This window comes from Flavobacterium kochi, from assembly GCF_048286715.1.
In the GTDB taxonomy this organism is placed as follows: domain Bacteria; phylum Bacteroidota; class Bacteroidia; order Flavobacteriales; family Flavobacteriaceae; genus Flavobacterium.
Window position 1 is genome coordinate 1 of sequence record NZ_JBLVPW010000017.1, and the last position, 114916, is coordinate 114916.

Consider the following 114916-nt stretch of genomic DNA (forward strand, 5'->3'; position numbering starts at 1 on the left):
AAAATTGAAATATTATCCGTTTACTAAAAAGTCTGTAGTACACAAACTGGAAATAAAAAAAAGTGAATCACTTATAGACAGTGGCAGTTCGGGCTAAAGACCTGCAACTTGGGTTAACACCTGCAATTTTACCCTGCAAGGCCTGTGCTACGTTAGCCACCGGATAAGCAGCAAGATCTTTCCCCTTAACTGACGCTACAGAACCCGTAAGATCACGTCTTTTTGCGGTTCCATAACCCACCACAACAATTTCATCCAGCACATTATTCTCTGCCTCTAAACTTATATTAATTTTAGTTTTTCCGCCAAGAGGCATTTGAATCGTTTTGAAACCGATATAGCTAAAAACTAATACGTCATTAGGTTTAGCGCTTATTGTATAATTTCCATCAAAATCGGCTGTTGTCCCTTTCGCAGTTCCTTTAATAAGAATGGAAACACCTGGCAAAGCCCCCCCTAATTTAGCATCGGTCACGGTCCCCTTGACATTTAATGCTTCTTGTCCATAAATCGGCAAACAAAACAGTATTCCTAATAAAAATAAAAAATAGTTAACGTTCTTTTTCTTTTTTTGCATTTGGTTATTATTGGATTATTGGTTAAAAATTTGGTTACTATGCAAATACATAGTTGAATTAAAAAGGGATTGTTTATCAATAGGCCTACTGTTTTGGATTAATACTTCTACTTTTTTTTTCGCAAAGAAATTGACTGCTGTATGTACTTGCTCGCCTCTTTTTGATCAAGGGCATACTTCTTTTTTTTATGATTTATAACTGCTTCATTTTTCAGCACATATTTTGGTGTGGCTACTAATCTGCCAAATTCAAAGTAATAACTCAACCCTTCTATTTACAGATTATTCATTCAAATATATTTATAATGTAAATTGTAATCGATTACACAAACGTAAATAATAATTTTTAATTTACCAAAGCAATCGTAATTAAATTAAATTCCATGTAAAAAAAAGCAACTTATAATGATAATTACGCAACTATTTTAAAAAAATAGTAAACATTTCTCTAATGCTAAAAGTCTTACTTAGAAGGAACTATATAATTCTTAAGAATTACAGCCATCAGTAAGAATTAATTAAAAAGCAATTGTCCGGAAGGGACTGATGGAATGATAATTGACAGAATAGTATGATAGTGGTTTTTACTTCTTTAGGTTCCAAAACAGGATTTTCGCTGTAAAAAAGTGCTAGCTTTAGCGCTACAGGAAAATATTCAACGCAATCATAAACACCTTTGTGCTCATCATGATCAAAAATGCAGTATATTAAAATCAATCCGGCTCGACCTAAAACAAAGAAACCTGCAAGGTTAAAAAACCCTGCAGGAGTACAGTATAAAAAAAATGCGTGTTTTTAAGTTTATTTTATAGACCCAATAATATCATATTTGGTAATAATATGATGATTTCCATTCGCTAGTTCAACCAAAACCGCATCGTTTTCTTTGGTAAATAATTTAGAAACTTCTTCTATTGAGGTTCCCAATTTTACGATTGGAAATGGTTTCCCCATAATCTCTTTAATAGGCCTGTCCGCTACATTTTTATCGGCAACATAACTTTGGAACAAATCACTTTCATCAACCGAGCCTACAAATCCTGTGACATCAATCACCGGAATCTGAGAGATTTTGTATTTACGCATTCTTTCTATCGCATGCGAAACTAATTCTTCCGTACGAACGACAATCAATGGTTTGTCGATATGATCTTTGATAACATCTTCGGCTTTTTTGATTTCCTCGTCAAGAAAACCTCTTTCACGCATCCAATCATCATTGAACATTTTACCTACATAACGGCTTCCGGAATCGTGAAATAAAACAACCACCACATCTTCCGGTTTGAAATGCTCTTTAAGCTGCAACAATCCCTTTACGGCTGCACCAGCTGAATTCCCAACAAATATTCCTTCCTCCAATGCAATTTTTCGGGTATAAACTGCTGCATCTTTATCCGTAACTTTCGTGAAACCATCAATCAGAGAGAAGTCGACATTCTTTGGTAATATGTCCTCGCCAATTCCTTCTGTGATATAGGAATAGATTTCATTTTCGTCAAAAATTCCTGTTTCATGGTACTTTTTAAATACAGAACCATAGGTATCTATTCCCCAAATCTTAATGGCGGGATTTTTTTCTTTTAAGTATTTTCCAACTCCTGAAATCGTCCCTCCAGTTCCTACACCAGAAACAAAATGAGTAATTTTACCGCCGGTTTGCTCCCAAATTTCAGGACCAGTCTGCTCGTAATGTGCCAGTGAATTGGACAAATTATCATATTGGTTTACATACCAGGAATTGGCCGTTTCTTCAGCCAGTCTTTTAGAAACTGAATAATAGGAACGTGGATCTGTTGGTTCGACGTCGGTAGGACAGACAACAACTTTTGCACCCACGGCACGAAGAATATCCATTTTTTCTTTGGACTGCTTATCGGAAATCACACAAATAAGTTTGTAGCCTTTTATAATGGCCACTAATGCCAACCCCATCCCTGTATTTCCCGAAGTTCCTTCGATAATTGTGCCTCCTGGTTTTAACCTTCCGTCAGCTTCAGCGTCTTCAATCATTTTAACGGCCATTCTGTCTTTGACAGAATTTCCCGGATTGAAGGTTTCTACTTTAGCAAGCACCAAAGCTTCTATTCCGGCAATGACTTTATTTAGTTTTACTAAGGGTGTGTTGCCTATTGTGCCTAATATGTTTTCTGCGTAGTGCATTTTATTATTCATTTAAGAGTGTCAGTTGTTATAAATCGCAATACAAAGATAGCATTTTGTTACAAAACAACAGGAAAAACTGGATGCTGCGTTTGTGATTACTTCACTACGATTATTTTAACAGGAATTACTTAAAGAGACGTATACTTCTTGCATTGTCAAGCAGGTAATGCTGTAGTGAACAGTACGATAAACGGCCGCTGAAAATTATTGAAAGAAATTCCAAACCAACCCAAAACGGATTGTAAAATCACGGGAAGGATTGTTAGGCGAAGCATAGAAATTATTACCGGATAAGGAAGAATTAAAATGCTCCGCTTTTATGTAAATTCTTGTTCTTTGAATCTTTGCATTAACAAAAAAATCAAGGTTGGGATAATTTCCAATTTCCTTTTTATTTTGAACAAAAAACTCCCCGATTACCGGATTGTAATCATTGGCAAAATAATTTGTAAAATAATTAAACGAAACACCCGTCTGTAAAAACAAAGCGTTCTTTTTGAAAAAATAACCCGAGTAATAAAAGGTATTTCTTGTCACAATTTCAGGTACGTTTAAGACCATATCCTGTTGATCTACTTTTTGATATAAAACAGTATTATCTAATGCAAAACTCCCGAATCTTATTTCTTTACTCACTTTCACCGACAAGTAATTTATCGTATTCCCGTATTGTGCCGGTGCAACGATTTGAGTATGTGCCGCTATTTGCGCAGCTGTTGAAACATCATTGAAATACAAATGATCGTTTAGAACCGAGTACTGTAGCGATGCAGTAACCCATGGTGTGATCGCGTTGACGTTAATTGAATTTATTTTTTCATTCTTGAAATCATTTGACCAATTGTATTGAATATAGCTACTTTGATAGAGATTATAATTATTATTAGGTAACTTATTAATATTTTGATATTGAAATGACAATTCCGTTTCATCATTAAAACTATACCTTACCTTGGCATCCAAATTGGACAAGGATTGATTGGTAATTGATCTTGAATACAGGAATTTTCCATTCCATTTATTTTTCTGATACTCATACTGGCCTCCCACATTATTTATATTCTGACTTAAAGAGCTGCCGACCGTTTTATCGTCAAAAATCAATATCTGGTTGTAATAGTAATTCGATCTGAAATCATCCACAAAAAATTGAAATTTCCCTAAAGTGGTATTCTCATAAATTAATCCCGCTTTATTATACATTTTATTGTAATGGGTATGATCATTTATGCCACTATCCTTAAAAGAATCGCCAAATCTATACACGATAGTTCCTCCTACAGTCGATGGAACAGTTGCCTGATTGTATTCGAAAAATTTATTTTCGTAATTAAATTGGTGCGTAACGTATAAATTATTGGCGCCCTTGTTCGCATTTATCCTGAAATTGTGATCTAAGAATACTCTTTTCCCTTTCAGAAATGATTTAGCATCTAAAAAATACACCTCAAATCGTTGCCTGTTATTGTACTTTGGATCCTCACTTTCAAAATCACTGATGGTTGTAATTCCACCATTTTCTTCATTTAGAATATCCTGAGACGTGAAATGTGCGTTGGAGTAATACCGTTTATTTTTAGTATTATAACTTACCGTGAACCTGAAATTTCCGGTACTTGACAATTGATTCAGGTACTCTCCCTGAGAACGCAATCCCCTGTAGGCCATAGAAAAATTAAGATTCTCCGACGTATTTAAAGTAATAAACGCATCTGTTGATTGCCCTTTTTGTATGGTGGTTTTAAAATACAATTCCGTAACCGGAGTGGCAACAGAGCTGTAACGTATCTGGTTTGCTTCCAAAAAATTAAAATGTTTTGCTTTGAAACCAAATTCCGGAAGTGGTGAAAAATCGGTCAAACTATATTGCAACGTATTGTAGGTTTGCCCATCATTTGGAAAAGGTAAAAGTCCAAAAATGTCTTTTCGTAAATAATTGTGACTGTATTCTTTTTGAATGGTCAGTGAGGTATCAATATAAGTCGTATCGCGATCCAAAGTAATTACCCGATACATATCTATGGTCGCAACTGGTTCTTTTTTTTTCTTTATTGAATCTGAGCTGTTGTATTTACTATTGGGGTCTAAATTGCTACTATTTTTTTTCTGAGAAAATAGTAAACCGGAGCATGATAAAAAAATAAAAAAAAAGAGAATTCTCATTTGAAAGGGGTATAATTAGGCAATTATTTTTACAATTTTAATCAAGCAAAGGTAATTTATAAAAACGTATAAATAAAAAAACACAGCATTTTATAGGATTGTTATAACAAATAGAAAGATAACGGGTTTTTACAGAAAAATTTTTATAATATTGTTGCTTCAAATCCATGCTATATGCTCGAAAACAATTTTTCGAAAATTATCCTCGAAAGCGGAACTGATGAAGCAGGTCGCGGCTGTCTCGCTGGTCCCGTCACAGCGGCTGCTGTAATATTACCATTCGATTTTGAGAATACAATCCTGAATGACAGCAAGCAACTTTCAGAAAAAACGAGAGAAAAATTAAGAATTATTATTGAGCAACAGGCCATTTCATTTGCTGTAACGCATCTGGAGCCTTTGGTAATTGACGAAATCAACATCCTGAATGCATCGATAAAAGCAATGCAGGAAAGCATTTTAAAACTCCATCCCAGACCCGAATACATTATTGTGGATGGCAATGCACCACTAATTCACAAAAAAGGAATAAAAAACCGTGGAGGGAAAATTTTTACTGCTACTGAACTCAAAATTCTTAATTCGATTCCAAATACCAGTATTGTACAGGGGGATTCCAAATTTATGAGTATTGCTGCTGCCTCCGTCTTAGCAAAAACACATCGTGACGACTACATGAATCGGATTCATGAAGAATTCCCAATGTATAATTGGAAACAAAACAAAGGCTATCCTACCAGAGAACATCGCGAAGCTATCCGAAAATATGGGATTACAAAATACCACAGAATAACGTTTCAACTGTTACCCGAAGAATATTCTTTTGATTTTTTGATTGACTAATACCGATTTTAAATTGGGGATGCCTCAAAAGTCGCTTCGAAAAGACTGGAGAAGTGTTTCAGAATTTTTTCTTTTACTTCTGTTTCATTCACACTTTCAACGCCTAATTCTACGTTTAAGGTCGTTACCGCTTTACCACGAATTCCGCAGGGAATAATATTGTCAAAATAACCCAAATCAGCATTTACATTTAAAGCGAATCCGTGCATGGTAACCCAACGGGAAGCACGAACGCCCATAGCACAAATTTTTCTTGCAAATGGAGTTCCTACACCCAACCAGACTCCGGTTTCACCTTCACTTCTTCCACAGGTAATCCCATATTCCTGCAACGTAAGAATAATCGCTTCTTCCAGAAAACGCAGGTATTTATGAATATCGGTAAAGAAATTTTCCAGGTCAATTATAGGATACCCTACAATTTGTCCCGGTCCGTGATACGTGATGTCTCCTCCGCGATTGATTTTGTAAAAAGTCGCTCCTTTGGCTTCCAACTGCTTTTCAGATAAAAGCAAATTAGTTAAATCACCACTTTTACCCAAAGTATAAACGTGAGGATGTTCCACAAAAAGAAAATAATTTGGGGTTTCCAAATTGGTTTCTTCTCTCCTGTTTTTAATTTTTAAGTCAACTATTCCTTTGAACAATTCTTCCTGGTATTCCCAAGTTTCCTTGTAATCTTTGTTTCCTAAATCTTGAAGCTGGATGGTTTTGTTCATTTTTTTTTACAAAATTTGCACAAAGGTACTACTAATTCACCCGTTGGGTATAATTAAATAATTTGATTTTTGGTCACAGGATTATTTTTTTTACAAACGGCTTATATTCTAAAATCGGAATTATTTTAGGTCAAACATTATTTCCCGTCTTATTTAGATTTAGATATATGCAAATTGACAACTTGACTAAGTAAAACTTTTTTACAAGAGTCTGCCATCCCAAATATAATCCTCTTGTTCTAGTAAAATAACTTTTGAAGAGAATAAGGGATGATTTGTGTTTATCACATAATTACTCTCTTGTGGAATTAATGCTGATGGTACTTTTAAAACCAAGGTTTCTTTTGCTTGATACCAATTTGATCCTATTTCTTGCAGAATGATATAAGCACTCGTTTGTCTCCAATTGTTAGGCAAATCACTTTCCTGAATCTCTTTTATTAATCCTGGTTCATCTGCAATAGAAATAACCATAAGCTTATAAGGTATCGTGATTTCTATTGCCGCCCTATGAACGACAAGCTCAAGTGTTGATAACGAACGACTGCAACCTGTATAAATTACATATTCATTTTCCTTATTCCATCTATTTTCTGTTCCTGATGCAGTCAATTTTTTTGAATATTTAGCGCTACTTATTCTATATACATTCATAGCCTAAATGTTATCGCCAAATTCTATAGCAGTTAGACGATCATCAATTATTTTAATTCCAGTGATTGTCCCTAAATAATCTTTAGGGGCTTTATTATACAAATAAAAATTGGGAGAAATTAACCATTTATCAAAATTCTCACTTGTCTCAAAAACTTCCTCTCCATGTTGATATAATGCAAGTAACAAAACAACATGTTCTTGAGTATTCTCTTTGGACAGAATCCCTTCCTTTCTGTAAGTTTGGTACGTTTTGGTGCTAATATGCAACCAATCGGAAACTACACTATCATTTAAAGTTGAAACGGCTTTCAAGGCATTAAAATAGATAGAACCTATAGTATTACCCTCTAAAAAAAAACGTACAGCTCTCGGGTTACCAATTTCCGGAATTTCAAATTTTACTGTCTTTTTAGCTCTTTGTAAAGTTGTCATGACTATGTTTTTAACCAAAATTACGTAATTTTACAGAACTACACAAGTAATTTTACCAATACTATACTATTTCCCGGCAACTTTTAGGACTGATCCGTTTTCAGGGATAGTTATAGATGAATTATAATTATATCCGTTTTCTCTCCTGGTTTGAATTCAGGATTTTTAAGCTGTATTTTTACATTCTGGGAGAAAGAAAATTGGAGCCCAGCGCAAAAAACCTTTAGCACTTTGTTACTTTGCTACTTATACAGTATCTTTGCGCTCTTAAAATCAGAATAAAATGGCATTATCCGAACAAGAAATATTACGTAGAGAAGCACTTACCGAATTACGCAATTTAGGCATTGAGCCTTATCCAGCAGCCGAATTTATCACAACCGCTTATTCCAGCGAAATCCTAGCGGATTTCGAAAAGTACGAAGGAAAGGAAGTTGTTTTAGCAGGACGTTTGATGGGTAAGCGTATCATGGGAAAAGCGTCATTTGCAGAATTGAAAGATGCTGAAGGACGTATTCAAATCTATGTTTCCAGGGATGATATTTCAACTGATGAGGAAAAAACGATGTACAATGTTGTTTTCAAAAAACTATTGGATATTGGCGATTTTATCGGGGTTCGCGGAACGGTTTTCAAAACACAGGTGGGTGAAATCTCAGTGCATGTTTATGGATTGACAGTTTTGGCGAAAGCCTTGAAACCACTTCCTGTAGTAAAAACGGATGCCGATGGAAAAACGCACGATGCTTTTGCTGATCCAGAACAAAGATACCGTCGTCGTTACGTGGATTTAACGGTGAATGATCACGTGAAAGAAACGTTTATCAAAAGAACCAAATTATTCAATGCGATGCGTTCTTTTTTTAATGACAAGGGGTATTTAGAAGTTGAAACTCCTGTTTTACAACCGATTCCTGGTGGCGCTGCGGCCCGACCTTTTATCACGCATCACAACTCGCTGGATATGCCTCTATACATGCGTATTGCGAATGAATTATACTTAAAAAGATTGATTGTTGGTGGTTTTGATGGTGTTTATGAGTTTTCGAAAAACTTCCGTAACGAAGGAATGGACAGAACACATAATCCAGAATTTACTGCGATGGAAATATATGTAGCCTACAAAGACTACAATTGGATGATGAAATTCACCGAAAACCTGCTGGAACATTGTGCTATTGGTGTAAACGGAACCAGCGAAGCGACTTTCGGAGAACATACTGTTAACTTTAAAGCACCCTATGCAAGAGTTACCATGACGGATTCCATCAAACACTTTACAGGTTTTGATATTTCGGGTAAAAATGAAGCTGAATTGTTTGAAGCAGCAAGAGGAATGGGAATTGACGTGGATGCCACAATGGGTAAAGGAAAATTGATTGATGAGATTTTTGGCGCTAAATGCGAAGGAAATTATATTCAACCGACCTTCATCACGGATTATCCTAAAGAAATGTCACCTTTATGCAAACAACACCGTGATAATCCAGAATTAACAGAACGTTTCGAATTAATGGTTTGTGGTAAAGAAGTAGCGAACGCTTATTCTGAATTGAATGACCCTATTGACCAGAGAGAGCGTTTTGAAGACCAAATGAGATTGTCTGAAAAAGGTGATGATGAGGCTACCGGAATCATCGATGAAGACTTCTTAAGAGCATTAGAATACGGAATGCCGCCAACTTCCGGATTAGGAATTGGAATGGACCGTCTGATGATGTTCCTGACCAATAATGCGTCGATTCAGGAGGTATTGCTTTTCCCGCAAATGCGACCAGAGAAAAAACAAGTTCAAATTGAATTGTTAGACGAAGAGAAATTAATCATCGCCCTTTTAAAAACCAATGACAGTAAAATGGATTTGGGTTTATTGAAAGTAAAATCAGATTTGAGTGGCAAGAAATGGGATGCTGCCATGAAAGGCTTGGCTAAACATGGTTTGGTGAAAGTAGCTTTAGTTGATGATCATAAAATTGTGGAATTGGCAGAGTAATTTATTCCGCTTGACGATATAAAAAAGGAGATTCAATTTTTTGAAACTCCTTTTTTGTTGTTATAAAGTATAATTCAAATTGACACTCCAGCGGTAATTGGCTTCGATTTTCGAATTGGATAAATGTTGATTGATGGGAAGCATCGCATTGACACCAATCGAAAAATCTCCTTTTCCCGCTTCAATCCCAAATTTACTAAAAAGAATAGCTCCCGAAGTATCCGGTAACTTTTGTCCATATTGCTTATTGGTTTGATAGACTTCGCCTGCCAAACCCAATTGCGGGACCAGTTTTATCACAGGTAAATCAAACAGATAAAAGAGTGTACTGCCATAATTAAATTGATTTCCAAATTGATACTGCTTTTGATTTTCAGTTTTGAAAGTATAATTGAGCATGGTACTTAGTCCCATATTTTTCTTTTTAATAACATATTCCGATACTAATAGATAATCCCAGCTGCCCGTCCCCACCTGGAAACTTTGGTTAACACTTCCAGTATTATTGGCTTCGTCAAATTTTCCTGTTGGTATTTTGATTCCTCCGCCCAATTGCAGTTTATGCGTAAACACGGTGCTGTCTTTATGCGTTTGAAATAAAGAATACAGCGCTATAACAGAGATATCGCCCAATCCTTTACTGTTTTCTATTCCTGTTGAAAGTTCACGATTGTGAAAATGATACGGAATCAATGCCGAAATCTGGATCTTTTCTGTAATTGGTATTTTTGTCCAAATTTGCACCGTATTGAAATTTTCATCGATCCACGGTGAGTTGGCAAAAATACCTTCTCTGCTGGTATAACTTTGATTGAAATAGCGCAAGCCAACAAAATTGTTATTCAGCATAGAACTAAATCCCATACTCCCTCCACTTGCAGAACAACCACAGGCATCACAATCAAAATCTTCCAGTAATTGCATTTTTTGTAAACTAAATCTCGAAATACTGTCTTTTACTATTTTGGCAGCAACAAACTGGTTCATAAAAAGAACGGTAACAACAATTAAAATTATATTTTTCATGGTTTTAAAACGTTTTTAAAGAATACAAAAGTGGCAGGCTTGTACATTGATCTAATCATTGTGAACGTGAGCTACGGTATACATTCCTGTTAAGTTTGCAGTGATTAATGACAAATTTGCCCCGTCCATAATCATGGCACCCATTCCTGCCATAGTATAGTCGGAAAGCTTAAATTTAGTAGTTCCGTCAATAATTTTAGACACATCTGCAACAATGTGGATTTCGGGACTGATGGTGGTTCGCACCATTGCTTTTGTTGGTAAATCAAGAGTCACTTCAGTATAGTTATAAGCTGATGCCGTTTTCTTGGCGTACACCATAAAATTAGTGCCTGATGTAATCGTTGAAGATGTAAAACTGCCTTCAAAACCTAAATTTATATACCCCTGTGACCAGCTCCCTATCATTGCTGCCGCCTGAGCCTGTGCTAAAAAAGCACCCTGACTTGTTTCTCCCAGATTATACTCTGCCTGATCCACTCCGATTCCAAATTTTACTTTAGTATAATTTGCCGCAGGGACATTAATTAATTCCAATAAATGGCTGGATTCGGTGGCTTCGTCAACTATAAAATAACTTTCACTTTTTGGATACATAAAGGTGGTTCCATCCTCTTTTATCAAGACGATGTTACTGATAATGTATTTAATTGTATTGATTTTCAACATTTCGTTGTTTGAAGTCGTATTAGTCTGGGTACCTAATGTCAAGTCATTTGCTCCAAAAGAATTATCGAATTCCAATCCAAGGTTTCCAGTTCCTGAGATGACTTCTTCATTGCTTGTACAGCCTGCAAATACAGTGCTTAATACAATAATAACTATTGTTTTATTCAGTAAATTTTTCATTTATTATGAGGGTATATTTCTTATTCCTTGTTTTGAAATATTTGCACGCACAAGGGACTTTCAAATGACATTTGTCAAATGAAAAAGTACCTGCAAAAGTGTTTCAACTAAAATTTAGGAAATAAAAATGGGCGGATGAAAAATAGCATACAAATTCAGGTGAGCATATAAATTACTATATTCTGAATTGAATTTTGTTTGGGTATTTACATTGTAAACTAATAATGAGAAATCATATTTGCTGTCCAAAATTAAATCAGGGGTAGCAGCTGTTGCGTTCTTTTTGTTAGAAGGGGTTTGTTTTTCTTGTTCTTGTGCCTTGGCTAATTCTTTCATCAAATGGCATTTTCCATTACAATGCATCATAGGTTTTGCCTTATTAACACAAAGCACTTTTGAAATATATTCAAAGTTAACGGCATATTCCAAAACCGGAAACAGTGGTTTTAGAAACAGGATTAATACGATTATAAATGCTATTTTTTTCATGGGGCAAAGGGTAGATTACAACTCTTTAAGTAGCTTTAAATTGAAAGACTTTAAAGTAGCTTTAAATTGAAAGACTTAAAACCAATTCGCATCATTTATTCTTTTTTTTTATCGCTTATCAATGCGTAAAAAAAACAGGCTTAAAAAAAATTTAAGCCCATTTTTTACTAAACCATCACTAATTCTGGAATATTAAATTCAACCAGTTCCGTTTTGTAGAATTTGAGCTGGCTCTCAATCTCTTTTCTGCTGTTTTCAAAAAAAGGTGTGGATGAGAATAAATTTTCATAATATGCAATTCCTTCGATCAAATTATTTTTGAATGAATGCCATTTCTTAATTTGCCCGGCTGTAATTTCATCAGAAACTGCTGCGATTTCATTTTTTAAATAGTCCAGATACATTTTCAATTCTTTGACAAATAAATTGGGACGATTGGTAACGGTTAAAACCGATGCATTTCCATAAATATGCTGTACCATTTTAGAAAGCGAAACTTCCTGGTCAAAATAAGCCATATTAGGTCCGGGACAAATGATCACGCCTTGAGCCTGACCTTTAATTTTAATATCCTTTTCAAGATAAGAAGCATTGGCCAAACCTACACAAAGACATGCCTTTTCAGTAATGTTGCTTTTCTTTTTATCGTAAATAGCGGCCGATAGCATCTCTTTTTGTTGCAATAATTCTTCCAGTTTTAAGTCCTGGTATTTTTTGGAGGCGGTACAAATTCCTTTTACATCGTATTCTTTGCTTAAAGCCAAAAATCGCTTTGGGCACGAACTTCCCGCCTTATTTTCCTCAATACGTTTGAGTTTGAATTTTTCATTAGTCGTACCTCTCAACGTATTAAAAGGAATTCCCAATGGTGAAATATGACTTAAATACAAATCCTCTTCTTTGGCTTTAGCCAATAATTCTCTGGTGTGCTTATCTACAGAAGTAGCTTCGGGAACCAATAAAAAGGGAGAGCCCCAACCCACAGAATCGACTCTATAATGGTCCAAAAGAAAATCGTGTTCTTCGGAAGTTCCTACGCCACCCTGAACAGTAATTTTTAAATCCAAAGGCTGTTCCGGAACATGCATTTCTTTTTGTCTCAAGGCTTTCACCATCAAATCATGGGCTGATTGAATCAACTGGTCTTTTTTCTGTTTGAATTCTTCTAAAATAGGTCCCAACAAATAGCCCTCGGTTGCAAAAGCATGTCCACCGCAATTTAATCCAGATTCTATTCGGTATTCAGAAACCCAAAGTCCTTTTTTAGCTAAAAAATTTCCCTGAATCATTGCCGAACGAAAATCGCTCACTTTCAGCGTAATTTTCTTTTTCAGTGTATTATTCAAATCTGGAAAGAAAGCCGAGAAATTTTCAAAATAACTGTACAATCTTGGATTCATTCCTGCAGATAAAACTACCGAAGACTCTAATGTACTATTAGCAAAACCGCGAAGAGCAGCATGCGCATCATTAAAAGCAATTGGTAATTGCTCGTCTTTGATGAAATTATCCTTGTCAAGTTTGGTCATTATATTGACATCAATATCACCTGGAAAAATAGTATGCTCCAGATAACTTTTAATATTTTCTTTAAAGGCAAAACCATCTTCCATTAAATTTTGTAAGCCCAATTTAATCTTCGATTTGTTGGGCAGCATTGCCATATAATTTTCCAATGCCAATTTGCTTTCGGACAATTCGGTTTTAAAATTTTCAAATTTTTCTTTTACGATTTTGTCTACCAAATTCAAATAAGAAGTAATCCGTTCTGCGCGATAATCATGTATTTTTTGTGTAATTTCCTGATAAGGAAGGTCAAATTTCTGGCTGTAAAATGCAGTCATTTTTTCGATAAGTTCATCATCCATAATTGAAATTACAGAAGATATTCCATACTTCGCTACCCTTATCGGGCTATCGATTGTATAGGCTAGTCCCATAACAGGAATATGAAATGTATGAAGCGGTTTAATTGTTGTCATGCCTAAAATGATTTAATAAATAAACCACAAAAGTCGAGAAACAAAATGGGATAAAAGCTGATAAATATCATGTGCTATTCCACTTTATCAAAATACCTTAGCCAATTAAAGCGCTATTTTGAGACACCGGTAAAACCAATATTTTTATAACTGTTTTTTCATGATCTCAATGCTGTTTTTGTTGAATTTAGGCAAATTTATAGTTGCATCAAGCGTACATTTTAACCAGTCCAATTGTAAAACAACCCATTTATAATTCCAATTTAGTTATGCAAATAAATATCGATTTACTTTTTTCCTGGGGTGCTGTAGCAAAAAAATATAAAAAAAACGAAGTGATTTTCAATGAAGATGAAGATGCCTATTTTTATTATCAAATCATTGACGGAAGCGTGAGAATGTTCAACTCGAATGACGAAGGAAAAGAGTTCACACAAGGCCTTTTTTGTAAAGGGGAGAGTTTTGGCGAACCACCTTTGTTTATTGATCAAATGTATCCGTCAAAAGCAATTACTATTCAGGACAGTACCATTATAAAATTGTCCAAGGATAAATTTTTAAAGATTCTTGAGGAGTATCCGGCAATCCAAAAGACTTTTCTGATTTTGCTTGCCAACAAAATTCATTCAAAATCCAATTCTTCCAAAGAGATTATCAATCAGAAACCGGAGTTTCGAATTCTTGCTTTTTTAAATTCACATAAAAAAAAATGTGAATGTACTGCTGACAAAGTATTGATTCCTTATACACGTCAGGAAATCGCAAATTTTACCGGTTTGAGAGTAGAAACGGTGATACGTGCTTTTTCAAAAATGAATAGTTGTAACAAAGTTGCTATCGTCAATCACAAAATATTTTTTTAAAAAATGAAATTAGATATCAAATTTTGGTTGAAATTCTCCTTATTAAATCTTTTTATAGTTACCTCTCTTGGCGTTTTAATGCGCTATAAAATAGGTTTTGAATTCCCCTATTTCAATCAAAAAAGCATACAACATTCCCATTCTCATTTTGCCTTTTCTGGCTGGATTAGCCATACTTTGATGACTTTGATGGTGTATTACCTCGAAAACAAAACAGTTGGTTTTAAAGCAAATAAATACAGAAAACTAATTATTGCAAATCTAATTTGTTCTTACGGCATGCTGATTTTCTTCATCATTCAGGGCTACGGTCTGTTTTCAATACTATTCTCAATCGCTTCTATTTTGGTTTCCTATGTTTTTGGATATTATTACCTTCAGGATTTAAAAAAAATAGATCGCCATTTGTTGGCTGTCAACTGGTTTAAAGCCGCAATAGGTTTCAATATCATTTCCTCTTTTGGAACTTTCTATTTGGGTTATATGATGATGAGCAAACATATTGTTCAGGATTTGTATTTATCATCCATTTATTATTTTCTTCATTTTCAATACAACGGTTGGTTTTTCTTTGGTTGCATGGGCTTGGTTTTTGGCTTTTTAAATTTAAAAAAATCAGAACATTCTTTTTACGAAACTTCATTTAAATTGTTTGCAATTGCCTGTATTCCTGCTTATTTTTTATCCACGCTTTGGCTGAATTTACCGCTTTGGCTCTATATAATTACAGTTCTTGCTGCACTCGTTCAGGTTTTTGCCTGGTTTAAACTTCTTTTTATTTTAATACAAGCCAGAAAAGAGTTTTTGAAAAACTTTGCCCCTTTATTACGATATATTCTACTATTTGTAATTGTGGCCCTGAGTATAAAATTAGTGCTTCAACTGGGTTCAACCATTCCCGTCATAAGTGATCTGGCTTTCGGTTTCAGGCCCATTGTAATTGCTTACCTGCACCTGGTTTTATTGGCTGTAATTTCATTGTTCCTCTTATTTTACATTTATGCAAACCATTTGATTTTTATTAATAAAAAAATAAAAATCGGGTTGGTTACATTTTCTGTTGGCGTATTATTAAACGAGCTGGTTCTTGCCGTTCAAGGTGTCGCGTCGTTTAGTTACACCAGTATTCCTTATATTAATGAACTCCTTTTTATTGTTGCTTTAATCTTACTTTCAGGAATAGGATTGACCGCGTATTATTCCATAAAAAAAGTTAAAAACAACCGTCCTCTATGATTGAAATCATAAAACAAAAACACTGATAATTAGTACTTTGCAGTATAAAAATCAAGTACTCATATTATGAAAAAATCTATTCAATTATTCGTAGTCGTTTGTTTCTTTGCCGTTTTTGGATGCAAACAAAATAGTGACGCTACCGCTGAAACTGCAGCAGAAAACACTGCTGCCCAAGGGGCAGGCCAATCTGCTGTTAAAGATGAAATTTCCAATCCAAATATCGTTCAGGTTGCTTCCACAAGCAAAGAGCACACCACCCTGGTAACTGCAGTAAAAGCAGCAGGATTAGTGGATGTTTTGAGTAATGCCGGACCCTTTACGGTTTTTGCACCAACAAATGCAGCTTTTGACAAACTTCCAAAGGGAACGGTTGAAGGATTACTGAAACCGGAGAAAAAAGATGATTTGAAAAACATATTGGAATACCATACGTATGTGGGAGCATTAAAAACGGAATACATGCAGGATGGTCAGCAATACGAACAAGTGAATGGTGGTAAAATAAAAATCACCAAAAAAGAGGATAAAGTATATGTGAATGGTGTGGAAATTATAGCTTCTATCCCTACATCAAACGGAATTATACATGTTATAAACGATGTTTTACTTCCGAAATAAAATTAACAATCCAGCGTAAAAAATTGAAAGCGTAAACTTAAATGTTTACGCTATTTTTTCTTTTAGTGGTTGCATCGAAAAACCCCGACACCTGTGGGTTCGTACTAGCTTACCCTATTGTTTTAAACAGCATTAACGCAGAAATATTCATTGCTCTCTGTTTGATTTCTTCCGCTTTTTCTCCTGTAAATAATTCATCGACAGTTTCATTGAACAAGGCGTTCCAATGTTGGAAATGAGCTTCTTTCATTTCGCTTTTCTGATGTAATTCTTTGTGTTTAATCATTGGATTTCCGGTGTAATTTCCGTTAGAAAACAGAATATTATCCCAGAAATCATACATTTTAGGCAGGTGCGCTTCCCAATTTACTTTGGCTACAGCCGTAAAAAAATAACCGATTTTTGCATCCGTTTTTATTTTGCTATAAAAGGTATTTACCAGTTTCTCAATGTCGTTTCTATTTTTTATATCCGTTTTCATTTGTAGATTTTTAGCCTTTAAACAATAAACACAAGCTGTCTTCCAACGCTTCATCCGAATGCAAAATGGCTACAGGAATATTTTTTTCATCATAAAGAAAAAGTTTTTCCTGCTGATTTTGTTCGTTATAAATCACATTTCCTCTTATCACCAATAATTTGGCGGGAACATCCGTTTTGTGTTCTTTAAGAACCATCCCTTTTTTGAAAGCAATTGCAATTACTTTACTGCAAGCGGTATTTTGAACTACCTGCGTTACCGGATTAACAGCATTTTCTAATTTTTGAAACAGCTCTTTAAACATTATAAATCTTTATTTTTAAATTTAATTAATGAAATGAAAAACGGAATGACAACCCATAAACACAATAATAAAAAGGAGATTAACAACCCCAATGAGGTTCCGAAAAAATCTTTAAAAATAGCGCCGGTATACCCCATCATCGCCGAAACATCAAGATGCAATAAAATTTGAATTCGTGCCAAATCTATTGGACTCAGCGCCGTAACGCCAATCATTGCCTTTTCGATCGGATAATCTGATAATTGAAACAACAGATACAAAATTATTCCGTCAAAAAGCAATGCAAAATATAACCAAAGCATTATGGCAATTCCTATTCCTTTCGATTTATCTCTGGTAAGGATAGCACTCAGGAATGCCAACGCCACAAAGACTAAAGTAATCAGGCTACCCACAATCAGCATCATTATCCCAACGCTGTCCGGCGCATTTAGTAAAAGCGGAATCCCTGCTCCAATAAAAAAAGCCAAAACCATAGATAAAGACAACCCAAAAAACAAACTCAGCCAAATTTTCTTTCGTTTAATCGGCTGGCTTAACAACAATTCTATAAACTCGGAACTGTTGTATAAATAAATCGTGGCAAAAAGAATGGAAACTAAGGGAACCGTGAATAAAATTATATTCAAAATCGTAAGTAATCCTTTAGCAGAATTATCTTCCAGCCCAAATGAACTCCAGGAAAGTATGGCTAAAATAAAAGTATAAGCCAATATAATCTTGTTTTTCAAAATGTCCAGAAAAATGATTTTAATGATTCGGTTCATCGTTTTTGTTTTTTAATATTTTGGCAATTGCTTTGGATATTTTTTGCTCATTTGTTGATTGCAATAAATTCGAAATGGTCTGATGAAAATGTACTTTTCCATCCTGCATGTAAATGATTTGTGATATCAAATCATCTAATTCACTCAAAAGGTGAGAGGTTATCAAAATGAGTTTCCCCTTTTCTTTTTCTTTTATAATTTTTTCCTTCAATATTTCAGAAGCCAACGGATCCAATCCTGCTGTCGGTTCGTCTAAAATCAACACCTCCGGATTAAACAGAAAAGCCAGTGTTGCACTCACTTTTTGAGTAGTTCCGCCAGAAAGTGTCCGCATCTGTTTGTCAAATATTTTTTCAAGTTCAAATGACTTCAATAAATCTTCATCTAACACCTGGTTCGAATTTCTAATTTTTTTAATCATTTCGATGATCTGACCTACCGTCATGTAGTCTGGATACCGACCTATTTGAGGCATGTATCCTATTTTTTCCCGGTATTCAAACGCTTTTAAAATCGACTTCTGATCAAACAAAATATCTCCTTTGGTGGGAATTACCATGCCTAAAACACTTTTTATCAAAGTGGTTTTTCCGCATCCGTTAGGACCAATAAGTGCAATGCACTCCCCTTTTTTGAAAGAAAGATTTATATTGTTTAAAACTTCTAACTTTCCGAATTTCTTGTATATATCTTTTATTACTATCATAGCGATAAAGAGTGCATTAATGGCGCATTATCAATAAAATTATCCGGGGTTATGCTGGGCAAAACTTTTTCGGATTTATCCAAAAGTGTGATCATAAAACTCCGGAACAACAACATGGCCGACGGATTATTTTCAACCAATACCGCAAACAGACTCAAGGGATGATAGGGCACATCGCCTACTCCATTTTTGTCTAAATCGTAGCCTTCGTATTTATCCCAATAATTACTGTTAAACTGGTTCAGAACTAAGCTGCCGTTGGTTCCCATATCAAAAGTATTACCAATAAAATTATTGTTTACAATTTCATTATCCATGCAGCTTGCCAGTATTTTCATGGCCCAGCCATTGGCTTCAAAAACATTCTTCTCCACTCGAATTCTGTTCGTTCCTTCCATATGAATTCCTGAGGTATTTCTGGAAAATTTATTTCCTATAATGTAACTGTCCGAAATCTCTTTTAGAAATAACCCGTAAGCGCCATCGCCCCAGTTTTCTTCAAAATAATTATTGAACATTTTGACATTCTTGGTAAACATTACAGAAACGCCGGCACCGTTATTTTTGAAAATATTAGTAATATAGGCATCATCGTTAGAGAACATAAAATGCAATCCATAACGGATATTATTGGTTGATATATTTCTCCAGATTACTGAATTTGTAACAAATTCAAAATAAATTCCATCACGATGCCCCGAAATTGTGTTGGCAATAATTTGAAGATTATCACTTTTCCAGCAATGAATTCCATTGCCAATTTGTTGCTCTTCTTTCCCGTAGGCAATGATTTTATTGTTTTTTACAAGGCAGTTTTTACCATTTTGAATATAAATACCAAAGAAATTATCGTCCAGAATATTGTTTTGAATCACGACGTAATTTTTATTATACACTTTAATACCACACGGATCTTCGAGTGTTGCATATCCTGATTTTATAACTTTAAAACCCTTTACAATTACACTATCGGCTTTAATGGAAAGTACTTCATACTTTTTTTGCCCATCCAGAATAGGGAAGTTTTTTCCAATGAAAACAATTTTTTTATCAATAACGATAGTGCCTTCTTTATAAATTCCTTTATAAACCAAAACAGTATCTCCTATTTTAGCCCTACTAATGGCTTTTTTTATTGATTTTATTGGTTTATCAGCCCCAACTTCAATCACATTCGCTTGAAGAAAAGAGGAAAATAATAAGAATATAAATAACAGTGTTTTCATTATTGCTCGTAACGTATTTTGTTTAGTGACTGCCGTTTTATTTTTCTAAAATCGCATCCCAGGTTATGGTTTGGGCATTTAATTTTACGCTGAATAATTTCGCGTCTTTTTCTGAAGAAAATCCAATGCTATTGCTACCCATTGGGCTATGAACAGCTCCGCCGGAAACAAAAAAGGCAGTTTTAGCAGCAATTAAAATATTATCCTGAGTATAGTTATGTATGTAATAGGCTTTCATTTTTGTACTGCTGTTTTCCTTACAATAATTCGCCATGCACCCAATATCATCAAATTTATATACCCTTCCTTTTTCAGTTATTACTTCGGCACCATATTTACCATCCGAAATGCTCATTTTACAAAAATCACAGGTATCTTTATTTAGTTTTATGGGAACTGCTTCCGCATTATTACAGGATAAAAAAGAGAAAGACAGTACGAATAATAAAGGGACTGCTGTTTTTGGTTTTCTCAGTCTTTGCAACAAATGAGCTTCTTTTAAGACAATTATAAAAAGTAAAAATCCGGCTGCAATTAACATCCATCCTCCCGTATCGGGAATGGAATAGGCTCCAAAATTCAGCAATTGCTTGTATCCTAATAGGGGCGGCTGATAGGCCATCCCTGGCACTTTAATTGCCGCATTAGGGTCAAGATTGTGTCCGTATTCATAGTTCCATCTATAGAAATCTGCAGCTGCTAAAATCCCAAAAAGAACAAATGAAATAAACAAAACATAAAGTCCTTTTTTATTGGCCGTTACAGCAATCACCAATGCAAAAAGTGCAAAAAAACCAAAGATATAAGGCAATACCGTAAACTCCACAAAATCTTCCTTGTGTAAGGTTTTCATACCTATATAATGGTTCAAACCATTAATGATGTCAACATCTCCTCCAATTTTATTGGCATGTAACTGCAACAATAATCCTTCCGGATATTGCGGTGCAGACAACTCAATTCTCCACATTGGAACAAAAACAGAAGCTGCTAATAGTAGCATCACCAACAAAAGGATGCCTTTTGAAAGTGTTGAAATTTTTGAATTGTTCATGATTGTTTTTTAAAAAAAGGGAACAAGAATTCGTTCCCTTTTTATTTAAGAATTTATTTCGTAGCGGGAAGATTAGTTCCTAAGCTAAAAGTCAAGGGAACCGTGCTTCCTGAAGGTGATATCCTAACATATCCCTGCATTTCCTGGTGCAGTGCACTACAGAAGTCCGTACAATAGAATGGATAAATACCCACTTTTTTCGGAACCCATTTTAAAGTTGCCGTTTCCCCAGGCATGATCAGCAGCTCGGCATTATCGGCGCCTTTTATGGCAAATCCATGAGGCACATCCCAATCTTGTTCTAAATTGGTCACGTGGAAATAAACCTCGTCACCCATTTTTACTCCCTCAATGTTATCTGATGCAAAGTGAGATCGGATCGAAGTCATGTACACATCTACTCTGTTCCCTTTCCTAACTACTTTAGCTTCTTTCTCCCCTTTAGTTACAAATGGATTATTATTATCTTCTATTTTGTAGAATTTTAACTGTCCATTGTTTCTGATTAAATCAGCAGGTGCAGCTTGAGCATAATGTGGTTCTCCAATGGTTGGATAATCTAATAAAAGTTTCATTTTATCGCCACTAATATCAAACAATTGTGCACTTTGAGCCAATTCTGGTCCGGTTGGCAAATACCTGTCTTTGGTAATTTTATTGTACACAATCATGTATTTACCAAATGGTTTTTTACTGTCTCCGCCAGGAATACAAAGATGTCCCGGAGAATAATAGGTAGGTGCTCTATCTAAAATTTTCAATGTTTTGATATCCCATTTCACTACTTCAGAAGAAACGAAGAACGTGGTATACGCATTTCCTTTTCCGTCAAACTCAGTGTGCAATGGTCCTAGACCTGGTTTTTTAACTTCTCCATACAAAGCCGCTTCATATTTAATAACCGGAATACCTTCATATTCACCATCAAATTGTTTTTTTGCGATCGCATTTTGCATTTTATCAAAGCTAAATACCGGAATTAAGGCTGCTAATTTTCCACTGCCGACAATATATTCTCCTGTAGGATCTACATCACATCCATGAGGTGATTTCGGACAAGGAATCATGTAACAAATGTCTTTCAATTCTTTTGAGTCCAAGACCAGGACTTCGTTTCTCATTTCAGATTTTGCAGTATGCGTTTTTTCATCCCAGGTATTGTGCGCATATTTTGCAGGAATTTTTTTCCCTTTTCCTGCTTTAATATATTCCTCCGCTTTTTTCCAGTTTACTGCCATGATAAAATCTTTGTCCTTTTGCGAAGCATTCACTTCCAGCAAAGTATTGGCCTGTTCTGTATTATAACAAGAAAAGAAAAACCAACCATGAGATTTACCTTTACCGGCATGACTTAAATCAAAGTTCACTCCGGGTGCTTCAATTTGGAACGCAATATCCATCTGTCCTTCCTTACCTACCTTTACAAAACTTAAATATCCTTTGAAATTTTTTTTGTAGGTGTTAATAGGCACATCACCATTGGAGTTATCTGGCGGAACGCTGAAACGGGTTCCCGCCACAACATATTCGGTGTTTTCAGTAATAAATGGTGAAGAGTGATTCCCTGCACTGTTAGGAAGCTCAATAATCTCAACCGTTTTGAAAGTTTTTAAATCAACACGAGCGATTCTCGGCGTATTGTTGGCATTGGCAAAAATCCAGCGTCCATCCACTTCACCATTGGTTTGTGACATGTCTAAATGATGCTGATCATCCCATGGCACAAAACCCTGAGAAGTATTTAGCATCGGTTTTGACTCTTCGCTGTATCCGTAACCACTTTGCGGATCAACGGAAAAGATTGGAACAACTCTTAATAGTCTTGCACTTGGCAGCGCATATACGCTCATTTGACCACTAAAGCCTCCTGAAACGAAATTATAGAATTCGTCATATTTCCCTGGAGCGACATAGACTTTTTGAGCTGCATCACCACTTACTGCATCCCCAGTATCTTTGGGTCTGCAAGAACTAAAAAACGCACTTGCTAAGACAATAGCAAGCGTTGCTTTTACAAATTTATTTTTATTTATCATTTCTATTGTTGTTTTTTGTAATCGTGAATTTTCCATTTCATATTTTTATTAAGTGAAATTTATTTAGTGGAAATTACTTTACACCGTCATTTTTACGCATAAATTCAAGTAAATTTCTTGCGTCTTTATCCGTAAGGGATTGATTTGGCATACGAACCAAACATATTTCTAACTGAGCCTGAACTTTTGGATCTTTATCAATCATTGGATCAGGATTCGTAATAAAATTCATAATCCATTCTGGTTTGTGTCGCGAAGTAACCCCTTTCCATCCTGGACCCACTAATTTTTCTTCAGTCAGTTTGTGACAGGAAGAACATTTAACAGATTGAATTTTCTCGCCCTCGGCAGCCATAGCCACATCTAACTTATCTCCTAAATCTACGGAAGAATGTTTTCCTTCACCTCTGTTTGGATCGTAAGTTGATACATCAGGAGCTCCGGTTTCAGCCGATTCCTCAGAAGCAGCACTTGGGGAAAAATCCTCACTAGATTTTTTTTTATCGGAACAGGAAGTTAGCATTACTAAGGCAACTACAAAAAAAGATAATTTGTACATAATATTGATTTTTAAAATTTCTTAGACAAATTTCAGAAAATAGTAGTGGTTTAATTATGACTTCAATCATACTTAAATTCCTATTTTTTATTTTTTTTAAAATATCAAGGACAAACGATAAACTTTTGTTAACGATTAAACTTTTGATTTTTATCACAGTCTTATAACCCTAACGTAAAAACAATAGAAATGAAAAAATTAATTATCGCCGTATTATTAGCTGTTGGACTGTCTGCTTTTGCTCAGGACAAAAAAGAAATGGAAAAAAGACCTGATCGAGCTGAAATGGAAAAATTAACTCCAGAACAACGAAATCAGTTAATGTTAAAAAAAATGACATTAGACCTTGATTTGAATGCGAAACAGCAAACAGAAATGAAACAAATCATTGGGGAACGAAGCGCCAAAAGAGAAGCAATGAGAGCAGCACGAAAAGCAAATCAGGAAAAACCGACTGCTGATGCCCTTTTTGCTATGAAAAATAAAATGTTAGATGAACAAATTGCGATGAAAAATAAAATGAAAACCATTTTATCTCCGGAACAATTTGAAAAATGGAATGCTATGAAAGACAGACAGCATCATGGACATCGTGGATCTCACGATGGTGAGAGAAAAGCAGCATTAAAAAAAGCGTAAAAAAAAACTTCCGGCGATAACCGGAAGTTTTTGTTATAATTTAAAAAGTTTTAGAAACTTTATCAATAGCGCGAATGGTAAAATCTAAATCATCGTATGTTAGTGCATCAGTAATAAACCATGTTTCATAAGCTGACGGAGCAATATAAATTCCTTCCGCTAATAATCCATGAAATAATTTTTTGAAGGTTTCATTATCCCCTTTGGCAGCGGTTTGTAAATCAACAACCGGAGCGGCGTCAAAATGTACTGAAATCATAGATCCAATTCTATTGATCGTAAAAGCAACTTTATTGGCTTTCAAAACTTTGTCAATTCCTGCACTCAAATAGGCTGTTTTTTCTTCTAATCGCTGAAAAATAGCACGGTCATTATCTAACGATTGCAACATCGCCAATCCCGCAGCCATGGCTAATGGATTTCCGGATAAAGTTCCTGCCTGATAAACAGGACCTAATGGTGCCAAATAATTCATAATTTCTTCACGAGCGGCAAAAGCGCCAACCGGTAAACCTCCGCCTATTACTTTCCCGAAAGTCACAATATCGGCAGTAACATTAAATAATTCCTGAACACCACCTCTGGCCAGTCTAAAACCAGTCATTACCTCATCAAAAATCAATAGAATTCCATTGTCGGTACACAATTGGCGTAAGCCTTCCAGAAAACCTTTGCAGGGTGGAATACAGCCCATGTTTCCGGCAACTGGCTCAACAATTATTGCGGCAATCTCATTTTTATTAGCGTCAATTAAAGCTGCAACATTTTCTAAATCATTGTATCGTGCCAGCAAAGTATCTTTGGCAGTTCCAGCAGTCACTCCTGGACTATTTGGTGAACCAAAAGTAATTGCCCCACTTCCAGCCTGAATCAGAAACGAATCAGAATGACCGTGATAGCAGCCTGCAAATTTTATTATTTTATCTCTTTTTGTAAATCCACGAGCCAGTCTTACGGCGCTCATACACGCTTCGGTACCTGAATTTACAAATCTGATTTTATCGATATTCGGAACCATCGCAACAGCCAAAGCGGCAATTTGAGTTTCCAATTCTGTCGGCATCCCAAAAGAAGTTCCCAATTTGGCTTTCTCGATCACGGCTTGGACAACCGGTTCAAAAGCATGTCCTAAAATCATCGGCCCCCATGAATTGATATAATCAATCAAACGGTTTCCGTCTTCATCATATAAATAAGCCCCTTTGGCACTTTTGACAAAAATTGGAGTTCCGCCTACCGCTTTAAAGGCTCTTACTGGTGAATTTACGCCACCTGGAATTACTTTTTCTGCTTCAGCAAAAAGCTGACTGCTTCTTTTATATAACATTGAAATGAATTATGAGTTTTGGTTATTTTTAAATTAGTTTATGATCAGTCGTTGTCCAATAGAAAGGGTATTGTCCGAAAGATTATTTTTTTGTTTTAATTCGTCAATCCTTAATTCGAATTTTTTTGAAATGGAATAGAGCGTATCTCCTTTTTGAACCTCATAGGAGACTAAACCTTGCTCTTTGGGTTTTTTATTTTCAACCGATAACGCTGCTACCAATTGTTTTTCATTGGAAACATAATTCGCATCTAAAACCTGGCTGTCATATTGCTGCAGATTGTATCGTTCAATGTAAGATATCAATTTATCCGGATATCTGGGGTCTGTCGCATAGCCGGCAGCTCTTAGTCCCCTGGCCCAGGCCTTATAATCTCCTTTTGCCAACGCAAATAATTTAGAATACCTGCTTCTCCCTGTTAGAAATACAGCATGATCTTTAAACGATTCCGATGGATTATCGTATTTTCTGAAACATTCCTGATCAGAATCATCGTCATGCCTCACACTTTCTCCGGTCCAGCCTTCATGACATTTTATACCAAAATGATTGTTGGCACTTACGGCCAAATCCCCTACTCCGGCACCCGATTCTAAAATACCCTGAGCCAAAATAATACTGGCAGGAATACCAAAACTCTTCATATTTCCCATTGCAATTTCTTTAAATTGAGAAATATAAGCTTTAACAGCAGCATTGGTAACTACCGTTTTTGAAGTAGAAACAATTACTTCTGTTTCACCACTCTGTTCTTTTACAGGTTTTGGCAATATGGGTTTTGGCGTATTTGATTTGGTGACGTTTGGTTTTTTAACCACGTTGACTACTTCCGATTTTGGTTTTAAAGGAACCTTTTTTGTAGTTACAATAACAGGTTTTGTGGCCTTACAGCCTACCATAGTTATTAGTATGAGTATCAGCAGAATTTTTTTAAACATTGATATTGATTGTTGGTAATTGTTTGTTTCTTAATTTCATATTCATCCCTTGAATTCCCTGAATTCCACCGGTATGAATTAGTAAAATTTTTGATTGAGCCGGAAAATAGTTCTTATGTATCAAATCCATAACGCCAAAAACCATCTTTCCTGTATAAATAGGATCCAAAGGAATTTGATTTTCCTGATAAAACTGATTGATGAACTCGATTAATTCTGGATTTACTTTTCCGTAACCTCCAAAATGATACGCTGTAATCAGTTCCCAATTCTCATTTTGTGCAAAATTACGAATTTCCTCTTTTAAAAAATCACCTTTTAAAGCGGGAAACCCTAAAACTTTTTGATGGCGTAAAACGCTATTTATAATTCCGGAAATCGTACCACCGGTTCCTACGGAACAACAAACGTAATCAAACACACTGTCTTCTTCGGTTACAATTTCCTGACAGCCTTTGACGGCTAATGCGTTGGTTCCACCTTCTGGAATAAGATAAAAATCGCCAAATTTTATTTTTAAATTTGCTAAAAATGAAGCCTCACTTTTTAAGCGGTATTCCGCTCTGGAAATAAATTCCAATTGCATTCCACAATTTTGGGCAAATAATAAGGTCGGATTTTCCGAAATTTTACTTGCTAATTCATCCCCGCGAATAATCCCGATAGTTTTGAATCCTTTTTCTTTTCCTGCAAAAGCTACCGCTGCAATATGATTCGAAAAAGCGCCACCGAAAGTCAATACTGTTTCCTGGCTTTCTTCTTTGGCCTGAAGCAAATTGTATTTCAATTTTCTAAACTTATTTCCTGAAACAAAGGGATGAATCAAATCTTCCCGTTTAATGTGTACTGAAATTGAGTCTGGAAATGATAGTGTTAACTGTTGATTCAAGCTAATTTATTTTTTACAAAGATAAAATTTATATATAATAAAAATGCAATCCCTACAGATTGCATTTTTTTGTTCCCGTTTCTAATGCGTTTTAGTTCTTAATGATTATTTTTTTTCCAACCTCAATAGCCTCTTTAGTGGACAACTTAACAATATAAATTCCATCTCCAAGACCCGATGTAGGAAATTTATAAGATGCATTTACTCCCAAATCATTTTTGCTGAAAATTAATTTTCCCGCTACATCATACAAACTGCAGGTAGCAAGATCTATAAAGAGTGGATTATTGATTGTTAGATTCTTAGTGGCATTATTTTGATAAACCACGAAACTTTGACTGGCCAAATCTTTAACTCCCAAAGCAGCATTACTTTTAAAAGTAATTTCAAATTGTGTATTGTTAACACCTGCAGGAAGCGTAATTTCATGAAAATCATTCTTAATATCAAAATATTTATCCGCCACCTTATCATGTAAGTACACCGTATTCGCTTCCGTAAAATTCAAAATTTCTTTTACTGTAATTTTATAATTGGCCTGGTCCGCATTTCTAAAACCGATGGGAATTTTTTTATCGATATTGAAATTCACAGCCTCTATTACAAATTCACTGTCCTCTAATACAAAATAAACATCCGCCGGAGCATCATCACTCGAGGACATGGCATCCATAGCGCGATCCACACCGTCAGTTGCTCCAGGAATAAATGCCAGTGCCAGTTGACGGACTCCCTGATTATTCAGCAACGTATTAAATCTAATTTGTGGGGTTGGCAAAACACTCACTTTTGTATAATCAAAACCTGACAGTGATTGAATATTCGATAAATAATACGATGCATTTTTCGTTTTACTTCGATTTCCATTTTTATCAAATTGAGAATAATTAGAGGCACCTTCCTTGATAAATACGCGATAACTATTTTTCATTTCCACCGTACCATCCACAAGCCCATCGATCAGGAAACCTTGTCCGACAGGACTAAAACGTCTTTCATAAGTTGCTCCTGTACCGGTACTTGTTCCCGCATTGCCTGATCCGTCATACGAATAAAATGTTGCAGGAACATAGATTCCGCTACTTCCTAAGAAACCCGGTGAAAAAGCACCATACCCTCCTTTGTAATCTGCTATATAGTGCGAGTTTACCGTTTTATCTTGCTCCCAGAAATAAGCTATCCCGGTACAATTTGTCGCATCAGTTAAAAAAGCAGATAAATCGATCGCTGACGGATAAGGATTTCCCGTTAATGTGGATTGCTCAAATGCAACGGGAATAGCAATTGTCCCATCATTGGGTTTTCCTCTAAAATCATATCTTTGGTGACTTCCCGGATTGTTTTGAACGCCGTTGACCGTAATAAGATTGGTTCCGGAAGTTCCCTTCATCGTAAATCCTTCTCCGGTATTTATACTGGAAGCAGCGCCCACCTGAAGCCAATTCGAATAACCGGATGTTGCTATCAATTTATTTATCCAATAGGGGGCAATTGCAAATGGACTCGCAGTACCATTATAATTATTTGATGCTAAAATAGTGGGATTAGTACTGTTTGTCAAATCAACAATATCTTTAAGTTGCGTTATTCCGAAAGGAGAATTGCCTGCTGGTGCATTATTTCCCCCAACAGGCGAACACCAGTAATTGTATTGGAAATTGTTGGTGGTTCCTTCTTGAAAAACAGATAAGTTTCCTGTTCCTTTATTAGTCCCCACTGCGGTAGATCCTTGTAATAACGCCGCATCTTTCCTTAAATAAAAGGTACTCGTAGCTGCATTTAATTCCAAGTCTTGTCTAATATATACCACTTCATTGCTGGCAAAAACATAGCTATTAGGACTTACGTACAGCTGTGCATGAAGATTGCTCTGAAGTAAAACGCTTGAAACAATCAACAGTGTTTTTTTAAGTAGTTTTGAGTCCATAAGCTGCGGAATTAGATTAATTTGTACGTTTTTTAATGAGTAATTCCTTAGATACGATAACTCCTTTAACGATAGAAAATGAAACGATTAGGAATAATAAAAATTTTAAAGGTGTATTTGTAATCCCGATTTTCAGAAAAGGAGACCCAACGTTTAATATTTCATCTAAAGTTACAAAAAAAATAGTATTGTAATCCGCACAAATAACGATAAAAAGCATAATACATCGTTTAAATACATATTTTTAACTTTTAGACACCTAATTTCTTACGATTAAAAAACGATAAAAATAAGATTAAACCGACTGGAGCGAAACAATTCCGGATCGACACAAAAAAAGGGTAAAAGGGTAGTGATTTGGTATTTTGGATTTCAAAATGGGAGCAGTTAAAAACAGCCCTTACCTTACCAAAGTGATCACCTGATCAGCGGGCTATTCCTTTTTTAAAAACAGATATTTTGAAAATCGTAAAAAAGGTCTGCTTTTTAAATATTTAAAATCTGATTCATTAGCGTACGCTTCTCTTTCAAAACTAATATTTCTATAGGCTAAATCAGCGCTCTTATATTGAATCAAACGAAAAAGATACTCCATAAAATACCAGATAAAAAAAGGAATCACTAACAGTTCTAATTGTTGGCGCAGGTGTATTTTTTCATGATTAACAAAAACTATATTTTCTTTATCAACACGATGTTTTACAAATACAAAAGGAAATGCGGTCAATCCGCGATATCCTTTTGGAATTAAATATTTAGCAACAATTAGAAACATTCGCTATAAAATTTATAAATTTGTACTGATAAAATGGTTCTATTTAATGAAAAGCTCAATCGTTTGCGTTGTTTTGCTCATTAAAGCAATCCACATGACTTTTACAATAGAATAATCCAAAGTATGATTGACCAAAGTAATGAAAATAAATTAATAGAAGGGGAAGATTTCTATTACACCCCTGAAGGCTACAAATGTTTCACTGAAAAGTATCATTTAAAGCGAGGGTATTGTTGCAAAAGTGGTTGTCGCCATTGTCCGTATGGTTTTGATAAAAAAACAGGCACAAATAAAAAGTAAGCCGATTCCACATTACAAATTGAACAGTTTTTAAACAAAAAACAAAAAATGGATATTAGTTTACAGCGATACAGAATCAAAATTCATAAATCCTACCACAGGTCGGATATTCGTTATCCTTAGTTATCACTTTTTTTGCGCAGCAGCCTAATGATTCTCAAAAAAAAATGCATTCCAAAAAAAGTAATAAATTCGTTTAACAACAGTATCAAATGACTTTTCAACAACAGTATCAAATGACTTTTCAACAACAAATTCAACAGGGAATTCCATCCGTTTTACCAAAAAAAAAACCATACGAAACGGATATCAATCATGCGCCAAAACGCAAAGAAATCCTTTCGGCAGAAGAAAAAAAACTAGCACTGCGAAATGCCTTGCGGTATTTTGAACCCCAGCATCATGCTGAATTAATCAAAGAATTCTTGGAAGAATTAGAGACCTACGGACGTATTTATATGTATCGCTTTCGTCCTGATTATAAAATGTATGCGCGACCAATCTCTGAATATCCGGGAAAATGTGAGCAGGCAAAAGCGATTATGCTAATGATTCAAAATAATTTGGATTACGCCGTGGCACAACATCCCCATGAATTGATTACGTATGGCGGTAATGGAGCTGTTTTCCAAAACTGGGCACAATATCTTTTGACGATGCACTATTTATCGGAAATGACAGAAGAACAAACATTGACTATGTATTCCGGTCATCCAATGGGATTGTTCCCTTCGCATAAAGAAGCTCCCCGAGTTGTCGTGACAAACGGAATGGTAATCCCTAATTATTCTAAACCGGATGACTGGGAAAAAATGAATGCATTAGGCGTTTCTCAATACGGACAAATGACAGCCGGAAGCTATATGTATATTGGTCCTCAAGGAATTGTACACGGAACAACAATTACAGTATTAAATGGTTTTCGCAAAATAAAACGCAGTCCCAAGGGTGGTTTATTCGTTACCTCAGGATTGGGAGGGATGAGTGGCGCGCAACCTAAAGCCGGAAATATTGCCGGTTGCATCACCGTTTGTGCTGAAGTAAACCCAAAAATCACTCACATTCGTCACAGTCAGGGCTGGATTAATGAAGTGGTTGAAAATGTAGATGCACTGGTAAAAAGAGTTGCTTTGGCACAAGCCAATGAAGAAACCGTTTCTATCGGTTATCTCGGAAACGTAGTGGACATTTGGGAAAAATTTGACCAGGAAAACATCCATATCGATTTAGGATCCGATCAAACTTCCTTACATAATCCTTGGGCCGGTGGATATTATCCTGCCGATGTTTCCTTTGAAGAGGCTAATAGCATGATGGCTGAAAATCCCGATTTATTTAAAATAAAAGTACAGGAAACGTTACGCAGACACACTACTGCTATCAATAAACATACGGCCAGAGGAACGTATTTCTTTGATTACGGAAATGCTTTTTTATTGGAGGCTTCCCGCGCCGGTGCCGATGTGATGGCCGAAAATCATATTGATTTCAGGTATCCGAGTTATGTTCAGGATATCATGGGTCCTATGTGTTTTGATTACGGTTTTGGTCCTTTCCGATGGGTTTGTGCCTCAGGGAAACCAGAAGATTTAGTCAAAACAGATTTAATTGCCTGTCAGGTTCTCGAAGCAATGGCGAAAACGGCTCCCGAGGAAATTCAGCAACAAATGCAGGATAACATTCACTGGATAAAAGGCGCACAAGAAAATAAATTGGTTGTCGGTTCACAAGCCAGAATCCTTTATGCTGACGCCGAAGGACGGGTGAAAATTGCGGAAGCTTTTAATCAGGCTATTGCCAAAGGCGAAATAGGACTTGTGGTTTTAGGCAGGGACCACCATGATGTTTCCGGGACCGATTCTCCGTACAGAGAAACTTCCCATATTTATGACGGTTCCCGTTTTACTGCTGATATGGCGATACAAAACGTTATTGGTGACAGCTTTAGAGGTGCAACCTGGGTTTCCATTCACAATGGCGGCGGAGTTGGCTGGGGAGAGGTAATTAACGGTGGATTTGGTATGGTTCTTGATGGATCAAAAGAAGCCTCAAGACGCTTAGAATCAATGCTTTTCTGGGATGTCAACAATGGAATTTCCAGAAGAAGCTGGGCACGAAATGACGGAGCAGAATTTGCAATAAAAAGAGCTATGGAGACGCAACCTTTATTGAAAGTAACCATCCCTAATAGAGTAGCCGACAATTTGTTGGATTTTTAGAAATTTGGGCGTATCTTTAATAAACATTTAGTAATCAAATAATTAAGTCATGAAAGCAATTAAACTCATTCCAGTAGTATTACTTCTCCTAGTAGCATCGTGCAGTTCCGTAAAAGTATATTCCGATTATGATAAAAATGTAGATTTTAGTCAATACAAAACCTATGCCTTTCACAGAAGAGGTATCGATCGATTAGAAATTTCAGAATTGGACAAGAAAAGAATTCTTCATGCTATTGACAATGAACTTAGCAAAAAAGGAATGACTAAGAGTGAAACACCTGATTTACTTATAAACATCCTTACCAAAGAAAGAGAACAGGTAGATGTCACCCAATACAACACTGGATGGGGTTATGGATGGCGCTATGGATGGAATCCTTATCTTTGGGGTGGGCGCACCTATGTTTCTACTTCAACCGAAGGAACACTGTACATTGATTTAATCGATGCCAAGAAAAAAGAATTGGTTTGGGAAGGAGAAGGAGTAGGCTATTTGACCGAAAACCGCAATGAAAAAGAAAAACAGATCAATGAATTTGTGGCTAAAATTTTAGAGCAATTCCCTCCTAAAGCAAAATAGGTTACGATAATTTTAAACATAAAAGCCTACCTTTGCGTAGGTTTTTTTTTATACTAAATCATGACACAATTGACCGATATTACCACTCTCGAAGATATCAAATTACTTGTTGATACCTTTTACTCCAAAGTTCAGAAAGATCCATTTATTGGACCCATTTTCAACGAAAAAATAAACAACCGCTGGCCGGAACATTTAGAAAAAATGTATCGCTTTTGGCAAACTATTTTACTGGAGCAACACACCTATTCCGGTAGCCCGTTTCCACCACACAAACAATTACCGGTTGCCAAAGAACACTTCGAACGCTGGATGGAAATTTTCATTGAAACTGCCGATGGTTTATTTGTGGGGCCACTAACCGAGGAAGCGAAACTTCGCGCTAAGAATATGGCTGAGATGTTCAATTATAAAATTGAGTATTTCAGGAATACCGAAAAAAATTAAAGCAATAGTCCGTTTTCCAACGCATTTCCAATCCATAGATCAGTTGAATTTTGCAAATAGTAACAAAACCTTTTATGCGTAAATTTCTATTTCTCGTTGCTTTACAGGCTGTTTTTCTTTCTTGTTCCAATTTAAAACAAACCGCCGAAAACAAACCGACTCCCAGTTTAAAATTAATCAGCACGCTCGAAATTCCTTTTAATCAAACTTTTCAGGACACTAAGGTGGGAGGCTTATCAGGAATCGATTATGATGCCAAACAAGATTTGTATTACCTCATCTGTGACGACAGATCGATGGTTAACGATTCGAGGTTTTACACTGCAAAAATTCTTGTGGACGAAAATAAATTAGAAGGCATCACTTTTCAAAGCACTACTACTTTAAAAGATGAAACCGGAAAAAATTACGGCAACTGGGACACCAGCCCGACAACAGCATGCGACCCGGAAGACATACGGTATAATCCAAAAACCAATTCTCTGCTCTGGAGCAGCGAAGGTGCCCGGATAGTTACCGCTGCTAAATTAATTTTACAAAACCCTTCCCTAAACTTTATGGATTTGAAAGGTAATTTCAAATTTAAAGCCAAATTACCCGCTAATTTAGCAATGAACAAAGAGGAAAAAGGCCCAAGGAATAATGGAACGTTAGAAGGAATTACTTTCGATTTTAACTACAAAACAATATACACCAACATTGAAGAACCTTTATTTGAAGATGGTAACCAAGCCAACACCAGCAAAGGGGGCGTAATCCGATTGTATCAATTTAACGCTAAGACAAAAAAGAACACCGCCCAATATGCGTACCTTTTGGAACCAATTGCACTGGAGCCGAATCCAAAAGGTACTTTTGCCGTGAATGGCGTTTCGGCAATTCAATATTATGGAAAAAATCAATTGCTGGTTGTGGAACGTTCCTACTCTACCGGTACTCAAGCCTGCACAGTTAAAGTTTTCCTGTGCGATTTGAAAAGGGCCACTAATGTAAAAAAACACACTTCATTAAAAAATCAGAATTTTGAAGTGGCCACAAAGAAACTAGCACTTAACATGGATCAATTGGGGATTTTTATTGATAATATCGAAGGGATTACTTTTGGACCAAAATTGCCTAACGGACACCAATCCCTAATTTTTGTTTCGGATAATAATTTTTCTGAGTTACAAAAAACGCAGTTGCTGCTTTTTGAGCTGATCCAATAATAAATGAAAATTGCAAAGGATGCTTTCTAAAGAAGACTGCATCAACTTTAGAAAAAACAAAAGGGCAAAAATTTGCCATGAAAGCTGGAAAAAGCATCTTAAATTCGTACTTTTGCAACACAACTACAACGATTTCGAAATGAACTCAACTATTGAAAGTAATCCGTTATTAGACCGATTGCCAAAGCACTTAAAACAATTTATTAAGCCTCAAGATTATAGCGATTATACGCCGATAAACCAGGCCGTTTGGCGCTATGTGATGCGCAAAAATGTGAATTATCTTTCGAAAGTAGCCCACAGTTCGTATCTCGAAGGACTAAAAAAAACAGGAATTGAAATTGATCACATTCCCAGTATGTACGGCATGAATCGTATTCTGACCGAAATAGGCTGGGCCGCGGTGGCAGTGGACGGATTTATTCCGCCAAATGCTTTTATGGAATTTCAGGCCTATAATGTACTTGTAATTGCTTCTGATATTCGTCAGCTCGAACATATAGAATACACGCCTGCACCGGATATTATTCACGAAGGCGCTGGCCACGCACCCATTATTGCCAATCCGGAATATGCAGAATATTTACGTCGTTTTGGGGAAATCGGCTGCAAAGCAATTTCTTCGCACAAAGATTACCAAATGTACGAAGCCATTCGACTGCTTTCTATCTTGAAAGAAGCCGAAGATACACCGCAGGCCGATATTGAGGCTGCTGAAAAAGCAGTGGAAGATTTGCAGAACAACATGGGCGAATTATCGGAAATGGCGCAAATTAGAAACCTGCATTGGTGGACCGTAGAATACGGCTTGATCGGAACGTTAGATAATCCAAAAATTTATGGCGCCGGATTGCTTTCATCCATTGGTGAAAGTGCTTGGTGCATGACCGATAATGTAAAGAAAATCCCCTACGACATATCGGCAGCCAACCAGAGTTTTGATATTACAAAACTGCAGCCTCAGCTTTACGTCACTCCAGATTTTGCTTATTTAAATTTGGTTTTGGAAGAGTTTGCCAATAAAATGGCGTTGCGTACCGGAGGACTATCGGGAATCAACAAATTGATTCATTCCAACGCCTTAGGAACCATTGAATTGAGTACCGGAATTCAGATCTCAGGAGTTTTCAGCAATGTTATTGAAGAAGAGGGAAAACCCGTTTATATTCAAACCAGGGGTAAAACGGCCTTATCGTATCGAGAAAAAGAATTAGTGGGTCATGGAACAATCAAACATTCGGAGGGTTTTGGAAGCCCTATTGGAAAACTAAAGGGTATCAATCTCGCTATTGAAGATATGAGTCCAAGAGATTTAAGCGCTTATTCCATCACTGAGAATCAAAGTGTAACATTGGAGTTTGAGGGAGAGATTATCGTAAAAGGAGAGATTATTACCGGATCTAGAAATCTACACGGTGAAATTATTTTAATCAGCTTAAAAAACTGTACCGTAACGCACAGGGAAAATATTTTGTTCCAACCAGAATGGGGCAATTACGATATGGCGATAGGAAAAAAAGTAATTTCGGCTTTTTCAGGTCCTGCAGATGTGAATAGTTTTGATTTGATTTCGCATGTTCCAACAAGCAAAACCATAAAGGCCAAACATACCGCAGAACGGGATGATTTAGAGGTGCTGTACCAAACCGTTCGCACGGTGAGAGAATCCAAAGACAGGCAAACGGCTTTGGCACCAATCTTTGAAAAAATTAAAGCAAATCACTCCAATGACTGGTTATTGGCCGTTGAAATCACGGAACTTTTGAAAGACAGAAACGAACCACAACTTTTGCAGGAAGTGCTGCATTACCTTGAAAATTTAAAAGAAAAAAGACCCGAAGTGGCACATTTGATTGCCGGCGGTTTGGATTTGATTTTTGATAAACAAAAAGCTTAGATTTTTTGTAGTACAGTAAGTACTATTATTAGTGGAGCAACCTGACAAAAAAGTAATTAAAGCTTAATTTGCTGACCGAAATCTTTCTCGCTTTCGATTACTTTTCCCTCATACCGTAACTTCCAACCCATGGTATTGGTCAGAATCAATATTTTGGACAATTCACTAATTAGGCGATTTTCAGCGTTCGTTTTTAGTGACGATTTTTCTATTTTCTTGGCCAGATTTGCTTTAACCGATCTATTGATTTTGTTGTAATCAGCTCCCGTAAATGGATTCAATTTACTTTGTTCGACATCATAAAACTGAATATCAGGGCTGATCTTTATTTCTTCTTTGGGAATACTTATAATTGTGATCGTTTTATTTTTCTCATCGATATCATACTTCATTTTATGCAAATCATACGCAACAGTTACATCAGCATTGACAACAACCAGGGCTTTTTTCTCGAATGAAAGCATATCCAACAGGTATTTTTGCTGATTTTTATAGGTTATTACCTCAGAGAAATGCCCTTCGGTAACTACAAGTTTCCCTACGTTTACGATTTGTTGCTGAATGAGATTGGTGTTATAACTCATATCTTCATCATCGTTTTTCTTAAAATCACAAAATTTGAACAATAAAATTATTCCTGCAACAACTCCGATTCCAATACCTATTTTTCTAAGCATAATTAAAATTTCATGAATGAAAATTGAGACTCCAATTTAGTGATTTTTTCTCTGAGTTTGGATTCGAACTTCAAATGACTTTCAGAATCTGGATTAAATGGCTTGTGTAAAAGACTTTTCTGAATACTTTCAATGGCATCCATCGTAGAAAAAGCATTTTCTGAAATTGTGGTTTCTTTGAAACGCTCCCAAATATAATCGATTGCCACCTGATTGGGATGCAACATATCTTCAGCATAAAACCGATAATCACGAAGTTCATCCATCATGATTTCATAGGAAGGAAAGTATTCCGTGTTATGTTTATAGTCTTCCGTATTCAAAACACTGTGAATTACTGAAATCAAACTGGCTTTGCTCCATTGGTTTTCAACAAAACCATCTTTAATGTGACGCACGGGCGAAACCGTGAAAACAATACCACAATCCCCTTTCAACGAATGGATCAATTTAATAGTATTTGCGATGCTTTCTTTACTCTCGTCAAACGAAAGTAATTCTTTGCTGAATTGCTTTTGCGATACTTTATGACAATTCGCCACAATGGTATCACTTTCTCTATTTCGATACACCCACGAGGTTCCGTACGTGATAATAACATGAGAGGCTTCTTGCAATTGCTGTTTTGTTGATTGGAGTATGCTGTTTAACGATTCTAATAATTCATCCTTATTTGAAGTACTCAAATCCGAATGTGCATCAAAACAATGCCACAATTCATTATGAAAAAAAATATCGTTTTCCGTGAACTGCTTTCCCGAAACAGCAAAATCAACGAGTTTCTCAATCGCCAAAGGATGAAACAAAATTCCAAATGGGTTACAGCTGTTCTGAAACTTAAAAAAGTCTAGTTTTTCCGCTATATTTACTGCAAAACAAGACCCCAAAGACACAATCTTTGAATTGTAATCCAGCAGATGGCTGCTTATAGAAATGGGTATTTGGGTTCTGAATAGCATCGTTTCTAATTTACTGCAAATTTGAATAATTTTAGCGAATTAAATACTGTTTAAATCCTTTTTCATTGGGCCTATAAAAATATAGGATTAAGAAACTCTTTACGATTTTAAAATTCTGAAAGGGTTGTTGCCGCCTTTTGCAAGCTAATGGCTTTCTTAGTAGAAGAATTGTGATTTCAAATAACCGGTATTATCGCTGCCAACAATCGCATTCTCTGAAATCTTTTCGGTTGGGTAATTTTCTAAATCGTATGCAAAGGAATTTTTATAAAATTTAGCGGAAGATGCTATCTGGTCACCTTTTGTAGTACTTATAATCACTGTACTTATCAGACTATTATTCGACGAGATGGCTTCATTATAATCCAATAGTTTTTTGTACCCCAATACATTATACAATGGATTGTGTTTAGAATCATAATCAAAGCTTATACTATATTGAGACAAAACACCTAATCCGGTGTTATCCAATATTCTTTCGTCTTTGATGAAATTTTCGTTTTGAAAATACAAAATTCCATGATACATTTTCACTTCCTGATTCCCTGAATTAATGGCTAGTTTTTCATAGGAAACAGTTTCATCTGAATTATGGATATAGTTTATTATATACTTGTTTGCAGATTTTACACGCACCAATTCACCGGTGACATACGTATATTCAATAGTTTCAGAAAGTTGATTTGTTTTATCTAACGTTACTATTTTAGAGATCAAACCATTTGTATAAGTAAAATCAGTATGTTTCTGAACGCCATCAATACTTACTATTTCAGTACCATTATACGTAAACAAAGTGGTTGCTGAAGTTCCGTCTGATGCAGTGGTAACTATTTTTTTTAGCAATTTTATGCTATCATCCTTATCACTTGAACACGAATAAAGAGTCGATAAAAAAATCGATAATACACAAAATATTTTTTTTGCTTTTTTCATAATAATAAACAAATCGTATTCTCCTTTATCAAACCGTTTGGGTCTATATAAATCAAACGTAAAAAAATAAAATAAGAGGTACAATATTCATCGCTACAATCCCTATATTTCGGTTAAACTACTATTTTTAAACCTAGTAGTAACACTATCTGAAACCCTACACTACAGCCTATTGAACAAAAAAACAAACCCTTTTAGAACGTATACTCTAAAAGGGCTTCTATTATAAAAAAATAAATTTGTTTTACTTTACGAATTCAACCGATTTTTCCAATGCGTTCTGAATTCCGGCCACATTCTTTCCTCCGGCTGTAGCAAAGAACGGTTGTCCTCCGCCTCCACCTTGGATAAATTTACCCAATTCACGAACTACTTGTCCGGCATTTAGGTTTTTATCTGCAACCAATTCTTTCGAAATATAACAGGTTAACATTGGTTTTTCCTCCTCGGCTGTTGCCAAAACCAAAAACAGGTTTTTTCCTAAATTTCCTAATTCATACGCCAAATCTTTTGCTCCTTCCGGATTCAGGTCCACTTGTTTCGCCAAGAATTGAATACCGTTTATCTCCTGTATTTCTGACGTTAAACTCGCTTTCAAATTTTTAACTTTGTCTTTCACCAAAGCCTCAATTTGTTTCACCAATTTCGCATTTTCTTCTTGCATCGAATGAACGGCTTTCAAAATATCCTGAGGGTTTTTCAAAGCAGTTTTTACTTCATTCAATGTGCCTTCATACGAAGCAAAATGAGCTTTAACGGCATCACTTGTAATGGCTTCGATACGACGAATTCCCGCAGCAACCGCTCCTTCTGAAACGATTTTGAAATGCCAGATTTCAGCAGTGTTTTTTACGTGGATTCCTCCGCACAATTCCATACTTGCGCCAAATTTGATAGCACGAACCTCATCTCCGTATTTTTCTCCAAAAAGCGCCATCGCTCCTTCTGAAACAGCTTGGGCAAACGGAATATTTCTTCTTTCTATAAGTGGTAATTGCTCCTGGATTCTTGCATTTACAAAATCCTCGACCTGTTGCAATTCGGTTTCCGTCATTTTAGCAAAATGAGAAAAGTCAAAACGCAGATAGTTTGGATTTACCAGTGACCCTTTTTGTTCTACATGCGTCCCTAAAATACTTCTCAACGCCTGGTGCATCAAGTGTGTCGCCGAGTGATTTCTGGAAGACAAATTTCTCAAATCCTGATTTACTTTTGCTATAAAACCAGCGTTTACATTTTCCGGTAATTTTTTTGCAAAATGCAAAATCAGGTTATTTTCTTTTTTAGTATCAATGATTTCTATGGTTTCATTTGCAGAAACCAAAGTTCCTTTATCACCAACCTGTCCTCCGCCTTCTGGATAGAATGGCGTATTGTCTAAAACGATTTGGTATAAAACCCCGTCTTTTTTACTGTCAACTTTACGGATGCGAGTGATTTTTACTTCGTTTTCTGTTTGGTCATACCCGACAAATGTTTCTACATTTCCAGGAATCAACACGGACCAATCTTCAGTAGAAACTTCTGATGCGGCGCGTGAACGTTTTTTTTGTTCCTGCATGGCGGCGTTAAAACCAGCTTCGTCCAGTTCGAATCCTTTTTCTCTAAGAATTAATGCCGTCAGGTCAATTGGAAATCCGAAAGTATCGTATAATTCAAATGCTTTAGTACCTGACACTGTTGTCCCTTTAGTTTCGGCAACTACATTTTCCAGCAATTGTAATCCTTGATCCAAAGTCCTTAAGAACGATGCTTCTTCTTCACGAATCACATTAGTAACCAATTGTTGCTGTGATTTGATTTCTGGAAAAAATTCCCCCATTTGATTGGCTAAAACTGCGACTAATTGGTTGATGAACGGTTCCTTGGTATTCAAGAAAGTAAATCCGTAACGAATCGCACGACGCAAAATTCTACGAATTACATAACCAGCACCTGTGTTTGACGGCAATTGTCCGTCAGCAATAGCAAAAGCCACGGCACGAACGTGATCTACCACTACACGAATAGCTATATTGGTTTTGTTTTGGGCTTCGCTGATATTTAAAACTTCGTTTGAAGTGTATTTTAATCCTGTAATTTGCTCTACTTTTTCAATAAGTGGCGTAAAAACATCCGTATCATAATTGGAAGTTTTTCCTTGCAATGCCATACACAAACGCTCAAACCCCATTCCGGTATCAACATGTTGTGCCGGTAATTTCTCTAAAGAACCGTCCGCTTTACGGTTAAACTCCATAAATACGTTATTCCAGATTTCCACCACCTGTGGATGGTCATTGTTTACTAAACTCTTTCCGGAAACCTTCAATTTTTCTTCTTCCGGGCGTAAATCCACATGAATTTCAGAACAAGGTCCACAAGGTCCCTGGTCTCCCATTTCCCAGAAATTGTCTTTCTTGTTTCCAAGAATGATTCTGTCCTCATCAATCAGTTCCTTCCAAATATCCCAAGCTTCCTGATCGAATGGTACGTTTTCTTCTGGATTTCCTTCAAATACGGAAACGTATAAATTTTCTTTTGGTATTTTATACACTTCTGTTAAAAGTTGCCAAGCCCAGTTGATCGCTTCTTTTTTGAAATAATCCCCAAAAGACCAGTTACCAAGCATTTCAAACATGGTGTGGTGGTAGGTATCAAAACCTACATCTTCTAAGTCATTATGTTTTCCTGAAACACGAAGACATTTTTGTGTATCGGCAATTCTATTGCTTTTTGGCGTGGCATTCCCAAGAAAATATTCTTTGAACTGGGCCATTCCCGAGTTGTTGAACATCAGGGTTGGGTCATCTTTTAGAACTATGGGTGCAGATGGAACGATTAAGTGCCCTTTTGATGCGAAAAAATCTAGAAATTGTTTACGTACGTCTTGTGATTTCATTTACTAAAATTTGTTTAAAGTTTAAAGTTTAAAAGTTTGTTAAACCTAAAACCATCTTTAAATATTTGATTTAAATTATTGTTATTTTGCCTCAGATAGCAGTGAAAAGTTTCGCAGTTTTGAAATTTATTTTTTCCTGAGATGGCAGAGCGACCGGAGGAAGCCCCCACTGGCACGTTAGAAAAAAAGATTTCAACAGCAGAACTTGCAATGAATAGCTGCAATAGGCACATTATTATATTTATTCCTAAAAAAAAGCGCTGAACAAATGAAACATTTATTAAATTTGTTCGACTAACATTTTACAATGTGCAAAAATAGGGTATTTTAAAACATGGCGAAAGTAAAATATTATTACGATTCCGAAAATCTAGCATACCGAAAAATTAAAGTAAGAAAAAGAAAGAAATTTGGTGTTATAGCCTTATTTTTAGTGGCTTCGGCATTATTTGGATTTTTATGTTTCATTGTTTTATTGAACACTCCTTATTTTGAAACGCCAAAAGACCGCTTACAGGCACGTGAAATTGAAAATTTGAAGTTGAATTTTTCTATTTTAAACAAGAAAATGGATCAGGTTGATAATGTGGTTGCAGATATTGAAGACAGAGACAACAATTTGTATCGGGTTTATTTTAATATCTCGGCGATTCCTGACTCGGTACGAAAATCCGGTTTTGGAGATATCAACCGATATAAAAAATTAGCAGGTTATGACAATTCACAACTGGTAATCAATACGACAAAAAGAGTTGATATGCTTACCAAAGAATTAGTGATTCAGTCGAAATCACTGGATATTATTTTGGATCTGGCTAAGGCTAAAAATAAATTTCTAGCAGCGATTCCTGCTATTCAGCCTGTAAGGAATGAGAATTTAAAACGATTGGCTTCTGGTTTTGGATACCGAACGGATCCCTTTACGAAAGCGAGAAAAATGCATAAAGGGATGGATTTCTCTGCCAACATAGGAACTCCGATTTATGCTACGGGAGACGGAGTTATAGCAAAGGCGGACAATACGGCTTCCGGTTATGGGAACCATATTGTTATTAACCACGGTTACGGTTATGAAACCTTATATGGGCATTTAAGCAAATATAAAGTCCGGGCGGGGCAACACGTAAAACGCGGCGATGTTATAGGATATGTAGGCAGTACCGGAAGATCCGAAGGACCGCACTTGCATTATGAAGTGCACAAAGATGGGAATGTCGTGAATCCATTGAATTTTTATTACGGAAATATTTCAGCAATTGAATATGTTGCCATTTCAAAATTGGCTAACCAGGAAAATCAATCATTAGACTAATGCACAAAAGAGTGTCAAGTCCACAAAAATAGCGTTCAGAAAAAAGATTAAAATAAAAAAACATGCATATTGAGCTTTCTAAAGATAAAAGATATTACAGCATAGGCGAAGTGGCCAAAGCATTTGACGTGAATGCCTCACTGATTCGTTTTTGGGATAATGAATTTGATATTCTGAAGCCGAAAAAGAATGCGAAAGGCAATCGCATGTTCACTCCGGAAGATGTGACAAATTTACAACTCATCTTTCATTTAGTGAAAGAAAGGGGTTTCACACTGGAAGGTGCCAAAACACATTTGAAAGAAGGTCAGAAGAAAACCCTGGATAAATTTGAAATTATTCGAAAACTAGAAACAATACGAACACAATTAACAAATATTAAAAATCAACTGTAGTTTGTTGATTTGAGATTTTATAAAAATAACAATTAAACACTAAACTTTAAATTAAACAAAAATGGATTTTAAAAAATTTTTACCTTGGATTATTGCAGCAGTATTAATTATTGGAATTTACAGCTGGGTTAAAGGGATTAATAATACTGCAGTAACTTTGAACCAAACCGTAGAGCAATCTTGGGGAGACGTACAAACGGCTTACCAAAGAAGAAACGACCTTATTGGTAATTTAGTAAATACAGTAAAAGGAGCCGCTGATTTTGAAAAATCTACTTTAACTGCTGTTATTGAAGCTAGAGCAAAAGCTACTTCGGTAAAGATTGATCCAGCAAATATTACTCCGGAACAATTAGCTGAATTCAACAAAGCACAAAGTGGTGTGAGCAGCTCTTTGTCAAGATTATTAGTAACCGTTGAAGCGTATCCTGATTTGAAAGCAAATCAAAATTTCTTAAAATTACAAGACGAACTGGCTAGTACAGAAAATCAAATTCTTACTGCAAGAACCCGTTTTAACGAAGCGGTAAAACCCTACAACTCACATATTAAAACGTTTCCAAATTCACTATTTGCGGGACTGTTCGGTTTCAAAGAAAAAGCATATTTTAATGCTGTAGAAGGTGCAAACAAACCCGTTGAAGTAAAATTCTAATCTAAAAACAATGTCAAAAGTAGAAGATTTTTTAACCAAAGAAGAAGAACAAGCAATTGTTGAAGCTATTCGCATGGCCGAAAAAAATACTTCTGGCGAGATTAGAGTACATATAGAAAAAACAACTTCCGAAGTACCTTTTGATAGGGCTTTGGAAGTTTTTCATGAACTCAAAATGGATGAAACCCAGCTTCAAAATGGCGTTTTAATTTATCTGGCCGTTACAGATAAAAAATTTGTAATTTGTGGAGATAAAGGAATCAATGATCTTGTCGCCAATGATTTTTGGGATACTACAAAAGAAATTATGAAGAACCATTTTAAAAATGGCAACTTCAAACAAGGACTTATTGATGGAATTTTAATGGCTGGGGAACAATTGAAAAAGCATTTCCCATGGTCAGCAGACGACACCAATGAATTATCAAACGAAATATCTAAAGGATAATGATTTTACTAAAAAAGAATACTACAATTTTCCTAAAGCTATTCCTTTGTTTCCTATTTTCACAAATAAGCTTTGCTCAGTTTACCATTCCTGAAAAGCCGAGTTTTCAGACTTCAGTTTATGATTATGCGAATATTTTAAGTGCAACTGAAAAAGCACAATTAGAAGAAAAGCTCATTAAATATTCTGATTCGACAACAACGCAAATTGTGATTATTACCATCGAAAGCCTTAAAGGAGAAGATATTGGCATTCTTACTCCAAAATGGGCACAAACCTGGGGTATCGGTGGAACAGCAAAAGAGGATAATGGTGTCCTTATTTTATTGGCTAAAGCCGAAAAAAAAATATGGATTTCACCAGGCTATGGACTTGAAGATCGCTTAACAGCTGGAATTGGCGGAGAAATTACCCGAAATATTATTATTCCAGAATTTAAAGCCGGAAGTTATTACAAAGGTCTTGATAAAGGTACCGATGCCATAATTGATGTTTTTAAAGGAAAATATAAAGGAGAACGAAAACAAATCAAGGGAAAGGAAAAAGGCTTTCCAATCATGCCAATTATAGTGATAGTCATTATTATTCTTGTACTAATTTCAAGAAATAAAGGCGGAGGCGGAAATTCTGGCAACAGAGGCCGTGGACCTAGTTTATTGGATGTAATTATTCTGAGCAGCCTTGGCAGAAACAGCGGCGGCGGAGGCTTTGGTGGTTCTTCCGGTGGTGGTTTTGGAGGCGGCGGCGGCGGTTTCGGTGGTGGATTTGGCGGCGGTGGTTTCTCAGGCGGTGGATCTGGTGGAGACTGGTAGCTTTCAGCTGTCGACATTCCGTTTGAATCCATCCGTTCAAGACTACATTCAACATTTAAAAAACCACAATACTTTTAAAATTATAAATAAAAATAGTTATGTTTGTTTTTCCTTTCATTTTATAAATTTGAAATCGGATCTAATACCTAATATATTATTATAAAACAAATTAAAAATGCTTTCACATAAAGCCAAATATGCGCTCAAAGCATTATTGTTTTTAGCGCAACAGGACGAAAATCATATTTCTCGTACTATTGAAATTGCCGAAGCAGCCAATATTCCAAAAAAATTTTTGGAACAGATTTTATTGGATTTAAAACGCGGACATTTTGTAGGAAGCAAGCAAGGTAAATTTGGAGGTTATTACCTTTTAAAATCCAAAAACGATATTACTTTAGCGGATATCCATCGGTTATTTGATGGCGCAATTGCATTACTTCCATGTGCATCATTAAATTTTTACGAACCTTGCTCCGATTGCACCAATGAGTCTGAATGCCTGCTACGACACGGGTTAATGACCATTCGAGATGAAACTTTAAAGGCTATGAAAGGCATTACTATTGCCTCGTTAGTAGAAAAATAAAAAAATATTTTTAAAACTCTACTATTTTCATAGAATTAGTTATATATTTGCCTCGAATTTAAGACATAATCAAACAATCCAATTTTAAACTATGAAAACGTATTTAAACACGTTCGTTGCTTTAAATGAACAAGCAGGAAATAAACGAGTAATTACAAGTAAAAAAAAGAATCTTCAAATGATGTGTATGTGCTAATAAGTAAAAAAAATTTAATTTAAACTCTACTAATTACATATAATAAACATACAATGAAGCCAATTGATACAAAAATAATTACAACGCTATTATTATTATTCATTTTCTCTCTCTCTTTTGCGCAAACCGCAGTTAGCGGTGTAGTAACGAATAGCCAAAATACACCTTTAGAAGGTGCTAACGTGGTATTAAAAGGCACCAGATATAGTGCTACTACAGATGCCAGCGGCAAGTTTACTATTGAAACCCAAGAAAAACTTCCTTACTCACTTATTGTACAATATGTGGGATCTAAATCTAAAGAAGTTACAATTACGGAACTACGAGATACGCCTTTAGAAATAACTCTTACTGATGACAATGTGCTTGTTGAAGTGGTCATCACATCAAGACGCAGAATTGAAAAAGCACAAGACGTTCCCATTCCAATCTCCGTTGTGAGTGGAAAACAGGCCGAGGAGGCCGGTGCTTTCAACGTTAACCGTTTGAAAGAACTGGTGCCATCCGTTCAATTGTATTCGTCAAATCCACGAAACACAACCATTAACATTCGAGGTCTTGGTTCCACTTTTGGTCTTACTAACGATGGTATTGATCCAGGTGTTGGTTTTTACGTTGACGGGGTTTACTACGCCCGTCCGGCTGCCACAACACTAGACTTTATTGACATAGATCGGATTGAGGTATTACGTGGACCACAGGGGACGTTGTTTGGTAAAAACACGACTGCAGGTGCTTTTAACGTAACCACTCGCAAGCCGAGCTTTACTTCAGGTGCTAACTTTGAGGTTAGTTTTGGAAACTACGGATTTCTTCAGGCTAAGGCCTCTATCACTGGTGCTTTAAGTAAAAAATTTGCTGGACGATTGTCGTTTTCCGGAACGCAACGTGATGGTCTAATCGAAAATGTAGCCACAGGAAAAAGGGTAAACGACCTGAATAATCAAGGAGTAAGAGGACAGTTACTTTATACACCAACAGAAAACACAAATATTACTTTGGCGGCAGATTTTTCGCGTCAGCGTCCCGATGGATATGCGCAGGTTATTGCAGGTGTTGCCCCTACTAAACGTGCCGCTTACCGTCAATTTAATCAGATTATTGCTGATTTAAACTACAGCCTTCCAAGTACCAATGCATTTGACCGTAAAATTGATCACGATACCCCTTGGCGTTCAGGACAGGATTTAGGAGGGATATCACTAAATATAGAAACTAAAATTGGAGAAGGAACACTTACTTCAACCTCAGCTTGGCGCTATTGGAACTGGGATCCTTCCAATGACAGAGATTTTACAGGACTTCAGGTACTTAAACTTTCTCAAGCCACATCAAAACATCAACAATGGTCACAAGAGATTCGTTACGCTGGAGATTTTTCCCGCAGGCTAAGTGGTGTGATCGGTGTATTTGTAATCGGACAGGAGCTAAAAGCAGATCCTATACAGATTGAGGAAGCTGGATCCGCACAGTGGCGCTTTTCTCAGGATACGCCAAACGATTCCAATGGCTACTCACTATGGCAAACACCTGGACTTTTAAATGGATACGGAATCAAAACCAAAAATACACTCAACACATTCAGTGGGGCACTATTTGGTCAGCTTGATTGGGAAATTACCGATGGTCTTCACTTTTTACCTGGTCTAAGATACAATTATGACAAGAAGAAACTTGACTATAGTAGAGAGACCTACGGAGGTCTGCAAACAAACGACCTAGCTTTACTTGCGTTGAAAAAGAAGGTTTATTCTAATCAGGCTTTTAAAGTGGATGTAGACGACACCAACTTTTCCGGAAATTTAACACTGGCTTACAAAGCTTCTGACCGTGTCAATACCTTTGCAACTTATGCTAGAAGTTATAAACCTGTGGGGGTTAATGTGGGTGGTATACCTACTGATGCTAATGGTCCGATAATCGCACTTGCTGAAATAAAACCTGAAGAAGTAAATCACTTTGAAGTTGGAGTGAAGACTACCCCTTTTGACCGTACGATATTGAATTTCACAGTTTATAATACAGACATCAAAAACTATCAAACACTGGTTCAAAGTCCTGATGTGAGTTTAAACCGTGGTTATCTTGCCAACGCAGAAAAAGTACGTGTACAGGGTGCTGAACTTGATGCCAGCGTTACAGCAAACAAACACCTGTCGTTTAACGGTGCAGTATCTTACACCGATGGTAAATATGTTGTTTTCAAAAATGCACCTCTGCCACTAGAAGAAACTGGATTAAAGGATGCAAATAATATTGCGATCTATTCTAAGGACATTTCAGGTGGTGCGCTACCTGGAATCTCAAAATGGGCAGGATCTTTAGGCGGGGAAATCTCTGATTCGGGGAAATTATTCGGTAATGTTGGGAAGTTCTTCTTTGCCTTAGACACTTACGCTCGTTCTTCATTCTCTTCGAGCGCCACTCCTTCAAAATACCTTGTAGTTGATGGTTATGCCCTGGTTAATGGTCGTATTGGTTTCCGTGCTTCAGAAGGCTTATCAGTTTTCTTATGGGGACGCAACCTATTGGATAAGGATTATTTTGAACAATTATTGCCTGCAGGCGGTAATGCTGGACAATATGCTGGTGTATTAGGAGATCAAAGAACGTATGGTATCACTTTAAGATATTCATTATAGTTACAAAACACTTTCAGAGTCATAGTATACTTTTCATTAGCATTTATAGTGTAAGACCTAAATTTTAAAAAAAGTAGATCCAAATACAGTAAAAAAAAGAACCCCCAAATTAAGTTTTGATGGTTCTTTTTGTTTTATCCAATACTACCGACTACTCTATTACAAATAGCAGCTTGTCTTTTGGGACAACTTCTATTTGTAATCCTCTCCCCTACTTTCTCCTCTATCTTCTCCTCTGCCTTCTCTCCTGTTTTCATTTCTTGGAGGCCTTTTCATTCCTGAAAAATCCTGAATTTTATAGGTTACCGAAAACATGGCATAACGCTTTAAAACCGTATTTTCTTCATCGCGAATTGTGGTAGCAGAAATGGTTCTTGAGGAACTCTGATTCTGATTCAAAACATCGTACACTTTTAATTTTGCAATCATTTTTTTATTAAAGAAACCATACGACAAACTTGTATTCCATAAATAAAAATCTTTCTTGAAACCGCGGGCAATATTCGAATTGTAGGTATACCCCAAATCATTTCCGAAAACCCAGTTTTTAGGCCAATAATTGGTGGTTTGCAAATTAATTCTATGCACTACATTGGAGCTGGCTTTTGTCAAATAATTAGTGTATCTTGATTCATCATAGGACAAACTATAGGTAGGCGCTATGGTTAACAGTTCTCCATAATCATAGGTAACATAAATTCTTGGTGTAATTCCCAATGATTTTGCATCATATAAAACCGCATTGGTAAATCCTCTGGTCAAAGAATAACTACCATTCAGACCGATACCATACTTTAAAACATTTCCATCCTTTTTTATCGATTGATTCCAATTTCCACCCATCAAAGCAGAATAAGTTCCTGAAACATTCCCGTAGGTTGTGATCCCTTTTCTATTGGCATCATAGGTTGTGGTTGTAATAACCTGACTATCATTATACTCCCCTTTTAGATACAAATCATAGCCCGAACGGGTACGGAAATCAAAATTTCTAAAAGTTAAATTTGCACTGTGCTTCTCATTAGGATTCAAATTTGGATTTCCTACAATGGTATTTAATGGATTGGCCAAATTTTCCACCGGTAACAATTGATTTGTGGAAGGAAGACTAACCACATAGTCATATTTTGCTGTTATGAATTTTGATTTCTCAAACTTGTATCTAATTTGTACTCCTCCAATAGGTAAAATATATTTTTTATTTAAATCCGTATCTTTATTCAGATAAAAGGAATGATTGTCAAACTGCACAATCGAAGTCGTTGAATTCAGGTTAAAAGTAAATTTATTTTTTTGGAAAGTAACGCCTATTTTTGGGCTAACCCTGTTTTGTTTTGATGAAATAAAATTAGACAACGGATCATTAATAATGGTATACGATTGAGACAATGCATCATAATCTAAGGTTTGCACTTTGCTTATTGCATTCGAACTGCTATACTCACCCGCAAAACGAACACGCAATGAATCCGTAATTGGTTCTGTATATTCGATTTCCGCAGTATAAAAGTCACTTGTGTTCCCGTTTTTCACCATCTGATTTCTCTCATCGTTGGGCTCTCCATTTTGATAAAAAATAGTTTTAGAAGTACTCAAACCATCGGAATCACTATTTGTATTGCTATTCTCAAAACCAATACTCAAATTTCGGGATTTCTTTTGAAATGATTTATTGAAGTTAATGGTATTCCCAAAATTGGTCGAATTACTTTCTCTGTTGGAATTAGAAGTACTTTCATTTAAAGGGTCTTCATTTTCGTCTCTGGATAAACTGGAGGAAGAGGAATTGCTATGCGAATTGGATTTACTCAATTTTGGAACAACAACGATTCTCATTGTTGGATCTATTTTGTATTCAAACTCAAAATTCAATTTATTTCCCGTGGTTTCAGATTTTGATTTCGATCCAGATTCCGTTGAGAAACCACCCGTAGGCAAAAATTCAACTTGCTTAGACTTACTTGCATTTTCCGTTATGGCATTATTAAAAGAATAACTTCCGGTTGTTTGAAAATCTTTAAACCATTCATCTGAATAATTTAATCCCGCAAGATTCGACCGAGTGATTCCTTTGCCTCCGCCAGCAGTTTTAGAACCTCCTCTGCTGTTTCTCCCTCCACCCATATTATCAAATACTTCATCCATCGAAAAACCGGATGAATTGATATTATTGGAAGATCCCAGCACACTTATCTTTCGTTTATTATTGAAAAAATTCATTATCAAACTACTCTCGTACCGCTCAGATGTACCATAACCTCCTAAGAATTTTCCAAAAAAACCTTTGTTTTTCTTCTCGTCAATAGTCAGATTGATGCTTGAATAATCTGAAGTGGACTCTTGTTTGGACAATTCTTCTTTTTTGGTTTTGAAATCCGATACCTGAATTTTATTAATAATCTCCGCTGGCAAGTTTTTTAAAAGCAATGCCCCGTCTTTATCAAAAAAGGCTTTCCCATTTACCAGAAACTGGGTCACTTCTTTACCGTTTACTTTAATTTTTCCCTCATTATCAACTTCAAATCCGGGTAATTGTTTTAACAACGTTTCTACACTGGAGTCCGGGCGTACCTTAAAAGAATTGGCATTGAACTCTAATGTATCTTTTTTAATACGAATTGGAGGAGCTTCACTTTTTATAATTACACCGGCTAAGGCATTTACATTTTCTAATAAATAGACTTTCCCAAAATCTTTATTCTCAGTAATTTCCTTTTGTTCTTCCACCTCAGTTTGATATCCCATATAAGAAATCTTCAAAAAAACAGGCTTTTCATATTTTTTGGTCGCAATTTTAAAAAAACCATTTTTATCGGTAGTGGTGTATTCTAATACTACAGAATCTTTTACCGTCGAAAAATAAACTGTTGCTGCCTCTAAAGGAATCTGGGTAGTAACGTCGAGGACCGTTCCTTTAAGAATCAACTCCTCTTGAGCATTGGCAGAAAAACAAAAAAACAAAAAAAGCAAAAAAAAGTACAATTTAGACATCCAGAAATTTATTTAAATAAAACAGATAAGACTTCGAAATGAATAAAAGGTTTAATCTACCCCCTAATTTTTATAGAGTTTGCGTAAATTCGCCAAAAATTGCACGAAACTTCATGAAAATAATCAAAATATTTTTCTTACTCCTGGTCTGTTTTATATCTAGAGCTCAAACCGAAAAAAATGTAGATCAGCAAAGTCTCCTTTGGACCCGGTACAATAACCAATTGGCATTAAACAATAAATGGTCAATAAATTCTGAATTTGACAATAGGATCTTTCTAAAACCAGTTACCGAAAATTTATATGTGCTACGCGTGCAGGGGCGCTATAAAATCAATGACCATTTAGAAACAGGAGTTGGTTTTGCTTATTTCTCAGTCGCGACGCAGCAGCCTGAACTAAATTACGATTTTAATATACCGGAATACAGAGGCCAACAAGATATTACATGGAAACAAGAGGTGGACAAAATCACTTTCAATCAACGTTTTCAACTGGAAGAACGATTTATTCACAACGCCAACAAACAGGAATTGGTATCCGGAACCACTTTTTCCTGGAGATTTAGATACCGCATTCAAGGTGATTATTCTTTTTGGAAAAAAGAAAATCAGTTTTTAAAAGTAATAGTATCCGATGAGCTATTGATTAATTTCGGTAAAAAAATCATCAAAAATTCCTTTGATCAAAATAGAATTTATGGTGCGGTACAGTATGGTATCAACAAAAATTTCGCCATCGAAATTGGATATTTAAACAGTTTTCAACAACGGGCCAATGGAGTGGATTACTTTAATAGAGACATCATCCGATTCAGTATTTTCCACAAGCTAAGATTACAAAAAAAGGTTAAAAATAGACCAACACCCTAGTGAAATAAAAACTGCAATCTAAAAAACAAATTAATTAAAATCGGGATTAATATTAATTGCTGATTAACAGCGTATTAACTAAATTTTTAGGGATTATGGCGTAACTTTAATAAAAAGATATAGCCATGAAAAATTTCGCAATCAAACTCGTCTGGTTTACCACTATTTATGTTTTTGTATTTGCCGGTTTATGTCAAACAACTATTTTTTTACCGGTACTAATGACCCTCTATTGCCTTGGTATAGTATTAATCTTATTTATGGTTTATACTGCATTGCATGACGATTACAAAACCTTGAAAACCTTCAAAGATTGGTACGGTGACCATCCCATGGAAACTTTGGAAGAAGAAGAGGACTAGTAAACGCTATAAATATAACTTTAAACAAAAAAATCCCGACACTTCGGGATTTTAACTTCTTGATATAAACGTTGTTAGTAAATTTTCCCGTCTTTATCAAAAAATGGTTTTCCATTTATCAAAACTTGATTTACTTCTTTTCCATTAACGGTAATTTCCCTTCGGTATCAATTTCAACACCCGGTAATTGGTTCAATAATGTTTGCACATTTGCATCTGGACGCACTTTAAATGATGAGGCATTAAATTCTAAGGTATCTTTCTTAATTCGTATTGGTGGAGAAGTTTGATAGCCCATATAAGAAATTTTCAAAAAGCAGGTTTAGTAATTTTTTTAACCTCCATTTTAAAAAATCCGTTTTTATCAGAAATAGTAAAATCCATTACGGTAGAGCCTTTTACAGAAGTGAGATAAAAAGTGGCCGCCTCTAAAGGAATCTGCGTTTTATTTTTAAGGATTTTGCCTTTAATGACACTATTGCTTTGAGCAAATGAATACGAACAAAAAAGAAGCAAGAGGAAGGAGCAGAATTTTACCATAAAAAAATTCGCTGTTATCGGTTAAGAATAGACAGCGAATTAAGTAATTTAATTTTTCAAACGTAATTTCTTACAAAAACTTTAACAAAAAATTATTTCTCTCTGATATAAATATCGATCGGAACTCCTGAAAAGTCCCAGTTTTCTCTAATTTTATTTTCCAGATAACGTTTATAAGGTTCTTTAACATATTGCGGCATATTGGCAAAAAACACAAATTGAGGTGTCGGTGTTGGCAACTGCATGCAATATTTAATTTTCACATATTTTCCTTTTGTCGCTGGTGGCGGGTATGCTTCAATAACTTTCAACATAAATTCGTTGAATTTTGAAGTAGCAATACGTTGTTGTCTGTTCTCGAAAACTTTTACTGTAGCTTCCAATGCTTTCAATAAACGTTGTTTCGTTAATGCAGAAACAAAAAGAATAGGCACATCCGTAAATGGCATTAATTCTTCTCTGATTTTAGCTTCATAATCACGAGTTGACATCGTTTCTTTTTCAACTAAATCCCATTTATTTACTAAGATTACAACTCCTTTACGGTTTTTCTCAGCCAACCAAAAAATGCTTTGATCTTGTCCTTCAAAACCACGGGTGGCATCAATAATTAAGATACAAATATCCGCATGCTCAATGGCACGAACCGAACGCATTACAGAATAAAACTCTAAATCTTCTTTCACTTTCGCTTTACGACGAATTCCCGCAGTATCGACTAAGTTAAATTCAAACCCAAAACGGTCAAATTTAGTATCAATAGAATCCCGGGTAGTTCCCGCAATATCAGTAACAATATACCTGTCTTTTCCAATCAATGCATTGATAAAACTTGATTTTCCAGCATTAGGACGACCTACTACCGCAAAACGAGGCAATACAACTTCTTCCTGAGTTGGCTCTGGTTTTATAGGAAAAGCATCAATCAACGCGTCCAATAAATCCCCTGTTCCACTTCCAGAAATACTCGCAAACGTATAATATTCACCTAAACCAAGGTTGTAAAACTCAATCGCATCTTTCTCACGCATTGCATTGTCTACCTTATTTACAGCAAGTAAAACCGGTTTCGTTACTTTACGCAACAATCTCGCAACAGCATCATCCATTGGCGTAATGCCTTCTTCGACATCAACTACAAAAATGATAACATCAGCCTCATCTATAGCAAGTTCTACTTGTTTACGAATTTCGCCTTCAAAAACGTCATCCGATCCACGTACATATCCTCCGGTATCAATCACAGAAAATTCCTTTCCGTTCCATTCGCTTTTTCCGTAGTTTCTATCACGGGTCACTCCCGAAACCGAATCTACAATCGCTTCTCTTCTTTGTATCAATCGATTAAAAAGCGTCGATTTTCCTACGTTTGGTCTTCCTACAATGGCAACAATGTTGTTCATAATCCTAATTTCAAATATTTTGCAAAGGTACTCTATTATTTTGTATTGCTACTATCCGTTTTTTGCATGAAGGATACTAGTAAAAATGCTTTGTTGTAATTCTTTTTACAACAAAGAGATAACATAGCCTGACCGTTCTGGTCAAGCTTAAAAAACCTTATTGGTTATAGCCAAATCGTTTTAACATATTCGCGTTGCTTCTCCAGTTTTTATTCACTTTCACATACAACTCTATATGGATTTGTTTTCCAAAAAATTTCTCTAAATCAACACGTGCCTCCATTCCTACTTTCTTCAAAGCAGCACCTTTATGACCTATAATGATTCCTTTTTGAGTTTCACGCTCCACCATAATCAAAGAACGAATTCTAATGATGTTTTCATCTTCAAAAAACTCTTCCGTAACAATTTCTACTGCGTATGGAATTTCTTTGCTGTAATTCAATAATATTTTCTCTCGGATGGTTTCATTTACAAAGAAACGTTCCGGTTTATCTGTCAATTGATCTTTCGGGTAATACGCTGGAGATTCTGGTAGCAATTCAATTATTCGTCCAAAAACTTCCGGTACATTAAAATTCTGCAATGCTGATATCGGAAAAATTTCTGCATTAGGTACTTTCGCAGTCCAAAAAGCCACTTGTTCCTCCAATTGAGCCTGATTTGAATTATCAATTTTATTCAACAACAACAGAACAGGGATTTTGGCATGGATTATTTTATTAAAAAACGCTTCATCTTTCAACTCCTGTTCTCCAATTTCAACCATATAAATCAGAACATCAGCATCTTCAAAAGCGGACTTAACGAAATTCATCATCGATTCCTGCATTTCGTATGCTGGCTTGATGATTCCAGGTGTATCGGATAAGATCATCTGAAAATCTTCTCCATTAACAATTCCTAAAATTCTATGACGTGTTGTTTGTGCTTTTGACGTGATTATTGACAATCTTTCTCCAACAAAGGCATTCATTAGTGTTGATTTCCCAACATTTGGATTTCCTATGATGTTTACAAAACCTGCTTTATGTGACATTTCTATTATAATTTATTTTGCAAAGGTAGACATATCAAGTCAATAGACGAAATAAAACATTTTTTAAAATTTATGTTTGAATTTATTAAATTTAGTTGTACATTTGCACCCGAAACAACGCGGGATAGAGCAGTAGGCAGCTCGTCGGGCTCATAACCCGAAGGTCACAGGTTCGAGTCCTGTTCCCGCTACTAAGAATTTTATTGAAATTACAAACGCACATCGCGGGATAGAGCAGTAGGCAGCTCGTCGGGCTCATAACCCGAAGGTCACAGGTTCGAGTCCTGTTCCCGCTACTAAGAACGACCCATCAACTTTTTGATGGGTTTTTTGATTTTCACCACCTTCCTCACCCCCTGTAAACACTGAGATTAAGTCAAAAACACCATTCACTTTTTTGGTTAGATACTCTCTATTTTTTGCCCTAATGGACAAGCCTTGTGGAAACACTAAATTTTGAATTCTTATTTTATCCTCGACATTTCCTCTACCCCAGCATTCACTAATGTTTTTAATTTTATCGACTACTTTTTCGACATGTATTTTGTGGTTAGATAATTTTTTTTCGTTCCTATCCATTTGTTCTTCAATTGCCTTTAATTCGTCTGTAAACTGCAATACATACTTGTTGTATTTTTCATCCCCAAAATTTGGATTATCAAAATAGCGCTTGTCCAAATTCTCTATTTTTATTTCTAACTCTTTTTTCTTCACCAGCAAACCCTTCATTTCACCCTTACCCTCAGTGTTCATAGTATCAAAGAGCTTATGCAACTGCAATTTAAAAGGTTCGATAAACCGACTGTTAAGTGTATATTTTGACAATAAATCTTCAAAAGTATTATTCAAACCTGCTGCTTTTGAATTTTTGGTGGTCGAAGCGTTAAAACTAACATTTTTACACTTTTGGCATTTGTAATAATGTTTGCTTCTGAGCCGAACCTCATAACTGGTAAGCAAGCATCCACATTCACATCGTAGAAAACCCGTCAGCGGTCTAAACTCATTAATTTTATTTTTGGTATATTCTTTAACTGAATTCCTTTTATTTTTAGAAAGCATGCTATCAACTATCAGGAAATCTTCTTGACTGACCAATCCTTCCCAATTTCCTTTCACTGGTGCTTCAATTAAGCAATTGACTAATATTCCACAGTAAAACGGATTACGCCATATAGAACTAAGCCCTTGCTTTGAGATTTTCAGATTTAATAGCTCCAATTTTTGTCTAATCACATAATCTCGTTCGCCTATTAGTTTCCATTTCCAAGCCTTTTTTAATAACTCCCCTTCGGCATTGATTGTAATAGACTGCGTTTCTTGAAGCAAAGTATAATCACTTACTTTTTTTCCCCGCATGGTATAGCCTCTAGGAGCTTTACCTAGCCAATCTCCACCACTCAACAGCGTTTTCATTCCTGGAAGTGTTTTTTCTAACCGATCCATGTTTTCTCTTCTGGCATCCAAAAGCTTACTGTAAATGTCTAATTTACTGTATTCATCATTAGTACAAAGTCCAGATGACGTCTCTATTAAATGAACTCCTAACTTATCTACTAGCTCATTTACAATCACAATAGCATTACCTCCGGTTCTTGAAAATCTACTAATAAATTTTATAGCAATTCCAAAAGGTTTCTGTTTTGCATTTTTAACCTCATCTATCAATTTAGTGAACTCCTTTCGTGTAAAATCACCTGAAGCACTTTCATAAGTTCCCCCAAGTATATTTTTCAAAGCATATCCATTTTTATTAGCAAATTGAACTATTTCACTTCGTTGCTCTTCTAAGCTATTGTTCACTAATTGCATTTTAGAGCTAACTCTGGTATAACCCCAAATCTCTTTTACCGCAACCCTTTCTACTATTTTATCTTTTTGAAATTTTTTAAAATTTTCTATTCCCATAATGCTACTCTTTTAAATTATATACTACTATCGCTAATTGAAATAGACTTTCAATTATTTCATTTGTCTCCGATTCTGATATTTCATCAAAACCTACACATTTCCTTAATTCTTCGATCGTTAATCGATCTAGATTACTCGCATTGTTCTTCTTAGTTTCGCAAGACATTCTTTCTCCCTGTTCGAGAGTTAAGTCCGTGCCCGCTGTCTTAAACATTTCCAAAGCTTTCTCTGGAGTGATTCTCCTTTTTTCATTCTCCTCTTCATTTCCCATCTTGCGTCTCCTTTTTCAATAGCAAAAGACCGCTTTAACGGTCTTTTGCTAATTCCACATTAAGTCACACTTCTTCACAAAGATAGGATGCAATTTTAGTATTTTGATGGGTAAAATTTACCCATGATAAAACAGTATTGCTTCCTGCTTTTTTAAAAAGATTAGGATGCTTTTCTATTATAATCAGAGATATAGTATGTATATGATTCTTGAATTTGCACTAGGTGTTTTTATTTTCCGGAATATCCTTTTCCTTTAGAAACAATTCCCTTGACTTATCCAAAAACTCTGCTTCCCCATACGGCAGGAGCTGTAGTGCTATCTCCAACATGTTTGTTGCATTGGTCGGTGGATCTGGTATATGATTAGAAAATGGTCCATCTGTATCAAGCGCCATAATGGATATCTTAATCAAATTAGCAACTGTAAAAAGCAAATCCAAATATCCTTCCACATCTATCTCAACATTATACAAGCCTTTTTTATGCTTAGCTGGTCGAAGTGTCTTAAAACTCTTTTCTGCCAGTTCTTGCAATTCCTGCAACGTTTTTGTTTCATTCGTTTCCATAGCTATTCTTTTTCAGTAGTTAGTTTGTTTAGGTCTTGCGAATCTGAAATAAATATTTGATGCATTTCATCCAATAACTCAATTCCATCTAGAGGAAGTAACTGAGCAACAATTTCCAATACGACCGCAACATTAATAGATGGATTTTTGACCGTCTCTGAAATTTCAGGTGCTTCTTGGTCTAGTGCCAGAATACATAATTTTAACATGTTCGAAATAGCATAAGCTAGTTCGCAATAATTTAGCACTCTGATTTCAGCAACGTACATAGCACTTTTATGTCTAACAGGCTTTAGTGTTTTGAAATACCTAGCGCTTGATTTTATAATATTATCTGCCTTTTTAATTTCATCTGTTTCCATAGTCTTTAATTTTTTGTTTTGTTTTTTTAATATATCCCTCAAATAATCTTCGAACTTCTTTTTCAACCCAATCCACTTTTGCAGATGCTACTTCCACGGTTTCCTTACTGATTGGTTCTATTTCTGCATTGAATTGGATTGCAGCACGAGCATCTACCAGTTGCTCCAGTACAATCCACTCTTCTTCCTTATCGGGGTCAAATGTTTTGCCTAGAATATTGGAAAACTTACTCAAGTCCTCTTGCAGTTTTCCAATATCGTCGTGAGCCACCGCATTTCCCGTCAGAAACCATGATGCACTAACAAAAAGTGAGCACAGTTGTTCATGCATCGTGTAAGCTGCCATTAAATGGTTTTCACTTCCTAAATGAAACCTTAGATCCCGTCCAATAATATTGCTCTCATTAAAATAGAGACGAAACCTTTTTTCAGACTTCTTTATAAGCCATTTGGCATCGAATTTTTTGAGAGAAATAACACTACTACTTTCATCGACACTATACACCAGTTCGTGTTCGCTACAATGCATAATAAAAAAAGTATTGCCTTCATTGAGCTGCATCACTACCCAATCTGCACTATAGACTCGAAATGAAAATTCTGGATGGGATTTGAAAATTTTCCGTGCATGATCGTAAATATCATCATAACTATCCTGATTGTCTTCACTGACAATAACCGTGATAATGCCTATGTTGACTTCCCCTTCAAGATGCCGTGAGAAATAGATGGAGTCTGTCTCTATAAACTCTAGTAGAAGTTTGACTATCTTCTTTATTTTACTGTAATCCGGATAATCTTTCTGAATTAAAATATTATGATACATAATTCAAATTTTTAGAGTTCTTTATTATACACATTTTCAATTTGCTCCAATTCGGCTTCTACAAGTAGACAAGCTTGTTCATGGAATAACTTGCATCTTTTCGCTAGAAGCTCAGTATCTACTCTACATGACTTTTTCAAGTGAACCCAACGAAGTGAACCTGGGTATGCTTTTAATAAATCAAAGAGTTTTTTATCTTCGCCTGTATTTCGTGGAAATATTTCAGAAGTAAGTGGCGTGAATATTTCACAGATTTCAAACAAATAAGCCATTGAAAAATGATTCGGATGATATCCTAAAAACACATTGATGAGCCCTAGGCAGATTTGTTCTACAGCGATATGCATCATAGCTTCCTGAACCTCTCCGGTTTCCATATAGTCAATTTGATTCTCGCTACTTATAAAATTATCAGCCACTATATTTCTGTTTTTCCAATAGGAGCGGATGTAATCAATATTACGTTTTGGAACTTCATCAAAGTCAAGATTTGGGGGCATAATTTCACGCTCATACACTTTATACCCTTTGGTTAAAACAGCATGGTAGAAATATAATTGATGTGGCGTGAGATAATTACCTGATTTCCCTTTATGAAGTAACATCGTCACTGTATAGCGTCCTTCTGTTTTGTTTTTTATAACTTCACTAATATCAGATGCGGTTTTAATTATATATTCATCTGTTAAAACCAATAAATAGAAATGGGTATTTCTTTCCCTTTTAGAATTGTTTTCCGAAAAAGGATTTAAAACCGATTGGTTTTTCTTTCTCTCTCCAAAACAGTAAATACCACTAGTACTGATACTTTCAACAATAATGTTCCTAACTGTCTGTAATCCTCCTTTGTCAATTGCTTTCATAATTTAAATTATTTAGTTAATACTAATCCGAAAAATTGTATTTTTGTTTAATACACAGCAAGTAAGCAATAGATTGTACCGTACCGAACTATTGGAAACTGTATCTTACAAAGGCATACTTGTTTTTTACCAAAATCGATTTTTTTAAAGAATTTTAAATACCTTTGAGCTATGGACACAGCAACAAAATCGAAACATATAGGCAGAAATATTAGCCGAATCAGAGAGCTAAAAGGAATGAAACAGGAAGCATTAGCTATTGCTATTGGAGTAAGCCAGCAGTCGGTTTCTAATATCGAAGCAAGCGAAGCTATAGAAGAGGATAAACTTATTGAAGTTGCAAAAGCTCTTGGTGTAAGTGTGGAAGCAATTAAAAACTTTTCAGAAGAAGGTGTAATTAATTATTTCAACACTTTTAACGAAGCCGTTTCAGGTAATAATTTCAACCATTATAATAGCTGTACATTTAATCCATTGGATAAATTAATAGAGGCTTATGAAGAAAACAAGAAACTTTATGAGCGTTTACTAGAAGCGGAAAAAGGAAAGAATACTTAATTGGAAATTAGCCAATAAGAAATAATATTAAATTTGTTTTCATAAGGGAGAGCCTCGCAATTTATTGTGGGGCTTTTTTATTTCCTCCTATTAAATCAATTAATTGTTTGATGGGTAAAATTTACCTATGATTGTAAATCAATTTTCTATTCGTTAAATTCGTATCCGACTGAATAATGAACTTGAAAATATGTGGATATGGATTTCAGAAAAGAAAGGCTCTCAACCGAGGAAGCCAAAAAAATTGACATGACCAGTTACCTCTCATCATTAGGGCACCAAGCTGTTGAAATTCGAAATGTGGATTATTGGTATCGTTCTCCATTGCGGGAGGAAAATAAACCTTCTTTTAAAATCAACCAAAAACTGAATTTATGGTTTGACCACGGACTGGGCAAAGGCGGCAATCTGATTGATTTTGGTATACTGTATCATGGCTGTACTGTTAGTGAATTTTTACAAAAACTCAATACTAATTTTTCTCTTCAACAGCCAACCTTATTACCTTCAAATAAAAGTGTTGCTACAGAAAATAAAATCAGAATTCTTGGAGATTTTCCAATCACTTCTCCAGCACTTTTGAGATACCTCGAACAGAGAAAAATTCCAGTTGAAATTGCCAATCAATTTTGCAGGGAAGTCCGCTACGAACTGAATAGCAAAACCTATTTTGGAATTGGCTTCAAAAACAATTCCGGAGGTTATGAAATTCGGAATCCCTATTTCAAAACCAGCAGTTCTCCAAAAGATATTACCATCATAAATAATGGAACTGAAGAAGCTATAATCTTTGAAGGTTTTATAGACTTTCTATCCTTTAAAGCGACAACCAAAAACCTTCCCGAAAAGGGTCAGGATTTTGTTGTTTTAAATTCGGTTTCCTTCTTTGAAAGAGCACGCCCATTTATGGAAAATCACAAATGCATTCGGCTTTATCTTGACAGGGACACTACAGGAATAAATTGTACCCAGCGTGCACTTTCTTTGAGTACACAATACAAAGACGAGAGTATCCTTTATAAAAACCATAAGGATTTTAACGACTGGATTATGAATCCTGGAAAAGCTCCAAAAAAGCATTTGGGGCGCAGATTATAAAAACACCCACAACTTATTTTCCGATTTTCGATGGCTGTTACCTTTTTGGCAGACTTTGAAAAATTGAAAGTCTTAAGAAGATATAAAAAGCTGAAAAGTTGCAACGTTCCTGCAACGGCAAGATGAACGGTTGTTGGACAACCGACTCTTGCTGCCTATTCACTCGGAACTCGTGGGCAGTGAAACTGAAAGGATAAAAAGAGTTTGATAACAATGAAAATGAGAGATGATGGAAAAAGAAAATTCAAACAGGACACGCAAAATCGGGCTGCGATTAACACCCGAAGAATATTCAAAAATTGAGCACAAATGGAAATCCAGCACTTGCCGTAAGCTAAGCGATTATCTTCGCAAGCATCTACTGAACAAACCTATTACAACCACTTACAGAAATCAGTCATTGGATGATTTTATGGAAGAAACAGTAGTGCTTCGTAATGAGCTAAATGCCATCGGGAACAATCTGAATCAGGCAGTTAAAAAGTTGCACACCCTGCAACAAATTCCCGAATTCAGAGTCTGGATTATCAGTTTTGAACTGGATAAAAAAATATTTAATAATAAGATAGACGAGATTGAAAGGCACACCTTTAAAATTACGAGCAAATGGTTACAATCATAAAAACAAGCCACTCTATTCGTAGTATTTTAAACTACAATGAGAACAAAGTGAAAGCTGGTGTAGCTGAGTGTATCAGTGCGGGAAACTATCCTGTTGATGTCTATAAAATGAGTGATACCATGAAGCTAAATCGGTTTATAAAACGAGGTGAACTAAACGAAAACGCAAAGCGGAATAGTGTCCATATTTCCCTAAATTTTGACCCGTCAGAAAACCATTCCAAAGAAAAACTAATAGCTATTGCCGATACTTATATGGAGAAAATAGGCTTCGGAAAACAACCTTATCTAGTGTACCAACATCACGATGCTGGACATAATCACTTGCATGTGGTCTCCATAAATATCGAGAGAGATGGTAAACGAATCGACCTGCATCATTTAGGCATAAGAAAATCAGAACCCGCAAGAAAAGAGATTGAAGAACTCTTTGGACTAGTTAAAGCAGAAGGAAGAAAAAAGAAAGAAGAATTTAGTTTAGAGCCTATTTCAATGGGCAGGGTTTACTATGGAAGGATTGAATCAAAGAAAGCCATATTCAATGTTCTAAATGTAGTTCTGAACCATTACAAGTATGAGAGCCTTGCAGAACTTAATGCAGTATTGAATCAATACAATGTCATGGCTGACCGAGGTAGTGAGAATTCCAAAATATTTTTGTCAAGAGGATTAGTTTATCACATATTGAACGAACAAGGTAAGCCAATTGGTGTTCCAATCAAAGCGAGTAGTTTTTATAATAAACCGACTTTGAAATTTTTAGAAGAAAAATTTAAGGACAACCAAGTTAGAAGAACACTTGACAAAACACGAGTTAAAAATGCTATTAATATTGCACTATTAAGAGAGGGGGCAATGCCCATAACCGAACTGGCAAGGCTATTGGAAAAAGAAGGTATTCATACTGTTTTTAGAAAAAGCGCAGAAGGCTTGCTTTATGGCATTACCTATGTCGACCATACGACAAAAAATGTTTTTAACGGAAGTAGCTTAGGAAAACAATACAGTGCAAAGGCGATTGAAGAACGCTGTGGATTAAAGGTTACTGGTGAAGAAAAAAGGAATCAGATTTATGAAAAACTTCCTTCTAAAGATTTTTTGATTGAGAATCTTCAATATCAAAAAGATACACTTACTATTCCTGATTTGGTGAAAGTATTGGATATGATTATACAAGCAGAATATTCTTCAGATTATTTACCAAACCAATTGAAAAACAATCGAAAAAAGAAAAAAAGAAGGGGGCTATCTAATAATTTGTAATAGCCACCAATATTTATCTAAAAAAGAGAATGAGGGTTGTTAACTATATATTTCAAGGATATAATTGACCTTGAATGTGTTTCAATATTCTATCAGTATATTTATTTTCATAAACAAAAGGATTCTTTCTCAATTCATATTCTATCTCCTGAATTGAATTCACTTTTATATGTCCTTCAGTAGGAAAATCCCTGAGACTAATTCCATAATGGAAATTTTTATCTATTTTATCTATTTTCAAATACATCGGATTTTCTTTCAAGTTTATGTAATCATAAACATCAACATTGCAGATATTCTTAAAGCTGTACGATTTCATAATTATATTAGAAATTTAAATTCCCTATTATATACTGTGTTAAAATAATTCTTCGTTTAATTTTTTATGTCCTATTTTGATGCACGAAGCTATAATAAATGCTTTTTAGCCTTTTAAAAACTTAAAATAGAAGAGACAACCTGATGGTCGTCTCTTTTGTATTTTTACAATTTAATTTCACATTCATTTTCAAGTATTTATATACTTAACAGTTTTTTAGTTCTGCTGAACTCTTAGTGCCTTGACCTTTTTATTCAGATTGTCAAATCGTTGTATTTCGGCTTGTAGATTATCAGCGGTCGGCTTGACATACTGATACCTATTACTGTGTAAATGTCCTTCCATATAACGGCAGCACTGAAAAAAGCTATCTACCAATTCTTCGCGTACCGTATCATCAAACTTAATCCGCGCCAAACTGTCCACACTGACACGTTCTTCAAACCGCTGTACAACGCCATTAAACAAGGTAAAAACTACCATTGCTTCATAACTTGTTCTCAAAGCAGCAAAACCGTTCTTCAAGTTTTGTTCTCTGAATTCCGGACCAACTGATTTTGCCGCAGTTAAGTATCCCTGTGCTTTACCGGAAGTCTTATATTCTTTTTCATACGATGGTGTGTTTTTCAGCCAAATTTTTCCCGGTTTTTTTCCGTCCTCATTTTCAATCCAATGACAATCATGTGCCATCCCCAATCCATTACTATGGGAAATAAGAGCAGCAACAAAGGCCAAATCATGTGTGAACACTGACACCTGTTTCGTTTGTGCGATTTCTACAATTCGACAAGCAATCTCACTTTTGCGATAGTCGTCCAAAGAAGTCACTGGGTCATCGAAGATAATTCCACGATTGATTTCGGACATTTGCATTTCGGCAAGAAAGTCTGCAATAGCAATGACTTTTTGTTCGCCTTCGCTTAATACGGCGTTAGGATTTCGGCCTTTAAGACGTAATTGGCGGTATGACTTACCCGCCGCCCCAGTATAGGCGATTTCAATACCAAAATTACCATTCAACTTTTGACATTCTTCATTGAAAGTATCGACATACTTTTGATTGAAATATTTATTAGACAATAACTTTTCTGTGTCTGTGATTTGTCTTTTGGCAAAGTTAGCTTTGCCTGCTTTTTTAATCCAAACCAAAGCTTTCACAAAGCTTTCAAGCGTTGCGAAATGTGTGTTGAATTTTTCCTTGTGTTCGAAAAAAGTCACAGATGCCAGTAGCTTTGCAAGCTCCGTCTTTTCTGTACCTTCTTCTAAGGTTTTAATGCCTTTGTCTATTTTTATTGTAAGGGTTTCGTGAACTTCAACTGAGGTTTGCAATTCTGTTCGCAAAACCGGTTTTTTTGCTGCCATATTGCTAACCAATAAAGCTGCTAATGCTTTTTGGTCAGCCAAATTTTTCTTAATTATTGCAAGCTCGGTTTGGTGCGTGTCCGAAAGCCATTGTGTAAGAATATTGTCATCAGGGAACAAGTCAAAAGAAAGCTTCTCAACTCTGTCCTTCAAATTATTCAGTTCATCGGCAGCGGTACGCGCTTCCTGTTCCGCTACGCTTTTAATGAACGAAAAGCAGTTTGAAATCAGGTTTTGAGCATCTTCCGAAAGCGGTTGATGGCAGAGAAGACAATTATCTCCCAGCTCTGGGTAATCATCCGGATTTTCCATTTGCTTTTTAGCGAATTCATCAGCAGCTATAATGAGATTTTTCCACTCTGACGTTCCGATGCCTTCTACTTTGTCCGTTTTGAAGTTTTCGACACCTTCTGCTTTCAATACCGCTTCTTTTGCGGCGACATCCTCTATTTTACCGCTGATAGACTTTAAACTAGCTGTACTAAAAAAAACATTTAACAATTCAATGGCCTGCTTATTTTCGCCGAGTAGTCTTTTTATAGTTTGGAGATTACCTATTTCCTTATCCTTGCCAGCCGATGCCAGCAGAAGTTCGTCATAGACTTTTTGTAACTTTGTTCGTTGCACTTTATCCTCATCAGAATAAGGTACATATTTATTTAAATCCTCCGCCTTAGTATTCGCAGAAAGAGATTCTACAAATGTCTTGATTTCGGAATCTCCGTTAAACCAAAGGCCAAATTGATTTATGGCTGACTTACTGGAAACATCAATCTGTAATCTCTGTTCAAGTTGGTTTATTGCCGCAGAATATTCGGCAAAAAAACCCAATCCGGCAGGACGGAACTCAAACTCATTCTTTTGCTCCAAATGTTTAATGACGCTCTTGCCATCAAAAACGGAAAATTGCCTAAATTCGGCATTATCTTGATTGGCTGGAAATTCAAGTGGAATATCCACACCACCCGACGAAAACACCAATTCAGCCTTTAAATCCTTGTGACCATGATCGAGGTGAACATTAGGTAAAATATCTTCTGGGGATTTGGAATAAAATATCTTTTTTAGAAGACGGATATAACTGGATTTCCCGGAACCGTTCGCCCCGTAAATGATTGTCAAAAATTGTGAAAATTCGATGATTTGTCCTTCAATCAAGGCATTCACACCCTCGACGTTTTTTAATTCCTTGAGGACGAGGTCACCTTTATAAGCCGAGACATCTACAGCACTGTAATTGATTTCGATTGGCGTTCGTGTAGATTTGTCTCTAAGTTCAAGTTCTTCTAAAAGATATGTGTAGGCGGCTTCAATGATCTCGTTCGTGACTTCGTGGCCGTCCAATATCTGTGCGCCTAGATATTTTGCCCAATAAGGCAATGAGTCAGCAAATCGCTTTACTTCACTTTCAAGGTTTTCATCAACCTGATTTTGTAATAATTCTTCGTTTTCTTCCATTGTATATTTAGTTTGCATCATCATTTGCTATTACAAGCTTTATGCTTTATCCCAAAAAGATAATGGTCGCTTTTTTCCAGAATCTCATTATTTGTAATTATTACTTAGATCTTGATAAGTATTAAACTATATTTTCTCCAACTTCAACTTCCATCTTTGCCAATCAGGATTTATTTTTTCTAAAAGAGTATAAAACTTTTTGGAATGGTTTCTTTCGATTAAATGACATAACTCGTGTATCATGACATATTCGATACATACAGTTGCCGCTTTAATTAATTCCGGATTGATGAGAATGTTTCCGGAAGAAGTATAACTACCCCATCTTTTTTTCATTCTTTTGATTTGTATTTCTGGTTTTTGTATATTGTATTGACTGAATTTTTGGAATGCTTCCTCATACACTTTTTCAAATACTTTTGTGGCTCTTTTGTAATACCATTCGGTGAGTAAATGTTTGATTTGCTCTTCTTCGCTCTTCTGAGAATACACTACTAAAAACCCTCCTTGAAGTTTTACTTTGTTTTCATCGGAAATTACTATTTTTAGAATATATTTTCTCCCCAAATAACTGTGTGTTTCTCCTGCTACGTATTCTCGTTTTGGTGTCTCAGGAAGGAATTGTTCAAAGAATTTTTGTTGTGTTATTATCCATTTGGAACGTTTTTCAACAATACGTTTTATATCTTCAAATTGGCAATCCAAGGGTGCTTTGATTTGTACCGATGTGTCAGGATGTACCTCAACGGCAATACTTTTCCTTTTTCTATTGGCAATAGAAAATGTAATCTGTTTGGTTCCGTATTGTATGTGGTGCATCTTAATAATTATTTTTAGCAACTTTTAAACATTTCTCCAGAATTACATCTAAATCATCAAAGGTTATATCAACTCCTAAAGATTTGCGATGGGACATAAGATAATCTTCAACCTCATTTTCCATTTCTTTAATGACATCTATGTTCTTTTTCCAGTCTCGGATTATAAGCCTTTCAATTATTTGAGAGATATCAATACCTATATTAGCCAGTAGATCTTTGTGTTCTATTGCCACTTCTTTACTAAAGCTTTTTTCAAATACTTCTGAGAGTACACCATAGAATGCTCTTGCTTCCGGTTTGTTCATTAGTGTTTGCGGAATGTCTTCAAGGTATCCATTTTCAAATTGGTCTCTAATGTTCAATACTGCCTTTAGGTATTCTGTTTCTGACATCCTATTTTCTTGGAACGAGCGAATGGCATCTTCAATCAATTGCGAGAATTTTTTATAAAAAGCTTCATCTTTTTCCATGCTTTCCGTAATCACTTTTTTCATTTTGTGCGCAATGAAATCGGCTTTTGAAGCTGGGGTTTTACCATATTCTTCAATGGCTTCATTAACCATTTGTTTGTCGAAAATATTAAGCTCTTTTGTAATTACCATAACATCATCTGCCTGAACATAGGTGTCTAACAATTTCTTTATTCTGGGTTCATATTCTTTGTATGATATTACCTCAGCATATCTGTTTTGGAGTGAAGCTCTTAATTTGACAAACAGTTTTAATTCTTCTTTATAGAAATGGATTTGCTCTTCTGTAAATTCGATATAAAATTCATTGGAAGCCAAGGCGGTTTGTAAAGTTCTGGCAAAACAACTCAACGTATCATAGAAATCATCTCTAACATCTTTTGGTGCAAGGTGTCTTTCCAATGCCTCGATGTCTTTTTTGTTGTAAACTCCTTTGAAACAATCCCAAACATTAGCATGATGGATAGGCACTTTTCGGATTTCTTCTGATACATCAACAATGGTATTGGTCAAGTCGTCTTCGTCAAAATCTTCAAAAGCAGCGTATGAGGTAAGAGCTTCATCAAGTTTACCTAAAATTCCAACGTAATCAATAATATGCCCGTGTTCTTTTCCGCTAAATAATCTGTTTACACGGGCGATAGCTTGTAATAAATTATGGGAATGTAATGGTTTGGCTAAATATAAAATGGTGTTTCTAGGTGCATCAAATCCAGTAAGCAATTTGCTTACCACAATGATTAACTCTACCTCAGTTCCTTCGTCCTTGAACTTGTTTATAATGTATCTTTCGTATTCCTCTTGACCGTTGTGTCTTTCCATTAATGAATTCCAATATTTTTTGGCTTCATTACTGGTTTCTTTCCACACATCATCATAATCTTGTCGGCTATCCGGTGGGGTGAATACTACAGCTGTATTTATCTTTAATTTGGGGTCTGTTTGTTCTTCAAAATATTTTTGATATCGAATGGCTGTTTCAATTCGAGGCACTGCTAATTGTGCTTTAAAAATCCCTCCTTGCCAGTTTTGAGTGTAATGTTTTGAAATGTCATAGGCAATTTCGTTAATCACTTGTTCACTCTCATATATTCTGCTAATACTTGCAAACTTCTTTTTTAAATCCTTTTGAGCATCTTCGGTAAGATTACTAGCCAATCTTTGAAATCCTTTGTCTATTTGGGCTTTGTTTATACTCAATTGCGCTGACCGTCCCTCATATAATAAAGGCAATACCGCTCCATCTTTTACCGCTTGGTCAATGGTGTATTTATGAATAAATCCTCCAAATTTTTTGGCAGTACTTTTTTCGTTTTTCATTAATGGTGTTCCTGTAAAACCTATGTAACATGCATTAGGCAATACTCTTTTCATATTGACATGAGCGGAACCGTATTGACTACGGTGGCTTTCATCTACTAAGACAAAAATATTTTCTGAATTGTCAACGAAAGAGGTGTTTTTTGATGCTGTTTGAAATTTATCAATAATAGTTGTTATAATCTCATTTCCTTTGTCTTGAAGTAATTCGATGAGGTCGCTACCGCTTTTAGCTTTTTCTACTGATTTGCCACAATTTCTAAAAGTTTTGTAGATTTGGTTGTCCAAATCAATTCTATCGGTTACTACAATAATTCTAGGGGAGTTGATGCTTTTTTCTAATGCTAAAGCTTTAGAAATCATGACCATTGTTAATGACTTTCCGCTTCCTGTTGTATGCCAGATTACACCTCCTTTACGACTATTGGAAGTATTGGTTTCTTTTACTCTTTCAATTGTATTTAGCACAGCAAAGTATTGTTGGTAACGTGGTACTTTAATCTCTGGACCATCGTAGACCATGTATTTATAGACAAACTCCATTACACGATTGATGCTACACAAACTCAATAATGCTTGGTCTTGTGCTGTTGCTTGACGGTCTTCTTTTTTGCATCCGTTTTTTGATGCATTTATTATTTTTTGGGTTTCCTTTTCGTTGTCTTCTTTCCAAACCGCCCAGAATTTTTCAGGAGTTCCCACCGCTCCATATTTTACTTCATTGGGTTGTACAGCCAGCAATATTTTGGCATAATGAAACAATTTTGGAATTCCTTCTTCTCTTTTTTGATTTCTGATGTGTTGAGAAATGCCTTCCGTTAGCGATGCGTTTTTATCTCTACGTTTGTTTTCGATCACTACAAAGGGAATTCCGTTGACAAAAAGCACAATATCTGGTCGTCTTTTTTCTTTAGTTCCTTCCACTACAAATTCTTCCGTAATGTGGTAGGCATTGTTTTCCGGATTGTCCCAATCTATGTATTTTAATGTGTAAGCCTTACGGTCACCCTGAATGGTTTCGTTGAAACTTTTTCCTAGTGTAAGCAGGTCATGAACATTTTCATTGGTTTTTACTAAACTTTCTTCCGGGATGTTCTTCAAGAAGTTAATAGCCGATTGAATGTTGGTTTGGGAAAAAGGATATTCCTTGTCCTTGTATTCAAAGCTGTTGATGTGGCTCAATCTTTCCCCCAGAATGTCTTCTAAAATTACATTTGAAAACAAACTACCTCTTTCCTTAACTGTTTCTTCAGGTGTAATATATGTCCAGCCTAATTTGCGAAGCAGATTAATTGCTGGTTTTTGAGAGTCGTTGTTTTCTGTGTAATTTATCATTGTATTCATTGATTGCCTTTTTTTATTCATTGGTGATTAGTGCTTTCTCTAATAAGCTCTAATAAATCTCTAATTAAATATTACTAATTTTAGTCCTTTAAACAGGAGTTTTGGGGAATTAAAAACCCTTGTAAATCAGTATGGACGCTTGTTAGAAATGTTTTTTATGGGGAATTCTATACTCCTTTTGGGGAATTAGATTTCCTGTAATATCAATACTTTACGAGCTGTTTTAACCTATATGTAATCCATTTTGCTCTCCTTTTGGGGAATTGAAATCATTTTGTTAGTTGATTAATCAAATCATCTACTGATTTGAATTCTTTAATAAAAGAATATTCTGTTGTTCTACCTTCACCAGATTTAGTAAGTACACTATTTGTTAATTGTTCTATTAAATACCGAACCTGATCCCGTGTTAAATCCTTATCAAAAGCTTTTACAAAATCTCCCATTTTTGCTATTCCGTTTTCATTTAGGACAGTGTAAATTATTGAAAGGTCATTTATTCTAAACCCTGCAACTTCTGCTTTACTGTTTTTTAGCTCGTAATATTCGTCATTCAAGACATACCGATTACTTGCAATACCTCCTGATTTTTTTATCAATTGTAAATCTTCCAGTTTTTGAATAATCTCTTTATCTACTTTTTCGCTTTTATTCTCTTTGATATTAAATAATCCTATAACATCATGTGGGCCTAATAAGTCTTCATTTTGAACCCTGTCATAAAAATTTCTAATAAAAATGGGAAATGCTTTATCTTCCATTTTTCCATTCAAATAAAGTTCAACCTGAAAAAGGTCTGATTTTGTATAATCGGGTTCCGATTTTCCTTCGCTTAAAGTAATTCTATATATTTTGTCTACGCCTTGGCCAGAACGCTCAACAAGTCCCGTTTTTTCTAAAATCTCGGTAAGAAGCCTACTTCTTGGTGTGCTATTTATCCGGATTAAATTATCCAATGTCACGCCTTTGGGAAAACCTCCAGGATTTAATACTCTTAAACTTTCCGGACTTTGTTTTATGACTACCTCACTGGATATTGTATAATCACGATGTGCAATTGCATTTAGAACGGCTTCGCGAATAACTTCTTCATTAAAGTAGGGCACGTCAAAAATATAAGCACCTTGATTAATTTTATTATCACTATTCCGAAGCTGTATTATTTCCCATATTTCGTCAATGGCTTTGAATAGCGGATTTATGATAGGGTATCTTTTATCGAAAGGTATTTGATCTTCCCTATTTCTGTATTCAATATTTACCTGAGCGTTTGGAAGTAATTGTTTTAAAACTTCGGATTTACCTAATAGGATGAGTGCGGCATAAGTCAATCGACCCTCAATCATTAATCCTAAATCAATCAATGCTTGTTCTGTGGTTGCTTGAAGGAAGGCTTTATTCTTTTGTTTTTGGGCATACTTTTCTTTTAGGATAGTAATTGCATCAATATCAATTTTATCGATAGAAAAGTTTTCACATATTTTAGCCGAAAAGTCAGGTTCTTGTTCGGAAAGAATTTTAAACATCTCATCGTCGGACATATTTCTCAAACTATCGCCCGTTCTCATTAATGCTACTCCTTCATATTTCATTAATCTTGCGGGTGGCCGAGTAGGAATATGAGTTACTAAAACCCTGCTGTTCTTTTCATCAAATAACTCCTGGCAATGTACTCTTATATTTAATCTTTTGTAAACCTCATCTTCAAGATTGCCAATTTTCCCATTTGCAAAATCACTTCCAACCACATTTCTAGGTTCTTTGTCGGTCATGCCAAAAACAAGCATTCCACCGCCTTCGTTACTGAGAGCGACAACATAACCCAGAAAGCATTTTCTTCGATCCGATTGTTCTTTATGGCTACCGCCATCAAAAGGGAAGTTATTTTTAGCTTCCTTGAATTCTACTTTATCTTCACTTTCCTTTAGATGTGTTAATTGTGCTATAGTCATACATTAATTTTTAATGAGTAATTTTTTTTCTAAAATGATTTTAGGAAATACAGTGAATAATACCAAATATTCCCAAACAAATAATTGTACTTAATATCCCCATTAAAAAAAAGAAGGCAGCGATTTTAAATAATTGATACTTTAACCATGTAACCCTTGAATTATAAAGAATTTGAGTTATCAGTTCCTTTTCATATTGAGAGAAAGCATCAGTTGAACCAATTTTAGCAAGAAATTTTGTTTCAAATTCAACTTCTTCTATACTTCTTAAATAGCCATAGAAATGAATATTTTCGAATAAGATTTCTGTATCAATCCAATTACTGAATTTATTGATGAAAGTCTTTGCATATTCCCCTTTTTCAATTTTAGAAACGATCGAAAAAAGAGATATCAATGAAAATAAAAAGGAAAAAAGGGCAAATATTCCAAAAATCGCAAATACAATTTTTTTATTTGTACTATTCTCACAAAATTCAATTTGAGTTAAACCAAAAACAATTGCAGCATTTAAAGACAATAATCCAAAATTTTTTATTTCCGCAAATTTTAACCATTCGTTTACGTTGAGAAATATTTTTTGCAATAATTCCTCGTGTTTTAATTGTATCATTTTTTAGTTTTTTATTTAATAATCCAGTTTATATCACCACCATATATTTTACCCGTGACGTTTTTTATTTGATGCTTTTGTTCTTTCCAAAAATTATTTTGAATATCAATACCTGAAGGATTTGCTCTTTTGTATCCATTGAATACTGCTTCAGTCATTAATATAGATGAATAGTCATATTCCTCAGTTTCTTTTGTGAAGCGAATAAAGTTTCCACCAACAATGTAAAGACTTCCATCTGTATGACTTTTAACACTTTCAGCAAATTCTACAGTTGTCATTCTTTTAGTTTCTTCTACTTTCATATTGTATAATGGCTCATTATCGAAATTATATTTGCTAAATGGTGAACCAATATTTCCCAAACCACCAAGTGCTTTAAAGTGGTAACGAGGATTAATTGGATTTCTAACTACATTATAATAAGTTTCGGTAATTTTTTTATTTGCATTATCTGTAAGTCGTGAAGCTATATTTGCAGGATATCCAACCCAAACTAGCCCTTTGTTTTCTCCTCTTTCAGTACCATGTCTTTGTATGCCAACTTTGATGACTCTTAATTCACCAAAGTCTATTCCTATACCACATTTAAAATCGACACCAACAAATTGTTTATTAATAATATACTTAGCAATGTGATTAATCGAAATTGCACATTCAACAGCATTTTTAAAAGAATTTTCAACAGGAAACACAATCATTACTCTATCACCAATAATATTTCGAATATGACCGTTATGATGTCTCGCTACTTTGAGAATTGCTTTTGTAAATGCGGTATATATTCTTCCCATTGTTTGCGTGTGATGCTTTACTGTTAATCCGACAGAATTTCTAATATCAACATATAAAACACAGGTTTCAATTTTTTTACCTTTCTTTTCAATGCCACGCTCATAGGTCAATTGACCATCTAATCCATTAGGCACAAGATTTGTATTATTGTAGACGAAATTTGTAGACACAACATCTGCTATATCATTTTCTATTTCATTAAGTATATTTTTCACTGCCATAATTTTTTTATATAATTCCCGGAAATTTAATATATCTAATTTGGGAATATGACACCCCTTGTAAAGGATTGATGTCAAAATCTCTACATAACACTTTATCTTGTTCAAAAATGCTAAATCTCCATCCAAGGCTATCGTAACTGGAGCTACTGTAAAAATTTATTGCATTTGGTTTTGAAACACTTTCTAATCTGTATAAGTCAGTAATTGGCTGTCCAATTATTGTGTACTCTCCGTAATGTTCTCCTGGTACTTTATAATAATTTATTAGACCTTTGTGAATGGCCACTTTTACATTCTTATTTGAACCATGAAATTCTTTAATTACTGCTTCCGCACATTCTTCTGCTTTATAAACATATTTAGGATTTTCTAAATCAAGAAACGGTTTTCCAAAAACAACAATAATTCCATCGCCCATTAATTTTTCAATTTCTCCTCCATTGTCATAAATTATAGGTATAATTCGATCATAATAATCGTCTAAATATGTTTTTATTTGAGCATTTGAAAAACCTTGTATTGTTTTTGAAAAGGATGTTATGTCTATAAACAATAAAGCCACGTCTTCCTCTTGACTGTTATCGAAGTATTCTATAATATCCGGTTTTACATTTAAGCTTTCATTTAAAAATGAAAACATTCGAGTTTCTCGATAGCTTTCATTCAGGTTTTCAGTTGCAAAAGCTTTTCGTATAACATTATTTGCTTCGCTTTTTTCTATATAATCTTTAACCTTTTTATCTTCAAAAGAGAGGTTGAAGTATTTATTTTTTAATTCGTATATCTGATTAAGGTTTGGCATATTTATTTTTTTAAATTTTAACTCTCAATTTACCCGTTAATAACTGCTGCATTAACCCTTGTTTTTGTTCCTGAATTACAATTAATTGTTGTTGTAATGTTTTGATTTCTTTGTCCCAAGTGGCTAAGATTTCGACAATTTTTTGTTGTTCGGGTGGGGTTGGTAGGGTGATTTTAAGATTTTTTAAACTACTAGAATAAATATGAACAACAGAATGACCCTGCCCTAATTTAAAAGTTTGCTTTTTAACCTCAACTGAGTTTAGAAGATAGCCTAAATAATGGGCATCTTCAGAATGAGGACGTAAAATTATTATATCTCCACCAGCATAAGCTTCGTCACTTTTTATGTAAGCTATACATTTACCAATATCTTCAAGTGTTTCTCCAGAACCAGCAAATAACAAGTCATTTTTAAAAATCGGGTTACTGTTTTTTGCAGAAGCATCGTTTATAAAAGATTTGAATTCTTCAACAAAATAATTGTATTCTGAGTATATCTGGCCATAACGGATACATGGTTTTCCTATTTCAACAATTTCTGCTTTGGTTATGCCTTTTCCTTTTAGGAACGTTCCTATTTGACCTAATTTTTTTAATCTCCATTGACTTTTTTCAAAGCCTTTAAGCCTAATTTTTCCAGTAAGCAACTTTTTCATTACTGCTTTTTTGTATTGCTGCTTTTGAATAATAAGTTGTTGTTGCAGCACAATAGCTTTATCCCAAGTTGATAGGATTTGGGCTATTTTCTTTTGCTCTCGATAAGGAGGAAGTGTGATTTTGAATTTCGTCAAATTTCCTTTTGAGATCCCATATACTTTACTGCCAGTAGCAATTGTTTTTAATCTGTTTTTTACTTCATGATTTTTAAAAATATAAGCTCTATAACCATGTGTGGTTTTACCGGAATTATCACGTAAAGCAAAAGTGTGTAATCCTGCTAATACTTTTTTATTTCCTAAATTATAAACTTCAAGCGCTTCACCAATTCCTTCATAATCTTCGGAAGCATCCGCAATAATGAGGTCGCCTTCTTTTAATAAATGAGCACTTGGTTTGATGTCTTTGTTTAAAACTGGAATACGTGCTTCGGTATCAAAATCTAGCACTGCATTTTTATAGGTTGCGTGAATGTCTCCGTAGTGAATATAATAAATGCTATCTTCTTCAACTTCGTAGTTGAGGTCATTTCTTGAAAAGGAGCTAGTGCCAATAAATTCAAAAACTTCGTTTATAGGAAGACTGGACCAACCTGATGGAATTGTGACTGTATTGTGGTGTTGAGACGGTATTGTGATAGTGTTGTTATTCATAAAACATTATTTAATATTAACAAAAAATTCAGAGCTGCGTGCTACGCAAACGCCATTTTTAACTATAAAACATTCCATCCAATGCAGCCCCGTATACCCCGAATGCTCTTTTTGAACTAATCCCCCTTTGCCTAATGTTTGTGCATGAAAAATACCTCCTCTTAACCCCATGAAGGCGTTTTTGGCTTCTTCACCTGTATTTACAACCTGCCAATACACATCATAAGGTTTAGGACAATTTGTAGTTGCAATAAAATAAATTTCACAGTTTTTAGGAACAATTGTTTGAGCTGTAATAGTTTTTGATTTCTTATTATCGGTAATATCATTGTACCTTCCATAAACGTCACAATTATAGATTAATGACATTGACCATCGAGGCTGTTCGCGGTGAGGAACCGACAACATCTGAGAGGAATAGTTTACTGGCTTCAAATTTTCAGTAATTAGGTCATCGTAACCTAAATTCCTAACAGCTTCGTTTACCGACCTTGTACCAATAATGTTTTTCAAAAGTCTGTACGCATCAGAAGGATTCATATTTTTAAGTGAGCTAAAATCACTTTTTGCTTTTTCCAACCAAGAGAAGAAGTTGTCTTCTTTTTGTTTTTCTAAGGGCCATTTATCGGCAAAGTTTTCTTCTGTATTCACAGGATTTTCAATGCACCAAATTTCCTTGTAATGCTTTTTATCACAGTAAACTCTTTTCATATGATATTGCATGTTGGTAAGTATGTTTACCAATGCATCAATCACATTATTCTCTTTGTTGTAAGCTTTGGCCGCTAATGTTGTGATGATTATAGAAATAGGTTTGTGTTCATCACCACCAAACATAATGTCTCTGTGTCGTTTTAATACCTGAACGGCCCTTATTAATGGTTCTTTGTCTTTTCTGTAACCCGGTAGGGGTTTAATACTTTCACTTAGTAAGACACTTCTTAAAGTAGACACTGAAGATCTTTCTTTAAACCAGGCTGCATAGCCAAACGGATTGCTTTTTAACCAATAATTTGGGTTTGGCTCAGTAGTAAAGTTAGTTTCTCTTTTATCGGTAATTCTCAATGATATTTCTTCTAGATCCGATTTATTTAAATTACTAAAGCTTCTTTCGCTTAGATTAACGTGATTGTTATTACCTACCATTGACGGTAATATGTCTAGATGAAATTTATCAGTTGTGTAAACTAATGTCCAACAGCGATTTCCTTCATCATCAAGCATTCGCCTGTAATCATCATTATTTGCGATTAATTGGTCTCTCACCGCGTCTTTTAGGTGTTTTTGTACCCAATCTGATTTTTTACCGGTTAATCGACAAACCAAATCTACATCAAGTTCATCATCTTCCATGATTGGTCTAATCATAGTACCCAATAAAAAAGAGCCTTGAGGTAGTATCTCGGGTTTGTATCTGCTTAACTCAGTGCCTTCTTTAGAAAGTTGATTAGCCACAGCTGAATAGCGGTTTTTAACTAGCTCATATTGAGCTTCCGTAATGTCTAAAACTTGCCCGATATTTTCAAGCAAATCGTTTATTTTGTTGGTTGTCTTGAATAGTTCGAACATAATTACTTGTTTTTTATTTCAATTGCTTTACTGAAGCCATTATTAGCTGTATTTTGATCATAGATAATTAGGGGTAAATCTACTTTCTCCATCCAAACTCTCCCTGCTTCTACTGCACAGGAATTTGGCATAACGGGAAAAACATGAATTGGTTTGTCATTTGGATGCTGGAATTTTATTTTGCTGTAAGCGTTTCTTATTTGGTTTTTAAAATTGATGAGAGTCTGTTTGTTCTTCAAAACATTACGATTTGGATTATCAACCGTAACTTTCCAAATTGAAACTTCATTTCCTAAAACATTATGAATTCTATCATCCGAAACATTGTCACTTAAACTTATAACTAATGCAACCTCAGAATATATTTCTGTTGGTTCAATCAATTTTACTTCAACAGCATCCTCGTCATTTTGCCATTTCCAAGTTTGTTTTGGTTCCCGGTGAAGCTGGTATATTTCGCTAATTGATAATTCAGAAATTAATGTTCCAAGTTTAATCAGTAATGGTTGTGGTGCCAAAGCAAAAACCGAAAAGTGTGGTGTTTTTTCTTGAACAACAAGAGGTTTTATTTGTTGTTTCACCACTTCTTCCAGTTGATTTGAGTGAATCTCCCAATAATTTTCTTTATTGTCTTTAATTGCCAAATTTGAGGTTCCAAGTTGAATTATGTTATCGCTAACAGGATAGTATTCCGGCAATATTGCCTGAATACAATCTTCAAAATTAACCGTTGGTTCAAAAGAACCTATTTTAGCAGTAAAAGAAACAATATGACTCTTTTTATCAGGAGTTAAGCTAGTCAAAAGCTCAATATTTCTCTCCTGCTTTTTTTTCATTTCTATAAGCGAGCTTCTAGTATGGGTCTCAACTTCCCTTTTGTCAATTCTTCTATGACATTCATCACAAAGAAGTAAAAGATTTTCAAAATCGGTTTCCAGTTCTTTAGATAATTTAGCATCACCTCTAGGACCATCTTCTTTTGCGCCAACAATATGAGATATGTATGATTTGTTTAAATCTTTTTGCATCAAACTGTCTTTCCATAAAGGAATATTACAACTATCATATTGACATCTACCACCAGACTTAACCCAAAGTTTCCTAGCTGTACCATGTGGTATAGCTTTTCTTGCTCTAACAACTAATTCATCACTCATAGTCCCAATTCATTTAAATACTCTTCCATTTCCTTTCTTACAGCAACCAACTCGCTCTCTAAAGTTGTAATTTCAGATTTTACTAGAGCTAAATCTATAGGGGTTTCTTCTTCAAATGTATCAACATAACGAGGTATGTTGAGGTTGAAATCGTTGTCTTTTATTTCTTGTAATGATACCACGCTACTGTATTTTTCGACAGCCGCGAAATTTTGATAAACACTTACAATTTTTTCTATATCGTCTTCACGAAGTTTGTTTTGCTTTTTTCCATCTTGGTATTCTTTGCTGGCATCAATGAATAGAACTTCTTTAGATTTCTTTGCTTTGTTGAATATCATTATGGCTGCCGGAATACCTGTACCAAAGAATAAATTACTTGGTAAGCCAATAACTGCTTCGAGTAGGTTTTCTTCAATTAATTTTTGACGAATTTTGCCTTCGGCACTTCCTCTGAATAATACTCCATGAGGTACAATCACTCCAATTCTTCCATCAGGAAGAGTAGTATCTATCATGTGCAAGATAAAAGCATAATCTCCTTTACTCTTGGGAGGAGTTCCTCTAAGGAATCTTTGAAAACGGTCTGTTTCAGCATTTTCAGCACCCCATTTATCTAAACTAAAAGGCGGATTTGCCACCACAATATTAAACTTCATCAGGTGGTCGCCTTCAATAAGTTGTGGATTGTTGATAGTGTCACACCATTCAATTCGAGCACTGTCCATACCGTGTAGAAACATGTTCAATTTGCTTAATGCCCATGTGTCCCCATTGCTTTCTTGACCGTATAATGCAAAATCTTTGGAACGATTACCTGCTTTATCTTTTACTTGTTCGCCTACTTTAATCAATAGAGAACCGGAACCGCAAGTAGGATCGCATATTCTATCTCCAGGTTTTGGGTTGACTAATCGGGCCAATAATTCACTCACTTCATCCGGAGTATAAAATTCCCCGCCTTTTTTCCCCGCACCACTGGCAAATTCCCCAATGAGGTACATATATGCATTTCCTAAAACATCTTCAACTTTTCCTAATTTTGAAGGTCTGAAATCTAATACTGGATTTGCAAAATCAGTTAACAGGTTTTTTAATCTTCTGTTACGGTCTTTGGTTTGCCCTAATTTATCGGAGTTAAATGATATATTTCTGAAAACACCTTCGAGTTTTGATAGATTTTTATCTTCAATTTTAGCTAATACTTTATCGATTTCTTCTCCAATATTTGCATCGTTTCTTTTTTCATATAAGTAATCGAAAGAACAGTTATCAGGTAAAACAAAACGTTCTCTTTGCAGTTTTCTTTGGATTAATTCTTCATCGTCCCCATATTGTTTTTGGTATTCTTCATAGTGATCTTTCCAAACATCACTCATGTATTTCATAAACATGAAAACTAATATGTAGTTTTTGTATTCAGAGGAGTCGAAAGCTCCTCTGAAAGTATCACAGGCTGACCAAAGGCTTTTATTAATCTGGTCTTGCGTTGGTCTTGTATTAGTCATTTTTAATAAGGTTTATAAGTTGTGTTTGTATTAATTCTTTTCGATTCGTTTTTATTTTTTCTAAAATTGACACTTCTTGATTGAGAAGTATCGCCGTTTTGGCAATGTAGTTTTGGATTTTGAGAGGCGGAACTTTTAAAGGCAAATCCATAATGTCTTGTTTATTCAGATTTGGAACATAGGTTCCTGCTTTTTTCTCAGAGAAATAATTTTGAGCCTCTTTCTGGTTCATAAACCATGCTAGGTATTCCGGGAGGATTTTTTCTTTGTTAACTCTAATGATAAAGAAAGTGGCAGAGGCAACCACTGGAAAAGCAACATTATCAATTGCTATTGCATAGTTGTTAACTCCTTTAGAAACGAATAAAATATCTCCTTTGGTAAGGTAAAATTTATCTTTAAATAAAATATCACTAACTTTATCAAGATTTAAAAAATCAAAGTTTGAATAATCATTAAAAATGTCCTTCATTTGAATAATGCCAACATGCCCATCGGGATTATGTTCAACTTTTTCTCTGAATGAATATCCAGAAAATAACCCTTCTTTTGTTATTACTTCGTTTAGTGTCATTTTATACATAATGTTTATACTGCAAATATATTTAATTAAATATACATAATAGCTATACTGAAAAAATAGTTATTAACATTATTCGGTTTATTTTACAAATACGATATGAGCACAATGTAACTGAACAAATTTGAGATTATTGATTTGATTAATTTTACGGTTTTCCATATTAGACCAATTGATATACTAACTTAGCGCGGAGATCTAGTTAAGCATATCTGATACTTGAATACTAATTAAAAGATAAAAAAAGTAGTTTTTAATGAAAAATAGGGGTGGTCATTTTATTCCTGAATTAGGTGATCAATATCATTGGACTTTGCAATTCGAAACATAATGATTTAAAAACAAAGGGGTTTTAAATTAAAACTTTACTTATTTAAAGATCATCATTAACACAAGCAATTTTATAATAATCTTCCAGAAATTCATTAGATTTTTTAAGATTACCCGCTACTGAGAGGAACCCATCAATATTTTGATGGGTTTTTTCATTTTTAACACCTCCTTTAACCCCTTTAATAATTGCGATTAGGTCAAAAACATTGTTCACTTTTTTGGTTAGATCTATTTTTGGCTCTAATGGACAAGCCTCCTGGAAACACGAAATTTTGAATTTCCTGTTTTGTTCTCGAAATCTCCTATACCTCAGCAATCACTGATATTTTTATCTTTATCAACCACTTTTTCTATATGTTTTTTGTGGTTAGATATTTTTTTTTCGTTCCTATCCATTTGCTCTTCAATACCTTTAATTACTAGTAATGAAAGGTCCTATCACCACAGCGATCAAACTAAAAATACCGTTCACTTTTTTGGCTAGATACCTCCTGCTTTCTGCCCTAATAGACAAAATGAAAGGACTGGCTTTTAATTATTAAGAAAAATGTTGTTATCCAAGTTGATTCTCGATCACCAAAATCGACGAAAAACCACTTTGAACTGGAATACCGACTTATTAGTTTTTATAGATAGTTTAAATAATTTTCATTTGGCGGCGATTATCGCCGCCAAAATTATAATTTGTAAATTAAATAATTTACACTACCTTTACATAGCGGCGATAATCACCGCAAAACACTAAACTTTTAAATTATGGCTGTCAATGTAGCCCGAAGAAAAGAATTATATCAAATATTGCCGGAAGGAGTAATTGCTACCCGTAGATGGCTTATGGAAAATAATTTCAGTCGTCATGCAATAGATAATTTGGTAAAGAGCAACCAACTAGAATCCATAAGCAAAGGGATATATGTCAGAAACGCGACTAAAATAACCTGGCAATCGGTGGCGTACTCCTTACAATCTATACTGAATACGGATTTGGTAATAGGAGGATTAACGGCGCTCGAAATGCAAGGCTTATCACATTATTTATCATTCTCTGAAAATAAAAGAGTGCATTTGTATGGAAATGATCAACTACCAGAATGGGTTGCTAAATTGACTTTGAATGTAAATTTTGTTAGACATACTACGAACAGTTTATTTGGTAAAAGTGTACAAGAAAACGAAATAGAATCAAATAAAAACAAACGAACATATTTTTTTATAACCGAAAGAGATTGGGATAACTATAATAAAAAACTAATACTATCATCACCGGAAAGAGCATACCTCGAAGTACTTTTAGACGTGCCACAAAAAGTAACTTTTGAACATGCTGACCAATTAATGCAAGGACTGACCACATTATCACCACGAAGCCTTCAAAAAGTATTAGAAGGATGTCAAAATGTAAAAGTTAAACGGCTTTTCTTTTGGTTTGCTGACCGCCATAATTATGTTTGGCTAAGTAAAATCAACAGAGAAAGTATTACATTGGGTTCAGGAAATCGAATGATAGTAAAAGAAGGGAAATTAGATAATAAATATAAAATAACAGTCCCGGAATGGCTATAGATGCAAATAATATATACAGTAAACAAGTACAACTTTTAGTTCGTGTATTACCATTAGTAGATACCGAGAAATGTTTTGCCCTTAAAGGAGGCACTGCAATCAATTTATTTTACAGAGCACTTCCTCGACTTTCGGTCGACATTGATTTACTTTACATACCAATGGATGATCGCGAAACGGCATTAATAAATATAAGAGCTGCATTGTCCCGTATAAGTAAACTAATAGTCCAAACACTACCTGGTAGCAAAGTACAAGACGCACATGAACAAAGTGAAGCACTAAGACTAATTGTAAGTCAAGGAGAAGTCCGAATCAAAGTAGAGTTATCGCCAGTAATCAGAGGAACTGTTTTCCCTGAAGAGAGAATGGAAGTTAGTGAAGAAGTAGAAAGAGAATTTGGATATGTCGAAATGCAAGTAGCATCTCTTCCTGATTTGTATGCTGGAAAATTGTGTGCCGCTTTAGACAGGCAACATCCCAGAGATTTATTTGATGTAAAGTTTCTTCTCGAAAATGAAGGATTAACGGAAAATCTCAGAAAAACATTTCTGGTGTTTTTAATTAGTCATCAAAGACCTATGTCTGAACTCTTAGCACCAAACCGTAAAGACATAAGTGAAATTTATAAAACGGAGTTCATGCAAATGGCTCAAGTAGACATCCCATTAGAACAACTTGAAGAAGCTAGAGAAAATTTAATTGAGCAAATTAATTCTCAAATGACCGAAAATGAAAAGAAATTTTTGTTATCATTTAAAAACAAAACTCCTGATTGGAGCCTAATGGAAATGGATAATGTTCAGGCAATCGCTAATCTTCCATCGGTTCGTTGGAAAATGATAAATCTGGAACAAATGCCGCTTCAAAAACATAAGGAAGCTTTTGAAAAACTGAACGAGATTTTATTTCCAAATGCATAAGACAGGAATTGTTAAAAATTGAAATAGCATATAGCTTTAAATAATGCTATCCGAAGCATCATGCTTTCGAAGCAAACAATATTCATTGCATATGCTTTAGAGATATTCGAATCATAATAATTTACATCCTAACATTCCTAATTCAATAATCCGTTCTACTCAATTTTCTCAAATCAGCTAAAAAATGGTTCGAAAATTGTCCCGTAAAAATAAAGGGGAACTAATTTAAAAAACATACCTGTTTAAAGATCATCATTAACACAAACAATTTTATAATAATCTTCCAGAAATTCATTAGATTTTTTAAGATTACCCGCTACCAAGAAAAAACCATCAACATTTTGATGGTTTTTTCATTTTTAATCTTCCTTAACCCCTATCATCACTACGATTAGTCCAAAATACCGTTCACTTTTTTGTTAGGCACTCACTGTTTTCAACCCTAATGGACAACCCGCCTGGAAACACTAAATTTTTAATCCTTATTTTGTTCCCGACATTTCCTCCACCCCCTCAATCACTGATGTTTTTAATTTTATCAACTACTTTTTTGATATGTTTTCAGATCAAGTATTATCTGGATCAAGCATTATTTTTGGGGACTTTTTTTTTAATTCTACAAATTGACCAGACATAATTTTATCAGTAAGCAAGTGCAGAGATTTCAGACATGTCTATCCTAGCAATTGAATTAATCTGATATTTATGATATTTCTTTTTCTAACTCCACTTTACGTCTGAAGTATATTTGTTGAGCTTCCTTATCCTTTTCCACAATGAGATTCTCATAAGCTTTTTTTGTCAGAACATAGCTCTGGGTAGCCAAAAATTGCCTGTATAAAAGGATATATATTTTCATCCTTTTCTATTAATCTAAAATGCCAATTGAAATTTGTTTTGTTATCAATTACTTCAAACAAGAGGCATGGGCAAGCAGAAATAAATCCATCATCATCAACTAAAAAGCCTTGGTAAGTTTCAAAAATTATTATCCCCATAACCAAATACTCTCTACCTAGAGTTAATTGATTATATTCACTATAACCAGTAGCTCCAAATCTACCCATCATATTTTTCTCTAACGACTTGTACTCAAATTGTCGTAAAGACTCTCCCGTATTATTCACGCAACGTATTTTCATCAATTTGGAAATTTAAAATCATCAATAGCAATTAATACATCATCTTCCCACTTTGCAACATGTTAGGCGTTCGTTGTTTTTCGCTTATACTTTTCCTTTATATTTTGGGTCAAAATCCACCATCCATTCAATACCGAATTTGTCTCTAAACATTCCAAAATATGAACCCCAAGGACTGTCGCCAATAGCCACTTCAATATTTCCGCCTGATGAAAGTCCGCTAAATAATTTGTCGGCTTCTTCACGACTTTCTGAACTAATAGATATCTTAGACCTGTTTTCATTTTCATTTACTTGTCCCATACTTTCTGGAACATCATTGGCCATTAAAATGTTTTTGCCAATTGGCAAAGCAATGTGCATTATCTTATTTGCATCATTTTCTGCTATTGGATATTCAGGGCTTGATATATCTTTGAAGCGTATAATCTTTGCGAATTCTCCACCAAATACTGATTTGTAAAAATTGAATGCTTCTTCAGCATTTCCGTTGAAGTTAATATGCGGATTGATAAGTGCCATAATTTATATTTTTTTAGTTGTTTTTTTGTTTCTTATCCCAAATGACTGAGCGCTGGGTGTCGCAATACAATGACGCCTAACGTCCCGCTACTACAGCGGGTTTGGGACTAAATTAAGCCTTATTTTCGAATTTGCCAAAACAACCCAAATACAAAATCATTTTCAAATTAAGCCAAGTACCCAAATCAATTGTACCAAATGTTAATAGCCGTTTTTCTTCTTTTTTTCTGTTTTCGCAAAAACTATGCTTAACGAATCTGGACAATTTGAATTTGCTTTTCTCATATGAGAATCTTTTTTGAGGTAAAACTTTTCATTTTTAAAAATGATGTAATCAGTTTCACTTTCGGCAGTACAATTAGGAATTGTTGATAGTATTTTTTTGTCATAATATGTTCCATATTTAGGACAATCTGCAAAAGGAAACATATTGTAACATGTGTCAATACTTGTGCTATTTAATTCAATTGTGTCTCCAAAGACTTTCCAATTTCCTTTTGAAGTACAACGCCACATACAACTAGCTGCTCTGTAATTAAAAGTTGAATCATTTTTGATTTGCATAGTTGTTCTTCCTGGAGTTCTATATTCTGTATCATACCAAGTTTTAGTAAACCTATTGTCTACTTTCTTTTCACAAGCCTGAAAAGCAAATATTAAAATAACAAATATGCAAAACTTTAATTTCATTAATATGTTTTTAAAATGGCTACAACATTTGCTACAAGAGGTTTGGGACTAAATTAACTGTTTTCTCGGCTGGACAAAAACTGGTCACAAATTGTGACCGGTTCAAAAATCTAAAGCACACATCCTCCTATTCGATTTTATTTTACATTAATTTTTCAATCTTTAAAAGCATTTCTTTTGCATTTTGATTTGTAGGATCTAATTCTAATGATTTTAAATAATCTTTTTTTGATAATAAATAATCTTTTTTATGAAAATAGGATTCACCACGACTGTCGTAAACATTACTTGAGTTTGGAAATTCATTTACATTAAGATTAAAAATTTCAAATGCTGATGCTATTTTATCATTTCCTAAAAAATCATAAGCCAATGAATTTAATTCGCTTTCATCAGAAAAATTATATTCGTTGTAATTATCCTTTTTAAGTTTTTTATAATATTGTATTCCTTGTTTAATGTTTTTTAAGCATTCTTTTCTAATGGCTAAAGAAATTGACTCTTTTCTTAATTCAAGGGGGAAGTTTTTCCAATTATTCATACTTGCAATACTACAAGTTATGTCGTGTATTATTCTTCCTGAACCATCGTTTGTCATAATTACAATTCCGTCTCCATTTTCAAAACTACCAATGTAATTGCATCTAAAACCTTCGTTACCGCCACTATGAGTAAAATATTTTACGCCTTCAAAATCCATAGTAAAAACCCCAAGTTTATTATCGAGCCTATTAATAGACATTTCCTTAGATAATATTTTATTCGATTTTCCTAATAAGGACAATTGAGTCTCAATTATATATTTCGCCAAATCTGTTGGATTGGTCCATAATCCAGCTGCTGCTTTTTCAGGATAAATGTGAAACTTTCCTTTTACTTCTTTGCTATAGGCGTTATATGCTGTTGCAAGTATATTTTCTCTTCCTTTATCAGGAGGTTGATTGTATGAACTATTGTTCATTTCCAATGGGGTTAAAATATTCTTCATCATATAATCTTCATATTTTTCGCCTGTTACGTTTTCAAGAATTAATTGAGAAATCGTAATTCCACCTCCCGAATATTGAAATTTTAAATCTGGCGCAAATATAGAACGCACAGCCTGTGAATTGGCTGGTTTTAATCCATCAAGAATTTCTATTGTTGTTGGTATATCCTTTCCCCTTTTATAACCTGCAAAACCAGAGGTTGAAAGACCAGCCTGATGACTTAATAATTTTGCAAGTGAAATTTTCTTCCCTTTTGAAATTGAATCGTATGGAAACTTCCATTCTTTTAAATAATCATTTATATCGGTATCTAAACTTAATTTTCCTTCTTCAACTAGTTTTAAAACACCAAGACTATTGATGGACTTACTTATCGAGGCTGCTTGAAAAAGTGTTTGAGTAGTTGCTAATTTCTTTTCGGAAACATCAGCATATCCATAGGCTTTCACCCATTCTACCTTGTAATCCTTTATTACTGCAATACTTACTGCGTTAACTTCATAGAAAGCCATTCTTTCTTTTAAAGACCATTTTTTACTTTTTGATTTATCCCAATGATTTAAATTGTTTTCAAACAATTTTATTTTATCATTTACATCTTGCGAAAAACTGCTTAAAGAGAAAAATAGTACAATAATTAAATTTAATTTTTTCATATTTTTTTATCCTGAATAGTTAGTATTTCGTTTTTTTAATTTTTTTTCGATTCCGCCAAACTGAGAGCTAACCTACATAAATACGAAACAAACCTTCGTGTATATACCTAAATCAGGGCAGATTTACGAAGGGTAATTTGACTTTATATTCAATCAAATATATAATAATTATCTTATAAATTTTAAAACTGAATTTTTATTTATTAACTTTTGGCACTTCAATATGTATCTACTTTATAATGCTAACCTATTTAAATACAGCAAGAAATGATTTGTAAAGGCTCTGTAAGTATCTCCATTTTATATGACAAATAAAAAGGGGATAAGATATTCTAATCCAATATTGGGACTCGCAGTAACCAAAATATTTTACAAAACGAAGTAGCCAAATACGTTAAACAGATTGTCGTGCCAGTGGCACGACAATTAACCCAAAAATGAAATCAAAATCTCGAGAAAAAAACGGGTGCCACAGATTCCGATCCAAAGTGGACCATTCTTATGTGATGTTTTTACCCGTATTTTGTGATAACTAAATCACAGTATATAAAGAATAAAAATACCAAGATAAATTATGATACAAGAAATCATTAGAATGAAAGAATTGGGATTTTCCCTGCGCAAAATCTCTGGGAGTATAGGAAAATCGGGAAGAATGTCAAATAAATTGCTTAAAGATCGAAATATATTAAAGGGATTTCGGTTCCTCAATTATACCGATTTAGATACTTATACAGTACCTATTCGCAGATTTTATCGACAGTGTTAATAAAATTCGAAGGCAACTATGATCAGCGAAAACATTTTCTCGACACTGTCGATAAAATTCGATTCTCTAAAAGAAAATGAGATTTCATTTGCCCCCGAACTGCTATTAACCCAATATACATTTCTCTGAATCGGCTCCTCGATATACTATGGAACAAAAAAAAACCTGTGAAGCAACAAGCCACACAGGTTTTTCTAACTAAACTTATTAAATTAACTTATTCAAAAAAAAACTAAACCTCATTTTCTAAAGAGTTTTTTACACTCTTACTTAATTTAAAAAACTAATCTTCAGAAACGATAGCTGTATTTTTATTAGTAGTTACATCTAACAAAACAGCCACTCCTTTATCATTTATCATTGTCATATTTAACGTATCCAAAACGGCTAAATTTTTAGATACCAATCCATTAAACATATTATAAGAAATATTCATTTCTTTAAGGTTATTCAATTTTTCCAATTCAAATGGTACTTGACCGATCATTTTATTATCAAACAAACTAAGATTTTCAAGAGCAGTCATATTTACCACATCACGGCTTAATGCTCCAGTAAGTTTATTACTGCTCAGCAATAAAACTTTTATGGTTTTCATATCATAAAGTGAAGTCGGAATTTGTCCTGTTATTTCATTATTATATAATGAAAGCACTTCTAATTGTTTTAAAGCTCCAATTTGTGCAGGCAATTCACCTGAAAGCATGTTCATGTATAACTCCAGGTCTTTTAAATTACTCATTGTACAAACCGAGGAAGGAATTGCACCTGATAATTTATTGAAGGACAGGTTTAATACTTTTAATTCTTTTAAATTTCCAATAAAAGAAGGAATTGAACCCGAAATATGATTTTTATGCAAATCCAATTCTTGAAGACCAACTAAGTTGACAATATCATCTGGAATTTCGCCTTTTAAATTATTATTGGCCAAATTTATTGAAACCACTTTTTCACCTTGCAATTTAACACCATACCAAGTAGCAACCGGTGATGATAAATCCCATTTTACAGTCCATTGACTTCCATTTGTTGCCTGATACAATTTTACAAGCGCATCTTTCTCTGACAGAGACACATTAGCCAACATGGAAACAGAAAACAAAACAGTTAAAAATAGAGTAGTTATATTTTTCATGACTTACAACCTTTTTACTAATAATACACATAAATCTACATACAATATGAGCAATCTGCAAATAAAATCGATGAAGTACATTATTTAATCCTTTTTATAGCGTTATATCTTACAAAAAATATAAAATTTTGTTAAACAATAATTTGCTAAATTTGTTTTACTAACCTTTAAAAAAATCAGTTTTATGGAAATGAACTATTTGGCACTTTTAGTTGCTGCAGCGTCAACACTTGTAGTAGGATTTGTTTGGTATCATCCAAAAGTTTTTGGGACAATCTGGATGAAAGAATCAGGAATGACTGAAGAAAAAACGAAAGGAGGGAACATGCTTTTAATATTCGGTATGTCACTGCTTTACGCCTTTTTAATTACGCTGGTCTTACAAACAATAGTTATTCATCAAATGGGCGCTTACTCGGCAGCACTTAACATTCCAAATGTAGACCCTTCAATTCTTCAAAATTACATGAATGCTTATGGAAAAACCTACAGAACTTTTAAACATGGTGCCTTACATGGTTTTATAGCAGGCTTGTTTATTATTCTGCCTGTAATTGGAACCAACGCCTTGTACGAAAGAAGAAGTTTCAAATACACCCTGGTAACCGGTGGTTTCTGGATCGTTTGCTTTATGATTATGGGTGGGATTATTTGTGGCTGGGTTTAAAAAATAAATTGATAGTAAAAAATCTCGTCTTTTCTAAGAGACGAGATTTTTTTATTGTATTTTTTCAATAGCATTGGCCAATTCTATATCCTTGTCCGTAACTCCTGCAGCATCGTGAGTCGTCAGCCGGATCGTCACTTTATTATACACATTAAATAATTCCGGATGATGATTTCTTTTCTCAGCCATCACTCCTACTTGCACTATAAAACCTAATGCCTGGGTAAAGTCTGAAAATTTAAACTTTTTCTCGATTCCGTTATTAATGAATTGCCAGTCCTTTAGCGCTGCTAATTGGGATTGAACGGTTTGCTCTGTGTACGTTTCCATAATTTTCTTTTTTATTCATATAAAGTTAGCTAAATTAGAATCATAGCACAATACTTTAACTTAATTAACTAATTTTGTTGAAAATTAAAATTCAATTTGGATCCTTCTTATTCTTTTAAAATTTATAATTCCGCCGCTCAACTTCCAAAAGACTGGAATGATTTAGCTATTTCAACTGTTTTTTTATCTAAAAATTATCTGAAAGTATTAGAAAAGGCAGCTCCGGACAATATGATTTGTCATTTTATCGGAATATTTAAAAATGACAGTTTAGTTGGCATTGCAGTCTCTCAGTTTTTAGATCTAAATCTATTGGAATCTTTTGGAGAACGTGACAAATGCGTCAAAACCGCTGTACGTAATTTTACTTTCCGAAATTTTTGTTCCCATGTATTACTTATTGGCAACAACATGCTGACCGGACAAAATTCTTTTGTTTTTTCCAATACTATCGATAAAAAGGAAGGGTTACAAACATTAAAATTGGCTGCAGCGGCATTGAAAAAAATGTTTGAATCTAAAGGCAAAAAGATTCATATTACCTCCTTTAAAGATTTTGACGCAGCAGAAATTAAAAGCTTTGCCATACCGGAATTCAAAAATGATTATCAGTTTTCAACGCAACCCAATATGGTTTTTACCATCGATAAAAATTGGAAATCAGAGCAAGATTACATTGATTCTCTTTCAAAAAAATACAGAGACCAGTATAAAAGAGCCCAAAAAAAGGCTGATGCGGTTAAAAAAAGGAAAATGCATCTGGAAGACATCATTGCCTATGAAGATACTATTTATGATCTGTATATTCATGTAGCTAAAAATGCTCCTTTCAATACTTTTTTCCTTCCGAAAAATCATTTTAGAATTTTTAAAGAAATCTTCAGCGATAAATTCCTTTTTTATGGCTATTTCATTGATGAAAAACTAATTGGTTTCAATACTTTAATAAAAAATGGCGAAGTGATGGACACTTATTTCCTAGGATATGATGAAAGCATTCAACGCGAAAAAATGCTGTATTTGAATATGTTATACGACATGATTGCCTATTCCATCAATAAAGGTTTTAAGGAAATCGTCTTTGCAAGGACCGCTCTGGAAATTAAAAGTTCTGTAGGAGCAAAACCTGTAAAAATGTATGGTTTTATAGAACATAGCAATCCCATAATTAACTCCCATATGCCTAAAATTTTTAAATATTTAGAACCCGAGACGATTTGGCAGGAACGAAATCCATTTAAATAATTTCAGCAATTGGATTTGGATTAGGTATTGCAACTTTCATTTGTTTGGGTAAAATTTCGATATTCAGCTTTGTTTCTGTCCCAAAATATTCCCCATCAATTTGAAAATTAACCGGTACATTTGTCGTTATTATTGCTTTATCGGTTGAAATTATCTCAACATCTTCGGAATCTATTGGCATATTTCCAGTGATTATTTTGCCAAGCACCACTAAATCCAGGTTTTTCAAAATAACCAATTCAAACTTCCCGTCGTCCATCAATCCATTCGGATTAATGGAAACTCCTGTGCCATATTTTTTAGAATTAGCGATGACAATCATTCTTGCCGTACATTCTATGGTTTCAAAATCCCCGGTAATCGTAGCAGTGAAAGGATCATCTAAATCAATTAAAGTGCTGAAAGTCTGTAAAAAATAGCCCCATTTGCCACGAATACTGCTTTTTTCATAGTTCTTAATCATTTCGGCATTAATACCCAAATCACTTAGATGAATGCTTTTTTTTCCATTGATGGAAATCATATCGATTTCCATAAAATTATTATGAAAAGCAATTTCTAAATTCTCTTCTACTGTTGAGGGCAAATTCAAATCTACAGCTAAGCCATTGGCAGAACCAGCCGGTAAAATTCCAAGAATCACATCATGCCTTTCCATTGCCTCGGCTACCATCTTTATTGTTCCGTCACCTCCGGCTACAATAATTCGTTCCGGCTTGTAGGTATTGTAAAGCGCTTTTATATTGACAATATCAGCAACTCCCGAAGTGGTGTAAATGACAAGATTCAGGTTTTCTTTTTCGACAAAAAGCGTTACTGCCGCAATAAGTTCTGCTTTATCAATATTTCCGGAAATAGGATTAACAACCATTATGATATTCTTTCTCAAAATTTACCTACTTTTATTGGTGAAAAACGTACAACTTATAATTCAACTCAAAAGTACTAAATAAATGAAGCCTATTTTAAAATTATACCGTGGCTATGCTAATGAACAGGAATTAATAGTTATGGGTCATGTTTTTAGACCGACTACAGCCAAAGATTATGATTTTCAGAAAAAAAATATCAAAAACGCCACTTCGGTCATTGGTATGTTCCGAATTAAAACACAGGCAAATGCTGATGTGTATTTAGAGCATAATAAAGTTAAGATCCATACCAAAACACTGAAGGACGGTTATTTTAAATTTTGCGTGCCATTAGACCAGTATACCCGTTATGGCTGGATTGACTATCAGGTAAGCATTGTTTACAATAATGAAACGATAACCATCATAGACAGCTACATTCGCCCCCACAAAGGTAATTTAGGCATTATATCCGATATTGACGATACCTTCTTAGTATCGCATACGTTGAATCCTTTAAAGAAATTATATGTTTTGTTATTCAAAAATATAAACAAAAGAAGAATTTATGAAGACGTTGTCACGCACTATCAGGCATTAAGTACGGCCGGAAGAGAAAACAAAGAAGAGTTCAATGCTTTTTTCTATGTTTCGAGCAGCGAGTGGAATTTGTACCGTTTTATTATAAAATTCACCGAAATCCATCAGCTGCCAAAAGCTGTTTTACTGTTAAAGGACATTAAAACGAGTCTGACCGATTTTTTTCTGACCGGCAGAGGCAATCACAATCATAAGTTTGACAAGATAAAACATATACTGGAATTCTACCCCAATTTAGAATACGTTCTCCTGGGCGACGATTCACAACATGATGCCTTTTTGTACGAAGCAATTTGTAAAATTTTCCCGGTTACCGTAAAAGCAGTTTATATCAGACAGACCGGTGACGCTAAAAAAGAAAAAGTAACAGCTGTTTTGAAAAATTTAGAAACCTTGAAAGTTTCTGTCTGTTATTTTAAAAATAGCAGTGAAGCCATTTCACACTCCAAAAGCATTGGGATTATTGCCTAAAAAAGAAGAGCTCCTAAAATTTAGGAACTCTCTCTTTCTTTATTATAAATTATCTATTTCTTCCTGAACGGCTTCCCAATCTGACAGCAGTTTATCCAATTCGGCTTTCTTCTTGTTGTAGGCCGTGAAAAATTTAGCATCTTCAATATGTTTATCATAGTTGGAAGCGAGCATTTTGTCATCGTTTTGAATGTCTTTTTCCAATTGCTTGATTTGACTCTCCACTTTGCTTAATTTATTTTGCAAGCCCTTTCCTTTCTTTTGGTCTTCGTAAGAAGCTTTGTTGCTTTCTTTAGGTGCCGCTGCTTTTTGGGCATCTTTTTTCTCCACTTCACGCATATTTTCCATATTGCGTTGCTCCAGGAAATAATTAATGTCTCCTAAATATTCTTTTATTTTCTGGTCTTTAAATTCATATACCAAATTTGACATTCCCTGCAAAAAATCCCTATCGTGGGAAACCAGCAATAAAGTACCGCCAAATTTTTGAAGGGCCGCTTTTAAAACATTTTTTGATTTGATATCCAGGTGATTTGTAGGCTCATCCATCAGCAAAACATTTATCGGCTGCAACAACAATTTACATAACGCCAAACGGTTTCTTTCGCCTCCAGAAAGGACTTTTACTTTTTTATCAACATCGTCACCACGAAACAGGAAAGAACCCAGCATATCGCGTACTTTCATTCGGTTGGTGTCTGCTGCAGCATCTTCCATCGTTTGCAGCAAGGTGATTTCACCATCCAGATATTCTGCCTGATTTTGAGCAAAATAACCCAATTGTACATTATGACCTAACTTGATATTCCCCTTGTATTCAAATTCGTCGACAATGGCTTTAATGAAAGTCGATTTTCCCTGTCCGTTTTGTCCAACGAATGCAATTTTGCTCCCTCGTTCCACTAACAGATTGATATCCTTCAAAATCGTCTTATCACCGTAGCTTTTCGTTACATTTTCGGCTTCGATAACTACGCGTCCCGGCTCTTTAGAAACTGGAAAAGAAATATTCATCACCGAGTTGTCATCTTCATCAACTTCAATACGTTCTACTTTATCTAATTTTTTTATTAACGATTGTGCCATCGAAGCTTTAGAGGCTTTGGCTCGAAATTTCTCAATTAATCTCTCCGTTTCTTCAATTTTTTTGGCTTGATTTTTTTGTGTTGCCAACTGTTTTTCACGAATTTCGTGACGCAATTCTAAATATTGCGAATAAGGCTTATTGAAATCATATGCTTTTCCAAGAGAAATTTCGATCGTTCTGTTGGTCACATTATCCAAAAACATTTTATCGTGTGAAACAATCACCACAACGCCAGGATAATTACGAAGAAAACTTTCTAACCAAATGATACTTTCGATATCCAGGTGATTCGTAGGCTCATCCAGCAACAAAACATCGTTCGCCTGTAATAATAATTTGGCCAGCTCGATACGCATTCTCCATCCACCGGAAAAAGTTTCGGTTTGATTGTCAAACACCTCTCTTTTAAAACCTAACCCAAGAAGAATTTTCTCGGTATCGCCAACGTAATTGTACCCTCCTAATAATTCAAAACGATGGGTATAATCCGATAGGTCTTCTATAATTTGTCCGTATTCATCACTTTCATAATCGGTACGGGTAACCAGCAGGTGATTAATTTCTTCGAGCTTTTTCTCCACAATTTTAATTTCTGTAAAAGCTTCATAGGCTTCTTCCAGAACCGTTCTTCCTTGTTCAAAATCGATATCCTGACGCAAGAATCCCATTCGAAGATCTTTCTCCTGAGAAATAACACCCGAATCAGGAGCAAAATCTTTTGCCAACATTTTAAGCATGGTCGATTTTCCGGCCCCATTTTTCCCGACAAGACCCACACGGTCTCCAGCACCCAATCGAAAGGTAACTTCTTCAAATAAATAAGTACCGCCAAACGAAACGGATAAATTGTGTATATTAAGCATGTATTGTTATTTTATTCCTTTTTGAATGTGTAAATTTGCAACTCTAAAAAAGGAAAAATTAATTTTTTTGCAAATGTTAAAAAAAGGATCCAAATTATATAGCATTTTAACAGGAACTTGTCCTAAATGTCAGAATGAGAGTATGTATTTGGATAAAAATCCACTACATTTCAGCAAAATTTTAAAAATGCATGACAATTGTAGTCATTGTGGTTTAAAATATCAAATCGAACCTTCGTTCTTTTATGGTGCCATGTATGTCAGTTACGGATTGAATGTGGCGATTGGAATAGCTGCCTTTATCATCTCTTTTGTGATTTTTGGTTCCAGCCTAAAAGTTGCCTTTATTGCAATAATTGCCTCCCTGATTCTTTCCTTCCCTTTTGTTTTACGTTTGTCCAGAAACATCTATATCAATATGTTTGTTTCCTATGATCCACCAACCAAACAAAAATAATATTAGTGCTTGCCTTTAGGCAGAAATCGGCTGATGTCAATTTCCTTATTTAAAGGGATTTGATATTCTATGTTATCAAATAATGCTTTTGCCATTGCTGGCCCCAACATCACTCCTCTGGTACCCAAACCATTGAGAATATGTATTGATTTATAATTTTGAAGTGTTCCTACCAGAGGTCTTCTGTCCTTTACAGTTGGCCGAACGCCTGCAAAATGCTCTACAATTTCAAAATCACAGGTAATAATTTCCTTAATTCTTTCCACTAATTCTCTCTTACCCTCTGCTGTGGGTAAATCCGTTTTGTCTTTCCAATTATACGTTGCACCCACTTTGAATAAATCGTTCCCAAGCGGCAAAATAAAAACACTCGTATTTACGATTACATCTAAATCCAGCTGAGGTGCTTTTATAATAAAAAGTTCCCCTTTTGTTCCGTCTAAAGGCAAATGCCGGAAATAGGGATTGGCATACATACCAAAACCTTCGGCAAAAATGATATGCCTGGCTTGAATGTCTTTATAACGAACACTGTCACTTTCTATCTGCAACCCAACATAATCAAATGATTCTTCCCTAAACAGCTTATTTTCCTTCAGATAGTCCCTGTATTTATCCAATAACAAGGCCGTGTCAACATAGCCTGTATGTAGCACTTCGCCATATCCGTAAGGAGAATCAATCCCTGAATATTTTTTAGCAATCAACTGTGTGGATAAAAAAGGAGCCAGCGCTGCTTTGTCGGAAGCGGCAAACCAATTATTCTGTTCTTCTATTGAGAAAAACTTTCTTAAAATGGGTCTTTTAAAATCTATTTTGCAATGTAGTTTTTCTTCCAAAAAAGCATAAAATTCGTTCATCAATACTAATTGCTCTTGTGCCTGCCATACTTCGCTAAAGCGTTTTAGAATAACGGGATTATACAAACCGCCGGCAATCTTAGAAGAATTTTGCGAATTATTATCCAACACCACAATCGTTTTCTCACTACGCAAAGCAAACTCTGCAAATGAAATACCTGCCAAACCAGAACCTACTATTAAATAATCAATCATCTGAAGTAATCCCTTTTAAAATAAATACAAAGTACGCACATTAAAACAAAAAAACTCTTACCGTTACAGCAAGAGTTTTTATTTTTATTGTAAAATGGAAATTAATAATTCCACATATCCTGTTCGAAATTACGAATTTTTTCTTTCACTCGTTCGGACTCTAACAATTGATTCTGAGCATTATCTTTCATATACTCCGCAATTGATCGGTCTCCATAAACGTTTTCTTCTTTGTAAATGACACTGTTGAATTTTCTTGAATTAAGAATCTGATCAAAAGAAACCGGCATCGCTGAATTTTTATCATTGAATGCTTTGGCTTCATGTAATACGTCTCTTGCAGCAGGGAAAAAGATCCAAAATAACTCAATGTAATCTTTTTCGTCACTGTTCATGGTGAAAACGTCAGGCGTAACAGGACAAATTCCAAGCAAACGATACTTCAATTCACTTTGACGCTTGTCAAAATACCAGTATCCTTTAATTTTATATTGAGTAACATCCTGTGCCGTAAGATCTGATTTCAAAATATACTCAGGAGATATTTGAGCTCCTGCATTTATTTGCTCTCTTCCTGCGTCAGTTGTATCAATACGAGTCAATGAAGCCTGAATGTCTTTCATCGGTTTTTTAGTATTAAAATAACTATCCGTATACACTTCTGTTATTTTACCATTTCTCATTGCCTTTGTCAAAACATCATATAAAGATCTTCTGTCTGAACCAATATTGGCAGTATCAATAGGAAAATATAATGAAAAATTAATCTTTTCGCTTAAATCGATTATTTCCCAAGTTGTTTTACCCATCAAAACGTCTCTATCATGCACATAACCATAAACCAACGGTTTATCATTATCAGAAATGAGCTGTGCCGCAGTTTTAAGTCCTATTTGGTCTGGCGTTTTGGCATTAAGCAAATTAGACTGTGCTACAGCTGAGAAGCTGCATGTGGCGGAGAAAATAGCGATTAAAAAATTTCTTAGATTCATCATGATTTCATTATAAGTTAATACAGTAGTGGTTTATACAACTACTTATTATTGTATTTCAAAAATTACCGGAGATGTTCTTGGTAATAAATAACTACCGGCACCCACAAGTTTTGTTTTAATTTCAGAAATGGTAACCTGATCACCTCTAACCGCTTTAGAAAGAACCGCATTACATTGTGCATTCAATTTATTTCCCTGAACAACAACCGTAGGCTGACCTGTTACTTTCAAATTAAATCCAACTACATTCAAACCAACTTCAAAATCAAAATCCACTAATTTAGCTCCAATTGTAGCAATTTGCAAATTTGATTTAGGTCCTTTTACCACACCCATTTCTCCTCTAATAGTTCCCGTTGGTCCAGGAATACCTTTTATTCTAAAGGTTTTTCTATCCGAAACTTTAGAACCGTCAGGAAGCGTTCCCGTTACATTGATTACAGTCTCTGTTCCTGCTCCCGGGCTCATATTGTATTTGCCTCCGCCTGCAGAACTAAGTCCTGGAGCAGATGCAGTAACTTTATCGGCCGACACACCAGCAAAAGAGATGGTCATAGGATTCACAACACCTCTGTAAACAACATTCATTTTATCAGCAGAAATTGTAGCCGATTTTGGTCTGGCAACAACTACGTACTTATCTTTAATAGGTAAACTAACTACTTTACCATTTTCATCGAAATTGAAAGAACCTCCAATTGGGTGTTCCCCTATGCTACCTGCACCAAAAGAAAAATTAGCCTGACCTGCTTGTGCCGCAACACTTGAGCCATTTACTATTACAGATTTAGCTTTTAATGAAGGATCAAATTTTCCAAGAATAATTTTCCCTTTAACCGCTTCCCCCTGAAAGAAAACTGATTTTTCAAGAACCACTATCGGTTGATAAGCAGTAAGAGAGGCAGCAGCAACTAAATCGGACTGAAACATTCCAGTCATTACATCACTTTCTGTTGTTTTAATATCCGCCTGTAATTGAGACAATTTTGTAATTGTGGCAATCAGTGGAAATCCTTTATAATTATAATCAATCCAAGGTAATTTTGCACCCGCTTTTTCAGAATAAATTGGCTTAGTCGCAAATCTGGCTTCGATTTTTCTCATTTCAGAATCAGCAATTGAACTTCCTCCAATTTGTTTGATCTGAGTTGAAAAATTATTAATCTTATCTAAAAATTCTTGTCCTTCCTTAGAAACTCTATCACCGGTAAAGAATTTTCTGTCAATCAGATCCCCTTTGTCCATTTGCTCGTAAGGCAAATTTCCTTCTTTATCTCTTACAAACTTTGTAGTAACAACTGTTTTAATATTCTCCAAATAATCGTTAAAATCTTTAGACAAGGCTCTGATTTTTTCAACCTTTGCTTTTTTATCACCAAATTGTCCTGGCTGATCCACCGCTTTTTGCGATAATTGCTCAAATGAAGATTGATTTCTGGTGTCAGTTATAGAGTTCGACTCTACGATTTTATTATTTAAGATCCCAAAAGCTGACAACACTTCTTTGGACATATTTAATGCTAACATTGCGATAAAAACCAAGTACATTAGGTTTATCATCTTCTGTCTAGGGGTTAGTTTTCCTCCTGCCATATTTTCTACTAATTAGTTTGTTATTTTTATATCGTTTGAAACTAATTATCCTTTATTGTTCATTGCAGAAAGCATTCCTCCGTATACACTGTTAAGTGATGACAAATTAGAAGTCAAAGACTGCATTTGGTCTTTTAATTTTAAGTTATTTTCAGCAACTTCTTCATTAATTTGTGCATTTCTTGAAGCGCTTTGCAATTGTATTTTATATAAACTATTCAAAGATTCCATTTGGGCTGCAGCCAAAGTTAACTCTTCACTGTATTTTTTTGTCGAAGCAATTGAATCTACAGTTGGAGCAATACCTTTCGCAGCTGATTCGAAATTTTTAATGCTGGTTCCTAAACTTGCCATCAGTTCACCATCGATTTTCGCATCTTTTAACATGGCGTCCAATTTCTGAGATAACAATCCCTGAGCATCAGATGGAGTTTCAACTTTTGGTTTTTTTACTCCTGCTGCTTTACCATTAGCCAATTCCGGATAAACCAAAGTCCAGTCCAAATCATCATCAACTGGCTCAAATGCCGAAAGAGCAAAAATTCCAGCTTCCACAACAAGTCCAATGGTTAGCATTAAATTTCCAGTTATAAAACCAAATTCAAGGTGCGTAATTTTGAACAATGCTCCAATGATTACAACTGCCGCTCCCATTCCGTACGCGAAATTCATTGTTTTTTTGCTAAGTAATGCCATAATAGTTTTTTTTTGAGTTATTTATTTAAAGATTTGGATTCTTTTTTTATTATTTATTTACCTCTTTTGTTTTTTCCGGTCGTTTGAATTCCCATGTAATCCTGAACGGTTCTAAAACCTATATAGCTTCTGGCCGAATCAGCATATTCATAATCCCTTGTGCTTACCTGTAGGAAATAAGCAACATCTTTCCAGGAACCTCCACGAACCACTTTACGTTTGTTGGAAGCATCAAGAACATTTGGATTCATTGAAGAAACATATTCATAGGCGTTTGGGTCATAGGATGAGTCCGTCCATTCCGAAACATTTCCTGCCATGTTATACAAATTATAACCATTTGGCTCATAGGATTTTGCTTCTACAGTATACAATGCCTGATCTGCTGCGTAATCTCCCCTGTTCGGTTTGAAATTAGCCAGAAAGCAGCCCCTGTCATTTTTAGTATAAGGTCCACCCCAAGGATATGTTGCAGATTCTAAACCTCCTCTGGCGGAATATTCCCATTCTGCTTCAGTAGGTAATCTAAAAGAATTGATCAGGTCGTGACCTTTCTTTTTAGATTTTATATACGTATTTTTATTCAACGTTCTCCAGGCACAAAAAGCTTTTGCCTGTGTCCATTTCACACCTACAACCGGATAATCTCCATAGGCTTTGTGCCAAAAATAATCATTGTGCATTGGTTCATTATACGAATAGGCAAAATCTTTAATCCAAACCGTTGTGTCAGGATACACATTCACTTCTTCCGTTTTAATGAAATCTTTTCTTTTCCCGACCTTAGCTTTTGCAGCAGCCTGGATATCCATCCAGGAATAACGGAATTTTAATTTATTAACATCTATTGTACGTAATCCATTATAAGATGCTTCTATTGGTAAATACATAGAATCCATCACTTCCGTATAATATTCATCCGGATACAATTTAGTATCCTTGATCAATTTTACTTTTTTATTAAGTTTCCTTCCTGCATAAGGATCATCAGCTGTACCGACACTATAATAATTGTCATACATATATTTGTCATAGGCAGTCATCTTTTCAGGATCTGAGTCATTAAAAGCAAAATCAGCGATACTTCCGGCATTTTTACCTTTACCGGTTGTAGCTCCCGCTTTTTGTCCGCTTTCATCGGCAAGAATAGCCAATCGAACTCTCATTGTAGAATCTTTTACCCATTCTACAAATTGACGGTATTCACTATTGGTAATTTCAGTTTCGTCCATATAAAAAGAGCGAACGGTTACTGTCTTTGTAGGAGCGTCCTGAACATCGGCTAAATCATCATCTGATTTTCCCATGATAAAAGCACCACCTGGAACTAAAGCCATCCCATACGGTTTCTCCGGATGCCATTTTCCTCCATTCATACCAACCAACTCGCCTTTGTCGCTTGATTTACCACAGCCAATTAACAGTGTCAAAATTGCCGTAAATACAATGAAATTCTTCATATAAGTTTGGATTATCTATTCTTTGTCTTAAAATTGCGTAAACCTATTTATTATTTATTAATAAAACAATATTTTTCATTGCTAAATTAATTCAAGGCCAAAAATAAAGTTAAATAAAATACAAAAAAAATATTTTACCGATAAAGTGTCAAAAAAAATCGATGCAATACATGAAAAGAGAGTTTTTTATGAATTTTGTAATATAACACGCATAAAATTGCAGTAAGTATTAAGGCAATTTTACAGATTTAGATAAATTAAAAAAAAACAGTAATCATAAAATGTTTTTCCTTTGCGCTTTCCACCATCTTTCAGGTAATTCTTGATTGCATGCCAATAAATATTCATCGTACGAACATGGTAATAACGTATTTCTTTTTAATTTATTATTACCGTTTGAAATAAATGGTATTTCTATCCACCAGCGGTCCGTTTTGTCGCTTTTATAAAAAACAAGCTCCTCTTCTTCCAGTGGAACGATATATTTCAAATAGTTTTCCTTGCTTCCGAAAGGATATTCATTGGAACGATAATGGAACCCTTCTATAAAATACCATATAATCTGCGCTATAACGACTGATTCCTGTACCGAACTATTGTGATTAAATATTCCAAAAGAAGACACTTTATCACTTATTCCCGCGTACCTGGACAACGAACAAATTTCCTTTCCATTAAAACCATTCGGTGCAAACGAAATAAAATTCCCTGAATCCGATGACTTAATCGAATTCAAATCAATACTGACTAAATCAGCATCTCTAAAAACAGGTTCAGAAAGCGCAATAGCATTAGAAATCTCTCCCAATCGGTAGGCGTCAAAAAATAATTTTTCAATCAAATCGATTTCTTCCTGCGAATTGAAATACGTCTGATACCCAATATTACAATAATTAAAAAGATTATTAGGTTCGTCTACAATTATTTTTGTCAAATAGGAAGAAGCGGAAACCTCCTCTTCATCTTTACCAAAATCAAATTTATTGTCAATGGAAACCAAATTGACCATTTGTTCCAAATCATCGTAGGCTCTATAAAGTGCATAGGTCAAATCCTGAGAACCTCCAATAACTATCGGAGTGATTTTTTTCTTAATGAGACTTGCGACCACTTTTTTTACTGCAAAATAAGTATCCGCAACCGAATTCCCGGCAAGGATATCTCCTAAATCTGCAATTGAAGCATCCCAGTTTCCAGGAAACAAACCGTACAACTCTTTTCTTAGTGGAATCAAATCAACATCAGCAACCGCTTTTTTATCGCCCCGATTATCTAAAACGCCTATTACAGCAATTTTAATCTGATTTAAATCAGGAAACTGTTGTTCGGTATGCAATACTATTTTACTTCCCAATTGCTGAGAAGTTAATCCATTGATATAACTAAGGATTTCATCATCTATGGGCTTTAGAAAATCAAATTCCATTTTATTTCTTTTTTACTACAGGTTTCTTTACAACAGCTTTCTTTGCCGGAGCTTTTTTGGCAGCTACTTTTTTAGCCGGCGTTTTCTTGGCAATCATTTCCTGAACTTCCGCTAAGGTCAATTTTGTGGCATCAACCTCTTTACTCAATTCAATTTTGATTTTTCCTTTGGTGATAACAGAACGTCCCCAACGGGCTTTTTCAACCAAAATTCCCTCGTCTTCCCAATTGTGTAAAACCTTATCAATATTTTTCTGTAATTTATCCTCTATCAATTCTTCCACATCTGATTGTGACAAATTATCGAAATTGTATTTCTTGCTTACATTTATAAACAAACCGTTCCATTTGATGAAAGGACCAAAACGACCCACACCTTTTTGAACACCTTCTCCTTTATAAATTGCAATCGGTGCATCCGCTATTGCTTTTTCATCAATTAATTCCTTGGCTCTTTCGAAATCCACGTCCAGCGGATTTTCGCCCTTTGGCAAAGAAACAAAAGCCGCACCATGACGAATATAAGGACCGAAACGACCATTACTCACCTCAACCTCCTCGCCTTTATATTCTCCAAGATTTTTTGGCAACAAAAATAAATTTAAAGTTTCCTCTAAAGTAATATTCCCAATATTTTGATCCGCCATCAAACTGGCGAACTTTTTCTCTTCATCATCTGCAGCTCCAATTTGGGCCATTGGTCCAAATTTCCCCAAACGCACCGAAACGGGCTTACCCGTTTTTGGATCTGTTCCTAAAATTCTTTCACCGCTTTCTCTATCGGCATTGGCTTCAACATCTTTTACTGTAGGATGAAATTTATCATAGAATTCCTGCATCATTTTTGTCCAAACAATATTTCCTTCTGCAATTTCATCAAAATCCTGTTCCACTTTTGCAGTGAAATTATAATCAAGGATATTTCCGAAATTCTTAACCAGGAAATCCGTAACAATAGTTCCAATATCGGTAGGAACTAATTTTCCTTTATCAGAACCTGTATTCTCTTTCAGCAACTTCTCCCCTACTTTTCCAGATTGTAAAGTCAATTGGGTATAATTTCGTTCTTGTCCGTCCAGATTTCCTTTCTCGACATAATTTCTATTGATAATGGTAGAAATTGTCGGCGCATAAGTAGAAGGACGGCCAATTCCTAATTCCTCTAATTTTTTTACCAAAGAAGCTTCAGTATATCGTGCAGCGGGACGGGAATATCGTTCTGTCGCTGTAATATAATTGTTTTGCAATTTTTCGTTGACTTTCATCGCCGGCAACATACCTTCCTGCTCTTCATCATCTTCATCATTTCCTTCCAGATATACTTTAAGGAAACCTTCAAAAAGTAAAACTTCTCCAGAGGCCGTAAATACCTCACTGTGATTATTCGCTTCAATTTTCACGTTCGTACGTTCCAATTGTGCATCACTCATTTGCGAAGCCAGTGTTCTTTTCCAAATCAAATCATACAAACGGGCCTGATCTCTATCGATATTTACCGTGTGACGTGACATATCCGTTGGACGAATTGCTTCGTGTGCTTCTTGTGCTCCTTTACTTTTATTGACAAAAGTTCGGGGTTTTGAAAACTCTTTTCCGTAGGATTTGATAATTTCGGCTTGGGCAGCATCCATCGCATCTTTGGATAAATTTACACTATCCGTTCTCATATAAGTAATAAGTCCGGCTTCGTATAAACGTTGTGCGAGTTGCATCGTAATCCCAACAGGCAAATACAATTTACGAGCTGCTTCCTGTTGCAAAGTTGAAGTCGTAAAGGGACCGGTTGGTGATTTTTTGGTAGGTTTAGTTTCTAAATCGGCTACCTTATAAGTAGAACCTATATTTTTATTTAAAAAATCTTCGGCTTCTTTTTTAGTATTGAAATTTTTAGGCAGTTTGGCTTTGAATGATTTTCCTGCTTCGTTAGTAAATTCTGCCACAATAGAATACGACGCTACTGCTTTGAAGTTTTGAATTTCTCTTTCACGTTCCACAATCAAACGAACCGAAACCGATTGTACACGACCGGCAGAAAGTCCTCCTTTTATTTTTCTCCAGAGTACAGGCGACAATTCATAACCAACCAATCGGTCCAATACACGACGTGCCTGTTGTGCATTGACTAAATTATAATCGATTTCACGTGGATTATCAATAGCTTTCAGAATCGCTGTTTTGGTAATTTCGTGAAAAACAATACGCTTGGTTTTCATTTTGTCTAACTTTAATTCTTCGGCTAAATGCCAGGAAATAGCTTCTCCCTCTCGATCCTCATCACTTGCTAACCAAACCATATCGGCATTTTTGGCTAAAGTCTTTAATTTGCTTACCAATGCTTTTTTATCGGCAGAAACTTCATATTTGGGTTTGAAACCATTTTCTACATCTACACCAATTTCCTTTGAAGGTAAGTCGGCAATATGCCCATAACTTGACTCTACCTGGAAATCACTTCCTAGAAATTTCTCGATTGTTTTTGCCTTTGCAGGGGACTCAACTATAACTAAATTCTTTGCCATTGCTCTATTTTTCTGGGACAAAAGTATCTATTTTTTTTAAATATTGGGCTTTTGATTTTATTTTTGAACTATTTCACAACCATTACCAGGGAAGTTGTAGCGATACCCGACTGTTTTTTAGCCCCGGCCGCAGTAAAAATCCTGAAGCAAAAAAGTAAAAATTTTCTTCTCCAAAAAAGCGACCAACAGAAGCTCTCTTCAGCACTTCGGAAACTTTACTTTTTTATGAGAATTGGTAACAGAAAGCCAAAAATGGCTTCATCCCTCGATTACAGCCTGAGATCGCAAAATAAAAAATTAAAACAATGTTAATTCTTCATCTGACATCTTGTCATATTTATTTGAATTGCGTTATCTTTGTGCTTTGAAAATATAGGATGGAAAAGATTATTGAAGAAAGCAAACAGGGTGAAAGTCTTGTTTTGGAACATAAACCCGAGAATACTAAAAAATTATTTATAGAAAGCTATGGCTGTGCGATGAATTTTTCGGATAGCGAAATCGTAGCTTCTATTTTATCCGGCAACGGATACAATACAACGCAAGTGTTGGAAGAAGCCGATCTGGTTTTGGTAAATACATGTTCTATTCGGGACAAAGCGGAGCAAACGATTCGCAAACGTCTGGAAAAGTACAATGCTGTAAAACGTATTAATCCGAAAATGAAAGTGGGCGTTTTAGGCTGTATGGCCGAACGTCTGAAAAGTCAGTTTTTGGAAGAAGAAAAAATTGTGGACCTTGTGGTAGGTCCTGATGCGTATAAAGATTTACCGAACCTTTTACAAGAAGTTGAAGAAGGGCGTGATGCGATTAACGTGATTTTATCGAAGGATGAAACCTACGGCGATATTTCGCCTGTTCGATTGATGAGTAATGGAATTACCGCTTTGGTTTCTATCACCCGTGGCTGTGACAATATGTGTACGTTTTGTGTGGTGCCTTTTACCCGCGGACGAGAACGCAGCCGTGAGCCGCAAAGTATCATCAAAGAAATTCAGGATTTGTGGGACAAAGGTTTTAAAGAAATTACACTTTTGGGTCAAAATGTGGACAGTTACTTATGGTATGGCGGCGGACTGAAGAAAGATTTTGAGAATGCAACCGAAATGCAAAAAGCGACCGCAGTTGATTTTGACCAACTACTGGAAATGGTAGCGGTTGGTTTTCCAAAAATGCGCATTCGCTTTTCGACATCAAATCCGCAAGACATGCACGAAAGCATTTTACATGTGATTGCAAAGCATCCTAATATATGCAAGCACATTCACTTGCCTGTTCAATCTGGAAGCAATAGAATTCTAAAAGAAATGAACCGTTTACACACCCGTGAAGAATACATGGCTTTGATTGATAAAATCAGAACGATTATTCCAAACGGCTCGATTTCACAAGATATGATTACCGGTTTTCCAACTGAAACTGAAGAAGATCATCGGGACACCCTGAGTTTGATGGAATATGTGAAGTATAATTTTGGTTATATGTATTCGTATTCAGAACGTCCGGGAACTTTGGCAGGACGAAAAATGGAAGATGATGTAACCGAAGCAACAAAAGCAAGAAGACTACAGGAAATTGTCGATTTACAACAAAAACATGCCTGGTTGCGCAGTGAAGAATTCATTGGTCAAATCGTAGAAGTTTTGGTAGAGAAAGTTTCCAAAAAATCGACAGCAGAGTTTTCCGGAAGGAATTCACAAAGTATTACCGTGGTTTTCCCAAAGGAAAATTATAAAATCGGAGATTTTGTCAATGTAAGAATTTTGAGCTGTACCAGTGGAACTCTAAAAGGAGAAGCGGTCGGGTTAAGTATAATGAATTAAAAAAAGTTAAAAGCTTAAGATTTAAAGTGGTCTCAATAACTGGAACGCTTAAGTAAAGAAAACTTTAAACACAGATAAAAATGGAATCAGTTCAAGCTATAAAACAACGATTTGAGATTATTGGGAATGACCCGAAGCTCAATCGGGCGATAGAAAAAGCCATTCAGGTTGCTCCTACTGATATTTCGGTGCTGGTAGCGGGAGAAAGTGGTGTTGGGAAAGAGAATATTCCCAGAATCATTCATTCCCTTTCGCATAGAAAACACGGGAAATATATTGCCGTAAACTGTGGCGCTATTCCTGAAGGAACCATTGACAGTGAACTTTTTGGACATGAAAAAGGCGCTTTTACCGGTGCAACCAATACCCGTGAAGGCTATTTTGAAGTGGCCGATGGCGGAACTATTTTTCTTGATGAAGTTGGCGAATTGCCTTTGACTACTCAAGTGCGGTTGCTTCGTGTTTTGGAAAATGGCGAATTCATAAAAGTGGGTTCTTCACAAGTTCAAAAAACCAATGTCCGTATCGTTGCAGCTACCAATGTAAATTTATTTAATGCCATCGAGAAAGGAAAATTCCGTGAAGATTTGTATTATCGTTTGAGTACGGTGGATATCAATTTACCTCCCTTGCGAGAACGAAAAGAAGACATTCATTTGCTATTCAGAAAATTCGCTTCTGATTTTGCGCACAAATACAAAATGCCCCCTTTGAAATTAGACGAAAGCGCCGTTGCTGTTTTACAAAAATTTCGTTGGAGCGGTAATATCCGTCAATTGAGAAATGTAGCAGAACAAATTTCGGTTTTGGAAACGAACCGTGAAATTTCTGCCGCGACTTTACAATCCTACTTACCTGCTGAAGGCACCAATTTACCGTCAGTGATCAAGGACAAGAAAGGCGATGGCGATTTCAATACCGAAAGAGAAATTTTGTACAAAGTGCTTTTTGATATGAAAAGTGATTTGCATGACCTGAAGAAACTTACTTTAGAATTAATGCAAAGCGGAAGCTCTAAAGTGCAGGAAACAAATCAAAATCTGATCAAAAAAATCTACGGCTCACAAGAGAACGACAGTGAAATAGATTTCGAAGAAGAACCAAGAACAGCTTTAATTACAACCCCAAATAAAGAAGAGCGTTATCAGGAGAATGACGATAGCTACCTGTTTGCAGAAACAATAGAAGAGGAAGAAGAAATTTTGAGATTAGAACAAAAAGAAATTGAAATGATTAAAAAATCATTGGAAAAAAATAAAGGAAAACGAAAAGCAGCTGCAGATGAATTAGGTATTTCCGAAAGAACTTTATATCGAAAAATCAAACAATTCGATTTGTAAAAAATCAAATTGAAAATCAATATCTTTGACCGGGGCATTAGTGAACTGGCGAAGCAATTTTAAAATTTAGAATGAAAAACATAAAATATATTTTTATTTTGTTACTTGCAGTAACTTTCAACAGTTGCTCGGTTTACAACTTTACAGGGACAGGAAAAATTGATGCGAAAACATTTCAGGTAAATTTTTTCCAAAATAATGCAGAATTGATCGAACCTGGAATTGACCGAACTTTCACTCTGACGTTACAAGACCTTATTCAGAATCAAACCAATTTAAATTTAGTAAAAAACAGTGCTGATTTAACTTACGAAGGAGAGATTGTAGATTACAGAATAAGTCCAATGACAGCAACTGCTGATCAGAAAGCGGCTCAAAACAGATTAAAAATAAGAGTAAATGTCCGGTTTACCAATAAAAATAAAGAAACAGATGATTTTGAAAAACAATTCGAGTTTTATTATGATTATCCGGCGGAGCAACAACTGGTAGGTTCCACTTTGAATAGTGCATTGAAAGAAATCTTCGAAAGAATAACCCAGGATATCTTTAATGAATCGCTTGCCAAGTGGTAAAAAACTAAGGGGCAGTATTCAGTATTCAGTTGGAATCCTATTGTATAGCATACCTGTTTTTTTTAATGCCATTATGAATTAATTATTTTTTTTGAAATCTGATCCCGAAGCTATGGGACTGAAATCTGAAATCTGAAATCTAAAAATGAACGTAACCGATTATACTTATTTAATAAACAGGCCAGATGCTATCAATGAAAAGCAAACGGAAGCATTGGGAAATGTGTTGGATGAATTTCCCTATTTCCAAAGCGCCAGAGCTTTACGTCTAAAAGGTCTGTATAATCAAAATAGTTTTAAGTATAATTTTGCTTTAAAAGTTACTGCCGCACATACAACTGACAGAACGGTATTGTTTGATTTTATCACTTCAGATACATTTACTGCGATTCAAAAAGATTTATACGATAAACAAAAATTAGCGCTTCTTGACATTACAGTAGTTGACAGTGAAATACTTATTCAGAAAGAAAAACTGGAACCTAAGATAAATACCCTCGAACAATCGATTCTTACTTCCATAAAAGAAGCGTTGCCCTTAGAATCTGACGGACCTTCGGAAACTCCGGAAGAAAAGCTAGCTATCGGAACTCCTTTGGATTTTTCCGTAAGCGAAAAGCATTCCTTCCAGGAATGGCTTCAATTGTCCCGAACGCAGCCGATTGTCAGAGAAACGAAAAGTGTGAATACTTCCAAAACCCAGCTAATAGAAGATGAGGACAAAAAGAAAAAGGCAGCGTTAATTGATAAATTTATAGAAACCAGCCCGAAGATTTCACCTGTGAAACATGGCGTTGCATCAACAGTTACTTTTGACCTTAATAAAGACGACAATTCCTACCTGATGACAGAGACTTTAGCAAGAGTTTATTTGGAACAAAAAAAATATCAAAAAGCGATTCAAGCTTATGAAATATTAATTTTGAAATATCCAGAAAAAAGTAGTTTCTTTGCAGACCGTATCTCGGATATTAAGATTTTACAACAAAACAATAATTAAACAATGAGCACATTTTCAATTTTTTTAGTTTTAATAACAATAGTTTGTTTTCTATTGATCGTAGTAATAATGGTTCAAAACCCTAAAGGTGGTGGATTATCTTCTACTATAGGGGGTTCTCAAATGTTAGGTGGTGTACAAAAAACAACTGATTTTTTAGACAAAAGCACTTGGACACTTGCTACTATTTTAATTGTACTTATATTGCTTTCCAGCTTAAGCTTTACAGGAGCATTAAGTGATAATGATTCTAAAATTATTGAACAAACAGGAACTGCTGCACCGGCAACTGCTACTCCAGCATCTCCGGTTCAAAATACACCTGCTCCAACAAATCCAGCAAAATAAAATAACACTTTTTATTCTGAATGCCAGCCTGTCAAAGCTGGCATTTTTTATAAGAAAATATGTCAGTTTCGTCAGGATGGCATAATTTCTGAAATCTTAAATGCAATCATAAAAATAATAAAAAAAACATAAAATCATGGCTTTAAACATCAAACCACTTTCAGACAGAGTTCTTATCGAACCAGTTGCAGCTGAAACTAAAACTGCGTCAGGGATTTTTATTCCAGATACAGCAAAAGAAAAACCACAAAAAGGAACTGTAGTTGCAGTTGGAAACGGAACAAAAGATCACACAATGACTGTAAAAATTGGTGATTCTGTTCTTTACGGGAAATATGCCGGAACTGAATTGAAACTAGAAGGAAAAGATTATTTGATCATGCGTGAAGACGATATTTTAGCAATAATATAATCGAATTAACAAATAAACGAATTAACAAAATAAATTAAAATGGCAAAAGATATAAAATTTGATATTGAAGCACGTGACGGATTAAAACGTGGTGTAGACGCATTAGCAAATGCAGTAAAAGTAACTCTTGGACCAAAAGGTCGTAACGTAATTATTGGAAAAGCTTTTGGCGGACCAAATGTCACTAAAGATGGTGTTACCGTTGCAAAAGAAATTGAATTGAAAGATCCATTGGAAAATATGGGTGCTCAAATGGTAAAAGAAGTAGCGTCTAAAACTAATGATTTAGCTGGAGACGGAACTACTACTGCAACTGTTTTGGCGCAAGCAATAGTGAAAGAAGGTTTGAAAAACGTTGCTGCAGGAGCGAATCCAATGGATTTGAAACGTGGTATTGACAAAGCCGTTGAAGCTATCGTAGCGGACTTAGCAAAACAAGCTAAAGTTGTTGGAAGTGATTCTGAAAAAATAAAACAAATTGCTTCAATTTCTGCTAATAATGACGAAGTAATTGGTGAGTTGATCGCTACGGCTTTTGCAAAAGTAGGAAAAGAAGGTGTTATCACTGTTGAAGAGGCTAAGGGAACAGATACTTACGTTGATGTTGTTGAAGGTATGCAATTTGACAGAGGATATCTTTCTCCTTATTTTGTTACCAATTCAGAAAAAATGGAAGTAGAATTGGAAAATCCTTACATCCTTTTATATGACAAAAAAGTTTCTTCATTAAAAGAATTATTACCGGTTCTTGAGCCAGTTGCCCAATCAGGAAAACCATTATTGATTATTGCGGAAGATGTTGATGGTGAAGCATTATCTACATTGGTGGTAAATAAATTACGCGGAGCCTTGAAAATCGCTGCTGTAAAAGCTCCTGGTTTTGGTGACAGAAGAAAAGCAATGCTTGAAGATATTGCTATCTTAACCGGAGGAACGGTAATTTCAGAAGAAAGAGGGTACACTCTAGAAAACACCACTATCGAAATGTTAGGAACTGCTAAAAAAGTTACTATCGATAAAGACAATACTACAATTGTAAGTGGTGCTGGTGAAGCGGACATGATCAAAAATCGCGTAAACCAAATAAAAGGTCAAATGGAAGCTACAACTTCTGATTATGACAAAGAAAAACTACAGGAACGTTTGGCTAAATTAGCTGGTGGAGTTGCTGTGCTTTATGTTGGTGCTGCCTCTGAAGTAGAAATGAAAGAGAAAAAAGACAGAGTTGATGATGCACTTCACGCAACTCGTGCTGCTGTTGAAGAAGGAATTGTTGCTGGTGGTGGTGTTGCCTTATTAAGAGCTAAAAATGTTTTAAGCACTATTAAAGCGGACAATCCTGATGAAGCAACAGGAATTCAAATCGTATCCCGTGCAGTAGAGTCTCCATTGAGAACTATTGTTGAAAATGCAGGTCTTGAAGGATCCGTTGTTGTTGCAAAAGTTGCTGAAGGATCAGGTGATTTTGGCTACAATGCAAAAACAGACGAATATGTTGATATGCTTAAAGCAGGTATTATAGACCCTAAAAAAGTAACTCGTGTGGCTTTAGAGAATGCTGCATCTGTTGCAGGAATGATCCTGACTACTGAATGTGCTTTGATTGATATTAAAGAAGATCATGGTGGCGGAAACCCAATGGGTGGAGGTATGCCAGGAATGATGTAATAGCAGTCCATTTATATATAAAATCCGTTCACCAAAAGTGAGGGCACTGAAAAAGTCTTTTTTAAGGATTAATTGTTAATAAAAAGGAGTAGAAAACCTCGGTTTTTCTGCTCCTTTCTTCGTACATTTAACTGTAACCATAAGGCTTTTTAGATG

The 114916-nt window shown here is 35.1% G+C and carries 103 protein-coding genes, 2 tRNA genes and 1 pseudogene; 40 read left to right on the top strand and 66 right to left on the bottom strand.

The genetic code is table 11. The annotated features are described in order from the left end of the window. Positions 1-67: 67 nt before the first annotated feature. The 3 genes from ACNQGH_RS15195 to ACNQGH_RS15205 form a co-directional block, all read right to left on the bottom strand. Positions 68-577, bottom strand: coding sequence for a carboxypeptidase-like regulatory domain-containing protein (locus ACNQGH_RS15195; protein ID WP_417956874.1), 510 nt, complete (start codon positions 575-577; stop codon positions 68-70). A gap of 801 nt (positions 578-1378) precedes the next feature. Next, positions 1379-2740, bottom strand: a complete 1362-nt coding sequence (locus ACNQGH_RS15200) for a pyridoxal-phosphate dependent enzyme (protein ID WP_417956875.1) — start codon at positions 2738-2740, stop codon at positions 1379-1381. Positions 2741-2947: 207 nt separating this feature from the next. Next, positions 2948-4906, bottom strand: a complete 1959-nt coding sequence (locus ACNQGH_RS15205; RefSeq protein WP_417956876.1) for a putative porin — start codon at positions 4904-4906, stop codon at positions 2948-2950. A gap of 174 nt (positions 4907-5080) precedes the next feature. Here ACNQGH_RS15205 and ACNQGH_RS15210 point away from each other — a divergent pair, with 174 nt between their 5' ends. Next, a complete protein-coding gene (locus tag ACNQGH_RS15210; RefSeq protein ID WP_417956877.1) occupies positions 5081-5749 on the top strand; it encodes a ribonuclease HII in 669 nt (222 codons plus the stop codon). Between the two features lie 8 nt (positions 5750-5757). Here the strand turns inward: ACNQGH_RS15210 and lipB are convergent, their stop codons facing one another. The 3 genes from lipB to ACNQGH_RS15225 form a co-directional block, all read right to left on the bottom strand. After that, the gene (gene lipB, locus ACNQGH_RS15215) at positions 5758-6468 is read right to left on the bottom strand and encodes a lipoyl(octanoyl) transferase LipB (RefSeq protein ID WP_417956878.1); all 711 of its coding nucleotides are present in this window, start codon (positions 6466-6468) and stop codon (positions 5758-5760) included. A gap of 201 nt (positions 6469-6669) precedes the next feature. Continuing rightward, on the bottom strand, positions 6670-7122 hold the full coding sequence (locus tag ACNQGH_RS15220; RefSeq protein ID WP_417956879.1) for an RES family NAD+ phosphorylase: 453 nt from the start codon (positions 7120-7122) through the stop codon (positions 6670-6672). A gap of 3 nt (positions 7123-7125) precedes the next feature. Beyond that, positions 7126-7557: an antitoxin Xre/MbcA/ParS toxin-binding domain-containing protein gene (locus ACNQGH_RS15225; RefSeq protein ID WP_417956880.1), complete on the bottom strand. Its 432-nt coding sequence runs from the start codon at positions 7555-7557 to the stop codon at positions 7126-7128. 283 nt (positions 7558-7840) lie between these two features. Between ACNQGH_RS15225 and lysS the strand changes: the two genes are divergently transcribed. Then, the gene (lysS, locus tag ACNQGH_RS15230) at positions 7841-9550 is read left to right on the top strand and encodes a lysine--tRNA ligase (protein WP_417956881.1); all 1710 of its coding nucleotides are present in this window, start codon (positions 7841-7843) and stop codon (positions 9548-9550) included. Positions 9551-9610: 60 nt separating this feature from the next. Here the strand turns inward: lysS and ACNQGH_RS15235 are convergent, their stop codons facing one another. The 4 genes from ACNQGH_RS15235 to ACNQGH_RS15250 all read right to left on the bottom strand — a co-directional run bounded on the left by ACNQGH_RS15235 (position 9611) and on the right by ACNQGH_RS15250 (position 13896). Further along, complete coding sequence (locus ACNQGH_RS15235; protein ID WP_417956882.1) at positions 9611-10576, bottom strand: transporter; 966 nt, start codon at positions 10574-10576, stop codon at positions 9611-9613. 51 nt (positions 10577-10627) lie between these two features. Beyond that, a complete protein-coding gene (locus tag ACNQGH_RS15240) occupies positions 10628-11425 on the bottom strand; it encodes an MbnP family protein (RefSeq protein ID WP_417956883.1) in 798 nt (265 codons plus the stop codon). A 114-nt stretch (positions 11426-11539) separates the two neighbouring features. Further along, a complete protein-coding gene (locus ACNQGH_RS15245; protein WP_417956885.1) occupies positions 11540-11914 on the bottom strand; it encodes a hypothetical protein in 375 nt (124 codons plus the stop codon). A 167-nt stretch (positions 11915-12081) separates the two neighbouring features. Further along, the gene (locus ACNQGH_RS15250) at positions 12082-13896 is read right to left on the bottom strand and encodes a hypothetical protein (RefSeq protein WP_417956886.1); all 1815 of its coding nucleotides are present in this window, start codon (positions 13894-13896) and stop codon (positions 12082-12084) included. 269 nt (positions 13897-14165) lie between these two features. Between ACNQGH_RS15250 and ACNQGH_RS15255 the strand changes: the two genes are divergently transcribed. The 3 genes from ACNQGH_RS15255 (at position 14166) to ACNQGH_RS15265 (ending at position 16616) form a co-directional block, all read left to right on the top strand. Beyond that, positions 14166-14759, top strand: coding sequence for a Crp/Fnr family transcriptional regulator (locus ACNQGH_RS15255; protein WP_417956887.1), 594 nt, complete (start codon positions 14166-14168; stop codon positions 14757-14759). A gap of 3 nt (positions 14760-14762) precedes the next feature. Further along, entirely contained in the window at positions 14763-15995 is a 1233-nt protein-coding gene (locus tag ACNQGH_RS15260; protein ID WP_417956888.1) for a hypothetical protein, read from the top strand. 66 nt (positions 15996-16061) lie between these two features. Further along, a complete protein-coding gene (locus ACNQGH_RS15265; protein ID WP_417956889.1) occupies positions 16062-16616 on the top strand; it encodes a fasciclin domain-containing protein in 555 nt (184 codons plus the stop codon). 109 nt (positions 16617-16725) lie between these two features. On the opposite strand, the gene ACNQGH_RS15270 is transcribed toward ACNQGH_RS15265, so the two are convergent. The 8 genes from ACNQGH_RS15270 to ACNQGH_RS15305 all read right to left on the bottom strand — a co-directional run bounded on the left by ACNQGH_RS15270 (position 16726) and on the right by ACNQGH_RS15305 (position 23749). Next, the gene (locus ACNQGH_RS15270) at positions 16726-17097 is read right to left on the bottom strand and encodes a group III truncated hemoglobin (RefSeq protein WP_417956890.1); all 372 of its coding nucleotides are present in this window, start codon (positions 17095-17097) and stop codon (positions 16726-16728) included. Between the two features lie 10 nt (positions 17098-17107). Next, positions 17108-17401 carry a cupin domain-containing protein gene (locus tag ACNQGH_RS15275; RefSeq protein WP_417956891.1) on the bottom strand — a complete coding sequence of 98 codons (294 nt, stop codon included), beginning with the start codon at positions 17399-17401 and terminating at the stop codon, positions 17108-17110. Next, complete coding sequence (locus ACNQGH_RS15280; RefSeq protein ID WP_417956892.1) at positions 17401-18168, bottom strand: ABC transporter permease subunit; 768 nt, start codon at positions 18166-18168, stop codon at positions 17401-17403. The genes ACNQGH_RS15275 and ACNQGH_RS15280 overlap by 1 nt, the downstream gene beginning before the upstream one ends. Then, positions 18152-18874, bottom strand: a complete 723-nt coding sequence (locus ACNQGH_RS15285) for an ABC transporter ATP-binding protein (RefSeq protein ID WP_417956893.1) — start codon at positions 18872-18874, stop codon at positions 18152-18154. The genes ACNQGH_RS15280 and ACNQGH_RS15285 overlap by 17 nt, the downstream gene beginning before the upstream one ends. Beyond that, on the bottom strand, positions 18871-20100 hold the full coding sequence (locus ACNQGH_RS15290; RefSeq protein ID WP_417956894.1) for a nitrous oxide reductase family maturation protein NosD: 1230 nt from the start codon (positions 20098-20100) through the stop codon (positions 18871-18873). Before ACNQGH_RS15290 ends, ACNQGH_RS15285 begins: the two co-directional genes overlap by 4 nt. Positions 20101-20137: 37 nt before the next feature. Further along, a complete protein-coding gene (locus ACNQGH_RS15295; protein WP_417956895.1) occupies positions 20138-21154 on the bottom strand; it encodes a nitrous oxide reductase accessory protein NosL in 1017 nt (338 codons plus the stop codon). Between the two features lie 53 nt (positions 21155-21207). Next, on the bottom strand, positions 21208-23190 hold the full coding sequence (gene nosZ / locus ACNQGH_RS15300; protein ID WP_417956970.1) for a Sec-dependent nitrous-oxide reductase: 1983 nt from the start codon (positions 23188-23190) through the stop codon (positions 21208-21210). A 73-nt stretch (positions 23191-23263) separates the two neighbouring features. After that, positions 23264-23749: a c-type cytochrome gene (locus tag ACNQGH_RS15305; protein ID WP_417956896.1), complete on the bottom strand. Its 486-nt coding sequence runs from the start codon at positions 23747-23749 to the stop codon at positions 23264-23266. A 189-nt stretch (positions 23750-23938) separates the two neighbouring features. On the opposite strand from ACNQGH_RS15305, the gene ACNQGH_RS15310 reads away from it, so the two are divergent. Next, positions 23939-24388 carry a hypothetical protein gene (locus ACNQGH_RS15310; protein WP_417956897.1) on the top strand — a complete coding sequence of 150 codons (450 nt, stop codon included), beginning with the start codon at positions 23939-23941 and terminating at the stop codon, positions 24386-24388. Between the two features lie 40 nt (positions 24389-24428). On the opposite strand, the gene hemL is transcribed toward ACNQGH_RS15310, so the two are convergent. From hemL to ACNQGH_RS15335, 5 genes are all read right to left on the bottom strand, one after another. Next, the gene (gene hemL / locus ACNQGH_RS15315) at positions 24429-25715 is read right to left on the bottom strand and encodes a glutamate-1-semialdehyde 2,1-aminomutase (RefSeq protein ID WP_417956898.1); all 1287 of its coding nucleotides are present in this window, start codon (positions 25713-25715) and stop codon (positions 24429-24431) included. A 33-nt stretch (positions 25716-25748) separates the two neighbouring features. After that, on the bottom strand, positions 25749-26654 hold the full coding sequence (locus ACNQGH_RS15320) for a glucosaminidase domain-containing protein (protein ID WP_417956899.1): 906 nt from the start codon (positions 26652-26654) through the stop codon (positions 25749-25751). Beyond that, entirely contained in the window at positions 26647-27543 is an 897-nt protein-coding gene (locus ACNQGH_RS15325) for a 1-aminocyclopropane-1-carboxylate deaminase/D-cysteine desulfhydrase (RefSeq protein WP_417956900.1), read from the bottom strand. The genes ACNQGH_RS15320 and ACNQGH_RS15325 overlap by 8 nt, the downstream gene beginning before the upstream one ends. A 91-nt stretch (positions 27544-27634) precedes the next feature. Then, entirely contained in the window at positions 27635-29470 is a 1836-nt protein-coding gene (locus ACNQGH_RS15330; RefSeq protein WP_417956901.1) for a T9SS type A sorting domain-containing protein, read from the bottom strand. 433 nt (positions 29471-29903) lie between these two features. After that, positions 29904-30245: a hypothetical protein gene (locus tag ACNQGH_RS15335; protein ID WP_417956902.1), complete on the bottom strand. Its 342-nt coding sequence runs from the start codon at positions 30243-30245 to the stop codon at positions 29904-29906. 123 nt (positions 30246-30368) lie between these two features. Here ACNQGH_RS15335 and ACNQGH_RS15340 point away from each other — a divergent pair, with 123 nt between their 5' ends. From ACNQGH_RS15340 to ACNQGH_RS15365, 6 genes are all read left to right on the top strand, one after another. Continuing rightward, a complete protein-coding gene (locus tag ACNQGH_RS15340; protein WP_158589746.1) occupies positions 30369-30545 on the top strand; it encodes a DUF5522 domain-containing protein in 177 nt (58 codons plus the stop codon). 236 nt (positions 30546-30781) lie between these two features. After that, a complete protein-coding gene (locus ACNQGH_RS15345; protein ID WP_417956971.1) occupies positions 30782-32764 on the top strand; it encodes a urocanate hydratase in 1983 nt (660 codons plus the stop codon). 49 nt (positions 32765-32813) lie between these two features. Continuing rightward, on the top strand, positions 32814-33347 hold the full coding sequence (locus ACNQGH_RS15350) for a DUF4136 domain-containing protein (protein WP_417956903.1): 534 nt from the start codon (positions 32814-32816) through the stop codon (positions 33345-33347). Between the two features lie 60 nt (positions 33348-33407). Next, positions 33408-33794 carry a group III truncated hemoglobin gene (locus tag ACNQGH_RS15355; protein WP_417956904.1) on the top strand — a complete coding sequence of 129 codons (387 nt, stop codon included), beginning with the start codon at positions 33408-33410 and terminating at the stop codon, positions 33792-33794. Between the two features lie 74 nt (positions 33795-33868). Further along, the gene (locus ACNQGH_RS15360) at positions 33869-35002 is read left to right on the top strand and encodes an esterase-like activity of phytase family protein (RefSeq protein ID WP_417956905.1); all 1134 of its coding nucleotides are present in this window, start codon (positions 33869-33871) and stop codon (positions 35000-35002) included. A 139-nt stretch (positions 35003-35141) separates the two neighbouring features. Next, positions 35142-36899: an aromatic amino acid hydroxylase gene (locus tag ACNQGH_RS15365; RefSeq protein WP_417956972.1), complete on the top strand. Its 1758-nt coding sequence runs from the start codon at positions 35142-35144 to the stop codon at positions 36897-36899. Positions 36900-36955: 56 nt separating this feature from the next. On the opposite strand, the gene ACNQGH_RS15370 is transcribed toward ACNQGH_RS15365, so the two are convergent. The 4 genes from ACNQGH_RS15370 to alaS form a co-directional block, all read right to left on the bottom strand. Further along, positions 36956-37576: a DUF4230 domain-containing protein gene (locus tag ACNQGH_RS15370; protein WP_417956906.1), complete on the bottom strand. Its 621-nt coding sequence runs from the start codon at positions 37574-37576 to the stop codon at positions 36956-36958. 2 nt (positions 37577-37578) lie between these two features. Then, a complete protein-coding gene (locus ACNQGH_RS15375; RefSeq protein WP_417956907.1) occupies positions 37579-38535 on the bottom strand; it encodes a GSCFA domain-containing protein in 957 nt (318 codons plus the stop codon). Between the two features lie 156 nt (positions 38536-38691). Next, positions 38692-39381, bottom strand: coding sequence for a hypothetical protein (locus tag ACNQGH_RS15380; RefSeq protein WP_417956908.1), 690 nt, complete (start codon positions 39379-39381; stop codon positions 38692-38694). Positions 39382-39715: 334 nt separating this feature from the next. After that, complete coding sequence (gene alaS, locus ACNQGH_RS15385) at positions 39716-42352, bottom strand: alanine--tRNA ligase (protein ID WP_417956909.1); 2637 nt, start codon at positions 42350-42352, stop codon at positions 39716-39718. 334 nt (positions 42353-42686) lie between these two features. On the opposite strand from alaS, the gene ACNQGH_RS15390 reads away from it, so the two are divergent. The 7 genes from ACNQGH_RS15390 (at position 42687) to ACNQGH_RS15420 (ending at position 49401) form a co-directional block, all read left to right on the top strand. Next, complete coding sequence (locus ACNQGH_RS15390; RefSeq protein ID WP_417956910.1) at positions 42687-43664, top strand: M23 family metallopeptidase; 978 nt, start codon at positions 42687-42689, stop codon at positions 43662-43664. A gap of 62 nt (positions 43665-43726) precedes the next feature. Beyond that, entirely contained in the window at positions 43727-44059 is a 333-nt protein-coding gene (locus tag ACNQGH_RS15395) for a MerR family transcriptional regulator (protein WP_035670311.1), read from the top strand. 61 nt (positions 44060-44120) lie between these two features. Further along, positions 44121-44714 carry a LemA family protein gene (locus tag ACNQGH_RS15400; RefSeq protein ID WP_417956911.1) on the top strand — a complete coding sequence of 198 codons (594 nt, stop codon included), beginning with the start codon at positions 44121-44123 and terminating at the stop codon, positions 44712-44714. A gap of 10 nt (positions 44715-44724) precedes the next feature. After that, positions 44725-45162 carry a TPM domain-containing protein gene (locus tag ACNQGH_RS15405; protein ID WP_417956912.1) on the top strand — a complete coding sequence of 146 codons (438 nt, stop codon included), beginning with the start codon at positions 44725-44727 and terminating at the stop codon, positions 45160-45162. Continuing rightward, positions 45162-45974, top strand: a complete 813-nt coding sequence (locus ACNQGH_RS15410; protein WP_417956913.1) for a TPM domain-containing protein — start codon at positions 45162-45164, stop codon at positions 45972-45974. The genes ACNQGH_RS15405 and ACNQGH_RS15410 overlap by 1 nt, the downstream gene beginning before the upstream one ends. A 175-nt stretch (positions 45975-46149) precedes the next feature. Beyond that, positions 46150-46563: an RrF2 family transcriptional regulator gene (locus tag ACNQGH_RS15415; RefSeq protein ID WP_417956914.1), complete on the top strand. Its 414-nt coding sequence runs from the start codon at positions 46150-46152 to the stop codon at positions 46561-46563. Between the two features lie 249 nt (positions 46564-46812). After that, positions 46813-49401, top strand: coding sequence for a TonB-dependent receptor (locus tag ACNQGH_RS15420; protein WP_417956915.1), 2589 nt, complete (start codon positions 46813-46815; stop codon positions 49399-49401). Between the two features lie 192 nt (positions 49402-49593). Here the strand turns inward: ACNQGH_RS15420 and ACNQGH_RS15425 are convergent, their stop codons facing one another. Then, a complete protein-coding gene (locus ACNQGH_RS15425) occupies positions 49594-52392 on the bottom strand; it encodes an outer membrane beta-barrel protein (RefSeq protein WP_417956916.1) in 2799 nt (932 codons plus the stop codon). A 113-nt stretch (positions 52393-52505) separates the two neighbouring features. On the opposite strand from ACNQGH_RS15425, the gene ACNQGH_RS15430 reads away from it, so the two are divergent. After that, positions 52506-53264: a DUF2490 domain-containing protein gene (locus ACNQGH_RS15430; protein ID WP_417956917.1), complete on the top strand. Its 759-nt coding sequence runs from the start codon at positions 52506-52508 to the stop codon at positions 53262-53264. A gap of 125 nt (positions 53265-53389) precedes the next feature. After that, a complete protein-coding gene (locus ACNQGH_RS15435) occupies positions 53390-53626 on the top strand; it encodes a hypothetical protein (protein WP_417956918.1) in 237 nt (78 codons plus the stop codon). Between the two features lie 80 nt (positions 53627-53706). Here ACNQGH_RS15435 and ACNQGH_RS21905 read toward each other — a convergent pair. The 3 genes and pseudogenes from ACNQGH_RS21905 to era form a co-directional block, all read right to left on the bottom strand. Next, a pseudogene (locus ACNQGH_RS21905) lies at positions 53707-54166 on the bottom strand (outer membrane beta-barrel protein); the annotation flags it as partial. Positions 54167-54258: 92 nt separating this feature from the next. Beyond that, positions 54259-55569 (bottom strand): ribosome biogenesis GTPase Der, encoded by a 1311-nt coding sequence (gene der / locus ACNQGH_RS15445; protein WP_039109002.1) that lies wholly within the window; start codon positions 55567-55569, stop codon positions 54259-54261. A gap of 157 nt (positions 55570-55726) precedes the next feature. Further along, positions 55727-56608, bottom strand: a complete 882-nt coding sequence (gene era / locus ACNQGH_RS15450; RefSeq protein ID WP_416855258.1) for a GTPase Era — start codon at positions 56606-56608, stop codon at positions 55727-55729. Between the two features lie 118 nt (positions 56609-56726). Between era and ACNQGH_RS15455 the strand changes: the two genes are divergently transcribed. Continuing rightward, a tRNA-Met gene (locus ACNQGH_RS15455) sits at positions 56727-56799 on the top strand. Positions 56800-56831: 32 nt separating this feature from the next. Then, positions 56832-56904 (top strand) — tRNA-Met (locus ACNQGH_RS15460). On the opposite strand, the gene ACNQGH_RS15465 is transcribed toward ACNQGH_RS15460, so the two are convergent. The 6 genes from ACNQGH_RS15465 to ACNQGH_RS15490 all read right to left on the bottom strand — a co-directional run bounded on the left by ACNQGH_RS15465 (position 56864) and on the right by ACNQGH_RS15490 (position 61409). Next, complete coding sequence (locus ACNQGH_RS15465) at positions 56864-58516, bottom strand: recombinase family protein (protein WP_417956973.1); 1653 nt, start codon at positions 58514-58516, stop codon at positions 56864-56866. The two genes, ACNQGH_RS15460 and ACNQGH_RS15465, sit on opposite strands and share 41 nt — an antisense overlap. 4 nt (positions 58517-58520) lie before the next feature. Further along, positions 58521-58733, bottom strand: a complete 213-nt coding sequence (locus ACNQGH_RS15470; protein ID WP_417956920.1) for a hypothetical protein — start codon at positions 58731-58733, stop codon at positions 58521-58523. Between the two features lie 277 nt (positions 58734-59010). Then, positions 59011-59358 (bottom strand): hypothetical protein, encoded by a 348-nt coding sequence (locus tag ACNQGH_RS15475; RefSeq protein WP_417956921.1) that lies wholly within the window; start codon positions 59356-59358, stop codon positions 59011-59013. 2 nt (positions 59359-59360) lie between these two features. Then, positions 59361-59720 carry a hypothetical protein gene (locus ACNQGH_RS15480; protein WP_417956922.1) on the bottom strand — a complete coding sequence of 120 codons (360 nt, stop codon included), beginning with the start codon at positions 59718-59720 and terminating at the stop codon, positions 59361-59363. Then, entirely contained in the window at positions 59707-60546 is an 840-nt protein-coding gene (locus tag ACNQGH_RS15485; protein ID WP_417956923.1) for a hypothetical protein, read from the bottom strand. The genes ACNQGH_RS15480 and ACNQGH_RS15485 overlap by 14 nt, the downstream gene beginning before the upstream one ends. 11 nt (positions 60547-60557) lie before the next feature. After that, positions 60558-61409, bottom strand: coding sequence for a hypothetical protein (locus ACNQGH_RS15490; protein ID WP_417956924.1), 852 nt, complete (start codon positions 61407-61409; stop codon positions 60558-60560). A gap of 171 nt (positions 61410-61580) precedes the next feature. On the opposite strand from ACNQGH_RS15490, the gene ACNQGH_RS15495 reads away from it, so the two are divergent. The 4 genes from ACNQGH_RS15495 to ACNQGH_RS15510 all read left to right on the top strand — a co-directional run bounded on the left by ACNQGH_RS15495 (position 61581) and on the right by ACNQGH_RS15510 (position 64949). Continuing rightward, on the top strand, positions 61581-61967 hold the full coding sequence (locus ACNQGH_RS15495; RefSeq protein ID WP_417956925.1) for a helix-turn-helix domain-containing protein: 387 nt from the start codon (positions 61581-61583) through the stop codon (positions 61965-61967). A gap of 198 nt (positions 61968-62165) precedes the next feature. Beyond that, positions 62166-63065, top strand: a complete 900-nt coding sequence (locus tag ACNQGH_RS15500; RefSeq protein WP_417956926.1) for a toprim domain-containing protein — start codon at positions 62166-62168, stop codon at positions 63063-63065. Positions 63066-63291: 226 nt separating this feature from the next. Further along, the gene (locus tag ACNQGH_RS15505; RefSeq protein ID WP_417956927.1) at positions 63292-63687 is read left to right on the top strand and encodes a plasmid mobilization protein; all 396 of its coding nucleotides are present in this window, start codon (positions 63292-63294) and stop codon (positions 63685-63687) included. Continuing rightward, entirely contained in the window at positions 63672-64949 is a 1278-nt protein-coding gene (locus ACNQGH_RS15510) for a relaxase/mobilization nuclease domain-containing protein (RefSeq protein WP_417956928.1), read from the top strand. Before ACNQGH_RS15505 ends, ACNQGH_RS15510 begins: the two co-directional genes overlap by 16 nt. Positions 64950-65001: 52 nt before the next feature. Here ACNQGH_RS15510 and ACNQGH_RS15515 read toward each other — a convergent pair whose 3' ends face one another. From ACNQGH_RS15515 to ACNQGH_RS15580, 14 genes are all read right to left on the bottom strand, one after another. Next, positions 65002-65268: a hypothetical protein gene (locus tag ACNQGH_RS15515; protein WP_417956929.1), complete on the bottom strand. Its 267-nt coding sequence runs from the start codon at positions 65266-65268 to the stop codon at positions 65002-65004. Between the two features lie 216 nt (positions 65269-65484). Further along, entirely contained in the window at positions 65485-68088 is a 2604-nt protein-coding gene (locus tag ACNQGH_RS15520; RefSeq protein ID WP_417956930.1) for an AAA family ATPase, read from the bottom strand. 126 nt (positions 68089-68214) lie between these two features. Further along, the gene (locus ACNQGH_RS15525; protein ID WP_417956931.1) at positions 68215-68907 is read right to left on the bottom strand and encodes a M48 family metallopeptidase; all 693 of its coding nucleotides are present in this window, start codon (positions 68905-68907) and stop codon (positions 68215-68217) included. Position 68908: 1 nt separating this feature from the next. Beyond that, positions 68909-72043 (bottom strand): type I restriction endonuclease subunit R, encoded by a 3135-nt coding sequence (locus ACNQGH_RS15530; RefSeq protein ID WP_417956932.1) that lies wholly within the window; start codon positions 72041-72043, stop codon positions 68909-68911. A gap of 269 nt (positions 72044-72312) precedes the next feature. Then, the gene (locus ACNQGH_RS15535) at positions 72313-73995 is read right to left on the bottom strand and encodes an ATP-binding protein (protein WP_417956933.1); all 1683 of its coding nucleotides are present in this window, start codon (positions 73993-73995) and stop codon (positions 72313-72315) included. 40 nt (positions 73996-74035) lie between these two features. Next, positions 74036-74608: a Pycsar system effector family protein gene (locus ACNQGH_RS15540; protein ID WP_417956934.1), complete on the bottom strand. Its 573-nt coding sequence runs from the start codon at positions 74606-74608 to the stop codon at positions 74036-74038. Between the two features lie 11 nt (positions 74609-74619). Then, positions 74620-75618, bottom strand: a complete 999-nt coding sequence (locus tag ACNQGH_RS15545) for an adenylate/guanylate cyclase domain-containing protein (protein WP_417956935.1) — start codon at positions 75616-75618, stop codon at positions 74620-74622. 13 nt (positions 75619-75631) lie between these two features. Next, positions 75632-76429 (bottom strand): adenylate/guanylate cyclase domain-containing protein, encoded by a 798-nt coding sequence (locus ACNQGH_RS15550; protein ID WP_417956936.1) that lies wholly within the window; start codon positions 76427-76429, stop codon positions 75632-75634. A gap of 10 nt (positions 76430-76439) precedes the next feature. Further along, entirely contained in the window at positions 76440-77741 is a 1302-nt protein-coding gene (locus ACNQGH_RS15555) for a restriction endonuclease subunit S (RefSeq protein WP_417956937.1), read from the bottom strand. A gap of 6 nt (positions 77742-77747) precedes the next feature. Further along, positions 77748-79310, bottom strand: coding sequence for a nucleotidyltransferase (locus ACNQGH_RS15560; RefSeq protein ID WP_417956938.1), 1563 nt, complete (start codon positions 79308-79310; stop codon positions 77748-77750). Between the two features lie 2 nt (positions 79311-79312). Beyond that, positions 79313-80467, bottom strand: a complete 1155-nt coding sequence (locus ACNQGH_RS15565) for an SAVED domain-containing protein (protein WP_417956939.1) — start codon at positions 80465-80467, stop codon at positions 79313-79315. Continuing rightward, entirely contained in the window at positions 80464-81975 is a 1512-nt protein-coding gene (locus tag ACNQGH_RS15570) for a type I restriction-modification system subunit M (RefSeq protein ID WP_417956940.1), read from the bottom strand. The genes ACNQGH_RS15565 and ACNQGH_RS15570 overlap by 4 nt, the downstream gene beginning before the upstream one ends. Beyond that, entirely contained in the window at positions 81968-82549 is a 582-nt protein-coding gene (locus ACNQGH_RS15575) for a restriction endonuclease subunit S (protein WP_417956941.1), read from the bottom strand. Before ACNQGH_RS15575 ends, ACNQGH_RS15570 begins: the two co-directional genes overlap by 8 nt. 379 nt (positions 82550-82928) lie before the next feature. Next, positions 82929-83102 carry a hypothetical protein gene (locus ACNQGH_RS15580; protein ID WP_417956942.1) on the bottom strand — a complete coding sequence of 58 codons (174 nt, stop codon included), beginning with the start codon at positions 83100-83102 and terminating at the stop codon, positions 82929-82931. A 542-nt stretch (positions 83103-83644) separates the two neighbouring features. Between ACNQGH_RS15580 and ACNQGH_RS15585 the strand changes: the two genes are divergently transcribed. Together ACNQGH_RS15585 and ACNQGH_RS15590 are read left to right on the top strand one after the other, a co-directional pair. Continuing rightward, positions 83645-84451: a type IV toxin-antitoxin system AbiEi family antitoxin domain-containing protein gene (locus ACNQGH_RS15585; protein ID WP_417956943.1), complete on the top strand. Its 807-nt coding sequence runs from the start codon at positions 83645-83647 to the stop codon at positions 84449-84451. Further along, on the top strand, positions 84442-85374 hold the full coding sequence (locus tag ACNQGH_RS15590) for a nucleotidyl transferase AbiEii/AbiGii toxin family protein (RefSeq protein WP_417956944.1): 933 nt from the start codon (positions 84442-84444) through the stop codon (positions 85372-85374). Before ACNQGH_RS15585 ends, ACNQGH_RS15590 begins: the two co-directional genes overlap by 10 nt. 785 nt (positions 85375-86159) lie before the next feature. Here the strand turns inward: ACNQGH_RS15590 and ACNQGH_RS15595 are convergent. The 5 genes from ACNQGH_RS15595 to ACNQGH_RS15615 form a co-directional block, all read right to left on the bottom strand. Beyond that, positions 86160-86516: a hypothetical protein gene (locus tag ACNQGH_RS15595; protein WP_417956945.1), complete on the bottom strand. Its 357-nt coding sequence runs from the start codon at positions 86514-86516 to the stop codon at positions 86160-86162. Between the two features lie 84 nt (positions 86517-86600). Continuing rightward, entirely contained in the window at positions 86601-87038 is a 438-nt protein-coding gene (locus ACNQGH_RS15600; protein WP_417956946.1) for a VOC family protein, read from the bottom strand. Between the two features lie 201 nt (positions 87039-87239). Beyond that, complete coding sequence (locus ACNQGH_RS15605; protein WP_417956947.1) at positions 87240-87728, bottom strand: hypothetical protein; 489 nt, start codon at positions 87726-87728, stop codon at positions 87240-87242. A 142-nt stretch (positions 87729-87870) separates the two neighbouring features. After that, on the bottom strand, positions 87871-89373 hold the full coding sequence (locus ACNQGH_RS15610) for a serine hydrolase (RefSeq protein WP_417956948.1): 1503 nt from the start codon (positions 89371-89373) through the stop codon (positions 87871-87873). Positions 89374-90425: 1052 nt separating this feature from the next. Then, positions 90426-91280: a leucine-rich repeat domain-containing protein gene (locus ACNQGH_RS15615; protein ID WP_417956949.1), complete on the bottom strand. Its 855-nt coding sequence runs from the start codon at positions 91278-91280 to the stop codon at positions 90426-90428. Positions 91281-91464: 184 nt separating this feature from the next. Between ACNQGH_RS15615 and ACNQGH_RS15620 the strand changes: the two genes are divergently transcribed. Then, positions 91465-91947 carry a DUF1761 domain-containing protein gene (locus ACNQGH_RS15620; protein WP_417956950.1) on the top strand — a complete coding sequence of 161 codons (483 nt, stop codon included), beginning with the start codon at positions 91465-91467 and terminating at the stop codon, positions 91945-91947. A gap of 51 nt (positions 91948-91998) precedes the next feature. On the opposite strand, the gene ACNQGH_RS15625 is transcribed toward ACNQGH_RS15620, so the two are convergent. After that, positions 91999-92277 (bottom strand): 4a-hydroxytetrahydrobiopterin dehydratase, encoded by a 279-nt coding sequence (locus tag ACNQGH_RS15625; RefSeq protein WP_417956952.1) that lies wholly within the window; start codon positions 92275-92277, stop codon positions 91999-92001. Between the two features lie 96 nt (positions 92278-92373). Here ACNQGH_RS15625 and ACNQGH_RS15630 point away from each other — a divergent pair, with 96 nt between their 5' ends. Then, complete coding sequence (locus ACNQGH_RS15630; RefSeq protein ID WP_417956953.1) at positions 92374-93522, top strand: 8-amino-7-oxononanoate synthase; 1149 nt, start codon at positions 92374-92376, stop codon at positions 93520-93522. Here the strand turns inward: ACNQGH_RS15630 and ACNQGH_RS15635 are convergent. Further along, positions 93515-94411 carry a diacylglycerol/lipid kinase family protein gene (locus ACNQGH_RS15635; RefSeq protein WP_417956954.1) on the bottom strand — a complete coding sequence of 299 codons (897 nt, stop codon included), beginning with the start codon at positions 94409-94411 and terminating at the stop codon, positions 93515-93517. The two genes, ACNQGH_RS15630 and ACNQGH_RS15635, sit on opposite strands and share 8 nt — an antisense overlap. Before the next feature lie 64 nt (positions 94412-94475). On the opposite strand from ACNQGH_RS15635, the gene ACNQGH_RS15640 reads away from it, so the two are divergent. Continuing rightward, a complete protein-coding gene (locus ACNQGH_RS15640; RefSeq protein ID WP_417956955.1) occupies positions 94476-95444 on the top strand; it encodes an App1 family protein in 969 nt (322 codons plus the stop codon). 42 nt (positions 95445-95486) lie between these two features. Here ACNQGH_RS15640 and ACNQGH_RS15645 read toward each other — a convergent pair whose 3' ends face one another. Continuing rightward, positions 95487-97394 (bottom strand): ABC-F family ATP-binding cassette domain-containing protein, encoded by a 1908-nt coding sequence (locus tag ACNQGH_RS15645; RefSeq protein ID WP_417956956.1) that lies wholly within the window; start codon positions 97392-97394, stop codon positions 95487-95489. Positions 97395-97467: 73 nt separating this feature from the next. On the opposite strand from ACNQGH_RS15645, the gene ACNQGH_RS15650 reads away from it, so the two are divergent. Then, positions 97468-97851: a DUF983 domain-containing protein gene (locus ACNQGH_RS15650; RefSeq protein ID WP_417956957.1), complete on the top strand. Its 384-nt coding sequence runs from the start codon at positions 97468-97470 to the stop codon at positions 97849-97851. 2 nt (positions 97852-97853) lie between these two features. Here the strand turns inward: ACNQGH_RS15650 and ACNQGH_RS15655 are convergent, their stop codons facing one another. The 7 genes from ACNQGH_RS15655 to topA form a co-directional block, all read right to left on the bottom strand. Next, positions 97854-98906, bottom strand: coding sequence for an NAD(P)/FAD-dependent oxidoreductase (locus ACNQGH_RS15655; RefSeq protein WP_417956958.1), 1053 nt, complete (start codon positions 98904-98906; stop codon positions 97854-97856). A gap of 101 nt (positions 98907-99007) precedes the next feature. After that, positions 99008-99898: a type IX secretion system ring subunit PorN/GldN gene (gene porN / locus ACNQGH_RS15660; protein WP_417956974.1), complete on the bottom strand. Its 891-nt coding sequence runs from the start codon at positions 99896-99898 to the stop codon at positions 99008-99010. A 48-nt stretch (positions 99899-99946) separates the two neighbouring features. Continuing rightward, complete coding sequence (porM, locus tag ACNQGH_RS15665; RefSeq protein WP_417956959.1) at positions 99947-101494, bottom strand: type IX secretion system motor protein PorM/GldM; 1548 nt, start codon at positions 101492-101494, stop codon at positions 99947-99949. A 45-nt stretch (positions 101495-101539) separates the two neighbouring features. Further along, a complete protein-coding gene (gene porL / locus ACNQGH_RS15670; protein WP_417956960.1) occupies positions 101540-102190 on the bottom strand; it encodes a type IX secretion system motor protein PorL/GldL in 651 nt (216 codons plus the stop codon). A 53-nt stretch (positions 102191-102243) separates the two neighbouring features. Continuing rightward, the gene (porK, locus tag ACNQGH_RS15675; protein ID WP_417956961.1) at positions 102244-103650 is read right to left on the bottom strand and encodes a T9SS ring complex lipoprotein PorK/GldK; all 1407 of its coding nucleotides are present in this window, start codon (positions 103648-103650) and stop codon (positions 102244-102246) included. 274 nt (positions 103651-103924) lie between these two features. Next, positions 103925-105076, bottom strand: coding sequence for a formimidoylglutamase (locus ACNQGH_RS15680; protein ID WP_417956962.1), 1152 nt, complete (start codon positions 105074-105076; stop codon positions 103925-103927). A gap of 1 nt (position 105077) precedes the next feature. Beyond that, a complete protein-coding gene (gene topA / locus ACNQGH_RS15685) occupies positions 105078-107594 on the bottom strand; it encodes a type I DNA topoisomerase (protein ID WP_417956963.1) in 2517 nt (838 codons plus the stop codon). A 377-nt stretch (positions 107595-107971) separates the two neighbouring features. Between topA and miaB the strand changes: the two genes are divergently transcribed. From miaB to groL, 7 genes are all read left to right on the top strand, one after another. Then, positions 107972-109417: a tRNA (N6-isopentenyl adenosine(37)-C2)-methylthiotransferase MiaB gene (miaB, locus tag ACNQGH_RS15690; protein ID WP_417956964.1), complete on the top strand. Its 1446-nt coding sequence runs from the start codon at positions 107972-107974 to the stop codon at positions 109415-109417. Between the two features lie 80 nt (positions 109418-109497). Further along, positions 109498-110757 carry a sigma-54 interaction domain-containing protein gene (locus ACNQGH_RS15695; protein ID WP_417956965.1) on the top strand — a complete coding sequence of 420 codons (1260 nt, stop codon included), beginning with the start codon at positions 109498-109500 and terminating at the stop codon, positions 110755-110757. A gap of 71 nt (positions 110758-110828) precedes the next feature. Next, the gene (locus ACNQGH_RS15700; RefSeq protein ID WP_417956966.1) at positions 110829-111332 is read left to right on the top strand and encodes an LptE family protein; all 504 of its coding nucleotides are present in this window, start codon (positions 110829-110831) and stop codon (positions 111330-111332) included. A 145-nt stretch (positions 111333-111477) separates the two neighbouring features. Further along, complete coding sequence (locus ACNQGH_RS15705; RefSeq protein ID WP_417956967.1) at positions 111478-112332, top strand: tetratricopeptide repeat protein; 855 nt, start codon at positions 111478-111480, stop codon at positions 112330-112332. A gap of 3 nt (positions 112333-112335) precedes the next feature. Further along, complete coding sequence (gene secG, locus ACNQGH_RS15710; protein WP_417956968.1) at positions 112336-112680, top strand: preprotein translocase subunit SecG; 345 nt, start codon at positions 112336-112338, stop codon at positions 112678-112680. A gap of 136 nt (positions 112681-112816) precedes the next feature. Further along, complete coding sequence (locus ACNQGH_RS15715; RefSeq protein ID WP_035670228.1) at positions 112817-113092, top strand: co-chaperone GroES; 276 nt, start codon at positions 112817-112819, stop codon at positions 113090-113092. Positions 113093-113131: 39 nt separating this feature from the next. Then, positions 113132-114760, top strand: a complete 1629-nt coding sequence (gene groL, locus ACNQGH_RS15720; protein ID WP_417956969.1) for a chaperonin GroEL — start codon at positions 113132-113134, stop codon at positions 114758-114760. Positions 114761-114916 lie beyond the last annotated feature (156 nt).

Excerpts from the sequence above, each read along its gene's own strand:
- ACNQGH_RS15195 (WP_417956874.1), bottom strand. The coding sequence starts at position 577 with ATGCAAAAAAAGAAAAAGAACGTTAACTATTTTTTATTTTTATTAGGA.
- ACNQGH_RS15200 (WP_417956875.1), bottom strand. The coding sequence starts at position 2,740 with ATGCACTACGCAGAAAACATATTAGGCACAATAGGCAACACACCCTTA.
- ACNQGH_RS15205 (WP_417956876.1), bottom strand. The coding sequence starts at position 4,906 with ATGAGAATTCTCTTTTTTTTTATTTTTTTATCATGCTCCGGTTTACTA.
- ACNQGH_RS15210 (WP_417956877.1), top strand. The coding sequence starts at position 5,081 with ATGCTCGAAAACAATTTTTCGAAAATTATCCTCGAAAGCGGAACTGAT.
- lipB (WP_417956878.1), bottom strand. The coding sequence starts at position 6,468 with ATGAACAAAACCATCCAGCTTCAAGATTTAGGAAACAAAGATTACAAG.
- ACNQGH_RS15220 (WP_417956879.1), bottom strand. The coding sequence starts at position 7,122 with ATGAATGTATATAGAATAAGTAGCGCTAAATATTCAAAAAAATTGACT.
- ACNQGH_RS15225 (WP_417956880.1), bottom strand. The coding sequence starts at position 7,557 with ATGACAACTTTACAAAGAGCTAAAAAGACAGTAAAATTTGAAATTCCG.
- lysS (WP_417956881.1), top strand. The coding sequence starts at position 7,841 with ATGGCATTATCCGAACAAGAAATATTACGTAGAGAAGCACTTACCGAA.
- ACNQGH_RS15235 (WP_417956882.1), bottom strand. The coding sequence starts at position 10,576 with ATGAAAAATATAATTTTAATTGTTGTTACCGTTCTTTTTATGAACCAG.
- ACNQGH_RS15240 (WP_417956883.1), bottom strand. The coding sequence starts at position 11,425 with ATGAAAAATTTACTGAATAAAACAATAGTTATTATTGTATTAAGCACT.
- ACNQGH_RS15245 (WP_417956885.1), bottom strand. The coding sequence starts at position 11,914 with ATGAAAAAAATAGCATTTATAATCGTATTAATCCTGTTTCTAAAACCA.
- ACNQGH_RS15250 (WP_417956886.1), bottom strand. The coding sequence starts at position 13,896 with ATGACAACAATTAAACCGCTTCATACATTTCATATTCCTGTTATGGGA.
- ACNQGH_RS15255 (WP_417956887.1), top strand. The coding sequence starts at position 14,166 with ATGCAAATAAATATCGATTTACTTTTTTCCTGGGGTGCTGTAGCAAAA.
- ACNQGH_RS15260 (WP_417956888.1), top strand. The coding sequence starts at position 14,763 with ATGAAATTAGATATCAAATTTTGGTTGAAATTCTCCTTATTAAATCTT.
- ACNQGH_RS15265 (WP_417956889.1), top strand. The coding sequence starts at position 16,062 with ATGAAAAAATCTATTCAATTATTCGTAGTCGTTTGTTTCTTTGCCGTT.
- ACNQGH_RS15270 (WP_417956890.1), bottom strand. The coding sequence starts at position 17,097 with ATGAAAACGGATATAAAAAATAGAAACGACATTGAGAAACTGGTAAAT.
- ACNQGH_RS15275 (WP_417956891.1), bottom strand. The coding sequence starts at position 17,401 with ATGTTTAAAGAGCTGTTTCAAAAATTAGAAAATGCTGTTAATCCGGTA.
- ACNQGH_RS15280 (WP_417956892.1), bottom strand. The coding sequence starts at position 18,168 with ATGAACCGAATCATTAAAATCATTTTTCTGGACATTTTGAAAAACAAG.
- ACNQGH_RS15285 (WP_417956893.1), bottom strand. The coding sequence starts at position 18,874 with ATGATAGTAATAAAAGATATATACAAGAAATTCGGAAAGTTAGAAGTT.
- ACNQGH_RS15290 (WP_417956894.1), bottom strand. The coding sequence starts at position 20,100 with ATGAAAACACTGTTATTTATATTCTTATTATTTTCCTCTTTTCTTCAA.
- ACNQGH_RS15295 (WP_417956895.1), bottom strand. The coding sequence starts at position 21,154 with ATGAACAATTCAAAAATTTCAACACTTTCAAAAGGCATCCTTTTGTTG.
- nosZ (WP_417956970.1), bottom strand. The coding sequence starts at position 23,190 with ATGATAAATAAAAATAAATTTGTAAAAGCAACGCTTGCTATTGTCTTA.
- ACNQGH_RS15305 (WP_417956896.1), bottom strand. The coding sequence starts at position 23,749 with ATGTACAAATTATCTTTTTTTGTAGTTGCCTTAGTAATGCTAACTTCC.
- ACNQGH_RS15310 (WP_417956897.1), top strand. The coding sequence starts at position 23,939 with ATGAAAAAATTAATTATCGCCGTATTATTAGCTGTTGGACTGTCTGCT.
- hemL (WP_417956898.1), bottom strand. The coding sequence starts at position 25,715 with ATGTTATATAAAAGAAGCAGTCAGCTTTTTGCTGAAGCAGAAAAAGTA.
- ACNQGH_RS15320 (WP_417956899.1), bottom strand. The coding sequence starts at position 26,654 with ATGTTTAAAAAAATTCTGCTGATACTCATACTAATAACTATGGTAGGC.
- ACNQGH_RS15330 (WP_417956901.1), bottom strand. The coding sequence starts at position 29,470 with ATGGACTCAAAACTACTTAAAAAAACACTGTTGATTGTTTCAAGCGTT.
- ACNQGH_RS15335 (WP_417956902.1), bottom strand. The coding sequence starts at position 30,245 with ATGTTTCTAATTGTTGCTAAATATTTAATTCCAAAAGGATATCGCGGA.
- ACNQGH_RS15340 (WP_158589746.1), top strand. The coding sequence starts at position 30,369 with ATGATTGACCAAAGTAATGAAAATAAATTAATAGAAGGGGAAGATTTC.
- ACNQGH_RS15345 (WP_417956971.1), top strand. The coding sequence starts at position 30,782 with ATGACTTTTCAACAACAAATTCAACAGGGAATTCCATCCGTTTTACCA.
- ACNQGH_RS15350 (WP_417956903.1), top strand. The coding sequence starts at position 32,814 with ATGAAAGCAATTAAACTCATTCCAGTAGTATTACTTCTCCTAGTAGCA.
- ACNQGH_RS15355 (WP_417956904.1), top strand. The coding sequence starts at position 33,408 with ATGACACAATTGACCGATATTACCACTCTCGAAGATATCAAATTACTT.
- ACNQGH_RS15360 (WP_417956905.1), top strand. The coding sequence starts at position 33,869 with ATGCGTAAATTTCTATTTCTCGTTGCTTTACAGGCTGTTTTTCTTTCT.
- ACNQGH_RS15365 (WP_417956972.1), top strand. The coding sequence starts at position 35,142 with ATGAACTCAACTATTGAAAGTAATCCGTTATTAGACCGATTGCCAAAG.
- ACNQGH_RS15370 (WP_417956906.1), bottom strand. The coding sequence starts at position 37,576 with ATGCTTAGAAAAATAGGTATTGGAATCGGAGTTGTTGCAGGAATAATT.
- ACNQGH_RS15375 (WP_417956907.1), bottom strand. The coding sequence starts at position 38,535 with ATGCTATTCAGAACCCAAATACCCATTTCTATAAGCAGCCATCTGCTG.
- alaS (WP_417956909.1), bottom strand. The coding sequence starts at position 42,352 with ATGAAATCACAAGACGTACGTAAACAATTTCTAGATTTTTTCGCATCA.
- ACNQGH_RS15390 (WP_417956910.1), top strand. The coding sequence starts at position 42,687 with ATGGCGAAAGTAAAATATTATTACGATTCCGAAAATCTAGCATACCGA.
- ACNQGH_RS15395 (WP_035670311.1), top strand. The coding sequence starts at position 43,727 with ATGCATATTGAGCTTTCTAAAGATAAAAGATATTACAGCATAGGCGAA.
- ACNQGH_RS15400 (WP_417956911.1), top strand. The coding sequence starts at position 44,121 with ATGGATTTTAAAAAATTTTTACCTTGGATTATTGCAGCAGTATTAATT.
- ACNQGH_RS15405 (WP_417956912.1), top strand. The coding sequence starts at position 44,725 with ATGTCAAAAGTAGAAGATTTTTTAACCAAAGAAGAAGAACAAGCAATT.
- ACNQGH_RS15410 (WP_417956913.1), top strand. The coding sequence starts at position 45,162 with ATGATTTTACTAAAAAAGAATACTACAATTTTCCTAAAGCTATTCCTT.
- ACNQGH_RS15415 (WP_417956914.1), top strand. The coding sequence starts at position 46,150 with ATGCTTTCACATAAAGCCAAATATGCGCTCAAAGCATTATTGTTTTTA.
- ACNQGH_RS15420 (WP_417956915.1), top strand. The coding sequence starts at position 46,813 with ATGAAGCCAATTGATACAAAAATAATTACAACGCTATTATTATTATTC.
- ACNQGH_RS15425 (WP_417956916.1), bottom strand. The coding sequence starts at position 52,392 with ATGTCTAAATTGTACTTTTTTTTGCTTTTTTTGTTTTTTTGTTTTTCT.
- ACNQGH_RS15430 (WP_417956917.1), top strand. The coding sequence starts at position 52,506 with ATGAAAATAATCAAAATATTTTTCTTACTCCTGGTCTGTTTTATATCT.
- ACNQGH_RS15435 (WP_417956918.1), top strand. The coding sequence starts at position 53,390 with ATGAAAAATTTCGCAATCAAACTCGTCTGGTTTACCACTATTTATGTT.
- der (WP_039109002.1), bottom strand. The coding sequence starts at position 55,569 with ATGAACAACATTGTTGCCATTGTAGGAAGACCAAACGTAGGAAAATCG.
- era (WP_416855258.1), bottom strand. The coding sequence starts at position 56,608 with ATGTCACATAAAGCAGGTTTTGTAAACATCATAGGAAATCCAAATGTT.
- ACNQGH_RS15465 (WP_417956973.1), bottom strand. The coding sequence starts at position 58,516 with ATGGGAATAGAAAATTTTAAAAAATTTCAAAAAGATAAAATAGTAGAA.
- ACNQGH_RS15470 (WP_417956920.1), bottom strand. The coding sequence starts at position 58,733 with ATGTTTAAGACAGCGGGCACGGACTTAACTCTCGAACAGGGAGAAAGA.
- ACNQGH_RS15475 (WP_417956921.1), bottom strand. The coding sequence starts at position 59,358 with ATGGAAACGAATGAAACAAAAACGTTGCAGGAATTGCAAGAACTGGCA.
- ACNQGH_RS15480 (WP_417956922.1), bottom strand. The coding sequence starts at position 59,720 with ATGGAAACAGATGAAATTAAAAAGGCAGATAATATTATAAAATCAAGC.
- ACNQGH_RS15485 (WP_417956923.1), bottom strand. The coding sequence starts at position 60,546 with ATGTATCATAATATTTTAATTCAGAAAGATTATCCGGATTACAGTAAA.
- ACNQGH_RS15490 (WP_417956924.1), bottom strand. The coding sequence starts at position 61,409 with ATGAAAGCAATTGACAAAGGAGGATTACAGACAGTTAGGAACATTATT.
- ACNQGH_RS15495 (WP_417956925.1), top strand. The coding sequence starts at position 61,581 with ATGGACACAGCAACAAAATCGAAACATATAGGCAGAAATATTAGCCGA.
- ACNQGH_RS15500 (WP_417956926.1), top strand. The coding sequence starts at position 62,166 with ATGGATTTCAGAAAAGAAAGGCTCTCAACCGAGGAAGCCAAAAAAATT.
- ACNQGH_RS15505 (WP_417956927.1), top strand. The coding sequence starts at position 63,292 with ATGATGGAAAAAGAAAATTCAAACAGGACACGCAAAATCGGGCTGCGA.
- ACNQGH_RS15510 (WP_417956928.1), top strand. The coding sequence starts at position 63,672 with ATGGTTACAATCATAAAAACAAGCCACTCTATTCGTAGTATTTTAAAC.
- ACNQGH_RS15515 (WP_417956929.1), bottom strand. The coding sequence starts at position 65,268 with ATGAAATCGTACAGCTTTAAGAATATCTGCAATGTTGATGTTTATGAT.
- ACNQGH_RS15520 (WP_417956930.1), bottom strand. The coding sequence starts at position 68,088 with ATGGAAGAAAACGAAGAATTATTACAAAATCAGGTTGATGAAAACCTT.
- ACNQGH_RS15525 (WP_417956931.1), bottom strand. The coding sequence starts at position 68,907 with ATGCACCACATACAATACGGAACCAAACAGATTACATTTTCTATTGCC.
- ACNQGH_RS15530 (WP_417956932.1), bottom strand. The coding sequence starts at position 72,043 with ATGAATACAATGATAAATTACACAGAAAACAACGACTCTCAAAAACCA.
- ACNQGH_RS15535 (WP_417956933.1), bottom strand. The coding sequence starts at position 73,995 with ATGACTATAGCACAATTAACACATCTAAAGGAAAGTGAAGATAAAGTA.
- ACNQGH_RS15540 (WP_417956934.1), bottom strand. The coding sequence starts at position 74,608 with ATGATACAATTAAAACACGAGGAATTATTGCAAAAAATATTTCTCAAC.
- ACNQGH_RS15550 (WP_417956936.1), bottom strand. The coding sequence starts at position 76,429 with ATGCCAAACCTTAATCAGATATACGAATTAAAAAATAAATACTTCAAC.
- ACNQGH_RS15555 (WP_417956937.1), bottom strand. The coding sequence starts at position 77,741 with ATGAATAACAACACTATCACAATACCGTCTCAACACCACAATACAGTC.
- ACNQGH_RS15560 (WP_417956938.1), bottom strand. The coding sequence starts at position 79,310 with ATGTTCGAACTATTCAAGACAACCAACAAAATAAACGATTTGCTTGAA.
- ACNQGH_RS15565 (WP_417956939.1), bottom strand. The coding sequence starts at position 80,467 with ATGAGTGATGAATTAGTTGTTAGAGCAAGAAAAGCTATACCACATGGT.
- ACNQGH_RS15570 (WP_417956940.1), bottom strand. The coding sequence starts at position 81,975 with ATGACTAATACAAGACCAACGCAAGACCAGATTAATAAAAGCCTTTGG.
- ACNQGH_RS15575 (WP_417956941.1), bottom strand. The coding sequence starts at position 82,549 with ATGACACTAAACGAAGTAATAACAAAAGAAGGGTTATTTTCTGGATAT.
- ACNQGH_RS15585 (WP_417956943.1), top strand. The coding sequence starts at position 83,645 with ATGGCTGTCAATGTAGCCCGAAGAAAAGAATTATATCAAATATTGCCG.
- ACNQGH_RS15590 (WP_417956944.1), top strand. The coding sequence starts at position 84,442 with ATGGCTATAGATGCAAATAATATATACAGTAAACAAGTACAACTTTTA.
- ACNQGH_RS15595 (WP_417956945.1), bottom strand. The coding sequence starts at position 86,516 with ATGAAAATACGTTGCGTGAATAATACGGGAGAGTCTTTACGACAATTT.
- ACNQGH_RS15600 (WP_417956946.1), bottom strand. The coding sequence starts at position 87,038 with ATGGCACTTATCAATCCGCATATTAACTTCAACGGAAATGCTGAAGAA.
- ACNQGH_RS15605 (WP_417956947.1), bottom strand. The coding sequence starts at position 87,728 with ATGAAATTAAAGTTTTGCATATTTGTTATTTTAATATTTGCTTTTCAG.
- ACNQGH_RS15610 (WP_417956948.1), bottom strand. The coding sequence starts at position 89,373 with ATGAAAAAATTAAATTTAATTATTGTACTATTTTTCTCTTTAAGCAGT.
- ACNQGH_RS15615 (WP_417956949.1), bottom strand. The coding sequence starts at position 91,280 with ATGAAAAATATAACTACTCTATTTTTAACTGTTTTGTTTTCTGTTTCC.
- ACNQGH_RS15620 (WP_417956950.1), top strand. The coding sequence starts at position 91,465 with ATGGAAATGAACTATTTGGCACTTTTAGTTGCTGCAGCGTCAACACTT.
- ACNQGH_RS15625 (WP_417956952.1), bottom strand. The coding sequence starts at position 92,277 with ATGGAAACGTACACAGAGCAAACCGTTCAATCCCAATTAGCAGCGCTA.
- ACNQGH_RS15640 (WP_417956955.1), top strand. The coding sequence starts at position 94,476 with ATGAAGCCTATTTTAAAATTATACCGTGGCTATGCTAATGAACAGGAA.
- ACNQGH_RS15645 (WP_417956956.1), bottom strand. The coding sequence starts at position 97,394 with ATGCTTAATATACACAATTTATCCGTTTCGTTTGGCGGTACTTATTTA.
- ACNQGH_RS15650 (WP_417956957.1), top strand. The coding sequence starts at position 97,468 with ATGTTAAAAAAAGGATCCAAATTATATAGCATTTTAACAGGAACTTGT.
- ACNQGH_RS15655 (WP_417956958.1), bottom strand. The coding sequence starts at position 98,906 with ATGATTGATTATTTAATAGTAGGTTCTGGTTTGGCAGGTATTTCATTT.
- porN (WP_417956974.1), bottom strand. The coding sequence starts at position 99,898 with ATGAATCTAAGAAATTTTTTAATCGCTATTTTCTCCGCCACATGCAGC.
- porM (WP_417956959.1), bottom strand. The coding sequence starts at position 101,494 with ATGGCAGGAGGAAAACTAACCCCTAGACAGAAGATGATAAACCTAATG.
- porL (WP_417956960.1), bottom strand. The coding sequence starts at position 102,190 with ATGGCATTACTTAGCAAAAAAACAATGAATTTCGCGTACGGAATGGGA.
- porK (WP_417956961.1), bottom strand. The coding sequence starts at position 103,650 with ATGAAGAATTTCATTGTATTTACGGCAATTTTGACACTGTTAATTGGC.
- ACNQGH_RS15680 (WP_417956962.1), bottom strand. The coding sequence starts at position 105,076 with ATGGAATTTGATTTTCTAAAGCCCATAGATGATGAAATCCTTAGTTAT.
- topA (WP_417956963.1), bottom strand. The coding sequence starts at position 107,594 with ATGGCAAAGAATTTAGTTATAGTTGAGTCCCCTGCAAAGGCAAAAACA.
- miaB (WP_417956964.1), top strand. The coding sequence starts at position 107,972 with ATGGAAAAGATTATTGAAGAAAGCAAACAGGGTGAAAGTCTTGTTTTG.
- ACNQGH_RS15695 (WP_417956965.1), top strand. The coding sequence starts at position 109,498 with ATGGAATCAGTTCAAGCTATAAAACAACGATTTGAGATTATTGGGAAT.
- ACNQGH_RS15700 (WP_417956966.1), top strand. The coding sequence starts at position 110,829 with ATGAAAAACATAAAATATATTTTTATTTTGTTACTTGCAGTAACTTTC.
- ACNQGH_RS15705 (WP_417956967.1), top strand. The coding sequence starts at position 111,478 with ATGAACGTAACCGATTATACTTATTTAATAAACAGGCCAGATGCTATC.
- secG (WP_417956968.1), top strand. The coding sequence starts at position 112,336 with ATGAGCACATTTTCAATTTTTTTAGTTTTAATAACAATAGTTTGTTTT.
- ACNQGH_RS15715 (WP_035670228.1), top strand. The coding sequence starts at position 112,817 with ATGGCTTTAAACATCAAACCACTTTCAGACAGAGTTCTTATCGAACCA.
- groL (WP_417956969.1), top strand. The coding sequence starts at position 113,132 with ATGGCAAAAGATATAAAATTTGATATTGAAGCACGTGACGGATTAAAA.